General features: G+C 63.1%; 98 protein-coding genes (2 of these 98 only partly in view). 60 read left to right on the top strand and 38 right to left on the bottom strand.

From position 1 onward, the window contains the following. From BPHYT_RS03065 to BPHYT_RS03095, 7 genes are all read left to right on the top strand, one after another. Positions 1-538: the 3' portion of a response regulator transcription factor gene (locus BPHYT_RS03065; RefSeq protein WP_083772060.1), read on the top strand. 116 nt of this gene lie to the left of the window's left edge; the window shows 538 of its 654 coding nt (coding positions 117-654); its start codon lies off the left edge, out of view; its stop codon occupies positions 536-538. A 152-nt stretch (positions 539-690) separates the two neighbouring features. Then, the gene (locus BPHYT_RS03070; protein ID WP_012431693.1) at positions 691-1,395 is read left to right on the top strand and encodes a response regulator transcription factor; all 705 of its coding nucleotides are present in this window, start codon (positions 691-693) and stop codon (positions 1,393-1,395) included. Positions 1,396-1,499: 104 nt separating this feature from the next. Further along, positions 1,500-2,144 (top strand): response regulator transcription factor, encoded by a 645-nt coding sequence (locus tag BPHYT_RS03075; RefSeq protein WP_012431694.1) that lies wholly within the window; start codon positions 1,500-1,502, stop codon positions 2,142-2,144. Between the two features lie 260 nt (positions 2,145-2,404). Then, on the top strand, positions 2,405-3,151 hold the full coding sequence (gene aqpZ, locus BPHYT_RS03080; RefSeq protein WP_012431695.1) for an aquaporin Z: 747 nt from the start codon (positions 2,405-2,407) through the stop codon (positions 3,149-3,151). Positions 3,152-3,205: 54 nt separating this feature from the next. Then, entirely contained in the window at positions 3,206-7,648 is a 4,443-nt protein-coding gene (locus tag BPHYT_RS03085; protein WP_012431696.1) for an ATP-binding protein, read from the top strand. 496 nt (positions 7,649-8,144) lie between these two features. Beyond that, positions 8,145-8,579: a CHRD domain-containing protein gene (locus tag BPHYT_RS03090; protein WP_012431697.1), complete on the top strand. Its 435-nt coding sequence runs from the start codon at positions 8,145-8,147 to the stop codon at positions 8,577-8,579. A gap of 117 nt (positions 8,580-8,696) precedes the next feature. Beyond that, positions 8,697-9,653: an alpha/beta hydrolase gene (locus BPHYT_RS03095; protein ID WP_012431698.1), complete on the top strand. Its 957-nt coding sequence runs from the start codon at positions 8,697-8,699 to the stop codon at positions 9,651-9,653. On the opposite strand, the gene BPHYT_RS03100 is transcribed toward BPHYT_RS03095, so the two are convergent. Beyond that, positions 9,623-10,465, bottom strand: a complete 843-nt coding sequence (locus BPHYT_RS03100) for an EcsC family protein (protein ID WP_012431699.1) — start codon at positions 10,463-10,465, stop codon at positions 9,623-9,625. The two genes, BPHYT_RS03095 and BPHYT_RS03100, sit on opposite strands and share 31 nt — an antisense overlap. 137 nt (positions 10,466-10,602) lie before the next feature. Here BPHYT_RS03100 and BPHYT_RS03105 point away from each other — a divergent pair, with 137 nt between their 5' ends. Both BPHYT_RS03105 and BPHYT_RS03110 read left to right on the top strand, forming a co-directional pair. Beyond that, positions 10,603-12,198 carry an MDR family MFS transporter gene (locus tag BPHYT_RS03105; RefSeq protein ID WP_012431700.1) on the top strand — a complete coding sequence of 532 codons (1,596 nt, stop codon included), beginning with the start codon at positions 10,603-10,605 and terminating at the stop codon, positions 12,196-12,198. A 31-nt stretch (positions 12,199-12,229) separates the two neighbouring features. Further along, complete coding sequence (locus BPHYT_RS03110; RefSeq protein ID WP_012431701.1) at positions 12,230-12,739, top strand: MarR family winged helix-turn-helix transcriptional regulator; 510 nt, start codon at positions 12,230-12,232, stop codon at positions 12,737-12,739. A gap of 125 nt (positions 12,740-12,864) precedes the next feature. Here the strand turns inward: BPHYT_RS03110 and BPHYT_RS03115 are convergent, their stop codons facing one another. Further along, a complete protein-coding gene (locus BPHYT_RS03115) occupies positions 12,865-14,142 on the bottom strand; it encodes an amino acid deaminase (protein ID WP_012431702.1) in 1,278 nt (425 codons plus the stop codon). 159 nt (positions 14,143-14,301) lie between these two features. On the opposite strand from BPHYT_RS03115, the gene BPHYT_RS03120 reads away from it, so the two are divergent. The 3 genes from BPHYT_RS03120 to BPHYT_RS03130 all read left to right on the top strand — a co-directional run bounded on the left by BPHYT_RS03120 (position 14,302) and on the right by BPHYT_RS03130 (position 17,138). Further along, positions 14,302-15,192, top strand: coding sequence for a MurR/RpiR family transcriptional regulator (locus BPHYT_RS03120; RefSeq protein WP_012431703.1), 891 nt, complete (start codon positions 14,302-14,304; stop codon positions 15,190-15,192). A 3-nt stretch (positions 15,193-15,195) separates the two neighbouring features. After that, positions 15,196-16,677 carry an N-acyl-D-amino-acid deacylase family protein gene (locus BPHYT_RS03125; RefSeq protein ID WP_012431704.1) on the top strand — a complete coding sequence of 494 codons (1,482 nt, stop codon included), beginning with the start codon at positions 15,196-15,198 and terminating at the stop codon, positions 16,675-16,677. A gap of 74 nt (positions 16,678-16,751) precedes the next feature. Further along, complete coding sequence (locus tag BPHYT_RS03130; RefSeq protein ID WP_007179354.1) at positions 16,752-17,138, top strand: RidA family protein; 387 nt, start codon at positions 16,752-16,754, stop codon at positions 17,136-17,138. A 74-nt stretch (positions 17,139-17,212) separates the two neighbouring features. Here BPHYT_RS03130 and queF read toward each other — a convergent pair whose 3' ends face one another. The 3 genes from queF to ilvA are packed head-to-tail and all read right to left on the bottom strand — an operon-like array spanning position 17,213 to position 20,525. Further along, a complete protein-coding gene (queF, locus tag BPHYT_RS03135) occupies positions 17,213-18,037 on the bottom strand; it encodes an NADPH-dependent 7-cyano-7-deazaguanine reductase QueF (protein WP_012431705.1) in 825 nt (274 codons plus the stop codon). After that, the gene (locus tag BPHYT_RS03140; RefSeq protein WP_012431706.1) at positions 18,034-18,936 is read right to left on the bottom strand and encodes a 5'-nucleotidase; all 903 of its coding nucleotides are present in this window, start codon (positions 18,934-18,936) and stop codon (positions 18,034-18,036) included. Before BPHYT_RS03140 ends, queF begins: the two co-directional genes overlap by 4 nt. Positions 18,937-18,959: 23 nt before the next feature. Continuing rightward, the gene (gene ilvA, locus BPHYT_RS03145; RefSeq protein ID WP_407669198.1) at positions 18,960-20,525 is read right to left on the bottom strand and encodes a threonine ammonia-lyase, biosynthetic; all 1,566 of its coding nucleotides are present in this window, start codon (positions 20,523-20,525) and stop codon (positions 18,960-18,962) included. Positions 20,526-20,987: 462 nt separating this feature from the next. On the opposite strand from ilvA, the gene BPHYT_RS03150 reads away from it, so the two are divergent. The 18 genes from BPHYT_RS03150 to BPHYT_RS03235 all read left to right on the top strand — a co-directional run bounded on the left by BPHYT_RS03150 (position 20,988) and on the right by BPHYT_RS03235 (position 44,185). Further along, on the top strand, positions 20,988-25,082 hold the full coding sequence (locus BPHYT_RS03150) for a DUF3683 domain-containing protein (protein WP_012431708.1): 4,095 nt from the start codon (positions 20,988-20,990) through the stop codon (positions 25,080-25,082). A 34-nt stretch (positions 25,083-25,116) separates the two neighbouring features. After that, on the top strand, positions 25,117-25,545 hold the full coding sequence (locus tag BPHYT_RS03155; RefSeq protein WP_012431709.1) for an HIT family protein: 429 nt from the start codon (positions 25,117-25,119) through the stop codon (positions 25,543-25,545). A gap of 84 nt (positions 25,546-25,629) precedes the next feature. Continuing rightward, positions 25,630-26,043: a gamma-butyrobetaine hydroxylase-like domain-containing protein gene (locus BPHYT_RS03160; RefSeq protein WP_012431710.1), complete on the top strand. Its 414-nt coding sequence runs from the start codon at positions 25,630-25,632 to the stop codon at positions 26,041-26,043. 67 nt (positions 26,044-26,110) lie between these two features. After that, the gene (gene ubiE, locus BPHYT_RS03165; RefSeq protein ID WP_012431711.1) at positions 26,111-26,842 is read left to right on the top strand and encodes a bifunctional demethylmenaquinone methyltransferase/2-methoxy-6-polyprenyl-1,4-benzoquinol methylase UbiE; all 732 of its coding nucleotides are present in this window, start codon (positions 26,111-26,113) and stop codon (positions 26,840-26,842) included. Between the two features lie 38 nt (positions 26,843-26,880). Continuing rightward, a complete protein-coding gene (locus tag BPHYT_RS03170; RefSeq protein ID WP_012431712.1) occupies positions 26,881-27,873 on the top strand; it encodes a Tim44 domain-containing protein in 993 nt (330 codons plus the stop codon). Positions 27,874-28,030: 157 nt separating this feature from the next. Then, positions 28,031-28,675 carry a ubiquinone biosynthesis accessory factor UbiJ gene (locus BPHYT_RS03175; RefSeq protein ID WP_012431713.1) on the top strand — a complete coding sequence of 215 codons (645 nt, stop codon included), beginning with the start codon at positions 28,031-28,033 and terminating at the stop codon, positions 28,673-28,675. Between the two features lie 15 nt (positions 28,676-28,690). After that, on the top strand, positions 28,691-30,268 hold the full coding sequence (gene ubiB / locus BPHYT_RS03180) for a ubiquinone biosynthesis regulatory protein kinase UbiB (RefSeq protein WP_012431714.1): 1,578 nt from the start codon (positions 28,691-28,693) through the stop codon (positions 30,266-30,268). 23 nt (positions 30,269-30,291) lie between these two features. After that, positions 30,292-30,915 carry a methyltransferase domain-containing protein gene (locus BPHYT_RS03185; RefSeq protein WP_012431715.1) on the top strand — a complete coding sequence of 208 codons (624 nt, stop codon included), beginning with the start codon at positions 30,292-30,294 and terminating at the stop codon, positions 30,913-30,915. 182 nt (positions 30,916-31,097) lie between these two features. Next, positions 31,098-31,475 carry an FmdB family zinc ribbon protein gene (locus BPHYT_RS03190; RefSeq protein WP_012431716.1) on the top strand — a complete coding sequence of 126 codons (378 nt, stop codon included), beginning with the start codon at positions 31,098-31,100 and terminating at the stop codon, positions 31,473-31,475. Between the two features lie 75 nt (positions 31,476-31,550). Next, on the top strand, positions 31,551-32,204 hold the full coding sequence (locus BPHYT_RS03195) for a DUF502 domain-containing protein (RefSeq protein ID WP_012431717.1): 654 nt from the start codon (positions 31,551-31,553) through the stop codon (positions 32,202-32,204). A 63-nt stretch (positions 32,205-32,267) separates the two neighbouring features. After that, positions 32,268-34,067 carry an aspartate--tRNA ligase gene (gene aspS / locus BPHYT_RS03200; RefSeq protein WP_012431718.1) on the top strand — a complete coding sequence of 600 codons (1,800 nt, stop codon included), beginning with the start codon at positions 32,268-32,270 and terminating at the stop codon, positions 34,065-34,067. 181 nt (positions 34,068-34,248) lie between these two features. Then, positions 34,249-34,764: a dihydroneopterin triphosphate diphosphatase gene (gene nudB / locus BPHYT_RS03205; RefSeq protein ID WP_012431719.1), complete on the top strand. Its 516-nt coding sequence runs from the start codon at positions 34,249-34,251 to the stop codon at positions 34,762-34,764. Further along, positions 34,761-36,020: a cardiolipin synthase ClsB gene (clsB, locus tag BPHYT_RS03210; RefSeq protein ID WP_012431720.1), complete on the top strand. Its 1,260-nt coding sequence runs from the start codon at positions 34,761-34,763 to the stop codon at positions 36,018-36,020. The genes nudB and clsB overlap by 4 nt, the downstream gene beginning before the upstream one ends. 837 nt (positions 36,021-36,857) lie before the next feature. Beyond that, complete coding sequence (locus tag BPHYT_RS03215) at positions 36,858-37,457, top strand: TetR/AcrR family transcriptional regulator (protein ID WP_012431721.1); 600 nt, start codon at positions 36,858-36,860, stop codon at positions 37,455-37,457. A 98-nt stretch (positions 37,458-37,555) separates the two neighbouring features. Beyond that, positions 37,556-39,343, top strand: a complete 1,788-nt coding sequence (locus BPHYT_RS03220; RefSeq protein WP_012431722.1) for an acyl-CoA dehydrogenase C-terminal domain-containing protein — start codon at positions 37,556-37,558, stop codon at positions 39,341-39,343. Positions 39,344-39,471: 128 nt separating this feature from the next. Then, complete coding sequence (locus BPHYT_RS03225; protein ID WP_012431723.1) at positions 39,472-41,907, top strand: 3-hydroxyacyl-CoA dehydrogenase/enoyl-CoA hydratase family protein; 2,436 nt, start codon at positions 39,472-39,474, stop codon at positions 41,905-41,907. 189 nt (positions 41,908-42,096) lie between these two features. Continuing rightward, the gene (locus tag BPHYT_RS03230) at positions 42,097-43,296 is read left to right on the top strand and encodes an acetyl-CoA C-acyltransferase (RefSeq protein WP_012431724.1); all 1,200 of its coding nucleotides are present in this window, start codon (positions 42,097-42,099) and stop codon (positions 43,294-43,296) included. Positions 43,297-43,414: 118 nt separating this feature from the next. Further along, positions 43,415-44,185, top strand: coding sequence for an enoyl-CoA hydratase (locus tag BPHYT_RS03235; RefSeq protein ID WP_012431725.1), 771 nt, complete (start codon positions 43,415-43,417; stop codon positions 44,183-44,185). Between the two features lie 140 nt (positions 44,186-44,325). Here BPHYT_RS03235 and fdhD read toward each other — a convergent pair whose 3' ends face one another. Further along, positions 44,326-45,165: a formate dehydrogenase accessory sulfurtransferase FdhD gene (gene fdhD / locus BPHYT_RS03240; protein ID WP_012431726.1), complete on the bottom strand. Its 840-nt coding sequence runs from the start codon at positions 45,163-45,165 to the stop codon at positions 44,326-44,328. A 148-nt stretch (positions 45,166-45,313) separates the two neighbouring features. Here fdhD and BPHYT_RS03245 point away from each other — a divergent pair, with 148 nt between their 5' ends. Then, complete coding sequence (locus BPHYT_RS03245; RefSeq protein WP_012431727.1) at positions 45,314-45,790, top strand: nitrate reductase associated protein; 477 nt, start codon at positions 45,314-45,316, stop codon at positions 45,788-45,790. Positions 45,791-46,028: 238 nt separating this feature from the next. Further along, complete coding sequence (locus BPHYT_RS03250; RefSeq protein ID WP_012431728.1) at positions 46,029-49,139, top strand: sensor domain-containing protein; 3,111 nt, start codon at positions 46,029-46,031, stop codon at positions 49,137-49,139. Positions 49,140-49,158: 19 nt separating this feature from the next. Here BPHYT_RS03250 and BPHYT_RS03255 read toward each other — a convergent pair whose 3' ends face one another. Beyond that, positions 49,159-49,773 (bottom strand): glutathione S-transferase, encoded by a 615-nt coding sequence (locus tag BPHYT_RS03255; RefSeq protein ID WP_012431729.1) that lies wholly within the window; start codon positions 49,771-49,773, stop codon positions 49,159-49,161. 160 nt (positions 49,774-49,933) lie between these two features. Between BPHYT_RS03255 and BPHYT_RS03260 the strand changes: the two genes are divergently transcribed. Further along, positions 49,934-50,863, top strand: a complete 930-nt coding sequence (locus BPHYT_RS03260; protein ID WP_012431730.1) for a LysR substrate-binding domain-containing protein — start codon at positions 49,934-49,936, stop codon at positions 50,861-50,863. Positions 50,864-51,058: 195 nt separating this feature from the next. Continuing rightward, positions 51,059-51,397 carry a DUF4148 domain-containing protein gene (locus tag BPHYT_RS03265; protein ID WP_012431731.1) on the top strand — a complete coding sequence of 113 codons (339 nt, stop codon included), beginning with the start codon at positions 51,059-51,061 and terminating at the stop codon, positions 51,395-51,397. A 68-nt stretch (positions 51,398-51,465) separates the two neighbouring features. Here BPHYT_RS03265 and BPHYT_RS03270 read toward each other — a convergent pair whose 3' ends face one another. Beyond that, positions 51,466-51,861, bottom strand: a complete 396-nt coding sequence (locus tag BPHYT_RS03270) for an acyl-CoA thioesterase (protein WP_012431732.1) — start codon at positions 51,859-51,861, stop codon at positions 51,466-51,468. A gap of 285 nt (positions 51,862-52,146) precedes the next feature. Between BPHYT_RS03270 and BPHYT_RS03275 the strand changes: the two genes are divergently transcribed. Next, the gene (locus BPHYT_RS03275) at positions 52,147-54,036 is read left to right on the top strand and encodes an ABCB family ABC transporter ATP-binding protein/permease (RefSeq protein ID WP_012431733.1); all 1,890 of its coding nucleotides are present in this window, start codon (positions 52,147-52,149) and stop codon (positions 54,034-54,036) included. 71 nt (positions 54,037-54,107) lie between these two features. Here BPHYT_RS03275 and murU read toward each other — a convergent pair whose 3' ends face one another. Together murU and BPHYT_RS03285 are read right to left on the bottom strand one after the other, a co-directional pair. Beyond that, entirely contained in the window at positions 54,108-54,836 is a 729-nt protein-coding gene (gene murU, locus BPHYT_RS03280; RefSeq protein ID WP_012431734.1) for an N-acetylmuramate alpha-1-phosphate uridylyltransferase MurU, read from the bottom strand. A gap of 3 nt (positions 54,837-54,839) precedes the next feature. Next, on the bottom strand, positions 54,840-55,931 hold the full coding sequence (locus BPHYT_RS03285; protein ID WP_012431735.1) for an aminoglycoside phosphotransferase family protein: 1,092 nt from the start codon (positions 55,929-55,931) through the stop codon (positions 54,840-54,842). Positions 55,932-56,154: 223 nt separating this feature from the next. Between BPHYT_RS03285 and BPHYT_RS03290 the strand changes: the two genes are divergently transcribed. From BPHYT_RS03290 to rsmA, 4 genes are all read left to right on the top strand, one after another. After that, the gene (locus BPHYT_RS03290) at positions 56,155-58,521 is read left to right on the top strand and encodes an LPS-assembly protein LptD (RefSeq protein WP_012431736.1); all 2,367 of its coding nucleotides are present in this window, start codon (positions 56,155-56,157) and stop codon (positions 58,519-58,521) included. Between the two features lie 67 nt (positions 58,522-58,588). After that, the gene (locus tag BPHYT_RS03295) at positions 58,589-59,950 is read left to right on the top strand and encodes a peptidylprolyl isomerase (RefSeq protein ID WP_012431737.1); all 1,362 of its coding nucleotides are present in this window, start codon (positions 58,589-58,591) and stop codon (positions 59,948-59,950) included. A gap of 5 nt (positions 59,951-59,955) precedes the next feature. Further along, positions 59,956-60,966: a 4-hydroxythreonine-4-phosphate dehydrogenase PdxA gene (pdxA, locus tag BPHYT_RS03300; RefSeq protein WP_012431738.1), complete on the top strand. Its 1,011-nt coding sequence runs from the start codon at positions 59,956-59,958 to the stop codon at positions 60,964-60,966. A 152-nt stretch (positions 60,967-61,118) separates the two neighbouring features. After that, complete coding sequence (gene rsmA / locus BPHYT_RS03305; RefSeq protein ID WP_012431739.1) at positions 61,119-61,949, top strand: 16S rRNA (adenine(1518)-N(6)/adenine(1519)-N(6))-dimethyltransferase RsmA; 831 nt, start codon at positions 61,119-61,121, stop codon at positions 61,947-61,949. A 44-nt stretch (positions 61,950-61,993) separates the two neighbouring features. Here rsmA and BPHYT_RS03310 read toward each other — a convergent pair whose 3' ends face one another. Then, complete coding sequence (locus BPHYT_RS03310; RefSeq protein ID WP_012431740.1) at positions 61,994-62,929, bottom strand: DMT family transporter; 936 nt, start codon at positions 62,927-62,929, stop codon at positions 61,994-61,996. 259 nt (positions 62,930-63,188) lie between these two features. Here BPHYT_RS03310 and BPHYT_RS03315 point away from each other — a divergent pair, with 259 nt between their 5' ends. The 3 genes from BPHYT_RS03315 to BPHYT_RS03325 all read left to right on the top strand — a co-directional run bounded on the left by BPHYT_RS03315 (position 63,189) and on the right by BPHYT_RS03325 (position 65,208). Further along, positions 63,189-64,310, top strand: a complete 1,122-nt coding sequence (locus BPHYT_RS03315) for a porin (RefSeq protein ID WP_012431741.1) — start codon at positions 63,189-63,191, stop codon at positions 64,308-64,310. Between the two features lie 87 nt (positions 64,311-64,397). Further along, entirely contained in the window at positions 64,398-64,784 is a 387-nt protein-coding gene (gloA, locus tag BPHYT_RS03320) for a lactoylglutathione lyase (RefSeq protein ID WP_012431742.1), read from the top strand. 25 nt (positions 64,785-64,809) lie between these two features. Further along, on the top strand, positions 64,810-65,208 hold the full coding sequence (locus tag BPHYT_RS03325) for a hypothetical protein (RefSeq protein ID WP_012431743.1): 399 nt from the start codon (positions 64,810-64,812) through the stop codon (positions 65,206-65,208). A 79-nt stretch (positions 65,209-65,287) separates the two neighbouring features. On the opposite strand, the gene BPHYT_RS03330 is transcribed toward BPHYT_RS03325, so the two are convergent. The 8 genes from BPHYT_RS03330 to BPHYT_RS03365 form a co-directional block, all read right to left on the bottom strand. Beyond that, the gene (locus tag BPHYT_RS03330; RefSeq protein WP_012431744.1) at positions 65,288-66,190 is read right to left on the bottom strand and encodes a M48 family metallopeptidase; all 903 of its coding nucleotides are present in this window, start codon (positions 66,188-66,190) and stop codon (positions 65,288-65,290) included. 44 nt (positions 66,191-66,234) lie between these two features. Beyond that, positions 66,235-66,993: a lysophospholipid acyltransferase family protein gene (locus BPHYT_RS03335; protein WP_012431745.1), complete on the bottom strand. Its 759-nt coding sequence runs from the start codon at positions 66,991-66,993 to the stop codon at positions 66,235-66,237. Positions 66,994-67,033: 40 nt separating this feature from the next. Beyond that, entirely contained in the window at positions 67,034-67,588 is a 555-nt protein-coding gene (gene gmhB / locus BPHYT_RS03340) for a D-glycero-beta-D-manno-heptose 1,7-bisphosphate 7-phosphatase (protein ID WP_041758736.1), read from the bottom strand. A 16-nt stretch (positions 67,589-67,604) separates the two neighbouring features. Further along, on the bottom strand, positions 67,605-69,704 hold the full coding sequence (glyS, locus tag BPHYT_RS03345; protein ID WP_012431747.1) for a glycine--tRNA ligase subunit beta: 2,100 nt from the start codon (positions 69,702-69,704) through the stop codon (positions 67,605-67,607). Positions 69,705-69,719: 15 nt separating this feature from the next. Continuing rightward, on the bottom strand, positions 69,720-70,727 hold the full coding sequence (glyQ, locus tag BPHYT_RS03350; RefSeq protein ID WP_012431748.1) for a glycine--tRNA ligase subunit alpha: 1,008 nt from the start codon (positions 70,725-70,727) through the stop codon (positions 69,720-69,722). 217 nt (positions 70,728-70,944) lie between these two features. Then, positions 70,945-72,555, bottom strand: a complete 1,611-nt coding sequence (locus BPHYT_RS03355) for an FMN-binding glutamate synthase family protein (RefSeq protein WP_012431749.1) — start codon at positions 72,553-72,555, stop codon at positions 70,945-70,947. Positions 72,556-72,780: 225 nt separating this feature from the next. Then, entirely contained in the window at positions 72,781-73,932 is a 1,152-nt protein-coding gene (mnmA, locus tag BPHYT_RS03360; protein WP_012431750.1) for a tRNA 2-thiouridine(34) synthase MnmA, read from the bottom strand. Positions 73,933-73,990: 58 nt separating this feature from the next. Continuing rightward, the gene (locus BPHYT_RS03365) at positions 73,991-74,470 is read right to left on the bottom strand and encodes an NUDIX hydrolase (protein WP_012431751.1); all 480 of its coding nucleotides are present in this window, start codon (positions 74,468-74,470) and stop codon (positions 73,991-73,993) included. Positions 74,471-74,681: 211 nt separating this feature from the next. On the opposite strand from BPHYT_RS03365, the gene BPHYT_RS03370 reads away from it, so the two are divergent. From BPHYT_RS03370 to BPHYT_RS03380, 3 genes are read left to right on the top strand one after another with little or no spacing between them, the layout of a single operon-like run. Then, positions 74,682-75,824 carry a Re/Si-specific NAD(P)(+) transhydrogenase subunit alpha gene (locus BPHYT_RS03370; protein WP_012431752.1) on the top strand — a complete coding sequence of 381 codons (1,143 nt, stop codon included), beginning with the start codon at positions 74,682-74,684 and terminating at the stop codon, positions 75,822-75,824. Between the two features lie 15 nt (positions 75,825-75,839). Beyond that, positions 75,840-76,166: an NAD(P) transhydrogenase subunit alpha gene (locus BPHYT_RS03375; RefSeq protein ID WP_012431753.1), complete on the top strand. Its 327-nt coding sequence runs from the start codon at positions 75,840-75,842 to the stop codon at positions 76,164-76,166. Continuing rightward, positions 76,166-77,620 (top strand): NAD(P)(+) transhydrogenase (Re/Si-specific) subunit beta, encoded by a 1,455-nt coding sequence (locus BPHYT_RS03380; RefSeq protein WP_012431754.1) that lies wholly within the window; start codon positions 76,166-76,168, stop codon positions 77,618-77,620. The genes BPHYT_RS03375 and BPHYT_RS03380 overlap by 1 nt, the downstream gene beginning before the upstream one ends. 114 nt (positions 77,621-77,734) lie before the next feature. On the opposite strand, the gene BPHYT_RS03385 is transcribed toward BPHYT_RS03380, so the two are convergent. The 4 genes from BPHYT_RS03385 to recG all read right to left on the bottom strand — a co-directional run bounded on the left by BPHYT_RS03385 (position 77,735) and on the right by recG (position 83,683). Continuing rightward, the gene (locus BPHYT_RS03385; RefSeq protein ID WP_012431755.1) at positions 77,735-78,475 is read right to left on the bottom strand and encodes a helix-turn-helix transcriptional regulator; all 741 of its coding nucleotides are present in this window, start codon (positions 78,473-78,475) and stop codon (positions 77,735-77,737) included. A 70-nt stretch (positions 78,476-78,545) separates the two neighbouring features. Continuing rightward, positions 78,546-78,929, bottom strand: a complete 384-nt coding sequence (locus tag BPHYT_RS03390; RefSeq protein ID WP_012431756.1) for a VOC family protein — start codon at positions 78,927-78,929, stop codon at positions 78,546-78,548. 218 nt (positions 78,930-79,147) lie between these two features. Beyond that, entirely contained in the window at positions 79,148-80,449 is a 1,302-nt protein-coding gene (locus BPHYT_RS03395) for a THUMP domain-containing class I SAM-dependent RNA methyltransferase (protein ID WP_012431757.1), read from the bottom strand. 783 nt (positions 80,450-81,232) lie between these two features. Beyond that, entirely contained in the window at positions 81,233-83,683 is a 2,451-nt protein-coding gene (gene recG / locus BPHYT_RS03400) for an ATP-dependent DNA helicase RecG (protein ID WP_041758740.1), read from the bottom strand. 148 nt (positions 83,684-83,831) lie between these two features. On the opposite strand from recG, the gene queA reads away from it, so the two are divergent. From queA to secF, 5 genes are all read left to right on the top strand, one after another. Continuing rightward, a complete protein-coding gene (gene queA, locus BPHYT_RS03405) occupies positions 83,832-84,890 on the top strand; it encodes a tRNA preQ1(34) S-adenosylmethionine ribosyltransferase-isomerase QueA (RefSeq protein WP_012431759.1) in 1,059 nt (352 codons plus the stop codon). A 162-nt stretch (positions 84,891-85,052) separates the two neighbouring features. Next, a complete protein-coding gene (gene tgt / locus BPHYT_RS03410) occupies positions 85,053-86,267 on the top strand; it encodes a tRNA guanosine(34) transglycosylase Tgt (RefSeq protein ID WP_012431760.1) in 1,215 nt (404 codons plus the stop codon). Between the two features lie 211 nt (positions 86,268-86,478). Further along, on the top strand, positions 86,479-86,808 hold the full coding sequence (yajC, locus tag BPHYT_RS03415) for a preprotein translocase subunit YajC (protein ID WP_007179286.1): 330 nt from the start codon (positions 86,479-86,481) through the stop codon (positions 86,806-86,808). Between the two features lie 118 nt (positions 86,809-86,926). Continuing rightward, positions 86,927-88,990, top strand: coding sequence for a protein translocase subunit SecD (gene secD, locus BPHYT_RS03420; protein ID WP_012431761.1), 2,064 nt, complete (start codon positions 86,927-86,929; stop codon positions 88,988-88,990). A gap of 18 nt (positions 88,991-89,008) precedes the next feature. Continuing rightward, the gene (gene secF, locus BPHYT_RS03425; protein WP_012431762.1) at positions 89,009-89,959 is read left to right on the top strand and encodes a protein translocase subunit SecF; all 951 of its coding nucleotides are present in this window, start codon (positions 89,009-89,011) and stop codon (positions 89,957-89,959) included. Between the two features lie 107 nt (positions 89,960-90,066). On the opposite strand, the gene BPHYT_RS03430 is transcribed toward secF, so the two are convergent. From BPHYT_RS03430 to BPHYT_RS03445, 4 genes are all read right to left on the bottom strand, one after another. Beyond that, positions 90,067-91,344 carry an MFS transporter gene (locus BPHYT_RS03430; RefSeq protein WP_012431763.1) on the bottom strand — a complete coding sequence of 426 codons (1,278 nt, stop codon included), beginning with the start codon at positions 91,342-91,344 and terminating at the stop codon, positions 90,067-90,069. A gap of 279 nt (positions 91,345-91,623) precedes the next feature. Next, positions 91,624-92,193, bottom strand: a complete 570-nt coding sequence (locus tag BPHYT_RS03435; protein WP_041758243.1) for a YceI family protein — start codon at positions 92,191-92,193, stop codon at positions 91,624-91,626. A gap of 68 nt (positions 92,194-92,261) precedes the next feature. After that, a complete protein-coding gene (locus tag BPHYT_RS03440) occupies positions 92,262-92,825 on the bottom strand; it encodes a YceI family protein (RefSeq protein ID WP_012431765.1) in 564 nt (187 codons plus the stop codon). Between the two features lie 8 nt (positions 92,826-92,833). Then, positions 92,834-93,394 (bottom strand): cytochrome b, encoded by a 561-nt coding sequence (locus tag BPHYT_RS03445; RefSeq protein ID WP_012431766.1) that lies wholly within the window; start codon positions 93,392-93,394, stop codon positions 92,834-92,836. A gap of 409 nt (positions 93,395-93,803) precedes the next feature. On the opposite strand from BPHYT_RS03445, the gene BPHYT_RS03450 reads away from it, so the two are divergent. From BPHYT_RS03450 to ubiA, 9 genes are all read left to right on the top strand, one after another. Next, positions 93,804-94,589: a paraquat-inducible protein A gene (locus tag BPHYT_RS03450; protein WP_012431767.1), complete on the top strand. Its 786-nt coding sequence runs from the start codon at positions 93,804-93,806 to the stop codon at positions 94,587-94,589. A gap of 7 nt (positions 94,590-94,596) precedes the next feature. Next, positions 94,597-95,259 carry a paraquat-inducible protein A gene (locus BPHYT_RS03455; protein WP_012431768.1) on the top strand — a complete coding sequence of 221 codons (663 nt, stop codon included), beginning with the start codon at positions 94,597-94,599 and terminating at the stop codon, positions 95,257-95,259. Then, positions 95,252-96,910: a PqiB family protein gene (locus BPHYT_RS03460; protein ID WP_012431769.1), complete on the top strand. Its 1,659-nt coding sequence runs from the start codon at positions 95,252-95,254 to the stop codon at positions 96,908-96,910. The genes BPHYT_RS03455 and BPHYT_RS03460 overlap by 8 nt, the downstream gene beginning before the upstream one ends. After that, complete coding sequence (locus BPHYT_RS03465; RefSeq protein WP_012431770.1) at positions 96,907-97,653, top strand: PqiC family protein; 747 nt, start codon at positions 96,907-96,909, stop codon at positions 97,651-97,653. Before BPHYT_RS03460 ends, BPHYT_RS03465 begins: the two co-directional genes overlap by 4 nt. Positions 97,654-98,440: 787 nt before the next feature. Beyond that, on the top strand, positions 98,441-99,400 hold the full coding sequence (locus BPHYT_RS03470) for a LysR substrate-binding domain-containing protein (RefSeq protein WP_012431771.1): 960 nt from the start codon (positions 98,441-98,443) through the stop codon (positions 99,398-99,400). Positions 99,401-99,829: 429 nt separating this feature from the next. Then, positions 99,830-101,284, top strand: a complete 1,455-nt coding sequence (locus BPHYT_RS03475; protein ID WP_012431772.1) for a catalase — start codon at positions 99,830-99,832, stop codon at positions 101,282-101,284. 86 nt (positions 101,285-101,370) lie between these two features. Beyond that, positions 101,371-101,529, top strand: coding sequence for a hypothetical protein (locus tag BPHYT_RS38570; RefSeq protein WP_012431773.1), 159 nt, complete (start codon positions 101,371-101,373; stop codon positions 101,527-101,529). 153 nt (positions 101,530-101,682) lie between these two features. Next, a complete protein-coding gene (locus BPHYT_RS03480; RefSeq protein WP_012431774.1) occupies positions 101,683-102,180 on the top strand; it encodes a Dps family protein in 498 nt (165 codons plus the stop codon). Positions 102,181-102,398: 218 nt separating this feature from the next. Beyond that, positions 102,399-103,262 carry a 4-hydroxybenzoate octaprenyltransferase gene (gene ubiA / locus BPHYT_RS03485; protein ID WP_012431775.1) on the top strand — a complete coding sequence of 288 codons (864 nt, stop codon included), beginning with the start codon at positions 102,399-102,401 and terminating at the stop codon, positions 103,260-103,262. 61 nt (positions 103,263-103,323) lie between these two features. Here ubiA and proC read toward each other — a convergent pair whose 3' ends face one another. The 6 genes from proC to BPHYT_RS03515 form a co-directional block, all read right to left on the bottom strand. After that, positions 103,324-104,139: a pyrroline-5-carboxylate reductase gene (gene proC, locus BPHYT_RS03490; RefSeq protein WP_012431776.1), complete on the bottom strand. Its 816-nt coding sequence runs from the start codon at positions 104,137-104,139 to the stop codon at positions 103,324-103,326. 63 nt (positions 104,140-104,202) lie between these two features. Next, positions 104,203-104,901, bottom strand: coding sequence for a YggS family pyridoxal phosphate-dependent enzyme (locus tag BPHYT_RS03495; protein WP_012431777.1), 699 nt, complete (start codon positions 104,899-104,901; stop codon positions 104,203-104,205). 37 nt (positions 104,902-104,938) lie between these two features. After that, positions 104,939-106,165 (bottom strand): glycolate oxidase subunit GlcF, encoded by a 1,227-nt coding sequence (gene glcF / locus BPHYT_RS03500; protein WP_012431778.1) that lies wholly within the window; start codon positions 106,163-106,165, stop codon positions 104,939-104,941. An 8-nt stretch (positions 106,166-106,173) separates the two neighbouring features. Beyond that, complete coding sequence (glcE, locus tag BPHYT_RS03505) at positions 106,174-107,262, bottom strand: glycolate oxidase subunit GlcE (RefSeq protein ID WP_012431779.1); 1,089 nt, start codon at positions 107,260-107,262, stop codon at positions 106,174-106,176. Positions 107,263-107,411: 149 nt separating this feature from the next. After that, positions 107,412-108,905: an FAD-linked oxidase C-terminal domain-containing protein gene (locus BPHYT_RS03510; RefSeq protein WP_012431780.1), complete on the bottom strand. Its 1,494-nt coding sequence runs from the start codon at positions 108,903-108,905 to the stop codon at positions 107,412-107,414. Positions 108,906-108,974: 69 nt separating this feature from the next. Further along, positions 108,975-110,390, bottom strand: coding sequence for an FAD-linked oxidase C-terminal domain-containing protein (locus tag BPHYT_RS03515; protein WP_012431781.1), 1,416 nt, complete (start codon positions 110,388-110,390; stop codon positions 108,975-108,977). A 216-nt stretch (positions 110,391-110,606) separates the two neighbouring features. Here BPHYT_RS03515 and BPHYT_RS03520 point away from each other — a divergent pair, with 216 nt between their 5' ends. Continuing rightward, the gene (locus BPHYT_RS03520; protein WP_012431782.1) at positions 110,607-111,161 is read left to right on the top strand and encodes a cob(I)yrinic acid a,c-diamide adenosyltransferase; all 555 of its coding nucleotides are present in this window, start codon (positions 110,607-110,609) and stop codon (positions 111,159-111,161) included. A gap of 73 nt (positions 111,162-111,234) precedes the next feature. Here the strand turns inward: BPHYT_RS03520 and BPHYT_RS03525 are convergent, their stop codons facing one another. The 5 genes from BPHYT_RS03525 to BPHYT_RS03545 form a co-directional block, all read right to left on the bottom strand. Next, positions 111,235-111,567 (bottom strand): helix-turn-helix domain-containing protein, encoded by a 333-nt coding sequence (locus BPHYT_RS03525; RefSeq protein WP_012431783.1) that lies wholly within the window; start codon positions 111,565-111,567, stop codon positions 111,235-111,237. Positions 111,568-111,586: 19 nt separating this feature from the next. Next, positions 111,587-111,934: a type II toxin-antitoxin system RelE/ParE family toxin gene (locus tag BPHYT_RS03530; protein ID WP_012431784.1), complete on the bottom strand. Its 348-nt coding sequence runs from the start codon at positions 111,932-111,934 to the stop codon at positions 111,587-111,589. Positions 111,935-112,123: 189 nt separating this feature from the next. Beyond that, a complete protein-coding gene (aroG, locus tag BPHYT_RS03535; RefSeq protein ID WP_012431785.1) occupies positions 112,124-113,197 on the bottom strand; it encodes a 3-deoxy-7-phosphoheptulonate synthase AroG in 1,074 nt (357 codons plus the stop codon). Positions 113,198-113,575: 378 nt separating this feature from the next. Further along, the gene (gene tldD, locus BPHYT_RS03540) at positions 113,576-115,042 is read right to left on the bottom strand and encodes a metalloprotease TldD (protein ID WP_012431786.1); all 1,467 of its coding nucleotides are present in this window, start codon (positions 115,040-115,042) and stop codon (positions 113,576-113,578) included. Positions 115,043-115,144: 102 nt separating this feature from the next. Next, positions 115,145-115,343, bottom strand: partial view of a carbon-nitrogen hydrolase family protein gene (locus BPHYT_RS03545; protein WP_012431787.1) — the final stretch only. It continues 653 nt past the right edge of the window; 199 of the gene's 852 nt are visible here — the last part of the coding sequence; the start codon falls outside the window, past its right edge; its stop codon occupies positions 115,145-115,147.

Raw genomic sequence — 115,343 nt, forward strand, 5'->3', positions numbered from 1 at the left:
GCTGATCGAATGCTTGCGGAGCACGCCCTGCGATGTTCTCGTTACCGATCTCTCGATGCCGGATCATTCATTCGCCGTCGACGACGGTCTCAATCTCGTGCGACGCATCCGCAGTTGCTGGCCGCAATTGCGCATCGTGGTAATGACAACTCTGACAAACCCCGCGATTCTTCGCGCCATTGTGTCGGACGGCGCCGTGAGCATGGTCGGTAAAGCTGAGTCGATGGACGAACTTCGACAAGCGGTCTTGGCGGCTCGAGATGGTCACGCGTACCTCGGACGTTCCATCATCGAAGCACTGGCGCATCCGCAGGATTGCGAGTGCGAACGACCGCCGGCGCCGCGTTTGACGGGCAAGCAGGCCGAAGTTGTCAGGCTGCTGGTCAGTGGCCAATCGATCTCCGACATCGCGGCTGCGCTCGGTTGCGATCGCCGCACGGTCACGCGGCAAAAACGCGAGGCAATGGCAAAATTAGGCGTCACCAATGATCCCGGTCTTTTCTCTTACGTGCGTGCTTATGGAATTCTTAATTTTTAATTGTATATCTAAGCATTTTATTTTGTGAATTAAGTGAGGTTGTTTCGGAGCGATCTTATGGTTATTCTCGGAGAAGTATTTAATGATCGCGAGAAGAGCCGTTTTGTTCGTAAAGAGGCAGCAGTTAATTTGGGACGGAGGAGAAATAAAAGATGCGCGACACCGCCGAGGTAAGCACCCCCGTTCGCGCGATCATCGCGGACGATCACCCATTGGTGCTGTTGGCGATTGAAAACCTGATGAGCGGCTATCCGAATATGGAAATTGTCGGTCGTGCAGCCGACGCCACCGAACTCTTCGCGGAAATCGATCGCAGTTCATGCGACCTTGTGCTCATGGACCTCTACATGCCGGGCGGTTCGGATGGCAGCGGACTGGAAGCCGTCAGGCAATTCAAGACGCGGTACCCGGACATCGCGCTCGTCGTGCTCACCATGGAAACCGAGGCGGCCGAACTTCAAAAGGTGATTTCGCTCGGCGTCGAAGGACTGGTGAGCAAACGCGACCGGATCGACCTGATCCACGTGGCCGTCATCACGGCGTTGGCGCGCGAGTGCTATGTCGGGCCCGCGGTGCGGGCGTTGATCGCGGACGCAACGGCGATCCAGCGGCTCGACTATGTCCGGAAGGTTCTCTCGCGCCGCGAACTCGAAGTGTTCACCCAGTATGCGTCGGGGTACGGCGTGACTGAGATCGCCGCGCGTTTGGAGCGCAGCGTCAAAACGATCAGCGCGCAGAAGTGCACTGCCATGCGCAAGCTGGCCCTGCGCAGCGACGCGGAACTGTTCCGGTTCGCGGTCGAGTACGGCGTGATTCCCGAGGAGCGCATCCCGAAGCGGCGATGCGCCGGGCAGTAAATCAGTGACGTGTCGCGTTGCCGCGCGACGAATAGAAGATGTGTTGGCACCGCCCGGGGAAGCACACCGCGTGCAGGGCGTGCCAAACGATAAGACAACAGAAAATGAGACAGAAGATCCGCGTCATCATCGCAGACGATCACGACTGCGTTCGCGTCGGCGTCAAGCGCGTGCTGCAAGCCGCGCCGCACATCGAATGTGTCGGCGAAGCGGCCGACACGCAGGGGCTGGCGGAGTTGCTCGACGACCGCGCGTGCGACGTCGTCGTTTCCGATGTCAGCATGCCAGGCATCGATGGCGGCAGCAACGCGGTGTCGTTTTTGCGCCGCCTGCTGCGGGGCCAGTCGCATCCTTGCGTCGTGGTCCTCACCATGATCTGTCATGCACACATGCTGTCCGGACTTTTGCATATCGGCGTGGGCGGAATCGTCGATAAACGCGAGACTGTCACCGCATTGATCGATGCGATTGAGGCCGCTTTTGCCGGGCACATCTATCTGTCGGAACACGCGCGGGTCGCGATCGATGCGGCCGACGCGCCGCCGCAACTGCGCGCCGGCATGCTGAGCGCACGCGAGTGGGAAGTATTCCAGCTTTATGTGCAAGGTCTTGCCGTCCATGAGATCGCGGTGCGACTGCAGCGCAGCGGCAAGACCATCAGTACGCAAAAACGTAGCGCGATGCGCAAGCTTGGGCTGGAAACGGAAGCCGACCTGATCGATTATGCGCGGCAGATTGGATTGGCCTGATTTGATCTGATATCCGGCGGCCATATTGCATTGCGCCGTCAGCAAATAATTTTGGAGAACCAGGAATTTAGGAGTCTTCTGATTGGTTGCAGGACGCTGCCGTCTCATAGTTCTCAATTCACTGCGGCTTTATTCCGTGCTCACCTGATGAAGCAGTCGTTTCGTCAAGCTGACCGATGCCCGGGCCGTGAGAATACAGGCAGATTGGTGACGGTAATCGTGCGACACCGTCTGCCTGGCGGACAGAACCAGGAGGCGGCATGGATGCGTTAGGTAAGCGGTTGTTATTCGAGGGTGTCGGAACGGCGTGGCTGGTGTTCGTCGGCTGCGGCAGCATCGTGTTGAACGTCGGTGCGATCCAGCAGGCGGGCGGTGTGCTGGAAGTCGCGCTGGCATTTGGCCTCGCCCTCGCTACGGCCATCTATTGCTTCGGCGGCGTGTCCGGCGGTCATTTCAATCCCGCTGTCACCGTAGGTTTCACGGTCGCGCAACGTTTTCCGGTCAGGGATCTGCTCCCCTATATTGCGTCGCAGATTCTCGGTGCGATCGTTGCCGCCGCGCTACTGCTTTACGTGGCGGGCGGGCGTCCAGGGTTTGATCTGGCCGCGAGCGAGTTCGCGGCAAACGGCTTCGGCGACCATTCTCCTGCCGACTATCAACTGCATTCTGCGGTGGCCGTCGAGTTCGTGCTGGCCTTCGGTTTCGTCATGGCAAGCCTGTTGATCGCCCACAGGCGAGACATGGCGCCGATCGCGCCGCTGGTCATCGGCGCTTGCCTGGTCCTGGTCTATCTGGTGTCGATTCCGGTGACCAACGGCTCGGTCAATCCCGCCCGCTCCACGGCCCAGGCGCTGTTCGTCGGCGACTGGGCGCTGGATCAGCTTTGGCTGTTCTGGGCCGCGCCGCTGTCGGGCGGTGTCATGGCTGGGGCGCTCTTCTCGTTTGTGCACGGCAAGGCAGACCTCGCCGCCGCCACGCTCGCCGACGGGCGCGGCGAAGTTGCCTGAGTGTTGCCAAGTACCATCATCGTGTCTGCCGTCAATTTCGTGCCGGGCGCTGCAATGAGGCGTGTGCTTGCACGCATCTCGCTGTGTCTGTTCGCATGGCTCTCATTGGTCGCCGCGCAAACAACAGCCGTTGCCCAATCGTTCGACAATCGCTCGAACACTCAGGTTGTCGCCAATTTTCCCGCGAAACTGACCGTCGGCGTTCTCGCTAACAGCTGGCTGCCGTTCGACGCCCTGCAAGACGGCCAACTCACCGGTATGAGCGTCGACTATCTGCGCGCCCTTGTCGGGCCGAACGTGGTGATCGAAGCCAAGGCGTTTCCGGACCTGCCGCAATTGCTTGCCGCCGCTTGCGCCGGACAGGTCGATCTGCTGACGAGCCTTGCCCGCACCCCCGAGCGCGAGCGGTGCCTGAGTTTTACCGCGCCTTATTTCCGCTCTTCCTCGTCGGTCGTGGTGCGCCGGGACAGTAACAGTTATGGCAATCCCGCCCAGTTGGCGGGAGCGCGCATCGCGCTAGAAAAAGGTTTTGCGATCGAGCGTGTGACACGGGAGCGCTTCCCGCACGCCCAGATCACCACGTTTGCCGCGACGCGCGACGCACTCGCCGCCGTGATCCAGGGCGACGCCGATGTTTATCTCGGCTTCACTGCGGCCGTGCAATATGCCTTGTCCACCGACGAGTTTCGTGGCTTGCGAGTGGCCTTCGAGGAGAACACCAAAACTTCCAATTTGCGCTTCGCAGTGCCTCGGATTCAGACTGCGTTGCGGGACCAACTCGATCGGGCGCTCGCGTCGATGAACCCGGCCGACGAGGCGGCGATCCGCATGCGCTGGCTATCCGGCAACTTCGACGCGAAGCCTGTGCCCGCCACGCCGCGTCTCGCGCTGACGCCGCAGGAGCAGGCCTGGCTTCATTCGCTGCCGCCGTTGCAAGTTGGGTTCGATAACAGTTGGGCGCCCTTCAGTTACGTCGACGGTTCCGGCCGGCCCGCGGGCATTGCCGCCGACTATCTGACGTATTTGAGTCGCACGCTCGGCGTCGTGTTCAATCGCGCAAGTACGGCTGACTGGCCCGCCGCGATCAATTCATTTCAGCGCGGTGAACTCGCGATCCTCGCCACCGCTTCGAGTCACGATCCACGCCTTACGAAGGCGCGGCACACTAGCGCCTACGAGAGCTACCCGCTTGTGCTCGTCGGGCGCGAGGACGAACCGGCGGCTCGCTCGTTGAACGATTTTTCGTCACGCCGCATTGTCGTTTCGTCGCATGTCGCCGGGGCGCTTGCACTGGCGTTCCAGCGAATTCCGGCGGACCACGTCGTGGTCGCGCCCAGTCTCGACGAGGCGCTCAAGATGGTTGAGTCCGGCGAGGCGGACGTTCTGGTGGGCAACGTGGCCGCCACCGATATCCTGCTCAAGCAACAGTACGGCGGCGTCCTCAAGATCCTTGGCACGGTTGGCGACTCCGACGCGCTCGACTTTGCCGTACGCCCGGACCTGAGCCCACTCGCTGGCTTGATCGACCGTGCATTGCTGGCTATGCCGCCCGCGGAAAAGCAGCGCATCCGGCAGAAGTGGGTCACGGGCAATGCACCGGCGGCAGGCACATGGAGCGTGACCGCGGTGCGTCTGCTGCCGGTGCTGATCGGCGTCTGCGTCGTGCTGCTGATCACCCTGCGTGCCTATCTGTTGCTGCAGCGTGAAGTCCGGCTGCGCAAGAAAACGGAGCGGGAACTGGAACTGCAACTGAACTTCCAGGAAACGTTGATGAAGACGGTGCCCTATCCGCTCGTCGCCAAAGATCTCGACGGCCGTTATCTCGCAGTCAACGAAGCCTATGAGCAAGCCTGCGGATTGAGCCGCGACGCGGTCGTCGGACGAACCAGCTTGCAGGTGCAAACGTGGGGCGAGGCCAATAGCCGCATCCTGGACGAGATGACCCGCGAGATGCTGAACGGCGGCGAGACTGCGCAGGTGGAGTTGCAGTTCGAGCGCGGCGCGGGCAACGTGCGGCATGGCCTTTTCTGGACCCGAATCTGTCGCGGCAGTGACGGGCAACCGGCTTGCGTGCTCGGCACGATGGTCGATATCACCGATATCCGGCGCGCTGAAATGCGTGCGCGCGAAACCGAGCGGCGCCTCTTCGACGTGACGCGCTCGCTGCCGGCCGTCGTGTTTCAACTGCGTCGCACGGCGGATGGAGCGTATACGTTTCCGTATATCAGCGGCGACGCGCGTCATCTGCTGGGTGGGCGAGGCAGTTTGCAGAACGTCAGCGATCAGGTCGATTTCCAACGGGTGTGCGAGGAGGATCGGGCGTTCGTGCTGGCTGAACTCGAGCGCTCGGCGCATAGCGAAACGCCGGTCAACATGGAGTTCCGTTTCGCCGGCGACCAGGACATTAAATGGGCGCGAGCCGAACTGGTACCGCGCCGCGAATCAGATGGAAGCGTCGTCTGGAGCGGTTACTGGGTGGACGCCAGCTTGGAGCACGCGCGCTCCGACGAGCTTGCGCGAGCGCGCGACCTGGCCGAAGCGGCCTCCCGTGCCAAGGACGATTTCTTCGCCATGATGAGCCATGAAATCCGCACGCCGATGAACGGCGTGCTCGGGCTCGTGGAAGTGCTCGAGCGCACGCCGCTCAACGCGGACCAGGGCGAAATGCTGGGCATGATCCATGAGTCGGCGGGTGCGCTGCTGCAGATTCTCGACGACCTGCTCGACTATTCGAAAATCGAAGCGGGGCGGTTGACCATCGAGGCCGAATCCATCGACTTACGTGAACTGGTGGACAACGCTGTCGGCCTGCTGGCTGGCCGCGCCCATGAAAAGGGCCTGAAAGTGCGCGTGGATATCGGGCCCGACGTCGCTGCCACCCTGCGCGGCGACAGTGTCCGACTCCGGCAGATTCTCTTCAACCTGCTAGGCAACGCCATCAAGTTTACGCCGCAGGGCGAGGTTGACGTGTGCGTATCGGTCGTTGCGGAAGGCGACGGCATTCAGACGCTCGAAATGGTCGTCGAGGACACCGGCATCGGCATCGCGCCAGAAGTGCAGGCCAAGCTGTTCGAGCCGTTCGTGCAGGCGGAATCGTCCACCACACGGCGTTTCGGCGGCACGGGCCTCGGTTTGACGATCTGCCGCAAGCTGATCGATCTGATGAACGGCTCGCTCACCTTGCGCAGCGAACCGGGTAGCGGCACGTGCATGACCGTGCGGCTCGCCATGCCTGTCGAGACACCGCGGTATTCGGTCAACGGCTTGCGCGGCAAACGCGGAATCGTGGCAACCGGCGACGCGCGCGTCGCACAGGCGCTGATGCACTTTGGCGAGGCGCTTGGACTCAAATTGCGCCACGTCTCGCCTGATGCGCCGGAACTGCACGATCGCGCTGCACTCGCCGAAATCGATCTACTGTTCTTGAGTGAAGATGTGATCTTGCCAGCGGACATGAGGCCGCGCACGCGATTCATCTGTCTGACCGAGAAGCCGAAGCCGACGGGTTACCGCATTCTCGACGACAACGTGCGCGTCAGCATCAATCCCATTTCGTGGCGCGGCCTCGGCGCCGCGTGCGCCGCTGCGATGACGGGGCTGCCGTCGGCGGGGCCTCGATCGGCGGCCATGTCGCGCACGCCGGAATTCGGCGCTTCGCCTCCGGATCGGGAGCGGGCCATTGCCAGTGGGCGGCTGATCCTCGTCGCAGAAGATCATCCGGTCAATCAGGAGTTGATCCGTCATCAGCTCGCCTTGCTCGGTTTTGCCTGCGACGTGGCGAACGACGGCGCCGAGGCGCTGGCCGCGCTGGAACATACGAGTTATGGCTGTCTGATCACGGATTGCCACATGCCGAACGTGTCCGGGTACGAGCTCACGCGCCGTATTCGTGAAAATGAGCAGGACGGCGCTTATCGCCTGCCCATTCTGGGTATCACGGCGAACACCGCGCCCGAAGACCTGAATCTGTGCCGTGACGCGGGCATGGACGATAGTCTCGTGAAGCCGACCCGGCTCGCCACGCTGCGTGATTATCTGAGCCGTTGGTTCGGCACTGACAGCGCGTGGCAAGCCGCGCCTTCGGAAGCAGTCAGCACGCCGGCGGTCGCTGTGCCTGATGTGCGTGGCGGTGCGCAACCGTTCGTGCCGGTCGACCTCGCGCACATGACCCAACTGTGGGGCAGCGAATCGACCGTCAAGGCTTTGCTCGACTCGTTCGTGTCGTCCGTGCGTGAGGACGTGCAGTCGTTGTCGCCGTTGCTCGAGCGAGTGGAGTCCGAACGTACGGAAGTGGAACGTGTGCGCGAGTGGCTTCATCGCGTGGCGGGGGCGGCGAGCGTCCTGCAATATCCACCGCTGCTCGACGCACTTGAAGACTATCGGCGTGAAATCACCATCAAACCGCCGGAACGTGTGCGTGATGACGGGATGCTGTTAATCGACAAGTGCAATGCCATGCTCGACGGAATTGAACAGCAGGCCGCCTTGCTCGTATAAGGTACCGTTCCCGCGAATGTGATCGCTTCGAAGCGCCAGCGCCTCTGTAGTTCAGGGCGCGACAAAGAGGCCAAGCGGGCCAAACAGACGAAAAAAAACGCGGCCGAAGCCGCGTTAAAGATTTGGAGACTTCCCTCGATGAAGGAGTCACTTCTCGCAAGCAGAAGCATAACCGGGATATTGCGATTCATTCATTACAAAATCCGCAATTAACTGTTTGAGGAAATCGATTAAAACGTCACCCGGACGCGTTCGGATCAATATCGCATGCACGTATGTGTGTCTGAAACGACCGATTAATCACTACGGACACCTACAAACTAGCCGCGCTTTTCAGCGCGCCTGAAGCAAGCGCACTAAACGCAGTCTCACTAAAAAAACGCGCGATGCCACGCGCGCTCCAGCACAAACAGATTTGACGGATTTGCACTAGTATGTGGTGGCTTCGCGCGCGGCCGAGTGTCGGTGCGGCGGTGCATCAAGTCCGGAGAAGACCATGATTGCGCTTCGAAAAGTGAATCTTGCAGTGGTGTTGTGGGCGTTGGCGTCGGGTGTCGCCTTCGCGGATACGGTGGCACTGAAGGCGGATCTCGAGCCTTCCAGTGAAGTGCCGCCTCGCGTGAGCCACGGGCACGGCATGTTGGACGCCACCTTCAACACGTCGACGAAATCCCTGCAATGGACGGTCACCTATGAAGGCTTGAGCGGCCCGGCAACCGCCGCGCATTTCCACGGACCCGCGCCGGTGGGCCAAAACGCCAAGGTTCAGGTGCCGATCGACAAGGGCGCGCTCGCGAGCCCCATCAAAGGCTCGGCGGCGCTGACCGAACAGCAGGTGACGGATCTGATGGCGGGGCAGTGGTACTTCAACGTTCATACCGCGCAGAACCCGATGGGTGAAATTCGCGGGCAGGTTTTGCCGGCGAACTAGGCGAGCGGAAAGCCTTACCCGGCGCTGCCGGCGTTTTCAAGATTAGAAGCCGCCATCCACCGGCGCAGCCGCGAACGCACGTAACATGACAGGACACAATCGAAGGAGCGTGTCCCGATGAGTTGGCAAAGCGCACTCGCGTGCTGGTATCTGCGCCGGCAGTTTCGACCGGAAACCCTCAAGCCGCGCATCGATGTCGAAAGAGCGCGCGCGCTGACCGCCAGGCGCGCCTGGTCGCCGCGAGTACCGGGCGGCTGGCGTCTGCGTGAGCTTTACAGTCAGAACGATGCGCCGTTGCGCGGCGAGTGGCTCGAACGCGCCGACCGCGCGTCAGCGGCAAACGCCGGACCGACCGTGCTGTATTGCCACGGCGGCGGCTACTACTTCTGTTCACCGCGTAGCCATCGCTCGATCGTATTCGGTCTGGCGACGCGCGCCGATGGACCGGTTTTTTCCCTCGACTACCGTCTCGCGCCCGAGCATCGTTTCCCGGCGGCGCTAGACGACGCGACCGCGGCCTACCGTCAGTTGATCGCCAACGGCATTGCGCCGGAGTCGATCGTCATCGCGGGCGATTCAGCGGGCGGCGGTCTTGCGCTTGCCACGCTGGTGGCGCTGCGCGACGCGGGCGACCCTATGCCCGCAGGCGGCCTGCTGTTCTCGCCGTGGACCGATCTGGCCGCGACCGGCGCCAGCATCCGCGCCAACGACAATCTCGATCCCATGTTCAGCGGCTCCGCGATCGAGCGGGCGGGGAAAATCTATCTCGGCGACACGCCGGCCACGCATCCCTACGCGTCGCCGATCTATGCCGACCTGCACGGCTTGCCGCCACTCTTCATCATGGCAGGCAGCACGGAAGTGTTGCTCGACGACTCGCGGCGCGTGGCCGACAACGCGCGCGCGGCGGGCGTCGACTGCGAACTCGAAGTGTGGAACAAGATGCCGCACGTCTGGCCGATCTTCACGCCGTTCATCCCCGAGGCAAATCGCGCGCTCGATCACGCCGGCGCCTTCGTGCGGCGCGTGACGAGCCGCGCGGCTCAGCCGTCGAGCGCGATGTCGATCGTCTGATAGGCGGCCTCGATCGTCGCCTGGCCGTATTGCCGTTCCAGCCGACGCACGGTGAAGTGACCGTGCGCGACCTGCTGGAAGTGGTCGATGAACACCGTATTGACCATCGCGCCGAGCACCGCGCCGATCGCTGGAATCGACTTCGCGGCAATCTGTTCGCTGACCTGCACGGAGAAACGTGCGGCGATCGTGTTGAGCAGGCGCAGCAAGGCCGCCGAGCCATGCGCGGTGAAGCCCTTGGTGGCGATTTCGGATGACGCCTTCGACACCGCCTGCGCGAGCGCGCCGCGCATGATGAAGTAACCGAAATCGGCGTCATCGTCGGCTTTCGACGTGCCGCCCATGCCGAGCACCGTCAGACATTGCAGCTGCGTGTCGATCGACGTCAGATCCTCGCCCTCGCTGCGCGCGATATCGCAGATCGAGCGGAACATCAGCGTGGTCGTGACGGGCAGTTCGACGGGCAGCGCGAACAGTCCGAATGCGCCGCCGGCCGCGCCGGTGGTCGCCACGGCAAACTTGTGCAGCAAGTTGCTCGGCTTGTCGGGCACCGCCAGCGGCGTCGCGCCGTCCTGCCGTCCGAGCGTGCGCAGCGCGATTGTCAGGCACTTGCGTAGCGCCAGCTCCGTCGCGTCGGTGACTTTTTCGTTGGCGAACGCCGGCATGCGCGAGAGCAATTTCTCCAGCGGCGCGCCGACGATGCTCGCCAGCTTCATCGCCAGCGCGGGGCTCTCCAGTTCGTGTTTCGCGCGGCGCAGCGCCTTCAGATCGTCGTCCGATAACGATTGTGTTGCGAGCGAACTCGGCTCCATGTGCCTCCCTGGCGTCATGTGATTTCATTTTTCCGTCGGTTGCCGTGCGGCTAATCGCAGCGGCTTGTCCCGCTTAGAGCGTCGCACCGTGGTATGATTCCCAATCGTTTGACGTGTCAACTGTTGCGCTATCAAAAATGGCTGTCCATACCGCGGCCCACCATTCGAGTGGGCAAGTTCTACCGTTCCGCGAATCGCTGCTGGCGATGCTCGGTATCTCCTTCGTCACGATGCTGGTCGCGCTCGACCAGACGGTGGTCGGCACCGCGCTGCCTACGATCGTCGCCGAACTCAAGGGTTTCGAGTTGTACGCGTGGGTCGCCACGTCGTATCTGCTGACCTCGGTGATCACCGTGCCGATTTTCGGCAGGCTCGGCGATTATTACGGGCGCAAGCCGTTCGTGATTGCGTCGATCGTCGTGTTTACCGCCGCTTCGGTGCTGTGCGGCATGGCCAACAACATGCTGTTTCTCGTGCTCGCGCGCGGCCTGCAGGGCATCGGCGGCGGCATGCTGGTCGGCACCGCGTTCGCCTGCATTCCCGATCTGTTTCCCGACTCCGTCGTGCGTCTGCGCTGGCAAGTACTGATGAGCTCGGCGTTCGGCATTGCGAACGCGGTGGGGCCGTCGCTCGGCGGGTTCCTCACACAGTATTACGGCTGGCGCTCGGTTTTCTACGTGAATCTGCCGGTCGGCCTGCTGTCGCTGTTTTTTGTCTGGCGCTTCCTGCCGCATCTGCGTCATGTCGAACACGAAGGCAAGATGCGCCTCGATTGGCCTGGCGCCGTGCTGATCGCCGTGGCGCTTGGTTCGCTGCAGTTGTTCGTCGAGTTGCTGCCGAAGCATGGCGTGACCTTGGGCGCGATCGCGTTGCTGGTGCTGAGCGTCGCGTCGGCTTACGCGTTGTGGCAGTGGGAAAAGCGTTGCCCAACGGCGATCCTGCCGGTCGACATGTTCCGCAACCGCAGTCTCGCCGCGCTCTTCACGCTCGCCGTGCTGGGCGGCTTTTCGATGTTCTCGTTGCTGTTCTATGCGCCGTTGCTGTTCCAGGGCGGCTTCGGCATGTCGCCTAAAGAAGCGGGTCTCGTCATCACGCCGCTGGTCGTGTTCATCACAATCGGCAGCATCGCCAATGGGCGCATTGTCTCGCGCGTGCGTAATCCCAATCTGATGCTGTATATCGGCTTTACGCTGCTCGCGCTCGCGTGCCTCGGCGTGGTCGTTGCAACGCGCGCCATGCCGCAGTGGCTCCTGATGTCGTTCATGATCGTCGGCGGATTGGGACTCGGTTTCGTCATGCCGAACCTGACGATCTTCGCGCAGCAAACCGCCGGCCGCGAACACCTCGGTATCGCGACGGCGCTGTTGCAGTCGCTGCGGATGATCGGCGGCATGATCGGCACGGCGCTGACCGGAACGCTGGTCAGCCATATGTACGCGAGCGGCGTGCGCAGCGCGTTGGACAACGATCACGCGTCGCAATGGCTCGCGGACCTTGGCGACCCGCAAATCCTCATCAATCGCGACGCGCAAGCTACTTTGCTCGGCCAGCTGACGCACGCGGGTCATAACGGCGCGATGCTGCTTGAGACCGCGCGCGAAGCGCTCGTGTCAGCGATTCATCTGGGGCTCGCCATGGCCGCGATCATCGCCGCGGTGTCGGTGTGGCAGAGCCGCAGAGTGCCGCCGATCAAGCTCCAACGCAAGCTCGAGCCCGTGATTCACGCGGACTGATTTTTTAGACTTACCGTTTTACTGACAGATCATGGAAGAACAGGACCGCGTCGCCGTCATGCAGCAATTCGGCCGCACATATCGGGCGTTCATGTCGGCTTTCGAGGCGCACGTCGGCCATCCGTTGCCGCGCTGGCGCATTCTGCTCGCGCTGCACGACCAGGGCGGCGAGTCGTCGCAGAAGCGGCTGGTGGAGCGCTTGCGCGTCGATCCGGGCGCGCTGACCCGGCAGCTGAAAACGCTGGAAGGTTTGGGCTGGATTGCTCGCAGCATGGATACGCGCGACAACCGCGTGACCAATGTGCGCCTGACGGAAGCGGGGCAGTCGGCAACTAAAGCCAGCTTGCCGCGCCGCAATGCGTTTCTGCACGACACGATCGCCGTGCTGCCGGACGAGGCGCTGAATGCGCTGTCGGGTGCGTTGACGATGCTCGAGGCGAGGATCGGCGAAGTCGCGGCGACGGCGAATGCAGCCGGAGCGGGCGAGGCTGCCGCTCAGACGCCCGAGACAGCGGGGAGTGAAGCGCCACGTCAGCCTTGATTCAGCAGAAGGACGGGCGCGATTAAACATAGTAGTTCGGCGCAGCGGCGCTAGAGATCACGCGCTCCGCGACACCACGAAAGGCGCGCCTCGTTGCCCGAGAACGCGCCCTTCGAGCAGCCACATCAGAAGAACGTTTCGATCACTTCCGTGACGCGATACGCCGGATCGACCACCAACACCTGACGCCACTTGTCGAACGTCAGACACGGATGCGAAATGTCGAACGCGATCATGTCGCCCACTTTCAGGTCAGCGCCTGCCGGAATCCGCAGATACGCGTGTTGATCCATCAAACCGAAAATCTCCCAGCCTTCACCTGCGGCAATATCGCGCGGCGCTTCGTTGCCCGGACGATAGTGGCGCGCCGGTTCCGGCATGCCGGCGTCGAACGCCGAATCGCGCTTGCCTAGACCGATGATCGCGCGATCCGGCTCGGGAATCGACTGCACATAGGCCCACAATTGCAGCGCGGGAAGCAGCCCTTCGCCCATTTTCCTGGCGACCGGATTGCGCGCGAAAATGTCCGTCTGCGCCTTGCGATAGATGCCGACGTCGTGCGTCAGATAGCAGCCGGGGCGCAGCACGACTTCTACCTTGCCGGTCTCCGAAGCCTTCACGAATTCTTCCGCGACCACGTCGTACCAGGCCGAGCCCGCGCCTGACAACACAGCCGGCGTACGCGCAAAACGGCCTTGCTCGACGAGTTCGCGCGTAACCGCAACCGCGCTTTGCAGGAACTCGCGTACTTCGTGTTCTTCCTTGAGCACGCCTTCATACAATTCGACGCCGGCGAGCTTCAGCGTGTCCGGATAGCGTGCAATGGCATCGAGCACGGCATTGCGCTGCGCCGCGTCGCGCACGCCCGTGCGGCCGCCCGGCACGCCGAGTTCGAGCAGCACCTGCAACTGCTTGTTCACCGACTTGAAAAACTCGCCCAACTGCTCGACGCCTTCGACTGAATCGACAAGGCAGAAGAATTCGAAATCCGGATCGCTCAGCAACTCGGCGACCATCATCATGTTGTGACGGCCGACCAGCTGGTTGGCCATGAGAATACGCGAGACGCCGCCGTGATAAGCCGCGCGCACCTGATGCGCGGTGGCGAGCGTGATGCCCCACGCGCCATTTTCGAGCTGACGGCGAAACAGCTGCGGCGCCATCGTCGTCTTGCCGTGCGGCGCGAGTTTGACGCCGTATTGCGCGACGAATGCCTGCATCCACTTGAGGTTGTGCTCCACGCGGTCCGCGTACAGCACGGCGGCCGGCAGGCTCACGTCTTCGTTCAGCAAATTCCACTCGAGGCGCTTGGCATCCGTGAGTTGAATGCTGGTGCCCGGAACCATGCCCAAGCCCTTGCTATAAGGATCAATCGTTGCGCCCTGATAGTTTGTAACTTTCATGTCTCCTTGCTCCATCGTCCGGTTAAATTGAATCGAAGTTGACTTTACCATGTTACCGAAAGTACGATGCATGGAGAAATGTTATTTAGTACCACGGCTTGCGCCAAGGCGCGAGGTTGATGCCCCGCTCAGCCTTTGCGCAGCCTTCCATAGTCTGCAATGAACCTAACCGCCGAACCGCTGGCTTTCGATATCGTCGCGCGCATTGCCGAATGCGCACCGGAACTGCGCTCGGCTGAACGCAAGGTCGCCGCGCTGATTCTCGACGATCTGACGGGCGCCTCGCGCGCCAGCATCGGCGCGCTCGCGCAGCAGGCCGGCGTGAGCGTCGCGACCGTGACGCGCTTTGCCAAGGCGGTAGGCTGCCGCGATGTGCGTGAGCTGAAACTGCGGCTCGCGCAGGCGGCCGCCGTCGGTCAGCGCTTCCTGCAGGCCGGCGGCCCAAACGACGCGCCCGAGCCGATCGCGACTCGCGTGTTCGATGAATTGCAGACCGCGCTCGCGCACAACCACCAATTGCTGCGCCAGGCGCCGCTGGGCAATGCGGCTGCGGCTTTGCGCGGCGCGCGCATGATCTACGTGTTCGGCATGGGCGGCGGCTCGACCGCGCTCGCCGACGAGATGCGCTTCCGGCTCGTGCGCCTGGGCCGGCCTGTCGCGACCTATCAGGACGGCTTGCTGCAACGGATGGTGGCCAGCACTGTGTCGCGCGAATGCGTGGTGATCGCGCTGTCTACTACCGGGCGCGTGCCCGAGATGGTCGAGAACTGCAAGATCGCGCGCAGCTATGGCGCGACCGTGATCGCGCTGACCGCGCCGGCTTCGCCGCTCGCGCGGCTCGCCGATTGGGTGATTCCGATCGTCGCGTTTGAGACCGATTTCATTTACAAGCCGTCGTCGTCGCGTTACGCAATGATGATGGCGCTCGATGTGCTCGTCACCGAACTTGCCGTCAGTCAGGGTGACGAGAGCCGCGAATTGCTGCGCCGCATGAAGCATGTACTCGACACGCACCGCGGCGGCGGCGATCGACAACCGTTAGGAGACTGATCCATGCACTCGCATCCCGAAGCCGCTGATACGCTGATCGTCGGCGCGCAACTGTATGACGGCACGGGCGCGCCGCCTGTCGAACGCGATGTCGCGGTTCGCGACGGCCGCATCGTCGCGATCGGCAATCTGTCGAACTGGCTCGCCGAAGAAGTGATCGAGGCCGAAGGCCGCGCGTTGGCGCCGGGTTTCATCGACGTTCACACGCACGACGACACGCACGTGATCCGCTCGCCGCAAATGTTGCCGAAGATCACGCAAGGCGTGACGACGGTGATCGTAGGCAATTGCGGCATCAGCGCGTCGCCGGTTGCACTCAAAGGCGACCCGCCTGATCCGATGAATCTGCTCGGCGAGCGCGACGCATTCCAGTATCCGACCTTTGCCGCGTATGTCAAAGCGGTGAACGCGGCGCGGCCGGCGGTGAATGTCGGCGCGCTGATCGGCCATACGGCGTTGCGCAGCAACCAGATGGACCGGCTCGACCGCGCGGCGACCCCGCAGGAAATCGACGGCATGCGCGCCCAGCTCGAAGAAGCGTTGGCCAACGGCGCGTTGGGTCTGAGCTCCGGTCTCGCATACGGCTCGGCCTTCTCGGCGCCGACCGAAGAGGTGATGGCGTTGGCCGAACCACTTGCCGCAGCCGGCGCGTTGTACACCACGCACATGCGCACCGAATTCGACGCAATTCTCGACGCGATGGACGAGGCGTATCGCGTGGGCCGTCACGCGCACGTGCCGGTGGTGATTTCGCATCTGAAGTGCGCGGGTCCGTCGAACTGGGGACGCAGCGAAGAAGTGCTGAAGTCGCTCGAAGGCGCGAGCCGCCTGCAGCCGATCGGTTGCGATTGCTATCCGTACAACCGCAGTTCGTCGACGCTCGATGTGAAACAGGTGACGGGCGATATCGACATCACGATTACGTGGTCGGAGCCGCATCCGGAGATGGCGGGCAAGCTCGTGAAACAGATTGCGGCGGAGTGGGGCGTCTCGCAGCAGGAAGCCGGCAAGCGCCTGCAACCGGCGGGCGCGGTGTATCACAACATGTCCGAAGACGACGTGCGGCGCATTCTTTCGCATCCCGCGACCATGGTCGGCTCGGATGGTTTGCCGAACGATCCGCTGCCGCATCCGCGCTTGTGGGGCGCGTTTCCGCGCGTGCTTGGCCACTATGCGCGCGACGCGGGCTTGCTGCCGCTCGAAGAAGCGGTGCGCAAGATGACCGGTTTGTCGGCGCGTCGCTATGGACTCACGCAGCGCGGCGAGGTGCATATCGGTTACCACGCCGATCTGGTTTTATTCGACCCGGCCAAGGTGCGCGACGTGGCGACGTTCGAGAACCCGCAACAGGCCGCCGACGGCATCGACGCGGTGTGGGTGAACGGCGTGTTGACGTATCGCGATGGTGAAGTGACAGGCGAACGCGCGGGTCACTTCGTGGCGCGCGGCGCGGCGTCGAAAGGCGATGCGCACGGCGCGTTCTGATTGTTTAATCGATTGATTGCGGCGCGCCCGGCGATTCTGCTGAACGCGTGCCGGACTTTTTAAGGAGTGTGATGATGAAGCGATATGGTGTTGAAGGCGGGAAGGGAACGGGCGGTCAGCATATGCCGTTTGCGCGTGCGGTCGAAGCGGACGGCTGGCTGTTCGTATCAGGACAGACGCCGATGGAAAACGGCGAAGTGATCAACGGCGGCATCGTCGAACAATCGCATAAGGCGATTCAGAACGTGTTCGCGATCCTGAAGGAAGCCGGCTACGGCGCGGAACATGTGGTCCGCTGCGGCGTGTGGCTGGATGACCCGCGTGACTTCGCGTCGTTCAACAAGGTGTTCCGCGAGTACTTCGGCGAAAATCCGCCGGCGCGCGCGTGTGTCGTTTCTTCGATGGTGATCGATTGCCGGGTTGAAGTGGATTGCGTGGCTTATAAGAAGCCTACGGCTTAACCCTGAATGAAGATTTAGCCGGTTTCGTTCGCCGCGGATTCGCGATCAAATTGCCGCGGCGAACAACCCACAGATTATTGCCGCGCCAGCCGCATGTTGTCCGGCATCGGCAAGTTGTAGTTCGTGCGGAACGGATTGATGTCCAACCCGCCGCGTCGCGTATAACGCGCATACACGGCGAGCTTCACCGGCTTGCAAGCCTTCAGCACATCGAGAAAAATCTTCTCTACACACTGCTCGTGAAATCCGGTGTGATTCCGGTACGAGATGATGTAGCGCAGCAAGCCTGCGTGGTCGATCTGCGGGCCGACGTAATGAATCTGCACGCTGCCCCAATCCGGCTGCCCCGTCACCGGGCAATTCGACTTCAGCAGGTTGGAGACCAACGTTTCCTCGACGGGCGCTTCATCAAGCGCAGCCGTCAGCAATGAGGCATCGGGATGATAAACATCCGTATCGAGGTCCAACCGATCCAGCGACAAACCTTCAAACTCTTCCATCTGCAATTTGCCGAACTCATACGGCGCGGTCAGATGAACCGACACGGTCGCGCCGCACGACGCGGACACGTCACGCTTGATCGTGTCGCGCACTGTTTCCATCGACTCGAACGCGGTCTGCGCGAACGAGCCGAGGTAGAGCTTGAACGACTTCGACTCGACGATATTCGGCGAGTCCGCCGGCACGAAGAACGTGGCCACCGCGATCTGCGGCTTGCCGCGCGCATTCAGCCACGACAACTCATACGCATTCCAGATGTCCGTGCCGAAGAACGGCAATTGCGCGCCGATGCCGATCGCCTCGCGCGCATTCTTTCGCGCGATCGGAAACAGCAGCGACGCGTCGTATTGTTCGGTGTAAGCGGAGGGTTTGCCCAGCGGTGATTGTTCGGGTGTCATGATGCGTTCACAATGCCACTCAGCACGTGCCCCGTCGCCGTCACGACGCGGGCCGATTCGCAGTGGCCAATTTGGTCGTCGAAGAAAAAGTCCGGCTCGAACTCGCGCAAAAATGCGCTCTTGTCGAGGCCGCCGAGGAACATCGCTTCGTCGATTTCGATGTTCCACGCCATCAAGGTGCGGATCGCGCGTTCGTGCGCGGGCGCCGAACGCGCCGTGACCAATGCCGTACGAATATGCATGGGCGCGGCTTCGTCCGCGAGTTTTTGCAGCCGGTGCAGCGCTTCGAGCAACGGCTTCAATGGACCGTCCGCGAGCGGCAGATCCTTGTTGTGAATCTCGTGGCCGACAAAGGCGCGCAGGCCATCTTTCTGGAACACGCGCTCGGCTTCGTCGGAAAACAGCACGGCGTCGCCGTCGAAGGCGATGCGGATTTCGTCCGGATACTTGCTCGCCATTTTCGCCGATTCGGGCAAGACGCGCGCGGCGGGAAATCCGGCGGCCAGCGCGTCGCGCACGTCCTGTTGATTCGCGGACAGAAACAGCGACGCGTTCAACGGCTTCAGATAGCCGAACGGCGCGCGTCCACGCGTGAATACGCCACGCTCGATGGCGAGTCCATGCTCGCGGCACGAATGAAACGCACGCAGTCCGCTGATCGGATCGCTGCGCGAGAGGATCACCACTTCGACGCGATGGCCGCCGGTGTTCAAAGCCAGCAACTTGCGGATCAGCGGAAACGCCACGCCGGGTTTGGCGGGCACGGTCAGGCGGTCGCGCTGCAACGCTTCATAAGCTTGCAGGTCGCCTTCCTCGTACACGCGGTTCTCTTCCTCGAAGTCGAACAGCGCGCGCGACGAGATTGCCACCACCAGTTTGTCGACAAGCGAAAGAGCCATCTGCGGATTGCGGTCCCAAGTAATCAAGCGAGGAACAGTCGATACACCGGGTTCTGCGTCTCTTCCCAGTTCGGATAGCCGAGCGTGGCGAGAAACTTGTTGAACGCCTCGTTCTCGCTATCCGGCACCTGGATGCCGACCAGAATCGAGCTATAGTCCGCGCCCTGGTTGCGATAGTGGAACAGGCTGATGTTCCAGTTCGGCGCCATCGACGAAAGGAATTTCATCAGCGCGCCTGGCCGTTCGGGAAACTCGAAGCGGAACAGACGTTCGTCGTGTGCCAAGGGCGAGCGCCCGCCGACCATGTAGCGGATGTGCTGCTTGGAGAGTTCGTCGAACGTCAGATCGACGGTGGCGAAGCCGTGCGCTTCAAACGCGCCCGCGATCTGCGCCGACTCGCTGCGATTCCTGATCTGCACGCCCACGAAGATATGGGCGGAGTTCGCATCCGCAATACGATAGTTGAATTCGGTGACGCTGCGTGTGCCGACCAGTTCGCAGAAGCGGCGGAAACTGCCGCGCTCTTCGGGGATCGTCACGGCGAACACCGCTTCGCGCGCTTCGCCGACTTCGGCGCGCTCGGCCACGAAGCGCATGCGGTCGAAATTCATGTTCGCGCCCGACGTGATCGCGATCAGCGTCTGGTTCTCGATGCCTTCGCGCTCCGCATACTGCTTGGCGCCGGCCACGGCCAGCGAGCCCGCGGGCTCCAGCACACTGCGGGTGTCCTGGAAGACGTCCTTGATCGCGGCGCAGAGCGCGTCGGTATTCACGAGCAGCACGTCGTCGAGATATTCGCTGCACAGGCGGAAGGTTTCTTCACCGACGAGTTTCACCGCCGTGCCGTCCGAGAACAGACCGACCTCATTCAGCGTGACCCGCTCACCGGCTTTCAGCGATGCTGCCATTGCACACGAATCATCGGTCTGCACGCCGATCACCTTGATCTCGGGCCGCACCGATTTCACGTATGCAGCCACACCCGCCGCCAGTCCACCGCCGCCGATCGGCACGAAGATCGCGTGAATCGGCCCCTGATGCTGGCTGAGAATTTCCATCGCCACGGTGCCCTGGCCGGCGATCACATACGGATCGTCGAACGGATGCACGAAGGTCAGATCGCGCTCTTTTTGCAGCTTTACTGCGTGCTCATACGCGTCGCTATACGATTCGCCGAACTGCACCACTTCGACGGTCGGGCCGCCGTGCGCGCGCACCGCGTCGACCTTCACCTGCGGCGTCGTAACCGGCACCACGATGATCGCTTTCACGCCCATACGCGCCGCCGACAGCGCCACGCCCTGCGCATGATTGCCCGCCGACGCCGTAATCACCCCACGTTCCAACGCTTCAGCGGAAATATGCGCCATTTTGTTGTACGCGCCGCGCACCTTGAACGAGAACACCGGCTGGTTGTCCTCGCGCTTCAGATAGACCGGATTGCGCAGACGTGCCGACAGATTCGGCGCGCGTTCGAGTTCGGTCTCGCGGGCCACGTCGTAGACGCGCGCGGTCAGGGTTTTTTTCAGGTAGTCGTGGGAGGCCATGCGGGTGGCGCGGAGCGCTTGGTGAGACGGGAAAGGGTCAATGATAGCGCCAACGGTGTAGGCTCAGGCTGTCGGCATATGCACTGAAGCAGGGCCGCACAGCGCCGCCCGACCGTTCGGTTGGTCATTCCGGCATAAAGGCGCCTCCTTACGATTCGCCACGAAAGTGCCCAAATCCCCGCCGCTGCTCCGACTTCAGCCGTCAACGCGTGGCGGAATCATGCGGTAGAATTCCATTTTGGAATAAGGATCGGAAGATGCACTGGCAGCCTCGGATCGCCCACTTGATGCCCGCCCCGCGTGAGTGTTGTCCCGCGGCGGAGCGTCACGTCCGCCACGCACGATCGTGTAGCTATATCTGAGCGCCGCGAAGCGACCGGTGTGGGTTTGGCCGTCGGTCGAGCTTCGCTCCCCTAGAAGATTTCCAGCATTGCGCGCCACGCGCGCCGTCAGCCGACGCCTCATCGACGAGCGCGCCCGGTTGACCTACCGAGTCGTCCAAACATGAACGCACCTCAAGTTTTCGATCCGCACGGAGCCGCCGCTACGGTGGCTGCCGATCCAGAAGCGCGTTTGCGCGAAATTCCCTACAACTACACGTCGTTTTCCGATCGCGAAATCGTCATCCGCCTGCTCGGCGACGAAGCTTGGGCCGTGCTGGCTGAATTGCGCGCGGAACGCCGCACCGGCCGCTCGGCACGCATGCTGTACGAAGTGCTCGGCGATATCTGGGTGGTGCGCCGCAATCCGTATCTGCAGGACGACCTGCTCGACAACCCGAAGCGCCGCGCGATGCTGATCGAGGCGCTGCATCACCGTTTGAGCGAGATCGAGAAGCGCCGTCGCGCCGATCTGACCGAACACGGCGATGAAGCGGGCGTCGACCGCGCCGCGCGTGTCGAAACGCTGGTGCAGGCCGCGCGCCGCGCCGTCGACGAATTCGCCAGCGAGTTCCAGAAAACTTACGATCTGCGCAAGCGCGCGACCAAGGTGCTGGGCAAGGTGACGGAAAAGGACAACATCAAGTTCGACGGTTTGTCCCGCGTCTCGCACGTGACCGACGCAACCGACTGGCGCGTCGAATACCCGTTCGTGGTGCTCACGCCGGATACCGAAGCCGAGATCGCCGGCATGATCAAGGCATGTTTCGAACTCGGGCTGACCGTGATTCCGCGCGGAGGCGGCACGGGCTATACGGGCGGCGCGGTGCCGCTCACGCCGTTCTCGGCCGTGATCAACACGGAAAAGCTCGAACAGCTCGGCGCGGTTGAAATGACCGAACTGCCGGGCGTCGACCGTAAAGTCGCGACGATTTTCTCGGGCGCGGGCGTGGTCACACGTCGCGTGACCGAAGCGGCCGAGCAGGCCGGTTTCGTGTTCGCCGTCGATCCGACCTCGCTGGATGCGTCCTGTGTGGGCGGCAATGTCGCGATGAACGCGGGCGGCAAGAAGGCGGTGTTGTGGGGCACGGCGCTGGACAATCTCGCCTGGTGGCGCATGGTCGACCCGGAAGGGAACTGGCTCGAAGTCACGCGCCTCGACCACAACATGGGCAAGATTCACGACATCGAAGTCGCGCGTTTCCGGCTTGACTGGTTCGACGGCAACTACGCGCCGGGCGAAAAACTCATGCGCACGGAAGCGCTCGACATCAAGGGCCGCGTGTTCCGCAAGGAAGGTCTCGGCAAGGACGTCACGGATAAATTCCTCGCCGGTCTGCCGGGCGTGCAGAAAGAAGGCTGCGACGGGCTGATCACGTCCGCGCGCTGGGTGCTGCACAAGATGCCGGCGCATACGCGCACCGTCTGCCTCGAATTCTTCGGCCAGGCGCGCGACGCGATTCCGAGCATCGTCGAAATCAAGGATTACCTGTTCGAGACGTCGAAGCAGGGCGGCGCGATTCTCGCCGGCCTCGAGCATCTGGACGAGCGCTATCTGCGCGCGGTCGGCTACGCGACCAAGAGCAAGCGCAACGCGTTTCCGAAGATGGTGCTGATCGGCGACATCGTCGGAGATGATGCGGACGCGGTCGCGCAAGCCACCTCGGAAGTGGTGCGCATGGCCAACGGCAAGAGCGGCGAAGGCTTCGTCGCGGTGAATGCCGAGGCGCGCAAGCGTTTCTGGCTCGACCGCAGCCGCACGGCGGCGATCGCCAAACACACCAACGCGTTCAAGATCAACGAAGACGTGGTGATCCCGCTCGACCGCATGGGCGAGTACACGGACGGCATCGAACGCATCAACATCGAACTGTCGATCAAGAACAAGCTGCAACTGGTCGACGCGCTCGAAGCGTTCTTCAAGGGCGGCAAGCTGCCGCTCGGCAAGAGCGACGACGCCAACGAAATCCCCAGCGCCGAACTGCTCGAAGACCGCGTGCAACAGGCGCTCGACTTGCTCAAGCGCGTGCGCACGCGCTGGGAGTTCCTGCGCGACAAGCTCGATCTTTCGTTGCGTGAAGCGCAGCACTATCTGGTCGGCCTCGGTTACGAAGCGATGGCGGAGAAATTCGCCGACCGTGTGGACGCGCAGCCGGACGTCAACGTATTCCACGTCACGCAGGACCGCACGATCCGTGTGTCGTGGAAGCAGGAAATCCGCGCGGAACTGCGCCAGATTTTCAACGGCGGCGAGTTCAAGCCGATCCTCGACGAAGCCCAGGCGATCCACAAGCAGGTGCTGCGTGGCCGCGTGTTCGTCGCGCTGCACATGCACGCGGGCGACGGCAACGTGCACACGAACTTGCCGGTCAACTCCGACAACTACGAGATGCTGCAGGACGCCCACACGGCGGTCGCGCGCATCATGAAGCTGGCGCGTTCGCTCGACGGCGTGATTTCCGGCGAGCACGGCATCGGCATCACCAAGCTCGAATTCCTGACGGAAGACGAGATCAGCGAATTCCGCCAGTACAAGCAGCGCGTCGATCCGCACGGCCGCTTCAACGCGGGCAAGCTGCTTGAAGGCGCCGACCTGCGCAACGCCTACACGCCGTCATTCGGCCTGATGGGTTATGAATCGCTGATCATGCAGCAGAGCGACATCGGTGCGATTTCCGAGTCGATCAAGGACTGCCTGCGTTGCGGCAAATGCAAGCCGGTGTGCGCGACCCACGTGCCGCGCGCGAATCTGCTGTACAGCCCGCGTAACAAGATTCTCGCCACCTCGCTGCTGGTCGAGGCGTTCCTGTACGAAGAGCAGACGCGCCGCGGCGTGTCGATCAAGCACTGGGACGAGTTCAACGACGTCGCGGATCACTGCACCGTGTGTCACAAATGCGTGACGCCGTGCCCGGTGAAGATCGACTTCGGCGACGTGACCATGAACATGCGTAACCTGTTGCGCAAGATGGGCAAGAAGAAGTTCAACCCGGGCAATGCGGCCGGCATGTTCTTCCTCAACGCCACTAATCCGCAGACCATCAACCTCGCGCGCACCGCGATGATGGGCGTCGGCTACAAGGCGCAGCGTCTCGGCAACGAAGTGCTGAAGAAGTTCACGAAGAAGCAGACGGCGCACCCGCCGGCAACCGTCGGCAAGCCGCCGGTCACGCAGCAGGTGATCCACTTCATGAACAAGAAGATGCCGGGCAATCTGCCGAAGAAGACCGCGCGCGCGTTGCTCGATATCGAGGACAACAAGATCGTCCCGATCATCCGCAATCCGAAGACGACCACCGCCGACACGGAAGCGGTGTTCTACTTCCCGGGCTGCGGATCCGAGCGCCTGTTCTCGCAGGTCGGCCTTGCCACGCAGGCCATGCTGTGGGAAGCGGGTGTGCAAACCGTACTGCCGCCGGGCTATCTGTGCTGCGGCTATCCTCAGCGCGGTTCGGGCCAGTTCGACAAAGCCGAGCAGATCGTCACGGATAACCGCGTGCTGTTCCACCGCGTCGCCAATACGCTGAACTACCTCGACATCAAAACCGTGGTGGTGTCGTGCGGCACGTGCTACGACCAGCTTGCCGGCTACGAATTCGAGAAGATTTTCCCGGGCTGCCGGATCATCGACATCCACGAGTTTCTGCTGGAGAAAGGCATGAAGCTCGACGGCGTGAACGGCGTGCGCTACATGTACCACGACCCGTGCCACACGCCGATCAAGACGATGGACCCGATCAAGCTCGTCAACCAGTTGATGGGTTCGGAGAAGGACGGCTACAAGATCGAGAAGAACGATCGCTGCTGTGGCGAATCCGGCACACTCGCGGTCACCCGTCCTGACATTTCGACACAGGTTCGCTTCCGCAAGGAAGAGGAGATTCGCAAGGGCGCGGCGAAGCTGCGCGGCATTCCTTTGGTGGCCGAAGCGGGCGCGAACGGCATCAACCCGGCGAACGCATCGGCCGGCTCGGCCGGTGCGCCTGAAGGGTCGGTGCTCAAGGCCGGCGACGGTCCGCAGCCGAAGGGCGCCACCGACGTGAAGATCCTCACGAGCTGCCCGTCCTGCCTGCAAGGTCTGTCGCGTTACAACGAAGACGCGGGCATCGAGGCGGACTACATCGTCGTCGAGATGGCACGTCACGTGCTCGGTGAAGACTGGATGGTCGACTACGTGCAGCGTGCGAACAATGGCGGAATCGAGCGCGTGCTGGTTTAATGGCACGACTGACGATTTTTGCCTGAGGACGACGATGGATTGCGTTTTTTGCCGTGAAGATGGCGGCGATGTGCTGTGGCACGACGACACCTTGCGTGTCGTCCTCGCCGATGAACACGATTACCCGGGCTTCTGCCGGGTCATCTGGAACGAGCATGTGGCCGAGTTTTCCGACCTCGACGGACATGACCGCGATCGCGTGATGAAGGCCGTGTACGCGGTCGAGCGCGCGATCCGGCGCATCCTTGTCCCGGCAAAGGTCAACCTGGCGAGCCTCGGCAACCAGGTTCCGCACGTGCACTGGCATGTGATTCCGCGTTTTTCAAACGACGCTCATTTCCCGCTGCCCATCTGGGCGCCGCGCCAGCGCACGGTGTCCGAAGCCATGCTGTCGTCGCGCCGCGCGCAAGCTACGTTGCTGCGCGAAGCGGTCCGGCAGGAAATCGAACTGGCGCTGGCTTGAGCTTGAATCTCGCGAACCTGTCGCATCCGCGCCAGGCCCGCGAAGGGCAAGAAGAATTGAGGCGGCGTTCTTTATGAGGTCAATATGAGTGGACTGACTCCCGATACTCCGGTGCCGACCGGCGTCGTCGTGCATTCCAAATCGCGTGTGCTCGAATTGCAGTACGCAAACGGCGAATCTTATCGACTGCCGTTCGAACTGCTGCGCGTGTATTCGCCATCGGCGGAAGTGATGGGCCACGGCCCCGGTCAGGAAACGTTGCAGACCGGCAAACGCGAAGTAACGATCACGATGATCGAAGGCGTCGGCAACTACGCGCTGCAGCCGACTTTCTCGGATGGACACGCCACCGGCATCTATTCGTGGGACCTGCTGCACGACATGGCCGTGCGCCAGGATGAACTCTGGCGCGACTATCTCGCCAAACTTCAGGCGGCCGGCGTCGACCGCGATACGCCGATGGTTCAAGCCGGCGCTGCGCACGGGCACTGTCACTGATACGATTCGCCCCGAACGCCGCGCTGATGCGGCGCAACATTTCAGAATACGCGAAAGGACGAGCGCGATGAGCAAAACCCACTTCGGCTTTCAATCGGTCGACGAACAGGACAAGGCGCAGAAGGTGGCGGGCGTGTTCCACTCGGTTGCCGCCAACTACGACCTGATGAACGACCTGATGTCGGGCGGGTTGCACCGCGCGTGGAAGATGTTCACGATCGCCCAGGCCAATGTGCGGCCGGGCTACAAGGTCCTCGATATCGCGGGCGGCACGGGCGATCTGTCGAAGGCGTTCGCGAAGCAGGCGGGCGACACCGGTGAAGTCTGGCACACCGACATCAATGAATCGATGCTGCGGGTGGGCCGCGACCGTCTGCTGGACAAGGGCGTGATTACGCCGGCGCTGCTTTGCGACGCCGAGAAAATCCCCTTTCCGGACAATTACTTCGACGTGGTCACGGTGGCATTCGGCTTGCGCAACATGACGCATAAAGATGTGGCGCTGGCGGAAATGCGGCGCGTGCTGAAACCGGCGGGGCGTCTGCTGGTGCTGGAATTTTCGAAGGTGTGGGATCCGCTCAAAAAGGTCTACGACGTCTATTCTTTTAAGGTGTTGCCGTGGTTGGGCGAACGCTTTGCGAAAGATGCCGAGAGCTATCAATACCTCGCGGAATCGATCCGGATGCATCCGGACCAGGAAACTTTGAAAACAATGATGGAACAAGCGGGCCTGGACGGCGTCAAATATTACAATTTGTCAGCTGGCGTGGTAGCTTTACATGTGGGGACCAAATACTAGGGTCCCTAACCCATCGATTTTTAAAGGAAAGTACGAAAATGTCCGATTCAGGTGTGTTATCTCCCCGTAAGGTTGGGCGGTCGCTGGTGAGAAGAATCGGACTGATCGCGGTGGTCGGTCTGATCATGGCCGGCTCCCTCGCTTCGCTCGATGCGGAAGCTCGCCGCATGGGCGGTGGCCGCAGCATCGGCCGTCAGTCGAATAGCGTGACGCAGCAGTCCGCGCCGTCGCAACCCTCCCAAAGCAATCAGGCCATGCAGCAGCGCGCGCAACCGGCTCCGGCGCCCGCGCCGACGCCCGCCGCGCAGCCTAACCGGTCGCGCTGGCTCGGGCCGATCGCCGGTCTGGCGGCCGGTCTCGGCATCGCCGCGTTGCTGTCGCACTTTGGCCTAGGCGGGGCGTTCGCGGGCGCCATGGCCAATATCATCGTGATTGCGATCATCGCCATGATCGGCATCTGGCTGATTCGCCGCTTTATGGGTCGCAAGCGTGACTCGGCGCAACCGGCGTATGCGGGCAGTTCGCCGTCGCTGAACTCGGGCGGCACGGGCTACTCGCAGGAACCGCGTTATAGCGCGCCGCCCACCGGCTCGTATCTCGAACAGCAAGGCAACCCGCTCAACACGCCGACCATCAACGCCGCGCCCGTGGTGCCGGCCGGCTTCGACTCGGAAGCCTTCCTGCGCAACGCCAAGGTCTACTTCGTACGTCTGCAGGCCGCATGGGACGTCGGCAACACCGAGGACATCCGCGAATTCACCACGCCGGAGATGTTCGCCGAGGTGAAGGTCGATCTGTCCTCGCGCGGCGCCGAGACGAATCAGACGGACGTGGTGCAACTGAACGCCGAACTGCTGGGCGTGGAAGAGCGCGCCAACGAATATTTCGCCAGCGTCCGCTTCTCGGGCCTGATTCGCGAGGCGCCGGGCGCGGCGGCGGAGCCGTTCGTCGAAGTCTGGAACCTGTCCAAGGCGAACCGTCCCGGCGAAGGCTGGCTGCTGGCCGGCATCCAGCAGGTGGCGCAGCACTGAGGCGGGCGGTGCAACAGGGGCTGCGCGACGCAACAGCGCCTTCTGACTTCGCACCGCACGTTGGCCGTTCGGCATAGCAGGCCGCGAAGCGAACGGACGTTACAATAGGAACCCGCGCGGGCACCTCGCTCGCGCGGGTTTTTTCTTGCCACTTTCAATGACCCTCGCCGCCAAGCCCTTCGCTGCTGCTGTCAATCATCTGCTCGCCCGCGAATCGTGGGCTCGTGAGCGCCTCGCCCCCTACGCGGGCAAGACCGCGAGACTGTCCTGTCCGCCGGTCGTGCTGATGCTGCTGGTGCAACCGGACGGCTATCTGAGCGCGGTCGCCGCCACCGAGGCGCAGCAGTTCGACGTGACCATTTCCGTGCCGTCCGACGCGCTGCCCGCCTTCGTACAAGGCGGCCAGGCGGCGGTGATGAAGCATGTGAAGATCGAAGGCGATGCCGAATTCGCCACCGTGATCGCCAGGCTCGCCGAACATCTGCGCTGGGAGCCGGAAGAAGACCTGGCCAAATTCATCGGCGACGGCCCGGCCTATAGGGTGGCGTCGGTCGTACGCACGGTTGGCGAACATGTGCAGCGGACCGGCCGCAATCTGCTCGACACCGCCGCCGAATATCTGCTCGACGAGAATCCGCAACTGGTGCGCCGTGCCGCGCTGGAAGACTTCAACGTCGAACTGGCTCGCGCGCGCGACGCATTGGCGCGCGTGGAAAAGCGCCTTGAGCGTCTTGAACAGAAGGTCGAAGCCCGCGGCGCTCATGCGTCGGGCGGCGCCGCCACGTCGCGCGGCACGCGCTAGTCACCGGGCACAACTATGCGTTTTCTGCGTTTCCTCAAGATTTTCTTTACGGTCATCCGCTTCGGTCTCGATGAGATGATGCTTAGCCGCGTCAACGACCGGCGCGTGCGTCTGCTGCTGCGTATCACCACGATCGGCCGCAAGTTCGACGCGCCGCCGGGCGTGCGTCTGCGGCTCGCGCTGGAAAGCCTCGGACCAATCTTCGTCAAGTTCGGGCAGGTTTTGTCGACGCGGCGCGATCTGCTGCCAGTCGATATCGCCGACGAACTCGCCAAGCTCCAGGATCAGGTGCCGCCGTTCGAATCGGCGGTGGCGATCAGGCTGGTGGAAAATGCGCTCGGCGCACCGGTCGACGTGCTGTTCGACGACTTCGAGCGGGTGCCGGTGGCGAGCGCGTCGATCGCGCAGGTGCACTTCGCTACGGTGAAGGCAGGGCAGCACGCCGGCAAGGCGGTGGCCGTGAAGGTGCTGCGCCCGAACATGCTGCCCGTGATCGATTCCGACCTCGCGTTGCTGCGCGATATCGCCGTGTGGGCCGAGCGCCTGTGGGCCGACGGCAAGCGTCTGAAGCCGCGCGAGGTGGTCGCCGAATTCGACAAATACCTGCACGACGAACTCGACCTGATGCGCGAGGCGGCCAACGGCAGCCAGTTGCGGCGCAACTTCGCCGGGCTCGATCTGCTGCTGGTGCCGGAGATGTACTGGGAGTTCTGCACGCCCACGGTGCTCGTCATGGAGCGCATGGTCGGCGTGCCGATCAGCCAGGTGGAGACGCTGCGCGCCGCGGGTGTGGATATTCCGAAGCTTGCGCGCGAAGGCGTCGAAATCTTCTTCACCCAGGTGTTCCGCGACGGCTTTTTTCACGCCGACATGCACCCGGGCAACATTCAGGTGAGTCTCGATCCGGCGCACTTCGGCCGCTATATCGCGCTCGACTTCGGCATTATCGGCGCGCTGTCGGACTTCGATAAGAACTACCTCGCGCAGAACTTCCTCGCGTTCTTCAAGCGCGATTACCATCGCGTCGCCACGCTGCATCTGGAGTCGGGCTGGGTACCGCCGACCACCCGCGTCGAGGAACTCGAGAGCGCCATTCGTGCGGTCTGCGAGCCGTACTTTGATCGCGCGCTGAAGGATATTTCGCTCGGCCAGGTTCTGATGCGCCTGTTCTCGACCTCGCGCCGTTTCAATGTCGAGATCCAGCCGCAACTGGTGCTGCTGCAAAAGACCATGTTGAACGTGGAAGGGCTCGGCCGCTCGCTCGATCCTGAACTGGATCTGTGGAAGACGGCCAAGCCTTACCTCGAGCGCTGGATGAACGAACAGATCGGCCTGCGCGGCTGGTACGAGCGTCTGAAGATCGAGGCGCCGCAGTGGAGCAAGACACTGCCGCAGTTGCCGCGCCTGATTCATCATGCGCTGGCCGAGCGTCATGACAACAAACGCGGCGCGAACGACGACATGATTCGCCAGATTCTGCTCGAGCAGAAGCGCACCAACCGGCTGTTGCAAGGCTTGCTGCTGTTCGGTGTGGCGGTCGGCGTCGGCGCGGTGTTGGCGCGGGCGTTTCTGGCGCTCGCTTACGGCGGTTGATTGCGATCCCTGCGAGGTAACTGATGAGCGACCCGACCCAACCTTCCGCGCCTGAGTTTGAGAGCCGCGATCCCAACTCGCCCGAGTTCTGGGACGAGCGTTTCGAGCGCGGCTTCATGCCGTGGGATCAGGCGGGCGTGCCGTCCGCGTTTGAGTCGTTCGCCGCGCGCCACGCCGGCGCCGCCGTGCTGATTCCAGGTTGCGGCAGTGCGTACGAAGCGGTCTGGCTGGCCGGGCACGGCTACCCGGTCCGGGCGATCGACTTTTCGCCGGCTGCGGTTGCGGCGGCGCATGAGCAACTGGGCGCACAGCATGCGGATCTGGTGGAGCAGGCGGATTTCTTCACATACGAACTGCCTTTTACACCCGCCTGGATTTACGAGCGCGCTTTCCTTTGCGCGCTGCCGCTCGCGCGCCGTGCTGACTATGCGCGACGAATGGCCGACCTGCTGCCCGGCGGCGCGTTGCTCGCAGGCTTCTTTTTTATCGGCGCGACGCCGAAAGGGCCGCCGTTCGGCATCGAGCGCGCGGAACTCGACGGGCTGCTCAAGCCGTACTTCGAGCTGATCGAAGACGAACCCGTGCACGACTCGATCGCCGTCTTCGCGGGACGTGAGCGCTGGCTAACCTGGCGTCGCCGCGTTTGACTGCGAGACTGCAGTGCTTGATGGCGACGCCCGTCGCACTTGATTCGACTACCGCCGCCCCCACTTAACGCAACGGCGGCTGCGTCGGGCGCTTGTCCCCGAAATCCGGGGGCGGGATATCGTTTGCGGCTATAATTCAAGGCTTTGCAAGCGTTTACTAGATTTCAGTAGGGAAAAAGATCATGCCGATCTACGCTTATCGTTGCGAATCATGCGGCTTCGGGAAGGACGTGCTTCAGAAGATCAGCGACCCGCAATTGACGCAGTGTCCTGAGTGCGGGAAAGACACATTTCGCAAGCAGGTCACGGCCGCCGGCTTCCAGTTGAAGGGCTCCGGCTGGTACGTGACCGACTTTCGCGGCGGCAACGGCGGCGCGAGCGCGCCGGCCAAGCCCGACGCCAACGGCGCCTCGAATGGCGCCTCCGGCGAGAGCGCGAGCGCCAATAACGGCGCCACGCAATCCGACGCGGCGCCGGCCAGCAGCACGGCTGCGACGCCGTCCGCGCCTGCTGCCGCACCAGCCGCTTCGGCGAGTTCGAGCGGTTCCGGCAGCACCTAGTAGGACTGCCGCCCTCCCGGGCGGCGCACACGCCGCGCCTTGGGCTTCGGTCCGCGCGGCTTTCTGGCGGTACACATGACGACGAAAAAAACGACGCTCAAATCGGTGTTCCTGACTGGCCTGCTGGTGCTGGTGCCTCTGGCCATCACACTGTGGGTGCTCGGTCTGATCATCGGCACGATGGACCAGACGCTGCTTCTGTTGCCGCGCGCGTGGCAGCCGGAGCGCCTGTTCGGCTTTCGCCTGCCCGGCCTCGGCGCAGTGCTCACGCTCGCCTTTATCTTTGTCGTTGGGCTGTTGACGCAGAACTTCATTGGGCAGAAGCTCGTGAAGTGGTGGGAAGTCGTGGTCGCTCACATTCCCGTGGTCGGCCCGATCTACACCAGCGTCAAGCAGGTGTCCGATACCCTGCTGTCGAGCAGCGGCAACGCGTTTCGCAAGGCGCTGCTGATCGAGTACCCGCGCCGCGGCTCCTATACGATTGCGTTTCTGACCGGCATTCCGGGCGGCGACGTCATCAATCACCTGAAAGAAGATCACGTCAGCGTGTATGTGCCGACTACGCCGAATCCAACCTCCGGCTTCTTCCTGATGGTGCCCAAGAGCGAAGTGATCGAGCTCGACATGACGGTCGACGCCGCGCTCAAGTACATCGTCTCGATGGGCGTCGTGGCGCCGTCCGCGCCGCCGGCGCCGGTGCGCCGCACGACAGTCGAGCCTCCGCTGTAACGCGGCACGTAGCGTTTCCATGCCACGCGCCGTTCAACCAATGCAAAACGAAAGACAAACATCATGTCGATGAGATCTCAATACTGCGGTCTGGTGACCGAAGAACTGCTGGGCCAATCCGTCTCGCTGTGCGGCTGGGTGAGTCGCCGCCGCGACCATGGCGGCGTCATCTTCATCGACTTGCGCGATCGCGAAGGGCTCGTCCAGGTCGTCTGCGACCCGGACCGCGCGGAGATGTTCAAGGCCGCCGAAGGCGTGCGCAACGAGTTCTGCCTGCAGATCAAGGGTGTGGTTCGCGGCCGTCCGGAAGGCACCACGAACGCCGCGCTCAAGAGCGGCAAGATCGAAGTGCTGTGCCATGAACTGATCGTGCTGAACCCGTCGATCACGCCGCCGTTCCAGCTCGACGACGACAACCTGTCGGAAACCACGCGTCTCACGCATCGCGTGCTGGACCTGCGCCGTCCCCAGATGCAACACAACCTGCGTCTGCGTTACCGCGTCGCGATCGAGGCACGCAAGTATCTCGACTCGCTGGGCTTCATCGACATCGAAACGCCGATGCTCACCAAGAGCACGCCGGAAGGCGCGCGCGACTACCTCGTGCCGTCGCGTACGAACCCGGGCCAGTTCTTCGCGCTGCCGCAATCGCCGCAACTATTCAAGCAGCTGCTGATGGTGGCGAACTTCGATCGCTACTACCAGATCGTCAAGTGCTTCCGCGACGAAGACCTGCGCGCAGACCGTCAGCCGGAATTCACGCAGATCGACTGCGAGACTTCGTTCCTGTCGGAACAGGAAATTCGTGACCTGTTCGAAGACATGATCCGTCACGTCTTCAAGGAAACGATCGGCGTCACGCTGGACGAAAAATTCCCGGTCATGCTGTATTCGGAAGCCATGCGCCGCTTCGGTTCGGACAAGCCGGACCTGCGCGTGAAGCTCGAATTCACCGACCTCACGGACGCGGTCCGCGACGTCGACTTCAAGGTGTTCAGCACGCCGGCCAACACGAAAGACGGCCGTGTCGCGGCCATTCGCGTGCCGAAGGGCGGCGAGCTCTCGCGTGGCGACATCGACAGCTACACGGAATTCGTGCGCATCTACGGCGCGAAGGGCCTCGCGTGGATCAAGGTCAACGAAGTCGCTAAGGGCCGCGACGGTCTGCAAAGCCCGATCGTCAAGAACCTGCACGACGAAGCGGTCAAGGCGATCATCGAGCGCACCGGCGCGCAAGACGGCGACATCATTTTCTTCGCGGCGGATCGCGCGAAGGTGGTGAACGACAGCCTCGGCGCACTGCGTCTGAAGATCGGTCATTCGGAATTCGGCAAGGCCAATGGTCTCGTCGAGACCGGTTGGAAGCCGCTGTGGGTGGTCGACTTCCCGATGTTCGAATACGACGAGGAAGACAACCGCTACGTCGCCGCGCATCATCCGTTCACGAGCCCGAAGGACGAGCACCTCGAGTATCTGGAAACGGATCCGGCGCGTTGCCTCGCGAAGGCCTACGACATGGTGCTGAACGGCTGGGAAATCGGCGGCGGTTCGGTACGTATTCACCGTGAAGAAGTGCAGAGCAAGGTGTTCCGCGCGCTGAAGATCAACGCGGAAGAAGCGCAAGCCAAGTTCGGTTTCCTGCTCGACGCGCTGCAATACGGCGCGCCGCCGCACGGCGGTATCGCGTTCGGTCTGGACCGCATCGTCACGATGATGGCCGGCGCCGACTCGATCCGCGACGTGATCGCGTTCCCGAAGACCCAACGCGCGCAGTGTCTGCTCACGCAGGCGCCGAGCGAAGTGGACGAGCGCCAGTTGCGCGAATTGCATATCCGTCTGCGTCAGCCGGAACCGAAGGTGTAATGGCTTGAGTCCAGTCAGTGCTGTCTGAAAAACGACAGCATGAGCAACCGAAAAAGGCGTGATCACTTCGTGTGATGCGCCTTTTTCGTTTTTTGCGTTACAGTCGATGCAACGGCTTCGACCGCTCATTGGACTCATCTCCGACATGTACCGCGCAAGCGTTGCGCCCAGTTTTCACGCCATGCCGAAACCGCCGAAGATTCCGCAATCCGTACTCGTTGTCATCCATACGCCCGCGCTCGACGTGCTGCTGATCGAGCGCGCCGATCACGCCGGTTTCTGGCAATCGGTCACGGGCTCCAAAGACCGGCTCGATGAGCCGCTCGTCGAGACGGCGACGCGCGAAGTCGCCGAAGAGACCGGCATTGTGGTGGGCGGCGCGCAAGTGCCGCACAGCGCGTTGTTCGACTGGCAATATTCGATCGAATACGAGATCTACCCGGAGTTCCGCTATCGCTATGCCGAAGGCGTGATCCATAACACCGAGCATTGGTTCAGCTTGCAGGTGCCCGAGCAAGTCGAGGTCACGCTGGCGCCGCGCGAACACACCGCGTTTCTGTGGCTGCCGTATGACGAGGCGGCGTCGCGCTGCTTTTCGTCGTCCAATGCCGATGCGATCCTGCAGTTGCCGACAAGGTTGCATAAGCGGCTCAGTGGGCGTGCCGACATTGGGCATCCCACGGAGCGTGGCCGGTGAGCGTCGGCGGCGCGCGCCGTTTCGCGCGACTTCGGCAATCGCTGCTCGGCCGCCGCTACTGGCAGCGTTACCGCTTCACCAGCGGCAACGACGTCAAGCTGCTGCGTTCCGGCGACGAGTTCTTCAGCGCCCTGATCGCGCGTGTCGATGCCGCGCAGAGCGACGTGGCGCTCGAAACTTATATCTTCTGCCATGACAACGCCGGGAAGGCGGTGAGCGCCGCGCTGTTGCGCGCCGCCGCGCGCGGCGTGAGGGTGCGGGTGATTACCGACGGTATCGGCACCGCGCGTTTGCCGCTGTTCAACGAATGGCCCGCCGCCGGCATCGACCATCGCATCTACAACCCGCATCTGTTCGGTCGCTTTGGCTTTTCGCGCACGCACCGCAAACTGGCGGTGATCGACGATCAGTTCGCGTACTGCGGCGGTATCAACATCGTTGACGACTACGAGAACAACGGCGAGAAGCTGCCGTACCGGCGCTGGGACTTCGCGGTCGAATTGCATGGACCGGTGGTTGCCGATATCCGCCAGGCGTTCGAGGTGCAGTGGAGGCGGATCCGGCTCGGGCATCGACCGATCGAGTCGATGCAGCCGGATCTCGGGCCGAAGACCGCGGCCTCGCTCGGGAGTCTGCGCCGTCGCCGCAGGCGCCGTAACGAGGAATTGTGGGCGGGCGGCCAACCGTGCGTGGCGTTCGTCGCGCGCGACAACCTGATCAACCGGCGCGCTATCGAGAAGGCGTATCTGGCTGCAATCGGCCAGGCGCGCAACGAGGTGCTGCTCGCCAATCCGTATTTCATGCCGGGGCGCAAGCTGCGGCGCGCGCTGGTGTTCGCGGCGCGGCGCGGCGTCGTGGTGAAGCTGATTATCGGGCGCAAGGAGTTCAGGGCGCTCGATTACGCGGTGCCGTTTCTATATCGCGCGTTGCTCAGGGCCGGCGTGCAGATCGCCGAGTACGAGAAAACGCTGCTGCATGGCAAGGTCGCGGTGGTGGATTCGAAGTGGGCGACAGTCGGCTCGTCGAACCTCGACGCGCTGAGCCTGATGCTCAACAACGAAGCCAATGTCGTGCTGGTGAACGACCCTTCGATCGACGCATTGCGCGAGGCAATTCTCGTCGCCTTCAAGGACGCGCGCCGTATCGACGAGGCGCGTTACGACGCCCGGCCGGCCGGCGAGCGTGTGCTCAACTGGCTCGCCTACACGACCTATCGGGCCGTGATGAAGTTGCTGACGGTGGGCGGGTACGACTGACTCGCGGCAATGCGGTTGTGAACAATGCCGGTGGAGCACGAGGCGGCTCAAGCGCAATGCTTGAGCCGCTGTGCTTTGGACGCCGCCAAGCGAGCGCGGGCTAATCGATTGGACAGACGAAATCACCGACTTCGCGGCTACCGCGGCATTGATCGACAACCCCGGTCAGGTGATTTCCGTCGCTACTTCGACACCGCATCTTGCGGCGGCAATGAGCAACCGGGCCTGACACTCGACCGTTACGCGGGATGCCGGCGCCAAGTGTGTGGCCGTGACGACAGCCCGTGATATCCCGGATTGCGTCTTTGCCTCCCGTCGCGATGTGCCGAGCATAGCGACGTGCCGGCGCACCGTGCCGCTGCGCTTACGCAAGCTTTTCCGGCACACGAGAACGCGTCCGGCCGGGGCTTCTTTCTTCCTGCCTGTTCCGACCGAGCAAGCCTGAGCGGTCCGCCACCACGGGCCGCAGCGCCGTGGCAGGTCTGCATCTCGAAGAACGTTCGGCACAAGTTCCGACCGGCAATGCGCGCCCTTGTGAACGTGGACCGGAATACCCGCGATACGCCAAACGCTTCTGCATTCCGACCGACCTGCTGCATCATGTCGGCCGGCTACGTGGATCGGAGAAACCGTGCACTTAGACGAGCGGCCCTCTCCCAAGGCAAACTTCAGGCAAACGCCTCTAAAAAATCTCCTTCCTCCGATTGACGAATGCCGCAGAATTGAAACCAGGTTAGAAACCGGTTTCTAATAAAGTCCTTGTTTCGCGGACGGCAGCACTCAATAATAGTACGGCCGTTCGATTTTCTTTCGGTCACATTAGAACGGTAAAAAGCTATGCGAAAAGGCGAACAGACGCGAGCCGCAATTCTCGAAGCAGCACTTGACCTGGCAAGCCGCGACGGACTGGAAGGTCTGACGATCGGGCTGCTGGCCGAGCGCATGCAAATGAGCAAAAGCGGGGTGTTCGCGCATTTCGGGTCGCGCGAGGATTTGCAGGTCGAAGTCGTGCGCGAATATCACCGTCGTTTCGAAGACGAGGTGTTTTTCCCGAGTTTGCGCGAGCCTCGTGGATTGCCGCGCTTGCGCGCGATGATTTCCCGCTGGATCGAGAAACGCATTCAGGAAGTCACCACCGGCTGCATCTACATCAGCGGCGCCGTCGAATACGACGATCGCGCGGATAACCCGGTGCGTGAGCAACTGGTGTCGAGCGTGACGGTCTGGCGTGCCGCGCTCACGCGCGCGATTTCGCAGGCAATGGAAGAAGGGCATCTGCGTGCCGACACCGATCCGCAACTGATGCTGTTCGAACTGTACAGCTTCACGCTCGGTCTGCATCACGACGCGCGCTTCCTGCACTTGCCGGATGCGGTGCGTCTCACGTGGGCCGCGCTGGAAAAATTGATTGTTTCGTATCAAAGCGAAAGCCGTTAGCAGCGTCGCCGCCAATCAGGCGGATTCAGCGGCGCAGAAAGTTCCGATCCACGGACTCAGCTAGCGGCCTGGCTTCTTGTCAAACTTGGGAGAGAGTCATGGGACAGTACGCCGCGCCGCTGCGCGACATGCAATTCGTGTTGCACGAACTGCTTAACGTCGAAGCCGAAATCAAGCAGATGCCGAAGCACGCGGATCTCGATGCCGACACGATCAATGCGGTGCTCGAAGAAGCCGGCAAGTTCTGCTCCGAAGTATTGTTCCCGCTCAACCACAGCGGCGATCAGGAAGGCTGCACGTATGTCGGCGACGGCGTCGTGACCACGCCGAAGGGCTTCAAGGAAGCCTACGCACAATACGTCGAAGCCGGCTGGCCCGCTTTGGGCTGCGATCCGGAATACGGCGGCCAGGGCCTGCCCGCATTCGTCAACAACGCGCTGTATGAAATGCTGAACTCGGCGAATCAGGCGTGGACCATGTACCCCGGCCTCTCGCACGGCGCGTACGAATGTCTGCACGCGCACGGCACGCCGGAATTGCAACAGCGCTATCTGCCGAAACTGGTCGCCGGCGTCTGGACCGGCACGATGTGTCTGACCGAGCCGCATTGCGGCACCGACCTCGGCATTCTGCGCACTAAGGCCGAACCGAACAGCGACGGCTCGTACGCGATCAGCGGCACGAAGATTTTCATCTCCAGCGGCGAACACGATCTCGCGGAGAACATCGTTCACCTGGTGCTCGCGCGTCTGCCGGGCGCGCCCAACGGCACCAAGGGCATTTCGCTCTTCATCGTGCCGAAGTTCGTGCCGAACGAAGCGGGCGAACCGGGCGAGCGCAACGGCGTGAAGTGCGGCTCCATCGAACACAAGATGGGCATTCACGGCAACGCAACCTGCGTGATCAATCTCGACAACGCCAAGGGTTGGCTGGTCGGCGAGCCGAACAAAGGCTTGAACGCGATGTTCGTGATGATGAACGCCGCGCGTCTTGGCGTCGGCATGCAAAGCCTGGGCCTCACGGAAATCGGTTACCAGAACTCGCTGACGTACGCGAAAGAGCGTTTGCAGATGCGTTCGCTGACCGGCCCGAAGGCGCCGGAAAAGGCGGCCGACCCGATTATCGTGCATCCGGATGTGCGCCGCATGCTGCTTACGCAGAAGGCTTACGCCGAAGCCGCGCGCGCATTCTCGTACTGGTCCGCGCTGCATATCGACAAGGAACTGTCGCACGCCGACGAATCGGTGCGCAAGGAAGCCGCCGACCTCGTCGCGCTGCTCACGCCGATCCTGAAGGCGTTCCTGTCCGACAACGCGTTCGAGAGCACCAACCACGCCATGCAGATCTACGGCGGCCACGGTTTCATCGCCGAGTGGGGTATGGAGCAGTACGTGCGCGATGCGCGCATCAACATGATCTACGAAGGCACCAACGCGATTCAGGCGCTCGATCTGCTCGGCCGCAAGATTCTTGGCGACATGGGCGCGAAGATGAAGAAGTTCGGCAAGCTGGTGTCCGATTTCGTCGAAGCCGAAGGCGTGAAGCCGGAAATGCAGGAGTTCATCAACCCGCTCGCCGACATCGGCGAAAAGGTGCAGAAGTTGACGATGGAAATCGGCATGAAGGCCATGCAGAACCCGGACGAAGTCGGCGCCGCCGCCGTGCCGTATCTGCGCACCGTCGGCCACCTGGTGTTCTCGTACTTCTGGGCCCGCATGGCACGCGTCGCGCTGGATAAGGAAGCGTCGGGCGATCCGTTCTACAAGGCCAAGCTCGCGACGGCTCGCTTCTACTTCGCCAAGCTGCTGCCGGAAACGGCCATGACGATCCGTCAGGCACGCGCGGGTTCGAAGTCGCTGATGGACGTCGAAGAAGCGCTGTTCTAAGCGCAGCGTCAGGCAAACATCAACGCAGGCGTCGCGCGTGTCGAAACCCGCGGCGCCTGCCGTCAGCCACACATCGCGAAGCGTCCCATGAGGCTTCGCGGCATCGCATAACTCCCCGGAGGAACGACGTGAGCAATCTGATCATTCGCAAGGTAGCCGTGCTCGGCGCCGGCGTGATGGGCGCGCAGATCGCCGCGCACCTGATCAACGCCAAGGTGCCCGTGCTGCTGTTCGACTTGCCCGCCAAGGAAGGCCCGAAGAACGCGATCGCGCTGAAGGCGATCGAGAACCTGAAGAAACTGTCGCCGGCGCCGTTCGGCGTGAAGGACGACGCGCAATACATCCAGCCCGCGAATTACGACGACGACATCGAGAAGCTCGCCGAATGCGATCTCGTGATCGAAGCCATTGCGGAACGCATGGACTGGAAGCACGACCTGTACAAGAAGGTCGCGCCGCATCTCGCGCCGAACGCGATTTTCGCGACCAATACGTCGGGTCTTTCGATCACGGCGCTGTCGGAGGGTTTCTCGGACGAACTGAAGGCGCGCTTCTGCGGCGTGCACTTCTTCAACCCGCCGCGCTACATGCATTTGGTCGAGCTGATCCCGACCGCGACCACGCGTCCGGAAATCCTCGATCAACTCGAGTCGTTCCTGACGAGCGTAGTCGGTAAGGGCGTCGTGCGCGCGAAAGACACGCCGAACTTCATCGCCAATCGTGTGGGGATTTTCTCGATTCTCGCTGTCGTGACCGAAGCCGCGAAATTCGGTCTGCGTTTCGACGAAGTGGACGATCTGACCGGTGCGCGTCTGGGCCGTGCGAAGTCGGCCACGTTCCGTACCGCCGATGTGGTTGGTCTCGACACGATGGCGCACGTCATCAAGACGATGCAGGACACGCTGAAGGACGATCCGTTCTTCCCGGTCTACGAAACGCCGGCCGTGCTCGCTGAACTCGTGAAGAAGGGCGCGCTGGGTCAGAAGACCGGCGGCGGCTTCTACAAGAAGGAAGGCAAGGCGATCAAGGTGCTCGACCCGAAGACGGGCGAGTACGTCGACGGCGGCGCGAACGCTGACGAACTGGTCGGCCGCATTTTGAAGCGTCCGCCGGCGGAGCGTCTGAAGCTGCTGCGCGAATCGGAGCATCCGCAGGCTCAGTTCCTGTGGGCGATTTTCCGCGACGTGTATCACTACATCGGCGTGCATCTGGAGTCGATCGCCGACAACGCGCGCGACGTCGATCTGGCGATCCGTTGGGGTTTCGGCTGGAACGAAGGTCCTTTCGAAGGCTGGCAGACGGCTGGCTGGAAACAGGTCGCCGAATGGGTGCAGGAAGATATCGCGGCGGGCAAGGCACTCTCGAACGTGCCGCTGCCTTCGTGGGTGCTCGAAGGGCCGGTGGCCGAGCAGGGCGGCGTGCATACGAACGAAGGTTCGTGGTCGCCGGCTTCGAAGACGTTCGTGCCGCGCTCGTCGCTGTCGGTCTATGACAAGCAGGTGTTCCGTGCGCCGCTGGTCGGCGAAACCAAGGCCGATCCGAAGACCTACGGCAAGACGCTGTTCGAGACCGACGCCGTGCGCGCATGGGTCGACGATCGCGCCGGTGAGAACGACGTCCTGATCGTATCGTTCAAGAGCAAGATGAACACGATCGGACCGTCGGTGATCGACGGCCTGACGCAGGCGATCGAACTCGCCGAAAAGGACTACAAGGGTCTGGTGGTGTGGCAGCCGACGTCGTTGAAGCTCGGCACGCCGGGCGGTCCGTTCTCCGCGGGCGCCAACCTCGAAGAAGCGATGCCGGCGTTCATGATGGGCGGTGCCAAGGGCATCGAGCCGTTCGTGAAGAAATTCCAGCAAGGCATGCTGCGCGTGAAGTACGCCAGCGTGCCGGTCATCTCGGCCGTGTCGGGCATCGCGCTCGGCGGTGGCTGCGAGCTGGCGCTGCACAGCGCGAAGCGCGTCGCGCATATCGAAAGCTATTTCGGTCTGGTGGAAGTCGGCGTGGGTCTTGTGCCCGCGGGCGGCGGCCTGAAGGAAGCGGCGTTGCGTGCGGCGGAAGCGGCGACACAAGTGGGCGCCACCAACGACCTGCTGAAGTTCGTGCAAAAGTCGTTCGAAAACGCGGCGATGGCGAAGGTCTCGGCCTCCGCGCTCGATGCTCGCGCGATGGGTTACCTCAAACCGTCGGACACGATCGTCTTCAACGTGTTCGAACTGCTCGACGTTGCGAAGAAGGAAGCGCGTGCGTTGTCGTCGGCGGGTTATCGTCCGCCGCTGCGGGTTACGCAAGTGCCGGTGGCCGGGCGTTCGGCGATCGCAACCATCAAGGCGTCGCTCGTCAACATGCGCGACGGCCGTTTCATCAGCGAGCACGATTTCCTGATCGCGAGCCGTATCGCGGAAGCGGTGTGCGGCGGTGACGTGGAAGCGGGCAGTCTGGTCGATGAGGAATGGCTGCTGCAACTCGAGCGTCGTGCGTTCGTCGATCTGCTCGGCACGCAAAAAACGCAGGAACGGATCATGGGCATGCTGCAAACCGGCAAGCCGGTGCGCAACTAAGCGACGAGCGGACCGCACTACGTGCATGGGATCGGAGTAAGCGTTGAAGCGCCAACTCTGGTCGACCGCGATAGGACTGCATGGGACGAGAGTAAGCGCTAAAGCACTAACTCTCGTCGACCGCGATGAGACTGCATGGGACCAGAGTAAGCGCTGAAGCGCTAACTCTGGTCGACAAAGGAGCTTCAAATGGCAAAGCAATTGCAAGACGCATACATCGTCGCCGCGAGCCGTACGCCGATCGGCAAGGCGCCGCGCGGGATGTTCAAGAACACGCGCCCCGACGAACTGCTGGTGCACGCGATCAAGTCGGCCGTGGCGCAAGTGCCCGGCCTCGACACCAAGGTGATCGAAGACGCGATCATCGGCTGTGCGATTCCGGAAGCGGAACAAGGGCTGAACGTCGCACGCATGGGCGCGCTGCTGGCCGGCCTGCCGAATAGCGTCGGCGGCGTGACGGTGAACCGCTTCTGCGCGTCCGGCCTGACCGCGCTCGCCATGGCCGCCGACCGCATCCGCGTCGGCGAGTCGGACGCGATGATCGCGGGCGGCTGCGAATCGATGAGCATGGTGCCGATGATGGGCAATAAGCCGTCCATGTCGCCGCATATCTTCGATCGCAATGAAGACGTCGGCATCGCCTACGGCATGGGCCTGACGGCGGAGAAAGTCGCCGAGCGCTGGAAGATCAGCCGCGAAGCGCAGGACGCGTTCTCGGTGGAATCGCACCGCCGCGCCATCGCCGCGCAGCAAGCCGGCGAGTTCAACGACGAAATCGCTGCGTACACAATCACCGAGCGCTTCCCCGATCTCGCCACCGGCGAAGTCCGCGTGAAGACCCGCGAAGTGTCGCTCGACGAAGGCCCGCGCGCGGAAACCTCGCTCGAAGGTCTCGCCAAGCTGCGCGCGGTGTTCGCGAACAAGGGTTCGGTGACCGCGGGCAATAGCTCGCAGACGTCGGACGGCGCGGGCGCGTTGATCGTGGTGTCGGAAAAGATGCTGAAGGAATTCAATCTCACGCCGCTCGCGCGTTTCGTCAGCTTCGCCGTGCGCGGCGTGCCGCCGGAAATCATGGGCATCGGTCCGAAGGAAGCGATTCCGGCCGCGCTGAAGGCCGCCGGCCTGAAGATCGACGACCTCGACTGGATTGAGCTGAACGAAGCGTTTGCCGCGCAATCGCTGGCGGTGATTCAGGACCTCGGCCTCGATCCGGCGAAGATCAACCCGCTCGGCGGCGCAATCGCCCTCGGCCATCCGCTGGGCGCGACGGGCGCGATTCGTGCGTCGACCGTTGTGCATGGCTTGCGCCGCCGTAACTACAAATACGGCATGGTGACGATGTGCGTCGGCACGGGTATGGGCGCGGCGGGCATTATCGAGCGCCTGTGAGCTGGATCACCCCAAGGTTCGCTACGGTCCTCGCGCTTGCGCGTTGAGGGCCGCGGAACGGTTCGCAGGCCACCCGGTTTGCGAACCGTTTTTACATTCTGAGCAGGAGTACGAGGAGATGACGATGGATATTCTGGTCGAGCGCGCCGACGGCGTGCTGACGATTGCCTTCAACCGGCCCGACAAGAAAAACGCGATTACGGCCGCCATGTATCAGACGATGGCCGACGCGCTGGTCGAAGCGCAAGGCGACGCCGCCGTGCGCGCGATCCTGATTCGTGGCAGCGCCGGCATTTTCAGCGCCGGCAACGATCTCGAAGACTTCATGAAGACGCCGCCAATGGGCGAACACGCGCCGGTGTTCCAGTTCCTGCGCGCGATCAGCTCGGCGGAGAAGCCAGTGGTGGCGTCGGTGGCGGGCGCGGCGGTCGGTATCGGCACGACCTTGCTGTTGCATTGCGACCTGGTCTACGCGGCCGATACCGCGAGCTTCTCGCTGCCGTTCACGCAACTCGGATTGTGTCCGGAAGCGGCGTCGAGCTTGCTGTTGCCGCGCGCGGCCGGCTATCAGGCGGCGGCGGAGAAACTGCTGCTCGGCGAAGCGTTCGACGCCGCCGAGGCGCAGCGCATGGGCTTCGTCAATCGCGTGCTGCCTGCCTCCGAAGTCGATGCGTTCGCCGCTTCGCAAGCCGCGAAGCTGGCTGCGTTGCCGGCTTCGTCGTTGCGCGTGACGAAGAGTCTGATGAAGCGCGCGAGCCACCAGGAATTGCAAACGCAGATGTCCGAAGAAGCCGTGCATTTCGGCAAGATGCTGCTCGCGCCCGAAGCGCGCGAGGCGTTCAAGGCATTTTTCGAGAAGCGCAAGCCGGACTTCCGGCAATTCGACTGAGCGGCGTGCGGGGTGCACCAAGTACTTCCGGAGTGCGGGCGCTCTGGCGTCGAAGGAAAATGCACCGCTCGCCACTTCAAGCTTCAAGCTTCAGCGCGTCAGGACGTTCGCGCGCCTGAACGTTCAGACGCGTTGGCGGCTCAAGGCTGCGTCGGCTGCAAGGTATCGTAGTCGACGTAGCTTTTCTCGCGGCAGAAGCTCACCAGCCGCACGCCCGCCTTGCGCGCAATCGTAATCGCCAGCGACGACGGCGCAGAGATCGTGGCGACCATCGGCACGTCGACGCGCGCGGCCTTGCGCACCAGCTCGTAGCTGGCGCGGCTCGACAGAAACACAAAACCCTCTTTGGTATCCACACGGTCGAGCACCAGCTGGCCGATCAGCTTGTCGAGCGCATTGTGGCGGCCGACGTCCTCGAACGCGTAGCGGATCGCGCCTTGGGCGTCGCACCACGCGGCGGCATGCAGGCCGCCGGTTAGCCGCGTCAGCGCCTGATGCTCGGGCAATTCGCGGGCGGCGCGCGCGATCGCGTCCGGCGCGAGGCGTTGCAGAAAGCCGGTATCCTCCACACGCTCCGGCTGCAGATCCAGCAAATCGATACTTTCGATGCCGCACACACCGCAGCCGGTGCGCCCGGCGAGCGCGCGGCGCTTCTCCTTCAGCGCGACGAAGGCCTGTTGCACCACTTGCAACTGCACTTCGGCATGCGGCAATTCGCCGTCATCATGCAGTTCGACCTCGATGTCCTGAATGTCGCTGCCACGCGCCACGATCCCTTCCGAAATCGCGAATCCGACCGCGAACGCTTCCAGATCGCGCGGCGTGCACATCATCACCGCATGCGAAATGCCGTTGAAGACGAGCGCGACCGGCCATTCCTGACCAACGTGGTCGATGACGGTTTCGACCGCCGCGCCGCGATGCCGGTGCACCTGGCGCTCCACTGCGCCCGGTTGCCCGGCTGTTTCCAGTTCGTTCAAGCTAGTTCACTCCTTTTGCGATGCCGCGCGCGAGCGAGCAGTTGATGGCCCGGCGGTTGCCGCCGGCCATGCCGCCGTCGCGCGAATAAGGTTCTAAAATACCCCAAGCTGGGCTTGCGTGTTGCCGCCATCCAAGAGGGACATAGTCATGGGACTCAACGAAGCACCGCTTCTGTTCAACTTCGAGGTCGAGTCTTCGGAGAATTTCACCTACATCCCGATGTCGGTGCGCTTCAATCTCGACCGCTTCGGGCTGCGCATCTCGCTCGATCAATGGCAAACGCTGCCGCTCGAAGACCGCAAGCTGCTGGCGCGTTTCCCGGTCGAGGAAGACGCGGAAATCGAGCCAAATTTCGATCATGCCCTGTTCGAAATGCTGCGCACCCACGCGAACATCGAGCCGGAGTGGTTCACGCCCGAGGAAGCGCCGGCCTGGCGTCGCACGGACAGTGTGCCGGAGGCTATCTCGCATCAGGCGCGCCTCGCCGGTCTTGCCGCGCCGGGCGTCGCCCAGTGGGCCGAACTGGAGCCGTTCAAGCGCTACGTGCTCGCCAAGCTGTCGCGCAAGCCGGAGGCCAATCACGACTTCGTTCCGGCCATGAAGGAGTTCGGCGCGGCCGGCTAGGTATGGCCGATTGGCGCCGCCGCACACGTGACTAGCTAGCGCCGCGAGCAGGCCCGCGCCGAGGCAACATTACCTGCCAGGCGCGACCGCCAGGTTTTTTTCACTCACTACCCTCAATCTGTTCCGAACTCTGCCGTTATCCATGGGTTGGCGCGTAAAGAGACTCGTATCGATGCGGCCCGACGCATCGGCCGCGACCGCGCGCTCCCGCCCGCAGAACGATTGACGTTCGGAACCCATGACTCCTTTTCTATCGAAGCGGCTGCTGATCAATCTGGCGGTCGTCGCCGCGGCGATCGGCGCGAACGCGTTCGTCGCCTATACGCAGATCTGCGGCCAACGCGACGCCGACGCGCGCATGCTGCGTTCGACGAGCGTGCGCCAGCATCTCGACGCTTACCACACGGCGCTCGACGGCGGCCTGGCCGCGCTCGGCCGCTTCGAGGCGTCGGGCGAGCCGGCGCCTGCCAGTGCGGCCGCTGCGATGGCGACGAGGCTCACGGGTCTGGAGCGCGACCTGCGCAATGAACTGGCCGGCGAACCCGCTATGCTCGACGCGCTCGCGAAGCTGAGCGCGGACAGCCACGCGTTGCAACACGACATCGACGACGCGCTGCTCAGGAGCGACGCTGCCGGGCCGGACGCCTCGCGCGCGTGGGCCGCCTCGACCTACACCTATCTCGGGCTCGGCCTGGATCGCGTCGAGGCGGGCCTCGCCTCACTGCGCGGCGCGGAGAATCGCGCGTTGCAGGCGTCGCTCGCGGCGTCGGCGAGCGAATCGCAGCGGGCGATGTTCCTGCTGATCGTGACCATGCTGGGCGGCAGCGTGCTGCTGATCTTCACGTTCGGCGCCCGCGAAAACAGCGCGCGCGAAAAGCTGCGCAGCGTGCGCGCGCTCGGCCGCCACGACGAACGCTTTCGCGGCCTGTTCGACGAGCATCCGGTGCCGATGTATATCTTCGATCGCGAGACGCTGCGCTTTCTCGCCGTCAACGCGGCCGCGATCCAGCAATACGGTTACACCGAAAGCGAATTCCTCGGCATGACGATTCGCGCGATCCGCCCGAACGGCGAAATCTCGCGCCTCGAATCGCACATGCAGCGCAGCGACGCGGGCCAGCACGGCCGCACCATGGCGGGTATCTGGCATCACCGGCGCAAGGACGGCTCGACGATCAACGCCGACATTTCGTATCACGCGCTGAACTTCATGGGCCGCGCCGCATTCTTCGTGCTCGCCGACGATGTCACCGATCAGATCAACGCCGAAGCCGAAGCACAGCGTTCAAACCAGATGCTCGAAGCGGTGATCGACAACATTCCGCAGCGCATTTTCTGGAAAGACATGGAGTCGCGCTATCTCGGCTGCAACATGGCGTTTGCGCGCGATGCCGGGCTCGCATATCCGGAGCAGGTGGTGGGCAAGAGCGACGCCGACATGCCGTGGCGCGACTTCTCGACGCTGCTGAACGACCACGACAAGGAAGTGGTGAGCACCGGCGTGCCGAAGATGAACTTCGAAGTCGATCTGGTGATCGACGGCGTGCACCGCACCACCGTCACGAGCAAGCTGCCGTTCACCGACGGCGACGGCCGCGTGATCGGCGTGCTCGGTTCCTACACGGACATTACCGAGCGCAAGCGCGCCGATCTTGCGTTGCGCCTGCAAAGCCGCGCGCTCGATGCGAGCGTCAACGCGATTCTGATCACCGCGCCGTCGCCGACTGGCAATCTGATCGAATACGTGAACCCGGCGTTCATGCGCATTACCGGTTACGACGCCACCGAGGTGATCGGCCACGATTGCCGCGTTCTGCAACGCGACGACCGCGAGCAGGAGGGCGTTGCGCTGATCCGTCAGGCGCTGGCGGCGAATCGCGAAGTCAGCGCGGTGGTGCGCAACTATCGCAAGGACGGCGCGCTGTTCTGGAATCAGCTCTTCATCGCGCCGGTGCCGAATCAGGACGGCGTGATCACGCATCACATCGGCGTGATCAACGACGTGACCGATCTGATGCGCTATCAGGAACAGCTCGAATACCAGGCCAACTACGACAGCCTCACGCGCCTGCCGAACCGCAATCTGCTGCGCGATCGCCTGCAGCATGCGTTGATCGTGGCGCAACGGCATCACAAGGGCGTCGCGGTCGTGTTCATGGATCTGGACGGCTTCAAGAACGTCAACGACAGCCTCGGCCACAGCGTCGGCGACCGGCTGCTCGGCGTGGTCGCCGAGCGCCTCGCGCGCTGCACGCGCACGAGCGATACGGTGGCGCGCCACGGCGGCGACGAGTTCGTGATCGTGATGACCGACACCGTCGACGAACAGTCGCTGATCGCGTGGATGGAGCGCGTGCGCGCGTCGATCTCCGAGCCGGTCTGGCTCGACGGCACCGAGCTGTACGTGGGTTGCAGCATGGGCGCGAGCCTGTTCCCGCAAGACGGCGAAGACGCCGAAACCCTGATGAAGAAGGCCGACCTCGCGATGTACCGCGCGAAGGACATGGGCCGCAACACGTTCCAGTTCTATCAGCCGGAGATGAACGCGAGCGCGGGCGCGCGCCTGAATCTCGAACGGCGTCTGCGCCGCGCGTTGCGTGACAACGAGTTCCTGCTGCACTACCAGCCGCAAGTGGATATCGAAAGCGGACAGATCGTCGGCACCGAGGCGCTGGTGCGCTGGCGCGATCCGGAAGTCGGACTGGTGCCGCCGTCGTCGTTCATTCCGGTCGCTGAAGAAAGCGGGCTGATCGGGCCGCTCTCGGAGTGGGTGCTGCGCGAGGCGTGCCGCCAGAACAAGGCCTGGCAGGACGAAGGCTTGCCGCCGGCGCGCGTGTCGGTGAATCTGTCGGCGCGCGTGTTCCAGCAGCGCGACATCGCCAAGCTGGTCATGCAGGTGCTGGCCGAGACCGGTCTCGAGCCGCAATACCTCGAACTCGAATTGACCGAAAGCACCATCATGCGCAACGCCGAAGAAGCGGTGTCGATGCTCAACGAACTGCACGCGCTCGGCATCGGCCTCGCCATCGACGACTTCGGCACCGGCTATTCGAGTCTCAGCTATCTGAAGCGCTTCCCGGTGGATCGGCTGAAGATCGACCGCTCGTTCGTGTCCGACATCGGCGTGTCCGGCGACGACGAGACGATCACCTCGGCGATCATCGCACTCGCGCATTCGCTGAAGTTACAGGTGATCGCCGAAGGCGTGGAGACGTCCGCGCAACTCGACTTCCTGAAAGAGCGCGCGTGCGACGAGATGCAGGGGTTCTACTTCGCGAAACCGTTATCGACGGACGCGATCTCCGAGTTGCTGCAAGGTGGCATAGGGCGCGAACTGGCGACGGTTTGAGCCGCTCGCGTCGCGGCGCTCACTCTGCCGGCGTGCTCAGGAAAACCGGCAGAGCTTCCGCCAGTTCGGAGAACGACTGCAGGACCGGATGCTCCGTCTTGCTGACCAGCCCCGGCAGCATCAGTTGCGTGAAGTGCCAGGCGACCGCCGTGGTCACGTCGGCGGCGTCGAACTGGTTGGCTTCGATCGGCAGCGCGGCCGCCGCGAGTTCGCGTTCGAGTTCGGCATACGCGGCGAACAACTGCGTGCTCACGCGATCGATCCACGGCTCATGTTGCTTGTCCACGGGACGCAGATTGCGTTCGTAGACGATCTGCACGGTCTTCTCGCACGCGGCGAGCGCGAGGCCCGTGAGGCGGGCGGCGCGCAAGGCGGCGTCGGGACGCGTCGGGAAAAGCCGCTGGTTCGGCCCGACGAGCGTGGCCAGGTACTGGAGGATCACCGTCGAGTCCATCACGGTCTGGCCGTTGTCGGCGATCAGCGTGGGCGCCTTGACGACGGGATTGATTCGCGCGAACTGCTCGTAGGTGCTGAACACCGAAATCGACTCGTGCTCGAATTCGAGCTTCAGTAATTTGAGGCAGATGGCGACCCGGCGTACGTAGGGCGAATCCAGCATTCCGATCAGTTTCATCTCACTCCCGTTAGAACATCTATCATGGCGCGCCCGAGCGCTTCGTGGCCGTGCGGCTTCGCTTCCGGCCTGGGTCGAGGCGCATCGAACCGATAGATTAAGCATCTCCGCAGCGCAAAAAAAGCGACAAATAAAGACGATTTACGTCAGAATTTCTTACATGAAACCGATCCCGCCTTTGACCGCGCTGCGCTGCTTCGAGGCCGTCGCCCGTTTGGGCGGCGTGACGCAGGCCGCGCGGGAATTGCATGTCACGCACTCGGCGGTGAGTCAGCAGATCAAGGTGCTGGAAGATTCGATGGGCGTCGCGCTGTTCATGCGCGAGGCGCGCGGGCTGCGGCTAACCGAGGAAGGACGGCTTTACGCGCTCGACATCCGCATGGCGTTGCGCGACATCGCCCATGCGACGCGCCGCGCGCAGGCGCGCCCGCACGAAAGCGAACTCGTCATCACCACCTTGCCGTCGTTCGCTCAGCATTGGCTCGTGCCGCGTCTCGGCAGCTTTCGCGACGCGCATCCGTACTACCGGATTCGCTTGCAGACGAGTTTGCAGGTCGAGGATTTCCGCCTGGGCGCAAGCGACATCGGCATCCGCATGGGACAGGGGCATTGGCCGAACGTCGCGCAACAGAAACTGTTCGACGACGAGATGGTGGTGGTTGCCGCGCCGCATTTTGCTCTGACGCATGGCCGTTTGCCTTCGAACGCGGCAGAAGTGCTGGCCTGTCCGCTCATTTCGAGTCCCGATACGCCGTGGCACGACTGGTGTCAGGCGGCGCAGGTCGCGGAGCCGGCCGAGGGCGCCGTGGTGTTGTCCGCGAACGACTCGAATATCGTGATCGGCGCCGTGCTGCTGGGCCAGGGCATCGCGCTCGAACGGCGCAGCCTGGTTGCGTACGCGCTGGCGCGCGGCGAGCTGGTGCAGATCACCGATATCCGCGTGCCGTACCGTTATCCCTATTGGCTGGTCTGGCAGCAGCGCGACATGCTCAATGCGTCACAGGCGCATTTCGCGCAATGGATCGAAGGGCAGGTCGACACCTATTTGCGCAGCAGCAATGCGCCGGCGGCGGCGCTTCGTGCGGGTTAGCCCGTACTTGTTCGCATAAAACGTTTGCGCGGGGGTTTCGGTCGGCTATATTCGTGGTTCCCATCTCAGACCGCGCTGGGAACCACGAAGCACCGATTCACGTGGCGTTGCGCCCGATTTTCGCTGCTTGCACTGGGGCATGGGCGTTGCGCCGTCGACTATCCGCCAATCTGATTGATCCGACTGGAGAGAACAATGACGTCGTCACCTGCAAAGAAATTGTCCGTGTTGCTGGCATCGGTTGTACTGAGCGTGGCTTGCGCCGCGCCGGCGTTCGCGCAAAGCGGCGGCGGCGGTGGCGGTCCGGCGGGGAACGATACTGACGCGGCGGTTCCGTCGGCCGCATCGAAAGCGGCGCCGTCCACCAAAGCACAGCGCAAGGCCGCGCGCAAGCAGGCGCGGGCGAAGAAAAACGCCGAGTTGAAGAAGTTGGAGGCCAACGGCTATCAGCCGTCGAGCACCGATCCGAACTATCCGAACGACATTCAGAAGGCTCAGAAGAAGGCGGGAATCGGCCAGGCAGCGAGCCAGTGACGCGGTACTACGGTTAAAACAACGAGGCGCCGCGGCGCCTCGTTTTTCATTGTGCGCAGTCAGGGCGCTCAGTCCAGTACCGGCAGCGCGCGCGGACGGCGGTCGCTGTCAGTGGCGACGTAGGTCAGTGTGGCTTCGGTAACCTTCACCAGATCTTCGGTCAGACTCATGCGCTGCGCGTAGACCTCGACCGCCACGGTGACCGACGTATTGCCCGTCTTGACGATGTCCGCATAGAAACTTAGCAGATCGCCGACGAACACCGGTTGCTTGAACACGAACGAGTTGACCGCGATGGTCGCCACCCGCCCGTTGGCGCGGCGGCTCGCCGGAATCGAGCCGGCAATGTCCACCTGCGCCATGATCCAGCCGCCGAACACGTCGCCATGGACGTTCGCGTCCGAGGGCTGCGGCACGACGCGCAGCGCGCAGTGCTTTTGCGGGAGTTGAAGCATATCGGTCATCGGGGGCACCCTTGAGAAACGTGTTGGCTCGGTCGGCTCGACCGGCAGGCGGGGGATTTCACGACAACGGTACGGCACGCACCGCGCGGCCAACGTGCCACCCACGGCGGGCCAACGCATGAAAAGCGGCGCCAGCCGGCTTCTGCGACAATAGAAAGATCAGGAATTGTACGGGAAAGCGCCCAGCGAGGTCGCGCGACAACAAGCAGTGTGCCGGGCAGGCACGCCGCGGTCGGCGCGCCGCTGCGAACTCCGGCATTTCCACACTCTCCCCAGCCGATCCCCATGCGCCGCACGCCCTCGTCCGAACCTTCCCCGATCTCCACCCAGCCGCGCAACGACTGGCAAACGATCCTCTCGCTGCTGCCGTATCTCGCCACCTATAAATGGCGCGTCGGCTTCGCGTTGAGCTGCCTGATCGGCGCGAAGGTCGCCAATCTCGGCGTGCCGATCGTGATGAAGCGGATCGTCGACGGCCTCGCCTCGGTGCAGCATCTCACCGCGCTCGGCCGCGCGCACGATTCGCCGGGCATCGTGCTGTTGGGCGGCATCGGCCTGCTGGTGGTCGCGTATGCGGTGGTGCGGCTGTCCACGTCGCTGTTTACCGAACTGCGCGAGATTCTGTTCTCGAAGGTGACTGAAAGCGCGGTGCGGCAACTCGCGCTGAAAGTGTTTCGCCATCTGCATGCGCTGTCGCTGCGCTTTCACCTCGAACGGCAGACGGGTGGCATGTCGCGCGATATCGAGCGCGGTACGCGCGGCATCACGCAACTGATCTCGTATTCGCTGTACAGCATTCTGCCGACACTCGTCGAAGTCGGGCTCGTGCTCGGCTTTTTCGTCGTCAAATACGAGGCGTATTACGCGGTGGTCACGTTCATCGCGCTGGCCGTGTATATCGTGTTCACGGTGAAGGTCACGGAGTGGCGCACGCATTTTCGCCGCACCATGAACGATCTCGATTCGAAGGCGAATTCACGCGCGATCGATTCGCTGCTGAACTACGAGACGGTCAAATATTTCGGCAACGAAGAGTGGGAAGCGAGCCGTTACGATGAAAACCTCAAGCGCTATCGCACGGCGGCGATCAAGTCGCAGCGCTCGCTGTCGGCGCTGAACTTTGGGCAGCAGGCGATTATCGGCACCGGGCTCGTGTTCATTCTGTGGCGCGCCACACAAGGCGTGATGGCCGGACGTCTCACGCTCGGCGATCTGGTGTTGATCAACACCTTCATGCTGCAGCTTTATATTCCGCTGAATTTTCTTGGCGTGGTGTATCGCGAGTTGAAGCAAAGCCTCACGGATATGGACCGCATGTTCACGCTGCTCGGCGCGTCGCAGGAAGTGCCCGATCTCGAGGACGCCCCCGCATTGCGCGTGAGCGGCGCGCAGGTGCGCTTCGAGCATGTGAATTTCGCGTACGAACCGGCGCGCCAGATTCTGCACGACGTGAGCTTCACGATTCCGGCGGGCACCACGACGGCGGTGGTCGGCCATAGCGGTTCGGGCAAGTCGACCCTCGCGCGGCTGATGTTCCGCTTCTACGATCTGGACCGCGCGACGGGCGGCGCGATCACTATCGACGGTCAGGATATTCGCGACGTCACGCAGGATTCGCTGCGCGCGTCGATCGGCATCGTGCCGCAGGATACGGTGCTGTTCAACGATTCGATTTACTACAACATCGCATACGGCCGGCCTTCGGCGACGCGCGACGAAGTGATCGCGGCGGCGCGGGCGGCGCATATTCACGAGTTCATCGAGGGCTTGCCGAAAGGCTATGAAACGCCGGTCGGCGAACGCGGACTGAAGCTGTCCGGCGGCGAAAAGCAACGCGTGGCGATCGCGCGGACCATTCTCAAGAATCCGCCGATCCTGTTGTTCGACGAAGCGACCTCCGCGCTCGATTCACGTTCCGAGCGTGCGATTCAGCATGAGCTCGATCAGATTGCTCGCGAGCGCACGACGCTGATCATCGCGCACAGGCTTTCGACGGTGGTGCACGCGCAGCAGATCATCGTGATGGACAAAGGGCGGATCGTCGAGCGCGGCACGCATGCGGAACTGCTGCGCGCGAACGGCCTGTTCGCGCAGATGTGGGCATTGCAGCAGCAGCGCGCGGCAGAGGCGCCGGATGCGGTGGAAACGGTGAGCGCGGGCGACGGCGGGCGGTAAATTTGCGCGGCGATTCTTGGTGTTATCCCCGCGCGATTCGGCGCGAGACTCTTGCGCCGAACGCCGAACTTCTAACTCCTGCCGTCTGACACGCGCAAACGCCGATCCAGTTCACCCAGCTGCGCCGGCGTGCCGACGTTCTCCCACAAGCCCTCGTACAACTCGCCGCGCGCTAGACCACGTGCAATCGTGTCGCGATAGTACGGCGTGAGCGCGCGTCGTGTGCCGCCCGGCAGATCGCGGAACATGCGCGTGTCGTACAGACCGATGTTGCCAAACGTGAAGCGAGGCTGGGCATCGAGCGATAACGCGCCGCCGTCCACCAAACCAAAGTCGCCGTTCGGATGAAACGCCGGGTTCGGCACCATCACCAGATGCATGCCCGGCTCGGGCAAGGCCTGCAATTTTTCGGCGTGCGCATTCAGCGTCGCGTAATCGAAATCGGCGTACACATCGCCGCTGACCGCGACGAACACTTCGCTCGCGCCGTCATCCTCGAGCAGCGGCAACGCCTGCACGATGCCGCCCGCCGTCTCCAACGCTTCGCGCTCCGCCGAATAGCGCAACTGGACTTGCCAGCGCGAACCGTCGCCGAGCGCGGCTTCGATCTGCTCGCCGAGCCATGCATGATTGATCACAATGGTGCGAAAGCCCGCTTGCGCGAGCCGTTCGATCTGCCACACGATCAGCGGCTTGCCGCCCACGTCGAGCAAAGGCTTGGGACATGTGTCGGTCAACGGACGCATGCGCTCGCCGCGTCCGGCGGCGAAAATCATCGCTTTCTTCAGGGACATCGTCATCGGTCAGAAGGTGTAGCCGACTTCATTCGCGCGGCCTTCGAGATCGTCGAGGAGCTTCGCGAACGGACGCAGCGGGGCATAGCGCTCGGCAACCTTGCGCGCATAGCCGATGAAACGCGGCAGGTCCTTCATGTAGTGCGGCTTGCCGTCGCGATAGTTGATCCGGCAAAAGAGGCCCAGCACCTTGATGTGCCGTTGCAAACCCATCCATTCGATCTGGCGGTAGAACTCGCCGAAATCAGGGTCGACCGGCAGGCCGGCTTTTTTCGCCCGTTCCCAGTAGTACACGAAGCAATCCAGCTCGAACTCTTCGTCCCAGCTCAGGAACGCGTCGCGCAGCAGCGAGGCGACGTCGTAGGTGATCGGGCCGTAGACCGCGTCCTGGAAGTCCAGCACACCGGGGTTCACGGGATTCGGTTCGGCGGCGATCATCAGATTGCGCGGCATGAAGTCACGCAGCATGAACACTTGCGGCTGCGCGCGGGCGCTCGCGATCAGCAGCGCGAACGTGCGATCGAGCACGCCACGGATTTTTTCGTCCGCTTGTTCGTCCGTTCCGCGCTCCAGATGCCGGCCGAGGAACCACTCCGGCATCAACTCCATCTCGCGGCGCAGGAAGGCTTCGTCGAACGGCGGCAGCACGTCTTCGCGCGACGTGAGTTGCCAGCGGATCAGCGCGTCGAGCGCGTCGCGCATCAGCGAGCGGGCGCGGCGCGGGTCATCGGCGTTTTGCGCTTCGGTCAGCGCGCCGAGGTACGAAGCCGTGCCCAGATCGGTGACGAGCATGAAGCCGGCCTCGAAGTCGACTTCCAGCACACGCGGCACGTGCACGTCGGCGGCCGCCAGCAACTGCGCGACCTGCACGAATTCGCGGCACTTTTCGGGCGGCGGGGCATCGACGGCGATCAGCGTGCCGTTGCTTTCGCCTTCCGCCGCCTTACCGGCGAGCCGGAAATAGCGGCGAAAACTGGCGTCGGACGAAGCCGGGACAAGTGTGTCGAGCTCGAGCGAATAGCGCGCCGCATGGCCTTTCAGCCAGGCTTTGAGCAGGTCGAGACGGGTATCGGTGGAGTCTTGGGATGGGGGCAGCGTCATGAAAACCGGCGGCAAATTCAGAGGGGCAACGTCTTGCCATATAATACCCCACGACTTTTTTGACGCGGCTCACGCCAGCTTTTCGCGTATTCCGCTTTACCGCCCGCCGCATCGTTCAACAGATTGTAAATATTGATGTGCAGCCGACTGTCACGGTCGGGGTGTGCAGGCGGTGGACCGTGACTGCAGATGCTGACGGACGAGCCGATTCGCCAAACGATACATGCCGCCTAGACAGCTTTCCCAAACGACTCCCTCTTGTGCTGTTGTGCCGCGCAAAAGGCGGCTCGTCGCGGCGTTGATCGCCGTTCCGGGCCTGATGCCCGCGCTTGCGCACGCCCAGCTGGTGGGGGAAGCCGCGCAGCCGCAACCTATCGACGCGCCCTGGGGCATGCAGCTCGCCCCGCAGCTCGAAGACCGTCCGCTGCAGACGGGCCAGAAGCCGGCCACGTTCGTACTCGGCGACGCGACCACCGGCACCAGCGACCAGGACATGGCCGCCAAGGGCTCGGCCGAGGTGCGCCGCAATACGGTCGTGATCAAGGCCGACGCGCTGCATTACGACCAGGACACGGACATGGCCGACGCGTACGGCAAGGTCCACGTGGTCAACAACGGCAATTCGTTCGTCGGCCCGGAAGCGCACATGCGCGTGGATTCGAGCGAAGGTTTCATGACCGCGCCGAAGTACCACTTCAACGTGACGGGCGGCTCGGGGAGCGCGGAGCGCGTCGACCTGCTCGACAACGAGCGCTCGGTGTTCACGAAGGGCACTTACACGGCCTGCGCATGCGCGGACGATCCGGCGTGGTACATCAAGGGCAGCGAGTTCGACTTCGACACCGGCGCGGACGAAGGCGTCGCCCATAACGGTGTGCTGTTTTTCCAGGGCGTGCCGGTGTTCGCCTCGCCCTGGCTGTCGTTCCCGCTTTCGGGCCAGCGGCGCAGCGGGGTTCTGCCGCCCACGTTCTCGCTGAGTTCGTCGAACGGCTTCGAACTGTCGGTGCCGTATTACTTCAATATCGCGCCGAATCGCGATCTGACGGTCACGCCGCGCTTGATCTCCAAGCGCGGCGTGCAGTTGCAGTCCACGTTCCGTTATCTGTCGCCCACGTATTCCGGCTCGATCACCGGCGAGTTCCTGCCGGACGATCACCTGACCAAGACCAACCGCTACGCGCTGTACATCCAGCACAACCAGAACTTCGGCAACGGGTTCGGCGGCTACATCTACTACAACAAGGTTTCGGACAACACGTATCCGGAAGACCTGTCGTCGTCGGTCAGTCAGTTCATGAACGGCACCCAGCTCCTGTATCAACAGGAAGCCGGGTTGACCTACAGCAATGGCCCGTGGTCGGTGCTCGCGCGCGAACAGCACTGGCAGACGCTGGAGCCTTCAACCGCGCCGTACGGCCGCGAGCCGCAGTTGAACGTGAAGTACGCGAAGTACAACGTCGGCGGCTTCGACTACGGCGCGGAAGCCGATTACACGAATTTCAGCATCACCACCGCGGACCAGACCGAAGGTCAGCGGGTCATGTTCAATCCGTACCTTGCGTATTCGGTGGTCGGGCCGGGTTACTTCGTGACGCCAAAGGTGCAGTGGCACTTCGCGTCGTATAACCTGCGCAATATTCACGACGACGTGCCGCTTGGCACGCCGAAGAACTTCACCGAATCGATCCCGACGTTCACCTTCGACACGGGCCTGATCTTCGACCGTTCGGTGCGGATCTTCGGGCAGGATTACATCCAGACGCTCGAGCCGCGTCTGTATTACGTGTACACGCCGTATCGCAATCAGGAGTCCGCGCCGCTGTTCGACACCGCCGACTCCGACTTCGGCCTCGCGGAAATCTTCACGCCGAACACCTTCGTCGGCAACGACCGGATCGCCGACGCGAACCGCCTGACGGCCGCTCTCACCACGCGCTTCATCGACGCGGCCACGGGTGACGAGCGGGCGCGTTTCGTGATCGCGCAGCAGTACTATTTCCAGGACCAGCGCGTCACGCTGCAGCCTACGCAGACCAGCACGCAGGCCACGCATTCGGACCTGATCGCGGGCGCGTCGTTCAAGCTCGGCGCCGGTTTCGCTTCGGAAACGGCGTTCCAATATAATGCCGACAACAACCAGTTGGTCAAGACGAGCATCGGCTTCGGGTTCAGCCCGGCCACCGGCAAGGTGATCAACGTCGGGTACCGTTACACCCGCGCGAACACCACGCTGGACAACCAGCCGATCAATCAGGTGCTGATCTCGGGGCAATGGCCGCTCACGCATCGGGTGTTCGGCGTGGGCCGTTTCAATTACGACCTGGGCGGCCATCGGATCGTCGACGGTCTGGTCGGCCTGCAGTACGACGCCGATTGCTGGACGCTCGGGGCGGGGATCCAGCGCTACGCGAACGGTCTGAACACCTCGGGGCAGAATCAGTCGAGCACGCGGTTTCTCGCGCAGTTGACGTTCAAGGGCTTGTCGAGCGTCGACAACGGGCTGATGAGTGCATTCCGCGCCAGCGTGGCGGGCTATACGCCGTTGCCGCCACCGCCGCCGCCGGAGTCGCGTTTCACCAATTACGAATGACGCTCGCCCGATCATTTATAAAGTGCGAAAAGACGGGCCAGGCGCGCCCGACATCATTGGAGTATCTGTGGCAATCATGAAAAAGCTTCGCTTGGCAACGCTTGCGGCCGGTCTGGCCGCCGCGGCGTCTTTCCTGTCGGTCGCGCCGGTGCAGGCGCAGGCGCTGGGCGGCAGTAGCGGCCAGACGGTCGACACCATTGCCGCAGTCGTCAACAACGGTGTCATTACGCGGCGCGAACTCGACGAACGCATGAGCCTGATCACCCGTCGCCTGAACCAGCAGAACGCGCCGGTCCCGCCGCTGGACCAGTTGCGTCAGCAGGTGCTCAACCAGATGGTGCTGGAACGCATTCAGTTGCAGAAGGCCAAAGAAGACAACATCAATATCGACGACGCCACCGTGCAGAAAACGCTCGAACGGCTGGCCGCGGCGAACAACCTGTCGCTCGACGTGTACCGCTCGCGTATCGAGGCGCAAGGCGTGCCCTGGAGCACGTTCACCAGCGACGCGCGTACCGAACTCACGCTTTCGCGCTTGCGCGAGAAGGAAGTGGACAGCAAGGTCACGGTGTCGGACGCCGAAGTCGCGAACTATATCGCTAGTCAGCGCGGCCCGAACGCCGGCGCGACGAGCGACCTGCATCTGCAGCACATTTTCCTGAAGGCGCCGCTGAACGCGCCGGAGACGGATATCGAAGCGGCTCAGCAGAAGGCCCAGGCGTTGCTTGCCGAAGCCAAGGGCGGCGCCAATTTCGACAAGCTGGCGAAGTCGAATTCGCAGGCGCCGGATGCATCGAAAGGCGGCGATACCGGTTTCGTTGCGCCGTCCAAGCTGCCGCCTGAAGTCGTCAAGGCTGTTTCGACCATGCGTCCCGGCGAAGTCAATCCGGATCTGATCCGCACCAACGACGGTTTCGAGATCGTGCGTCTGGTCGATCGCCGTGCGGGTCAGGGCACCAGCTCGGATGCGCCGAAGCTCGTGCAAACGCACGTGCGCCACATTCTGCTGCGCGTCGGCGACGGCATGTCGGAACCGCAAGCGCGTCAGAAACTGCTCGAAATCAAGAAGGAAATCGCCGCGGGCGGCGACTTCGCCAAATTCGCGCATACTTACTCGCAAGACGGTTCGTCGTCGCAAGGCGGCGACCTCGGCTGGATCAGCCCGGGTGAGACGGTGCCGGAATTCGAGCGCGCCATGAACAACCTGCAGGACGGCCAGATCAGCGATCCGGTCCGCAGCGAATACGGCTATCACCTGATTCAGGTGCTGGGCCGCCGCGAATCCGAAGGTTCGGTCTCGCAGCAGATGGATCTGGCACGCCAGGCCATCGGTCAGCGCAAGGCGGAACAGGCCTACGCCGACTGGCTGCGCGAACTGCGCGACACCGCGTATGTGGAAGTGAAGCCCACTCTGTCGAGCACGCAATAACTGTCATGACTAGCGCCACCCAGTCCGCCCGCCCACCGCTGCAGATCGCGATCACGACCGGCGAGCCCGCCGGCGTCGGTCCCGAATTGACAGTGCAGGCGCTGGCGGGCGCGGCGGCGCATTGGCCGCACGCGCAGTTCACCGTGCTGGGCGACGCCGGCCTGCTCGCCGAACGCGCGCGGGCCGTGGGCGTCGACTGGAGCGCGCTGGTCGCGGACGGCAAACGCGTGCGCCTCCAGCACCGGCCGCTCGGAGCGCCTGCCGTTGCGGGCAAGCTCAACGCGGCCAACGGCCGCTACGTGCTCGACCTGCTCGACAGAGCGATCGATGGCGCGGTAGCCGGCACGTTCGACGCGATCGTCACTGCGCCGCTGCAAAAGAGCACCATCAACGATGCCGGCGTGCCGTTCACCGGCCACACCGAATATCTCGCCGAGCGCACGCACACGCCGCGCGTGGTGATGATGCTGGCCGGCACCGGCAAGCGCCCGTTGCGCGTCGCACTGGCGACCACGCATCTGCCGCTCAAGGATGTGTCCGCCGCGTTGTCCATCGAAGGCATTGTCGAGACGCTGCGCATCATCGATCACGATTTGCGGCATCACTTCGGCTTGCCGGCGCCGCGCATCCTCGTGACGGGGCTGAACCCGCACGCGGGCGAAAACGGTTATCTCGGCCGCGAGGAAATCGATGTCATCACACCGGCGCTGAAGCTCGCGGACGCTCAAGGCATCGACGCGCGCGGTCCGTATCCGGCCGACACGCTGTTCCAGCCGCGTTATCTGGACGAGGCCGATTGCGTGCTGGCCATGTTCCACGACCAGGGCCTGCCGGTATTGAAGTACGCCACGTTCGGCGAAGGCATCAATGTCACGCTCGGTTTGCCGATCATCCGCACGTCGGTCGATCACGGCACCGCGCTCGACCTGGCCGGCACCGGCCGCGCCGACGCGGGCAGCCTGATCGCCGCGATCGAGACGGCGGTGTCGATGGCGCAGCACCGCCGCGCGGGCTGAATCGGCGCTGCCGGCCCGCTGCTCGCGTGTATCCTGCCGCTAGCAGGAGCGTGAGCGGCTCGGGTTCGGCGAGCGCGTCGAACGCGTCCAGAAGTGCGCGCCGCTCAGCCAGTTCCTTTTCTTAAGCAGCTCTCTTTCTTAGCGTTTCTTCGATGTCCACCAGCAGACAGCAACAGGGCCGGCACCAAGGTCATATCGCGCGCAAGCGTTTCGGTCAGAATTTTCTGGTCGACATGGGCGTGATCGATTCGATCGTCGATGTCATCCGGCCGCAACGCGGCGAGCGCATGGTCGAGATCGGGCCGGGTCTCGGCGCGCTCACCGAACCGCTGATCGAGCGTCTCGCGACGCCGGAAGCGCCCTTGCACGCCGTCGAACTGGACCGCGATCTGATCGGCCGTCTGAAGACGAAATTCGGCGGCCTGCTCGAACTGCACGCCGGTGACGCGCTTGCGTTCGACTTCGGCTCGCTGGCCGCGCCCGGCGAGAAAGCGTCGCTGCGCATTGTCGGCAATCTGCCGTACAACATTTCGAGCCCGCTGCTGTTTCATCTGACGTCGTTCGCGCATCGCGTCATCGATCAGCACTTCATGTTGCAGAACGAAGTAGTCGAGCGGATGGTGGCGGAGCCGGGCACCAAGGCGTTCAGCCGTCTCTCGGTGATGCTGCAATACCGCTATGTGATCGACAAGCAACTCGATGTGCCGCCCGAGGCATTCAACCCGCCGCCGAAAGTCGATTCGGCAATCGTGCGGATGATCCCGTATGAACTGCATGAGTTGGCGCCAGTGGACGAGCGCGTGCTCGGCGAAGTGGTGACGGCCGCGTTCTCGCAGCGTCGCAAGATGTTGCGCAACACGCTGGCTGCCTATCGTGATTCGGTGGATTTCGAGGCGCTCGGCTTCGATCTGCAACGGCGCGCTGAAGACGTGCCTGTGGACGAATACGTGCGCGTGGCGCAGATCGTGGCGGCCAAAGCCTAAGCGTTGGCGGGGGCATCGCGTCTGCTCTCGAATAACGCGATCCTCTAGCCTGTCACGCGTTTTGCCGGCGCGTTGACCAACGCGATGCCGGTCAGCACCAGCACCGCGGCCATCAGAAAGCGCAGGCTGAACGACTCGCCGAGCAGCAGCACGCCGAAGGTCACGCCGAACAGCGGTGTGAGAAACGAGAATACCGACAGGCGCGAAGCGATATAGCGCGTCAGCAACCAGAACCACAGCAGATAGCTGACGAACGCCACGATCACCGCCTGATACGCGAGGCTCACCACGGTCAGCGGCGTGACGGTTTCCACGTGCGCCTGGCCGAGCCCGAGCGCAAGCGCGAGCAGCACCACCGCCGACACCATCAGTTGATAAAACAGCGTCTTGCTGGCGCTCGATTGAGCGAGTCGCGTGGCGCGCACCACCACGGTTGTCGCGGCCCACGTGATGCCGCCCAGCACCCCGAGCGCGTCGCCCGCGACACCCGCGAGCAGCGAACCGCCGGTGGCGGGGCCATGCAGGAAGCCGTCCGCGAAGGCGAGCGAGATGCCCGCGAACGCGACGACGATACCCGCCCACTGAATCCGCCGCATGCGCTCGCCGTCGACGAACCAGTGCAGGCCGAGCGCCGTGAAGCACGGTGCGGTGTACAGAAAGACCGCCATGCGCGACGCGCTGGTCAGCGTCAGGCCAAGAAAAATGCACACGAACTCGCCCGCGAACAGCACGCCCGCGAGCAGGCCGGCGCCCAGGGTGCCGTCGTCGCGAAAGAGCGGCGTGCCGCGTGAGCGCGCCCAGACCCACACCAGCACCGATGCAATCGCCGACCGGAGGCCCGCCTGGAAGACCGGCGGCACTGCCGCATTGGTGCTTTTGATCGCGACTTGCTGGAGGCCCCAGATTGCGCACAGGCCGACCATCAACAGGATGGCGAAGCTATCCGGGGCGCGGCGTGCGGGCAGGGCGGGAGTGCTCATGGGCGATGTCGAGTCGGAAAATAGCTCGTACGATAGCAAACCTGTCCGCGCTGCCCACCGATGACCCCATTGCCTACGCGTGCTTCTTTTACGCCGCAAGCAAGGTTGCAAGCGTTTTTGCCGACTTAACAACACCTGTCTCAGACTAATTTCGCACGGCTCGCGTTTCGCGCTAAGGTTCTGCCACTAACGTTTTATCAGGACATTCCAGGCAGACAAACTCCATCCGCGCGACGCGGAGCCTGTACGAGGAGAAGTGATGAAGAACGTAGGCAGGTTGGCGGCGGTCGCGGTGCCCGCGGCATTGGCGTCGTTGGGATGTCAGTTGGCGCAGGCGCAATCCAGTGTGACGCTGTACGGCGTGGTCGACGAAAGCGTGCGCTACCTGACTCACGCCAACAAGGCCGGCGATTCGTCGATTGGACTCGGCACGGGCGGCATGACGCAGAGCCGCTGGGGGCTGAAGGGCGTCGAGGATCTCGGCGGCGGCTGGTCTACCTTCTTCAAACTCGAAAACCGCATCTACGTCAACACCGGCCAGAGCGATCCCACGCTGCCGTTCTTCAATGAAGCACAGGTCGGCGTGCGATCGGATTCGTACGGCCAGATCATCCTCGGGCGGCAGTACAACGTGGTGATCGAAGGTGTCACGGTGGCCGGCTACGGCAGCAATTCGTGGATCCCGTACGACTTCAGTTTTCAGCCTGAAATCACCATGACGGGCGGCATCTGGACCAGCAACCAGGTGCAATATCAGGCCAGATATAACGGCTTCACGTTCGCCGCCGGCTATGCATTCGGCGGCAATGCGGGCAATTCATACGGCAGCCAGATCGGCGCGGCCGCAGCTTATAAACCCGAAGGCGGTCCGTTGAGCGTGGGCGGCGCGTACGAAGTGTCGAAAGATTCGGTCAACGGCGCCGCCGCGAAGACATGGACTTTCGGCGGCGCGTACACGTGGAATCTGACGCGTTTTTCCGCCGGCTATATCGTCAATCAGAACGACGCGGGCTTTTCGAATTTCGCCAATGGCCCGTTCACCGCGCCCGTGCTGGCGGCGCTCAAATACACGGACTTCGCGCGGCGCCGCATGATCATGGGCGGCATCACGCAACAGGTGAGCAACAAGTGGCACTTCGCCGCGAACGTCTGGCGCACGTTGCAGGACGGTAAGACCGCCGCGCAGGACGGCTCAGCGTGGCAATATCAACTGGTTGCCGACTACAACCTGTCGCGGCGCACGGACGTCTATCTGGAAGGCGATTATTCGCTGTATCGCGGCGACCTGATCGGCGCGCAACTGCAGGGCGTCAACAGCGTCGGGCTCGCGCAGAAGAGCTCGCAGATCGGCTTGATGGCAGGTATTCGACATCAGTTCTGAGTACTGATTCACAGGTGGCGCTCCCTGCAACGCCGGGCGATTCCGGGTACATTGACGGTCTCGTTACCACGCAACAGGGAGTGCATCATGCGCCTGCTTCACACCATGCTCCGGGTCGGCGACCTGGACCGTTCGATTGCCTTTTACACAGAATTGCTCGGCATGAAACTGCTGCGCCGCGAAAATTATCCGGACGGTAAATTCACGCTGGCGTTCGTCGGTTACGAAGATGAACGCGACGGCACCGTGATCGAACTTACTCACAACTGGGACACGCCTTCGTACGACCTCGGTACGGGCTTCGGCCATCTCGCCATCGAAATGGAAGACGCCTACGCCGCCTGTGAAAAGATCAAGGCGCAAGGCGGTACGGTCGTGCGCGAAGCCGGTCCGATGAAACATGGCACGACCGTGATTGCGTTCGTCACGGATCCGGACGGCTACAAGATCGAGTTCATCCAGAAGAAGAAATAAGGCTCGCGGCAGGGCGAGGTCGACAATGAATAACATCAATCCCTACTTCAACGAACTCGACGAGATCCACGTCGAAATCGAAGCCCTGTTCAACGGTTCCGCGGACGAAGGCGCACTGCAGCGAATCATGGCGCGCTTCGCACCGCAATTCACGCTGGTCATGACATCGGGCATCGCGTTGGATCACGCCGGCGTGCGCGAGATTTTCTCGAAGCTGCACGGCGCGCGTCCAGGCTCGCAAATCACGATCCGCGACAAGGAGATCGTCGCGGAGTATCCGTCAGCGGCAGTGGTGAAATATCGCGAGTATCAGCGCGACGGCGCCGGCAACGCGAACGTGCGGCGCTCTACGGCGGTGATGGATCTCGACGCGCACGGCAAGGTGACGTGGCGTCATCTGCAGGAAACTTTCTGCTCGGAATGAGCGGTGTGTGTGACAAACCGGCGCTTCGGATTGAAATCGAAGCGCCGGCTTCAAGGCGCTACAAGGTACAAAATAAGCGTTAAAGCGTCGGCAGCAATTCCGGCGGATGCGACTTCAGTGTCTGCCGCGCTTCGCGGAATTCCGGAAAAATCGATTCGACTGTTTGCCAGAAGCGCGGGCTGTGATTCATTTCACGCAGATGCGCGAGTTCGTGCGCGACGACGTAATCGATGATGGAAAGCGGGAAGTGAATCAGGCGCCAGTTCAGGCGAATCTTGCCGTCACTCGAACAACTGCCCCAACGCGTCGCCGCCGACGAGAGCGCGTACGCGCGATAGTTCACGCCCAGTTTCTCGGCGTAAATCGCAAGACGCTCGCCGAACAGACGCTTCGCTTCACCCTGCAGCCAGCCTTGCACGCGATCCTTGATCTGCTGCGGATCCGCTTGCAAGGGCAGCGGCACTTGCAGCGCCGCATCTTGCGCGCTGAACGCGAGCATGCCTTGCGGCGCGCCGAGTTTCACGCGCACGGGCTGACCGAGATAGGGCACCTCGGCGCCATCTTTCCAATCGACTTTCGGCAGCGCGCGCTGTTCGACACGCGTCTGCCATTCGATCAGCTTCGTGAAAATCCAGCGCTGCTTTTCGGTGATCGCGGTTTCGATATCGGCGAGCGTGACCCAGCGTGGTGCGGTGATCGTGAGACCCGTGCTGTCGATCGCAAAACCGATCGAGCGGCGCGCCGAACGTTTGAGCGCGTAGTGCAGCGTGCGTGAGCCGATCGCGAGACTGCGCAGCTTGCTGCCATCCGGCGCGAGAGGCAGGGCCGGCTGCTGGCCGCCCGGCGAGCGCTGCGAAGCGCCGGGTGTGGGTGCGGAAGGTGAAGGCGACGACGACATCGACCCCGGCTCGGCGAAGAGCGGGAGATCGAGTTGCCGGTTATCGAGCGCCGCAGCATGCTGCGGCGTAGGAGACTTCTGCATCGGATTCGGCTTCGCGCAAATACGCCTTCGAGGGCGTGGGCGCGTCAGATTGGTGCGGCGGCGGAACTGCTTTCCGCCGCGCGGTACGCTGTAGGATCGATGCGACGCATTTCAGCTTCGATCCACTGTTCGACGCGCGTGTTCACTTCATCGGGCGTGAGCCCCGTCGTCTCGATCGGCTTGCCGATCGACACTGTGACTATACCCGCATATTTGAGAAACGAGTTGCGAGGCCACACACGTCCTGCGTTGTGCGCGATCGGCACGACCGGCGCGCCGGTGGCTGTCGCGAAACGCGCGCCGCCGGTTTTGTACTTGCCTTGCTTGCCGGTCGGCGTGCGCGTGCCCTCCGGAAACATGATGACCCAGGCGCCTTCGGCCATGCGCGCGTTGCCTTGCTTGATGACCGATTCGAACGCGTACTTGCCTTCCTTGCGATCGATATGAACCATCTTCAGCATGCCGAGCGCCCAGCCGAAGAACGGCACGTACAGCAACTCGCGCTTGAACACATAGCACAGCGGCCGCGGCATCAGCGCCGGAAAGGCCAGCGTTTCCCACGCCGATTGATGCTTGGAGAGCAGCACGGCGGGACCGTTAGGCAGGTTCTCGAAGCCTTCGATGTTGTAGCGGATGCCGTTGAGCCAGCGCACCGTATGCAGCGTCGCACGACACCAGCCGGCCGCCATCCAGTAGCGGTTGTCGGCGCGCATGAACGGGAATGCGATGAAGCATGCAGTCGCGTACGGCACCGTGAACAGAACGAAGTAGATCAGCAGAAGCAAAGAGCGGATGAAGCGCATCGGCGTGGTCAGTGAGGGTTGGGGACGCGCGTGGCGCGCGTCACTCTTGAGCGTCGGCGAGGAAGTCGAGTGCGAAGGCGCGCAGGTCGTCGTGGACAATGGTGCCTTCGGGCAAGCCGCCGGCCTCGAGCGTTTTGCGGCCCTTGCCGGTCAGCACCAGATGAGCCGGATGGCCGAGCGACGCGCCTGCTTGCAGATCACGCAGAGAGTCGCCGACCACCGGCGTCTGTTCCGGATCGACCTCGAAACGCTCGTTGATCATCTTCAGCATGCCGGGCTTCGGCTTGCGGCACTCGCAGTGATCTTCCGCTGTATGCGGGCAGAAGAACACCGCGTCGATGCGCCCGCCGACCGCCGCCGCCATGCGATGCATCTTCAGATGCATCGCGTTGAGCGCGTTCATATCGAACAGGCCGCGACCGATGCCCGACTGGTTGGTGGCGATCGCCACGCGATAGCCGGCCTGATTCAGGCGCGCGATGGCTTCGAGCGAACCGGGCAGCGCCACCCATTCGTCCGGCGACTTGATGAACGCGTCGGAGTCGACGTTGATCACGCCGTCGCGGTCGAGGATCACCACTTTCTTGGTCGGCATCGGCATGGCTTAGGGCTCAGGCGGCGAGTCGGGAAATGTCGGCGACGCAATTCATCTGCTGATGCAGTGCGCCGAGCAAAGCCAAACGGTTGGCGCGCAACGCCGGATCTTCGGCATTGACCATCACGTCGTTGAAGAACGTGTCGACCGGTTCGCGCAACGCGGCGAGCGCGGTTAGCGCGCCCGTGTAGTCGCGTGCCGCCAGTTGCGATTGCACGCGCGGCGCGACTTGTTCGAGTTGCGCGTACAGCGCCTTTTCTGCAGCCTCGGTGAGCAGCGCAACCTGCACGCCGCCGGTCGCCGCGCCTTCCGACTTCTTCAAAATGTTCGAGATGCGCTTGTTGGCCGCCGCGAGCGACGCCGCTTCCGGCAACGCTGCGAATTCACGCACGGCATCCAGACGCGCGACGATGTCGTCGAGACGCGTGGGATTCAGCGCCAGCACCGCGTCGATTTCGCCCGGCGCGTAGCCACGTTCACGCAGCAGGCCGCGCAAACGGTCCATGCTGAATTCGTAAATGGCTTGCGTGGAATCCGTCACGTTCGGCACCGCTGCGAATTGCGCGTGAGCAGTACGCAGCAGTTCGACCAGATCGACCGGCAGTTGCTTCTCGACGAGAATGCGCAGCACGCCGAGCGCGTGGCGACGCAGCGCGAACGGGTCCTTCTCGCCGGTGGGCTGCAGGCCGATGCCCCAGATGCCGACCAGCGTTTCGAGCTTGTCGGCCAGCGCGACGACGGTGCCGGTCGCGGTGGTGGGCAACGCGTCACCCGAGAAACGCGGCTGATAGTGTTCCGAACACGCGAGCGCGACTTCTTCCGGCTCGCCGTCGTGGCGCGCGTAGTACGTGCCCATCGTGCCTTGCAGCTCGGGGAATTCGCCCACCATGTCGGTGATCAGGTCGGCCTTGGCCAGACGCGCGGCGCGCTTTGCGAGCGCCACGTCCGCGCCGATCAGTTCGGCAATCGCGCCGGCCAGCGCTTCTACGCGCTCCACGCGCTGCAGCGCCGAGCCCAGCTTGTTGTGATACACGACGTTTGCGAGCAGCGGCACGCGGTCCGCGAGCGGCTTCTTCTTGTCCTGCTCGAAGAAGAACTTCGCATCGGCCAGACGCGGACGCACCACGCGTTCATTGCCTTCGACGATATCGCCCGGCGTGGACGTTTCGATGTTCGACACGATCAGGAAGCGCGAGCGCAGCTTGCCGTTCGCATCGGTCAGCGCGAAGTATTTCTGGTTCGTCTGCATGGTGAGGATCAGGCATTCCTGCGGCACTTGCAGGAATTCGTCCCCGAAACGGCACGCGTAGACCACCGGCCATTCGACCAGCGACGTCACTTCGTCAAGCAGCGATTCCGGCATCACGACCTGATCGCCGTCGGCTTGCGCGAGCAGATGCGTGCGGATGGTTTCCTTGCGGTCGGCGAAATTCGCTACCACGTGGCCTTTGTGCAGCAGCGTCTCGGCGTACGTATCCGCATGCTGGATCTGCACGAAACCTTCGGAGAGGAAACGATGGCCGAGCGTGGTGTCGTCGGCGTCGATGCCGAGCGCGCTCACCGGCACGACCTGTTCGCCATGCAGCGCGGTCAGCCGATGCGCCGGACGCACAAATTGCACGTTGGTGCCGTCGGGACGCTGATACGTCATGACCTTCGGGATCGGCAGCTTGGCGAGCGTTTCGTCGAGCGCGCTCTGCAGGCCGTCGGCGAGCGTGGCGCCCGGCGCGGCATAGCGCAGGAAGAAGGCTTCGGCCTTGCCGTCCTGCGCGCGCTCCAGGTCGTTCACCGAAAAATCGGGGAAGCCGAGCGCCGCGAGTTTTTTGGCGAGCGGCGCGGTGGGCTGGCCGTCTTTATCCAGCGCGACGGAAACCGGCAGCACTTTTTCGCGCACGTGTTTTTCCGGCGCAACCGCGCGCACGTTCTTGATCGTGACGGCGAGGCGGCGCGGCGTGGCATAACGTTCGAACGACAGTTCGCCTTCGATCAGGTCGCGCGCCGCGAGGCGCTGCGCAATGCCTTCCGCGAAGGCGTCGCCGAGACGCGCGAGCGCTTTCGGCGGCAGTTCTTCGGTCAGCAGCTCGACGAGCAGGGTAGCTTGATGGGGTTGAGTCATTTCTTGATGTTCTCGTCAGTCCGGGTCGATCTTGCGTTCGACTTTGAGCGGCGGTGCCCACGCGGGCATCGCGGCGTCCTGTTCGTCGGTCGTGAGGCCGGGCACGCCGTGCACCGGATTGCCGAGCATCGGGAAGCCGAGCTTTTCGCGCGAATCGTAGTAGGCCTGCGCGACCAGCTTCGACAGCGCGCGAATGCGGCCGATATACGCCGCGCGTTCCGTGACCGAAATCGCGCCGCGCGCGTCGAGCAGGTTGAACGTGTGGCCGGCCTTCAGTACGAGTTCATAGGCGGGCAGCGCGATCTGCGCTTCGATCATGCGCTTGGCCTCGGCTTCGTAGCTGTTGAAGATCGAGAACAGCAGTTCGACGTTCGCGTATTCGAAGTTGTAGGTGGACTGTTCGACTTCGTTCTGGTGGTACACGTCGCCATAAGTCAGGCGACGCAGTTCCGGGCCGTTCGGGCCTTGTTCTTCCCACTCGGTCCAGACGAGATCGTAGACGTTCTCGACCTTCTGCAGATACATGGCGAGCCGTTCAAGCCCGTAGGTGATTTCGCCGAGCACGGGCTTGCAATCAAGACCGCCGACCTGCTGGAAGTACGTGAACTGGGTCACTTCCATGCCGTTCAGCCACACTTCCCAGCCCAGACCCCAAGCGCCGAGCGTGGGGTTTTCCCAGTCGTCTTCGACGAAGCGCACGTCGTTCTGCTTCAGGTCGAAGCCGAGCGCTTCGAGCGAACCGAGGTATAGGTCGAGGATATTTTCCGGCGCCGGCTTGAGCACCACCTGGTACTGGTAGTAATGCTGCAGACGGTTCGGATTCTCGCCATAGCGGCCGTCTTTCGGACGGCGCGACGGTTGCACGTACGCCGCGCGCCACGGCTCGGGGCCGACCGCGCGCAGGAAGGTATGGACGTGGGACGTGCCCGCGCCGACTTCCATGTCGATCGGCTGGAGCAACGCGCAACCCTGCTTGTCCCAATAGGACTGCATTGTCAGGATGATTTGCTGAAACGTGAGCATGAAGTGCCTTTCGGGCATGAGGCCGCGCCGTGAGCGCCGAAGCGCGCCGGGTGGCCGTGGAGCGAAGTGCTAAACCGTAGATTTTAACGGAAAGGGAGGGGGGTGTCCGTTTTGCGGGGTCGGACGGGAGTTCGAGTGTGCTTTAGACGACGAAGGGCCGCGCGTGGCGGCCCTTCGTCTTTGTCGTGCGTCTTGCAGGCCGTGTCGGCGAGGCGGCTCAGGTTGCCGCCAGCTCCACTTTTGGCGAGAACGAATCGCTTTGCGCGACCGGCCAGTACTTCTCGAACAACGAGTAGCGATAATTACCGTTGAGCAGATCGTTCGGTTCGAGATACTTCAGCAGTTCCGACATCAACTGCACCTCATGCGACGACACGCGCCGCACGATGTGATGCGCGCGCAGTTCCGCCGGATGCTTCAGCCCCGCGGCCTGAATGATTTCCTTCAGCGCATGCAGCGTGTTGTGATGGAAGTTGAACACGCGGTCGGCCTTGTCCGGCACGACAAGCGCGCGCTGGCGCACAGGGTCCTGCGTCGCGACGCCGGTCGGGCAGCGTCCCGTGTGGCAAGTCTGCGCCTGGATGCAGCCCACCGCGAACATGAAGCCGCGCGCAGCGTTGACCCAATCCGCGCCGATCGCGAGCGTCTTGGTGATGTCGAACGCGGTGATCATCTTGCCGCTCGCGCCGATACGAATACGTTGCCGCAGGCCGATGCCGACCAGCGTGTTGTGCACCAGCAGCAGGCCCTCTTGCAACGGCACGCCGACGTGGTCGGTGAATTCGAGCGGCGCCGCGCCCGTGCCGCCTTCCGCGCCGTCCACGACGATGAAGTCCGGCAGGATGCAGGTTTCCAGCATCGCTTTCGCAATGCCGAAGAATTCCCACGGATGTCCGATACACAGCTTGAAGCCGGTCGGCTTGCCGCCCGACAGCGTGCGCAGACGGTCGACGAATTCAAGCAGACCGCGCGGCGTGGAAAACTCGGAGTGCGTGGCCGGCGAGATGCAGTCGCGGCCCATCGGCACGCCGCGCGTCTCCGCGATTTCCGGCGTGATCTTCGCGGCCGGCAGCACGCCGCCGTGACCCGGCTTCGCGCCTTGCGAGAGCTTCACCTCGATCATCTTCACTTGCGGCTCGGCGGCCTGCTTCGCGAACTTCTCCGCGTTGAAGGTGCCGTCGTCGTTGCGGCAACCGAAGTAGCCCGAAGCGATTTCCCAGATGATGTCACCGCCATGCTCGCGGTGATATTTCGACATCGAGCCTTCGCCGGTGTCGTGCGCGAAGTTGCCTTTCTTTGCACCGAGATTCAGCGCCATGATCGCGTTCGCCGACAGCGAACCGAAGCTCATCGCCGAGACGTTGAAGATCGACATGGAATAAGGCTGCGCGCGATCCGGTCCGACGACGATGCGGAAGTCGTGATTGTCGAGCGTGGTCGGCGCGAGCGAGTGGCTGATCCATTCGTGCGCAGTGGCTTTGACGTCGAGTTCGGTACCGTACGGGCGGCTGTCGACATCGTTCTTGGCGCGCTGATAGACGATGCTGCGCTGGGCGCGCGAGAACGGTTTTTCGTCCGTATCGCCTTCGACGAAATACTGGCGGATTTCCGGGCGGATGAATTCGAACAGGAAACGGAAGTGGCCCCACAGCGGATAGTTGCGCAGGATCGCGTGGCGCTGCTGCGTCAGGTCGAACAGGCCGAGCGCGACCAGCGCGAGCGGCACGATGATCCAGAACCACGAGATGTGATGCGTGTCGGCCAACGCCGCGCAGACGGCGAACAGCGCGGCTGCGCACCACATGGCCAGATAACGTCGAGAAAACATGGGGACTCCAGTGCAGTGAGGATCGTCACGGCGGGATCGCCGGCGCTGCCGGCACAGACGGAATCCGCCGCGAAGGAAAACGAACGACTGCTTTTATGGTGAAGCTAGTTGTGGCTTGAAGAGCGAGCGCGCGGGTGCCGCGCGCCGCGCGGGTCGAAATGTGCAGCTATTGCGTGTGCGGCGCCAGTCGTGTCGCCGCACGATCAGACGCGTGGCTCATGTGGCTCAACGGGCGTTCAGCAGCGCCGCTTTTTGCGGCTCGCGCGCGACCGGCTGCCCGGTGACCGCATGTTCGATGATGCCGCCGCCGAGGCACACGTCGCCATCGTAGAGCACCGCAGATTGCCCCGGTGTGACAGCCCATTGCGCGGCGTCGAAATTCAGTTCGAAGAGGCCTTCGCCGCTGCCCGCGCTGCTAAACGTGCATGGTGCATCCGCTTGCCGGTAACGGGTCTTGGCGCCGCACGCGAAGCCGTCCGCCGGCGGCTCGCCCGCCACCCAGCTCGTATTGCCGGCGGACAGCGTATGGCTGAGCAGCCACGCATGATCGTGACCCTGCGCGACGTACAGCGTGTTCGACGCAATGTCCTTGCCGGCGACGAACCACGGCTCGCCGCTGCCGTCCTTGCTGCCGCCGAGGCCGATGCCCTTGCGTTGGCCGAACGTGTAGAACGCGAGGCCGATATGTTCGCCGACCACTTTGCCGTCGGTGGTTTTCATCGGGCCGGGTTTCGTCGGCAGATAGCGGTTCAGGAAGTCGCGGAACGGCCGTTCGCCGATAAAGCAGATGCCGGTCGAGTCTTTCTTCTTCGCATTGGGCAGCGCGATCTGCTCGGCGATTTCGCGCACTTTCGTTTTCGGAATCTCGCCGAGCGGAAACAGTGTTTTCGACAATTGCGCCTGATTCAGCCGATGCAGAAAGTACGACTGGTCTTTCGTATGGTCGAACGCCTTCAGCAGCTCGAAGCGGCCGTTGCGCTCGTTCTGGCGCACGCGCGCGTAATGGCCGGTCGCGATGGTTTCCGCGCCGAGCGACATGGCGTGGTCGAGGAACGCCTTGAACTTGATTTCGGCATTGCACAGCACGTCCGGATTCGGCGTGCGGCCGGCCGAGTATTCGCGCAGGAATTCGGCGAACACCCGGTCCTTGTATTCCGCGGCGAAGTTGACCGCTTCGACGTCGATGCCGATCAGATCCGCCACCGAGACCACGTCGATCCAGTCCTGCCGCGTCGAGCAGTATTCGCTGTCGTCGTCGTCTTCCCAGTTTTTCATGAACAGGCCGACCACGTCGTAGCCCTGTTCCTTCAGCAGCCATGCGGTAACGGACGAATCGACGCCGCCCGACATGCCTACTACGACTTTCTGCTTGCTCATAAGATGCTCACTGGGTGCTGCATGACTTCATGGATCGTGGGTTGGCCGCTCGTTGCGGCTATCTTTTTTGCCCGACCGAATGCGTGTGCACGAAGTCGAGCGGGAAACGCCGGCCCGCGAGGTAGTCGTCGAGACATTGCATGACGAGCGGCGTGCGGTGCCGTTCGGGACAGGCGCGCAATTCGTCGGCGCTCATCCACAACGTCCGGACGATGTCGGGGTCGAGGGGGCGCCGTGGATCGGCTTCGCCGCCCGCGCCGCAATAGGTGAAGCGCAGGTAGGTGACGCCCTCACTGCCGGGCCGCTCGAAATGGGTCATGTACATGCCCACCAGCGCCTCGGGTGCGAATGGATGGGCGGTTTCCTCGAGCGTTTCGCGGATCACCGCTTCCACCAGCGTTTCGCCCGCCTCCAGATGGCCAGCGGGCTGGTTCAGGCGCAGACCGTCGGCGGTATGTTCCTCGACCACGAGAAAGCGCCCGTCACGCTCAACGATGGCCGCGACCGTGACGTGCGGCAGCCAGGTTTCCGGTTTCATGGCTGCGCATTTTACCGGTTATGGGCCTCGCCTGCCGGGAAGCGGGCGGCGCGCGCTCGGGTCGGCCCCGCCCGCCGGGCACCCCCGGATTGTCCCCGATTTCTGCGCACCCCCATCTTTCGGTTAAAGTGAGGCGTTAGCCGTTGCACCTGCAAGCCGGCGTGCCTCGTCGGCCGATCTGTCGTCAAACAGGAAGTCGAGGAGGAACAAGATGCACATCGGAGTGCCAGCCGAGACGCGCGCGCACGAAACCCGCGTCGCCGCGACGCCCGAAACGGTCAAGAAGTACGTGACCCAGGGCCACCGGGTCACGATCCAGAGCGGCGCCGGAACCGGCGCCAGCTTTCCAGACGATGCCTTTACGGCCGCCGGCGCGGAGATCGTCGACGCCGCGAGCGCATTCGGCGCCGATCTCGTCCTGAAGGTCCAGTCGCCGACCGATGCCGAGCTGCCGTTGCTCAAACGCGGCGCGACGCTTGTCGGCATGCTCGATCCGTTTAATACCGAAAACTCATCAAAGCTGGCTGCGGCGGGCGTGACGGCGTTCGCTCTGGAGGCCGCGCCAAGAACCACGCGCGCGCAGAGCCTCGATGTTTTGAGCTCGCAGGCGAATATCGCGGGCTACAAGGCGGTTCTATTGGCCGCCACGCTTTATCCGCGCTTCATGCCGATGCTGATGACCGCTGCCGGTACTGTGAAAGCCGCGCGCGTGCTGATTCTCGGCGCAGGCGTGGCCGGTTTGCAGGCGATTGCGACCGCCAAGCGCCTGGGCGCGGTGATCGAAGCCTCGGATGTGCGGCCGGCGGTGAAAGAGCAGATCGAATCGCTCGGCGCCAAGTTTCTCGACGTGCCCTACGAAACCGACGAAGAACGCGAAGCCGCGCAAGGCGTCGGCGGCTATGCGCGGCCAATGCCGCCTTCCTGGCTCACGCGTCAATCGGCGCTGGTCCACGAACGTGCCAAACAGGCCGATGTGGTGATTTCCACCGCACTGATTCCAGGCCGCGCCGCGCCGACGCTGATCTCGGTCGACACCGTGCAGGCGATGAAACCCGGCTCCGTGCTGGTCGACCTCGCCGCGGGCCGCGGCGCCGAGTATGAAGGCCAGCGTGGCGGCAACTGTCCGCTCACTGAGACGGACAAGGTCGTCATCAAGCACGGCGTGACGATCGTCGGTTATACGAATCTGGCCTCGATGGTGCCCGCTGACGCGTCGTCGCTCTACGCACGCAACCTGCTCGACTTCCTCAAGCTGATCATCACGAAGGAAGGCGCCCTGAACATCGATCTCGCGGACGATATCGTCGCGGCCACGCTGCTGGCCCGTGACGGCGAAGTCACGCGCAAGGCTTAAGAGGAGAGTGCGGACATGGAAGTCATCAACCACACCGTCATCAACCTGATCATCTTCGTGCTGGCGATCTACGTCGGCTACCACGTGGTCTGGAACGTCACGCCCGCGCTGCACACGCCGCTGATGGCCGTGACCAACGCGATTTCGGCGATCGTGATCGTCGGCGCGATGCTCGCCGCGGGTCTCACGTTGGGCACGCCCGGCAAGTTCTTCGGCACGCTCGCCGTTGCGCTCGCGGCGGTCAACGTGTTCGGCGGCTTTCTCGTCACGCGACGAATGCTGGAGATGTTCAGGAAGAAAGAGCCGAAGAAGCTCCCCGCCGCTGCCAAGGAGAACGCGTGATGAGTCTGAACGTCGTCACGCTGCTTTATCTGGTCGCGTCGGTCTGCTTCATTCAGGCGCTCAAAGGGCTGTCGAATCCGAAGACGGCGCGCATCGGCAATACCTTCGGCATGGCGGGGATGGCGATCGCGATCCTCACGACCATCGCGCTGATCGTCAAGCAGGCTAACGGGCTCGGGTCGAATCTCGGCCTTGGGCTTGGCCTGCTGCTGGTCGCGCTGGTGGTCGGCGGTGCGGTCGGCGCGTTCGTCGCCGCGCGCGTCGAGATGACCAAGATGCCGGAGCTGGTCGCGGCCATGCACTCGCTGATCGGTCTTGCCGCTGTGTGTATTGCGTACGCGGTGGTGTCTGAGCCGGCTGCGTTCGGTCTCGTCGATCCGGAGAACACCGCGCCGGGCTTCCTGCCGTACGGCAATCGCGTCGAGCTGTTCATCGGCACGTTCGTCGGCGCGATCACGTTCTCGGGTTCGGTGATCGCGTTCGGCAAACTGTCTGGCAAGTACAAGTTCCGGTTGTTTCAGGGCGCGCCGGTCGTGTACGCGGGCCAGCATCTGATCAACCTGCTGCTCGCGATCGCGATGCTCGGCTTTGGCGTGATCTTCTTCCTCACGCAATCGTGGCTGCCGTTCATCATCATGACGCTGATCGCGTTCGTGCTCGGCGTGCTGATCATCATTCCGATCGGCGGCGCCGACATGCCGGTGGTGGTGTCGATGCTGAACTCGTACTCGGGCTGGGCGGCGGCGGGCATCGGCTTCTCGCTGAACAATCCGATGCTGATCATCGCGGGTTCGCTGGTGGGCTCGTCCGGTGCGATTCTGTCGTACATCATGTGCCGCGCGATGAACCGCTCGTTCTTCAACGTGATTCTCGGTGGCTTTGGCAATGAGCCGGGTGCGGCTGCAGCGGGCGGGTCAGCGGAGCAGCGTCCGGTGAAATCCGGTTCGGCGGATGATGCATCGTTCATGCTCGGCAATGCTGAAACCGTGGTGATCGTGCCGGGTTATGGTCTGGCCGTCGCGCGCGCGCAGCATGCGTTGAAGGAGCTGACCGACAAGCTGGTCGAGAAGGGCATCGAGGTGAAGTATGCGATTCACCCGGTGGCCGGCCGGATGCCGGGCCACATGAACGTGCTGCTCGCCGAAGCCGAAGTGCCGTACGACATGGTCCACGAAATGGACGATATCAACGGCGAGTTCGGTCAGGTCGACGTGGTGCTGGTGCTCGGTGCGAACGATGTGGTGAATCCGGCCGCGAAGACTGATCCGAAGTCGCCGATCGCGGGCATGCCGATCATCGAGGCGTACAAGGCGCGCACGGTCATCGTGAACAAACGTTCAATGGCGGCAGGCTACGCCGGTCTCGACAACGACCTGTTCTACATGGACAAGACCATGATGGTGTTCGGCGACGCGAAGAAGGTGATCGAAGATATGGTGAAAGCGGTGGAATAACCGCATGCTCGAAGTTCGCGGCCCGCTTTGCAAGCGGCCGCGAACCGCAGGCTTGTCTGCTTGAATGCTCATGCTCAAAGGCGGTTTTGTCTCCACCGGTTCGATACAGCGGCCCTATTGCGGCTTCGCATTCACGTGCCGCAACAGGTCCGCAAGCCGCCTGCCTTCCTGATCCGGATATTGTTCGAGCACCTGAAGATTCTGAATCTTCTCCAGCCCGAAATTGCGGAAATCGCCGCGCAATTCACACCACGCTCCAAGCGTCCAGCGCGCGCCCCAATATGCGAGCGCGAGCGGCCAGACGCGGCGCTCGCTCGCCGCGCCGTTCACATCGACGTAGGCAAAGCGCACCACCTGCCGCGTGTCGATCGCGCGATGCAGCGCGTCGAGCTGCGCTGAAAAATCCCCTTTAATGTGAAATGAAGGCGCGAAGACCGCCAGCCTTTCCAAGGTCGCGCGCTTGTCGGCGGGCATGGCCGAGGCGATCTTGGCGAGCGCGCCGCGCGCACCGCCCGCAAAACCGGCGCCGCCCCACGATTCGAGCATGCGCGCGCCCGCGGCGAGCGCGGCCAGTTCATCGGCGGTGAAGGTGAGCGGCGGCAAACTCGCCGTGCGGCTGAGCCGATAGCCGATGCCGGCTTCGCCTTCGATCGGCACCCCTGACAGTTGCAGATCGCGCACGTCGCGATACACGGTGCGCAACGAGATATGCAGCCAGTCGGCGAGTTGTTGCGCGGTGGTCAGGCGCCGTCCGCGCAGCAGTTCGGCGATCTGGAACAGGCGGTCGGCGCGGCGCGTCATCGTGGGCGTCTTGTAGAAGAGGACGGGGACAGTTCCGCGATGATAGCGCCGCATGCCGCGCTCCGGTCGGCGTTCGCGTGCAGCGCTCGGCCACTGCGGCGCACGACGTTGTGTTGTGTTGCGTCTAGCCGTTGGTCCGCGAATGCAGGCCGAGGCGGTTGCCTTCCGTGTCGGTGAAGAACGCGATATAGCCGATGTCCTGCGGCAGTTTGATCACCGGTCCGTCGGTCTTGCCGCCGGCTTGCTCGATGCGCGCGAGGACGGCGTCGACGGTCGGCTGCGCGTTCAGATAGATGAGCACGCCGTCGCCGGTGGGCGTCATCGACGGGTTGTGGACGATTGCGCCACCGGTCGCCGGTTCCTCGTAGCCGAACACGGCGATCGGCTGGCCGCCGATTTCCTGGACGTTCAGTTTGACGTCGAGCGCCGCTTCATAGAAGCGGACGGCGCGATCGAAATCGACGGATGGAATCTCGAACCATGCAACAACTTTGGATGATGCGGACATGTCACTCTCCTGTGGATGGCGGTAAGCCGTGCAAAGCGCCGGATGGCGTGAGAAGGAGTGTGCGGGGGTGCTACTGACAGCGTGGTGTCAGTAGGAGGTGGCAGGAGCGATGAAAGCAGTGGTGAAAGAAAAGACCGCCCGCAGGCCATAGGCGAAAAAAAACCGCGGAGCCGGTCCGCGGTTTTTGTCGCCGTATTGCCTGTCGGACGCTGCGTGCCTCAGGCCGCCGGCGTATCGCTTTGCGGCCGCTGCCGCACGCTGCCCGCGATCAGATCGAAACGGAACAGACGGCATTCGAGCGCGCCGTTGAAGAGCGGCGTCTTGGTGGATTCACGCAGGCGCAACTGGCCCGGCAGCTTGCGATCCGATGTCAGGATGAACGCGTGCCAGCCGGTGAAGCGCTGCTTAAGCGCATCGCCAAGCGACTGGAAAAATTCGCTGTCCGGCGCTTCTTCCTGGACGCGACGAAAGCCCTCGTCTTCGCGGTTGTCGCGGCTCTCGCGATTACCGCGGCCTTCGCGAAGCTCGCCGCGAGCATTGCGCCCGCGCACTTCGATCCGTTCGCCATATGGCGGGTTGGCGACGAGGATGCCCGCCGCGGATGTCGGTGGCGTCATGCCGCGCGCGTCGACCTGTTTAAGCGGGATCGACGGCAAGCCCGCGCGTTGGAAGTTGGCACGCGCTTTGTCGAGCATGTCGCCGGAAATATCGCTGCCGAAGATTTGCAGATCGGCGCGCGAACTACGCGCGGCGTGCTTCGCGTCGAGCGCGGCGGCCTTGAGGGTTTGCCAGGTTTTGGCTTCGTATTGCTTGAGCCTCTCGAAGCCGAAGCGGCGTTCCGCGCCCGGCGCGATGTTCAGCGCTACCTGAGCGGCTTCCGCGAGGAAGGTGCCGCTGCCGCACATCGGGTCGTACAGGGGCATGCCGGCGGTCCAGCCGGTCAGACGCAGAATGCCCGCGGCCAGATTCTCGCGCAGCGGCGCCGCGCCCTTGTCGAGGCGCCAGCCGCGCTTGAAGAGCGGATCGCCCGAGGTGTCGAGATACAGCGTGCAGTCGGTGGCGGTGAGAAAGGCGAAGACGCGCACGTCGGGCGTGGCCGTGTCGATGTTCGGACGCGCGCCGCTGACTTCGCGCAGACGATCGCAGATGGCGTCCTTGACGCGCAGCGTCGTGAATTCCAGGCTGCGCAGCGGCGACTTGATCGCCGTGACGTCGACGCGCAGCGTTTCATTCGCCGAGAACCATTGTTCCCAGCGCTGTTCGACAGCGAGTGCGTAGATGTCCTGCTCGCTGCGATACGGGCGATGCGCGATTTTCAGCAGCACGCGGCTCGCGAGACGCGAGTACAGGTTGGCGGCCATGCCGGCGGCCCAGCCTCCGCGGAAATGCACGCCGCCCGGCACTTGTGCGCCGGCTGTGAATGGCGCGCCGTTCAGGTGGTTGGCGGCGATTTCGGCGAGTTCAGCCGCAAGCGAGGCTTCGAGGCCGCGCGGGCAAGGGAGGAAGAAATCGAAGGACATTGAGGTTGCCGGGAGGCGGATGGGTAAGGGCGTATTGTACGCGGTCGAGATGGTGTGCTTTTGCACGGGGTTTTGGGTTTGGGCTTTCTGTTGTGTTGGCCTTTCCTTGAATTGTTAGTGGTCTATTGGCGTTGCCCCTGTGCGGGGCGGCACCTACTTTCTTTGCCGCGGCAAAGAAAGTAGGCAAAGAAAGCCGCTGTGCACCGCCAGCCCTTAAGGGGGTCCTCTGGTTTGGAGGGGGGAGTGGTGCATCTGGAATCCGTGTTCTCGCCCATTCCGCGTCAGTGACAAAGCAGTCATGCTTCCGGCGACGCGGCGCGCGCCGCGGCGGTACTTCATCAACCCGTGGGGGGCAGGCGTTCGCCTGCACTCGGTCTCCACGCGGCATCGGGGGGTGTCGAGCTGCGCGTTCCCACTATTCTCCCGGCATGTCGCCGAGGCGAAGCCGACGGCCCCCGCCGCGCTAACCGGAGCTACGGTTTTTCAGGCAGACCGCCCCGGCGAGCACGGAGTGCGAGGCGGGAGGTATGACTGCCTTGTCGCTCCCGGGGGATGGGCGAGATGCCGGATTCCAGATGCACCACTGCCTCCTCCAAGCCAGGGGCCCCGCTTCCAGGCTGGCGGTGCAAAGCGGCTTTCTTTGCCTACTTTCTTTGCCGCGGCAAAGAAAGTAGGTGCCGCCCCGCACAGGGGCAACGCCAATAGACCACTAACAATTCAAGGAAAGGCCAACACCAAAAAACCCCGAACCAAAGCGCCGCGCAAGCAAAAAACTCCACACCTTCAAGCCTTCAAAAACTGCTCCCGCGCGCCAAGCCAGCGCGCCAGATGCTGCATCACAACTTCCGGATACTTCTCAAGCAAAACCGCCGCAGCCTCCCGCGCAGGCTCAATCAACCACTGATCATTCTGAAGATCAGCAAACCTCAACATCGCCGCCCCCGATTGCCGCGCCCCCAAAAACTCCCCAGGCCCGCGAATCTCGAGATCCCGTCTGGCGATCTCAAACCCATCGGTCGTCTCGCGCATAGTCTGAAGCCGCGCCCGCGCAGTCATCGACAAAGGCCCGGTATAGAGCAGCACGCAAACCGAAGCCGCACTCCCACGTCCCACCCGTCCCCGCAACTGATGCAGCTGCGCCAGCCCAAACCGCTCCGCATGCTCAATCACCATCAACGACGCATTCGGCACATCGACACCCACTTCGATCACCGTCGTCGCCACCAGCAACTGCACCTCGTTGCGAGTAAACGCATCCATCACCGCCGCCTTTTCGGCCGGCGCCAGACGTCCATGCACAAGGCCGACTTTCAACTCGGGCAAAGCGGCCACCAGCGTCTCATACGTCTCGACCGCGGTCTGCAACTGCAAGGTCTCGCTTTCCTCGATCAACGGACACACCCAGTACACCTGGCGCCCCGTCAACGCGGCCTCGCGCACGCGTCCGATCACCTCCTCGCGCCGTGCGTCGGACACCAGCTTGGTCAGGATCGGCGTGCGCCCGGGCGGCAATTCGTCGATGGTCGAAACGTCGAGGTCGGCGTAATACGTCATCGCGAGCGTGCGCGGAATCGGCGTCGCCGACATCATCAATTGATGCGGCTGGAAATCGCGTGCGCCATCGGCGGCGTTCTGCGCCTTGGCGCGCAGCGCGAGCCGTTGCGCCACGCCGAAACGGTGCTGTTCGTCCACGATCACGAGCCCGAGGCGTGCGAACTCGACCGCGTCCTGGATGATCGCGTGCGTGCCGATCACGAGTTGCGCGGTGCCGAGCGCGGCGGCTTCGATCGCGGCGCGCTTCTCCCTGGTTTTCAGACTGCCGGCGAGCCACGCGACGCTCACGCCGAGCGGCTCCAGCCAGCCGCGCAATTTGCGCGCGTGCTGTTCGGCGAGAATCTCGGTCGGCGCCATGAGCGCGGCCTGATAGCCGGCGTCGATGGCCTGCGCCGCAGCCAGCGCGGCGACGATCGTCTTGCCGCTGCCGACGTCGCCCTGCAGGAGCCGCTGCATCGGATGAGGCTGGGTCAGATCGAGCGCGATCTCACCGCCGACGCGCTCCTGCGCCGCCGTCAGCGAAAAAGGCAGCGCCTTCAGCAAGCGCGCCACCAGCGCGGCTTCGTCGCCCAGCTTGCGACGCGGCATGGCCGGCGCGGCGCGCGTGCGGCGTTCGTCGTGCGCGCGCTTGAGCGACATCTGCTGCGCGAGCAGTTCCTCGAACTTGATACGCACCCAGGCCGGATGCGTGCCGTCGATCAACGCGGTCTCGTCCGACTGCACGCCCGGATGATGCAGCGTGCGCACGGCGTCCATCAGCGACGGCACGCCGAGCGGCGCCATGAACGTCCGCGCGACCGCTTCGGGCAGTAGCTCCGGCAGCGATGTGCGCGACAGCGCGTTGTCGATCGATTTGCGCAGATACGCCTGCGTCACGCCCGCGGTGCTCGGGTACACCGGCGTGAGCGCCTGCGGCAGCGGCGTGTCTTCGTCGACCACGCGCACGGCCGGGTGCACCATCTCCATACCGAAGAAACCGCCGCGCACGTCGCCGCGCACGCGCAGCCGCGCGCCGATCGCCATCTGCTTGACCTGCGAGCCGTAGAAATTCAGAAAGCGCAGCACGAGTTCGTCGCCGGCGTCGTCGCGCAGTTTCACCAGCAACTGACGGCGCGGACGATAGGCGATCTCGTTGTCGAACACCACGCCTTCGGTTTGCGAAATGCCGCCCGGCAGCAGATGCCCGATCGGCGTCAGCGAGGTTTCGTCCTCATAGCGCATGGGCAGATGCAGCACAAGGTCGATGTCGCGTGTGAGGCCGAGTTTGGCGAGCTTGTCGGCGGTCTTTTCCGCAGGTTTGGCGGCGGATTTTGCGCCGGACTTGGCTGCGGATTTCGCGGCGACCTTGGGTCCGGGCTTGCCGGCGGGTCTGTCGCCGAATATGGCGTCAGGCTCGACGGCGTGTGTGTCACCAGATCGATCCGCAAGGTCATCGACGCGCTCACCGCCGGATGTGTCAGCGGCGTTTTTGGCGGACTCACTGCCAGCTTCTTCGACAGGCTTGCCATCGGATTCGCCGCCTCGTCGCGCGGCTTTTCCAGCGCCGAACCCAACCTCCGCGCCGACATCCAAACCCGCGTCGCTCACCTGCGCCGCCGCCTTGCCGCGCGAGACGCGGCGCCTGGGTTCGGCGCTCACTTCATCGGTAACGGAGGGCAATCGGCGGTCGGACAAAGGCATGGGCTGCTTCGCAAGTACAATATCGGCTGTCAAAGGGTTCGCCGCCATACGGCGCGCGCTCTCGCGGGCCGCTCTGGCGTCCCGCAATCATAGCCGCCCGGCTCCGGCTTCGGCTCAATTCAGTTTCATTTCGCTTCCAGTCGTTCGCATGTTGACGCTTTCCGATTTCGATTTCGATCTGCCTCCCGAACTGATCGCGCAAGTCGCGCTGCCCGAGCGCAGCGCCAGCCGTCTGCTCGAGGTGGACAACCCGGCAGGCGCCGCCGGCCCCGCGCGCCTGATCGACCGCCGCTTTGCCGAGTTGCCCGAATGCATCGCGCCCGGCGACCTGCTGGTCTTCAACGATACCAAAGTCCTGAAGGCGCGCTTCCTCGGCCAGAAGGCCAGTGGCGGCAAGATCGAAGTGCTGGTAGAGCGCCTCACCGGCGAGCGCACGGCGCTCGCGCAGATCCGCGCAAGCAAGAGTCCGCAGCCGGGCACGACGATCCGGCTGGCGGATGCCTTCGACGTCACGGTCGGCGAGCGCGTCGAGCCGTTCTACACGCTGCATTTCCCCGACGACTGCCTGACGTTGATCGAGCAGTTCGGCCGTCTGCCGCTGCCGCCGTACATCGAGCACGATCCCGATTCGACGGATGAAACCCGCTATCAGACGGTGTTCGCGCAGAATCCCGGCGCGGTCGCCGCGCCCACGGCCGGCCTGCATTTCGACGATGCGCTGCTGGCCCGCCTCGACGAAAAAGGCGTGGAACGCGCGACGCTGACGCTGCACGTCGGCGCGGGCACGTTCCAGCCGGTGCGTGTCGAAAATCTCGCCGAGCACAAGATGCACAGCGAGTGGTATCACCTGCCGCAAGCGCTCGCCGACAAGATCGCGGCGACGCGCGCGCGCGGCAACCGCGTGATCGCGGTGGGCACGACCTCGATGCGCGCGCTCGAAGCCGCCGCGCGCGACGCCGAAGCCGCGGGGCGCCCGTTGGCCGCAGCCAGCACGGAAACGGATATCTTCATAACGCCGGGCTATAAATTCCGCGTGGTCGACCGGCTGGTCACCAATTTCCATTTGCCGAAGTCCACGCTGCTGATGCTGGTGTCGGCCTTCGCGGGCGTCGAGACGATTCGCGAGACGTATCGCCACGCAATTGAACAGCGTTACCGCTTCTTCAGTTACGGCGACGCGATGCTGCTCACGCGGCGCGACGCTTGACGCCGGCTCAGAACCGTTACAGCTTTGCCGTTCCTCAAGCCGCCGCGAACCTCGCTGGCGGCGTTTCAACTTATTGCGCCGGACTTGTCGATCCGGAGTTGGCGCTTCAGCGCTTACTCCGGTCCCATGCAAAGCTGTTTCCGGTAGCACAGGAGTCAATTCATGACCGACGGTCAATCCGTTAGCCCGCGCGCCGACCACGGCGCTTACCTGGGCGATCACGTTCGCCCCGACAACGGCCTCAATTTCGAACTGCTCGGCGTCGACGGCCTGGCCCGCCGCGGCCGCGTCACGCTGAATCACGGCGTGGTGGAAACGCCGATCTTCATGCCGGTCGGCACCTACGGCACCGTGAAGGCCGTGCAGCCGCGCGAATTGGAGGAGATGCACGCGCAGATCATCCTCGGCAACACTTTCCACCTGTGGCTACGCCCGGGTCTGGAAACCATCGAGGCGCACGGCGGCCTGCACGGCTTCATGGGCTGGAAAAAGCCGATCCTCACCGACTCCGGCGGCTTCCAGGTGTTCTCGCTCGGCGATCTGCGCAAGATCACCGAAGACGGCGTCACGTTCGCGTCGCCGATCAACGGCGACAAGCTGTTCCTGTCGCCCGAAGTGTCGATGCAGATCCAGAAAGTGCTGAACTCCGACATCGTCATGCAGTTCGACGAATGCACGCCGTACGCGACCAACAACGTACCGACCTCGCACCAGGAAGCGGCCGATTCCATGCGCATGTCGATGCGCTGGGCGCAGCGCTCGATCGACGAATTCAGGCGTCTGGGCAATCCGAACGCGCTGTTCGGCATCGTGCAGGGCGGCATGTTCGAGGACCTGCGCGACGAGTCGCTGGCGGGCCTCGCGGAGAAGGATTTCCACGGTCTGGCGATCGGCGGCCTGTCGGTCGGCGAACCGAAGGAAGACATGATGCGGGTGCTGAACCACATCGGCCCCAAGTTGCCGGCCAACAAGCCGCACTACCTGATGGGCGTGGGCACGCCGGAAGATCTGGTGGCGGGCGTGGCCGCCGGCGTCGACATGTTCGATTGCGTGATGCCGACCCGCAATGCGCGCAACGGCTGGCTGTTCACCCGTTTCGGCGACGTCAAGATCCGTAACGCCGCACACAAGAATTCGCTGCGCCCGCTCGATGAGCAGTGCGGCTGCTACACCTGCAGAAATTTCACTCGCGGCTACCTGCACCATCTGCATCGAGTAGGGGAAATCCTCGGTGCGCAGTTGAACACGATCCACAACCTGCATTACTACCTCGAACTGATGCAGGAAATCCGCGACGCGATCGACGCGAAAATGTTCGAGGCTTTCCGCAAACGCTTTCACGAGAACCGCGCGCGCGGCACCGCCGAGGCGCCCTGACGGCGCGGGGCACACGGATTCCACAGAACAATCCGTCCGCCGCACAGAGGAAAACCTTACAATCGTCTTTCGCGGACGGCGGCAAAGACGGCGAAGCACGCTTTAAACGGTTGATCGCAAAGCCGATTCGCCGCGCCGACGCGCGTCGGGCCGGTGGTAGAATAACCGGCTGATTTTTTTGATCGTTTTGACTTATAACGGAGAGACCAACGTGTCGTTCATTTCCAATGCCTTCGCCCAAGGCACAGCAACAGGTGGCATTGAATCGAACCTGATGAGCTTCCTGCCGCTGATCCTGATGTTCGGCGTGCTGTACTTCATCATGATTCGCCCGCAAATGAAGCGCCAGAAGGAACATCGCAACATGCTCGCCGCGATGGCCAAGGGCGATGAAGTGGTGACGAATGGCGGCATCGTCGGCAAGGTGACCAAGGTGGGCGAAGCTTACGTCGGCGTCGAAATCTCGGAAGGCACGGAAATCACCGTGCAAAAAGCGTCGGTCACGACGATTCTCCCGAAGGGCACGATCAAGTCGCTGTAAGGCCTGCTCTCTCGCGTCCGGCGCGGCCTCGCCGGCGATTCTCGCGGAACCACGCTGAATCGCCCGCGCTCATCGCCGGACGCATCGCTTCCAAGCCAACCTTCCCGTTGGACCACTCATGAATCGTTACCCCCTCTGGAAATACGCCGTGATGCTGGTGGCTCTGGTCATCGGCCTCGTGTACACGCTGCCCAACCTGTTCGGCGAAGCGCCGGCGGTGCAGGTGTCGAGCGGCAAGGCAACGGTCAAGCTCGACTCGACCACGCTGTCGGCTGTCGAAGCCGCGCTCGCCGCCAATCAGATCAAGCCGGACGACGTCACGTTCGACAACTCGGCGACCAACGCGAACATCCGCGTGCGTCTGCCGGACACCGACACGCAGTTGCGCGTGAAGGACCTGCTGCAGAAGTCGCTGAACAGCGACCCGACCGATCCGCAGTACATCGTCGCGCTGAATCTGCAAAGCGCGTCGCCGCGCTGGCTGACCGCCTTGCACGCGCTGCCGATGTACCTCGGCCTCGATCTGCGCGGCGGCGTCCACTTCCTGCTGCAGGTCGACATGGCCGGCGCGCTGAACAAGAAGCTCGACTCGGACGCTTCGGACGCGCGCACGCTGCTGCGTGACAAGAACATTCGCGACGGCGGCGTGAACCGCGTCAACCAGTCGGTGGTGATCAATTTCGCCGACCAGGCCACGGCGGACAACGCGTCGAAGCAGTTGAGCCGCAGCATCGCCGAACTCCAGTGGGCCTCGCAAGCCGGTCCCGACGGTGGCGTGCAACTGGTCGGCACGTTTACGCCGGCGGTGCAGAAAGCCGTGCAGGACGCTGCGCTCAAGCAGAACATCACCACGCTCCATAACCGCGTGAACGAACTCGGCGTGGCGGAGCCGGTGATCCAGCAGCAAGGCGCCGACCGCATCGTGGTCGAACTGCCGGGCGTGCAGGACACGGCGAAGGCGAAGGACATCATCGGCCGCACGGCGACGCTCGAAGCGCGCCTTGCCGATCCGGTCAACACGCACCCGAATCCGTCCGATCCGGTGCCGCCGGGCGACGAACTGTTCACGCAAGGCAACCAGACGCCGGTGCTGCTGCGCAAGCAGATCATCTTCACGGGCGACCGGATCATCGACGCGTCGGCGGGCTTCGACGAACATCAGCGTCCTTCCGTCAACATCCGTCTGGATTCGGCCGGCGGCCGCGCGGTGGCCAGCATCTCGCGCGACAACATCGGCAAGCCGATGGCCATGGTGCTGTTCGAAAAGGGCAAGGGCGAAGTGCTGACGGTGGCAACGATCCAGTCGGAACTGGGCGACCGCTTCCAGATCACCGGCCAGGCTACGCCGCAAGGCGCCGCCGACCTCGCGCTGCTGCTGCGCGCCGGTTCGCTGGCCGCGCCGATGGACATCATCGAAGAACGCACGATCGGCCCGAGCCTCGGCGCGGACAACATCAAGAAGGGCTTCCACTCGGTGGTGTGGGGCTTCGCGGCGATCGCCGTCTTCATGATCGCGTACTACATGCTGTTCGGCGTGATCTCCATGATCGGCCTGTCGGTCAACCTGCTGCTGCTGATCGCCGTGCTGTCCATGCTGCAGGCCACGCTCACCCTGCCGGGTATCGCCGCTATCGCGCTCGCGCTCGGTATGGCGATCGACGCCAACGTGCTGATCAACGAACGCGTGCGTGAAGAACTGCGCAACGGCGCGCCGCCGCAACTGGCCATCCAGAACGGCTACGCGCATGCCTGGGCGACGATTCTCGACTCGAACGTCACCACGCTGATCGCCGGTATCGCGCTGCTCGCGTTCGGCTCCGGCCCGGTGCGCGGTTTTGCGATCGTGCACTGTATCGGCATTCTGACGTCGATGTTCTCGGCCGTGTTCTTCTCGCGCGGCATCGTCAACCTCTGGTACGGCGGCAAGAAGAAGCTGAAGTCGCTGGCCATCGGTCAGGTGTGGCGTCCGGAGACGGCGCCGGCGGGCGCGGCTGCTTACCTCGGCAGCGAAGATGCCGCGACCGACACGGCACAAGCCGTCGCCGCGGTCGCTGCCAAGCCGTCGAAAGCGAGAGCTGCGGTCGCGCAGGCACGCGCCGGCAAGCCGACCGTGCGTCGCCGCAATGCGCCGGATTCGTCCGCTACGTCGAACACGCCGCAGAAACCGGGTTCATCCCGCTGAGTCCCGGAGAACAAGACCATGGAATTTTTCCGTTTCCGCAAAGACATTCCGTTCATGCAGCGTGCGTTGATTTTCAACGCGATCTCGCTGCTGACGTTCCTTGCTGCTGTGTTTTTCCTGCTGCATCGCGGGCTGCACCTGTCGGTGGAGTTCACCGGCGGTACGGTCGTCGAAGTGCAGTATCCGGGCGCCGCACCGCTCGAACCGGTGCGCGCTACGCTGGGCAAGCTCGGTTATGCCGACGCACAGGTGCAGAACTTCGGCACCTCGCGCGACGTGCTGATCCGTCTGCCGCTCAAGCAGGGCTATACCTCCGCGCAACAGAGCGATCAGGTGATGACCGCGCTGAAGGCCGAGACGCCGCAGGTGCAACTGCAACGCGTCGAGTTCGTCGGACCGCAGGTCGGCAAGGAGCTCGCCACCGACGGCCTGCTCGCGCTCGCCTGTGTGGTGGTCGGCATCGTGATCTACCTGTCGTTCCGCTTCGAATGGAAGTACGCGGTGGCCGGCGTGATCGCGAACTTGCACGACGTGATCATCATTCTCGGCTTCTTCGCGTTCTTCCAGTGGGAGTTCTCGCTGTCGGTGCTGGCCGCGGTGCTTGCGGTGCTCGGCTATTCGGTGAACGAGTCGGTGGTTATCTTCGACCGGATTCGTGAGACCTTCCGCCGCGAGCGCAAGCTGACCGTGATCGAGGTGATCAACCACGCAATCACCAGCACCATGTCGCGAACCATCATCACCCACGGCTGTACGCAGATGATGGTGCTGTCGATGTTCCTGTTCGGCGGCCCGACGCTGCACTACTTTGCCTTGGCGCTGACGGTCGGTATTCTGTTCGGTATCTACTCGTCGGTGTTCGTCGCCGCGGCGCTCGCCATGTGGTTCAGCGTGAAGCGCGAAGACCTGATCAAGGACAGGAAGGATCGCCCCGACGCGGACGACCCGAACGCGGGTGCGCAAGTCTGATTCTGTTGTAGCGTCAGACCTCGCAATGCAAAAGGCCGGTTCAACACGAACCGGCCTTTTGCGTTTACCGCCGTCCTACACCGCAGCGGGACGACGCAGCGCCCGCTTTAACGAAAGCCGAGCTTGCGACGCGCCGCCGTCAGCGCGACGAGGCTCACGATCGCGGCGAAAATCAGGTAGTAACTCGGCGCGGCCTTCGAGCCCGTCACGCTGATCAGCCACGCGATGATGAACGGCCCGAAGCCGCCGAAGATCGTCACGGCGATGTTATAGGCCAGCGACATGCCGGTGGTGCGCGTTTGCACCGGGAACATCTCCGAAAGCAAACCTGGCAGCGCCGCGAAATAGCCCGTCATCAGAAAGCCGAACACGATCTGCATGGCGATCAAGGTGCCGAAGGTCGGATGCGCGACCAGATACACGAAAGCCGGATAGATGAGGACGAGCAGCAGCAGCGCCGAGCTCAGCATGATCGTGGTGCGCCCATGCCGGTCCGACAGATGACCGACCAACGGCGAGAACACCATCTGGATCAGGCCGGTCAACGCGATCGCCGAAAACGCGACCGAGGGCGCCAGTCCCAACTGCTTCACGCCGAACGTCGGCATGAACAGCACCAGATACGTCGATACCGTGCCGAGCACCACCACGCCGATCGCAATCAGCAGGCGCAATTTCTGGCTGGTGAAGGTGTCGCGCAGCGGCGTTTCGGTGGTTTCGGCCGCGAGAAACTCGGGCGTTTCGTCGAGCTTCGTGCGGATGTACCACGCGACCGGTCCGATCAGCAAACCAAAGAAGAACGGCACGCGCCAACCCCAGGAAGCCATCTGCTCCGGCGAGAGCTTGCCGGTGAGCAGCACGCCGAAACCAGCGGCAAGCAGGGTGGTGAGCCCCTGGCTCGCCACCTGCCAGCTCGCGAAAAAGCCGCGCCGCCCAGGCACGTGTTCTGCGAGGAACGCCGTGGCGCTGCCGAACTCGCCGCCCGCCGAGAAACCCTGCATCAGACGCGCCAGCACGAGGATCACCGGCGCCGCGAGGCCGATGCTTTGATAGGTCGGCAGGATCGCGATGATCAATGTGCCGCCCATCATCAGCAGGATCGAGAGCGTGAGCGCCGCCTTGCGGCCGGCGCGGTCGGCGTAAGCGCCGATCACGATCGCGCCGAGCGGGCGCATGAAGAACGACACGCCGAACGTGCCGAGCGTGAGGAGCAGCGAGACCGTGTCGTTACCGGCCGGGAAAAACAGCTTCGCGATGATCACCGCGAAAAAACCGTACACCACCAGATCGAACCATTCCAGCGCGTTGCCGATCGAGGCCGCGATCACCGCGCGCCACGAATTCTGCCGGCTCCCCGCCAGGCTTGCTGCCGTCGTTGCGTTCATGCAGATCTCCAGGTCGCGCGAAATATTATTCATGTTGGCATTACGCCTGACACGCCCGACTGGATGCGCGCACAACCAATTCGGTGCCTGCGCTCTTATGTACCCGAAAAATTAATGCGGCGCGAGTGCGAAATTGCGCGATGCCGCTGCACAAGGCTTTCGTGGTTCAAACGGTCAATAAAAAACCGCTTCGTCGCAAAAGCGAACGAAGCGGTTTTTTTGTTGCGTCGCAATGCGCGCCGCGATTGATGCCTGCAATCAAAGGCTCATCAAATCGCTTTATTGCTTGATGCCTTCGGATTGAATGTGCAGCTTGGTATCCATGCTGAAGCCGTACTTGGCGCCGAAATCCATGCCGTAATCGGCGCGGCTGAAATGCGCGCTCGCTTCCACGCCGCACACTTCGCGCTTGAGCACCGGATGCTGCATGCACTTGAACGAGTCGATCTTCAGATTCAGCGGCTTGGTGACGCCGTGCATCGTCAGGCTGCCGACAACTTCGACTGGCTTGTCGCCGTCGAATCTGATATCTGTGCCCTTATAGGTCGCCGACGGATACTTGGCGACGTCGAAGAACTCGTTCGACTTCAGGTGCTCGTCGAGCTTGCCGTTGCCCGTATCGATCGACGCCGGATCGACCGTCACGTCGACCGTGCCGGTTTTGGCCGCGCGGTCGAGCGTGACCGTGCCGGAGCTCTTGGTGAATTTGCCGCGCCACACCGAGAGGCCGCCGAAGTGATCCGCCTCGAAGCTCGGATACGTGTGGGTCGGGTCGAGCTGATAGGTATCGGCGGCCGCGAACGCGCCGAACGAGAAAGAAGAAGCAAGCGCGCCGACGGCGATCAACATGGATGTTTTCAATTCAAGCTCCTGGGTTCCTGGAAAAAGGCTGCCGCGCCCGAACGGCACGGCGAATGTCACTTGTGTGCTGCAACGATATGAAACTTGATGACGACCTCGTCAGCCACCACCGACGTGTCTTTCCATTCGCCCGTGCCGATGTCGAATTGCGAGCGCTTGATGGGCAGTGAACCGTCGAAGGTTTGCACGGCGCCTTGCTGCGACACCGTGACCGGCACCACCACCGTCTGCGATTTGCCTTTGATGGTCAGCTTGCCGGTGACCTTGAACTGGTTGCCGCCGGCCGGCGCGATCGCGCTCGAAACGAAGGTGGCGGTGGGATACGTCTTGGCGTCGAACCAGTCCTTGCCGCGCACCTGGTCGTTGTAGCTTTCGTCGCCGAGATCGTAGCTGGCCACGTCGATGCTGAGTTGCGCGGTGCCCTCGGCCGGTTTTGCCGGATCGAACTTGAGCTGCGCGGTGAATTTGCCGAACTTGCCTTCCACCGGCACGTTCATCTGCTTCGACGTCGCCGTCACCGAACTCTTCGCGACGTCGACTTGCGCGAGCGCGCTGCCGGCCACCGTCAGCGAGGCCGCGGCGAAGGCGGCGAGCATGTAGCGATAAAACGAGACCTTCATGGTTGTCCTTATTTGAGGAAAGGGAGCATGCGCGAGAGCAGGCCGTCGCGGTCCAGCCATTGATGCTTGAGCGCGGCCGCGACGTGCAACGCGACCAGCACGAGCAAGGTGTAATTCAGCGTGATGTGCACGTTCTTCAGCAGTTCCTTGAGATGCGGGTCCGGCGCGATCAGGCGCGGCAGCGGAATCAGCCCGAGGTACACCACCGGGATGTTGGCCGCCGAGCTGTACAGATAACCGGAGGCGGGAATCGCGATCATCAGCACGTACAGCAGCAGATGCGTGAGATGCGCGGCGCCACGCTGCCAGACCGGCATGCGGCGCGGCATCACGGGGGCCGCATGCGTGGCGCGCCACAGAATGCGCAGGACGGCGAGCGCGAACACCGTCACGCCGATCCATTTGTGCCACGAGAAGTACTTCAGCTTGGTGGGCGTGAAGCCGGGAATATCGGTCATCACCCAGCCGAGCGCGAAGCCGCACACGATCAGCAGCGCGATTAGCCAATGCAGGGCGACGGCAGTACGCGTGTACGACTCCCGGTTGCCGAATGAAGGATTGAGTGCCATGACAGGTCAACGCAAGCTAATTGAGGTTAACGGCGCAGCCCGCACTGCTATTCCAGCGTTCGATGCACATGGCATCGACGCGTATTACGGGACCATGCCAGTTGCGGCATACGCCAAGGCGGCCATGCTACCCCAATCGGAAAAAACTGGCTGTAGCCCAAGGATAGGGCGCGGACCGGGCGCTTCAGCATGCTGACGTCCGCATTGAACAATTGGGGACGGAGGCTGTCAGAGTTATACCGATTGCATGTAGGATCAACCGTCAGCCGAGAAGGCCATCGCCCGCCGCTCGCACCCGTGCGGCGGTCAGTGCGACGGCAGGGCGCGTTTTGGTACTATCACCTTTTTATCAGACCTGCCATAGAACGGGCTTTGCACGCTTCCTCTCACACCGTCGGCCCTTTGCCCTATGGACCATGACAACCTGATCGCGTGCCATGAGTGCGATATGCTGTTTCGCAAGCCGAAGCTCGTCGGGCGCACGGTCGCGCGCTGTCCGCGCTGCGGAGCGACGCTCTATAGCGGCGTGTCGCGCAAGCTCGACGTCATCAGCGCGATGACGCTGGGCGCGCTGATCACCTTCCTGATCGCGCAGGGCTTCCCGATCGTCGAACTCGAAACCAACGGCATCACCTCGCAGACCACGCTGTTCGGCGCGCTCGTCGCGCTGTGGGGCGAGGAGATGCAGATCGTCGCGGTCATGGTGTTCTGCTCGACGATTCTGTTTCCACTGACTGAACTCGTCGCGCTGCTCTATGTGCTGATCCCGCTGCGCGCGGGTTATGTGCCGCCCGCCTTCAATCAGGTGCTGCGCGCCATTCAGTTCGTGCGCCCGTGGGGCATGATCGAAGTGTTTATGCTCGGCGTGCTGATCACGATCGTAAAGATGGTGAGCCTCGCGCGCGTGATTCCCGAAGCGGCGCTGTTCGCGTTCGGTGTGCTCACGCTGATGTTCGCGGTGGTGGTCACATTCGATCCGCGCATTCTGTGGGACCTCGCCGACGAACTCGGCGCCCGCAGTCAGCGGCCGCTGCCGCGCACCTCCGCCGATAGCGCGGCGGCCGCCGTCGGTTCCGTCGCGGGCCCGCCCGCGCCGGCCGAGGTGCACACCGCGGCGGCGCCCGACATCCACACTGCGCCGTCCGCCTTGCCGCCGGGCCCGCCGCCGGTGCCGCCGACGCCACGTCGAGGATGAGCACGCCATGAAATACGTCACCGCGAAACGCGCCGGCCTGCTGAGTTGCCACGCATGCGGACGGGTCGAACCGCGCATCCGGTCTGTCACGCCGCAGCACTGCGGACGCTGCGGCTCGCGCCTGCACTCGCGCAACCCCGACAGCCTGATGCGCACCTGGGCGCTGCTGATCGCCGCGGCACTCCTGTATATTCCCGCGAATCTGCTGCCGGTGATGCACACCTCGTCGCTGCTCGGTTCCGAAGACGACACCATCATGAGCGGCGTCGTCTATTTCTGGACCTCGGGTGACTGGCCGCTGGCGGTGATCGTGTTCATCGCCAGCATCATGGTGCCGATGCTCAAGCTGAGCGTGCTCGTGCTGCTGACCGTCACGGCGCAGCGTCGTTCGCGCTGGCGGCCCGAGCAGCGCACCACGCTTTACCGGATGGTCGAGCGGATCGGCCGCTGGTCGATGCTCGACGTGTTCGTCGTCACGCTGACCGTCGCGCTGGTGCGCTTCAAATCGCTTGCAGTCATTACGGCCGGCCCCGGCGCGATCGCCTTCGGCTCGGTGGTGATTCTGACCATGATGGCCTCCATGCAATTCGATCCACGGCTCATCTGGGACAGCGTAGAAGGGCGCGTGGAAGGCAGTACCCAAAAACCTCAGGACCTCAAACATGACTAGCCCGCAAGAACCGACGCCCGCCTCCGATGCGCCGCGCAACGATTCGAACGGACCGAAGCTGCCGCCCCAACTCCCGGACCCTGAAATCGAGCCGCGCAGCCGCTGGCTGCCTTCGCTCGTCTGGATGATTCCGCTGATCGCCGCGCTGATCGGCATCGCGCTCGTGATCAAGTCGGTGACCGCAAGAGGTCCGACCATCACGATCAGCTTTGTGAGCGCTGAAGGTCTCGAACCCGGCAAGACCAAGGTGAAGTACAAAGACGTCGATGTGGGCTCGGTGAAGACCATCACGCTGTCGAAAGATCTGTCCCACGTGCTGGTGCAGGTGCAGTTGACCAAGGAAGGCGAAGACTTCGCGGTCAAGGATTCGCGTTTCTGGGTGGTGCGGCCGCGCGTCGGCGCGAGCGGCGTGTCGGGTCTTACCACGCTGCTCTCGGGCGCGTATATCGGCGCGGATGCGGGGCATTCGCCGGATACCGAGAAGAACTTCGTCGGCCTCGAAACGCCGCCGCCTATTACCGGCGACCAGAAGGGCCACCAGTTCGTCCTGCACGGCGACTCGCTCGGCTCGATCGACATCGGCTCGCCGATCTTCTACCGGCGCGTGCAGGTCGGCCAGGTGGTCGGCTTCTCGCTCGACAAGGACGGCACCGGCGTGACCATGCAGGTCTTCGTGTCCGCGCCGTTCGATCAATACGTCGGCACCAATTCGCGCTGGTGGCATGCGAGCGGTGTCGATCTGCGGCTCGACTCCAGCGGCTTCAAGCTGAACACGCAGTCGCTTGCCACGGTGATCGTCGGCGGCTTGTCGTTCCAGTCGCCGCCGGGTCAGGGCGTGGGCGCGCAGGCACCGAACAACATGACGTTCCGCCTCGGCTCGGACGAAGCGGATGCGATGCGCGAACCGGACGGCGTGCCGCTGCGTGTGGTGATGAACTTCAACCAGTCGCTGCGTGGTTTGTCGATCGGCGCGCCGGTCGATTTCCGTGGCATCGTGCTCGGCCAGGTGACCAATATCGGCATCGACTACGATCCGAAGACCCGCAGCTTCACTATGCCGGTGACGATGAACCTGTACCCCGACCGCCTCGGCAGGCGCTTCCGCGAAACCGCGCCGGCACCGGGCAGCCTCGCGGGTCAAACCATGCTGCAGCAGCTCGTCAAACATGGTCTGCGTGGCCAGTTGCGCACCGGCAACCTGATTACGAGCCAGTTGTACGTGGCGGTGGATATCTTCCCGAAAGCGCCGCCGGCAACCGTCGACGTGGCGAGCGATCCGCTCGAACTGCCGACGATTCCGAACACGCTCGACGAGTTGCAGCTCCAGGTCGCCGACATTGCGAAGAAGCTCGACAAGGTGCCGTTCGATCAGATCGGCAACAACCTGAACAGCGCGCTGAAGAACGCCGACCAACTCTTCACGCGACTCGACAAGGAAGTCGTGCCGCAGGCTCGCGACACCCTCGCCGCGGCGAAGCAGACCTTTGGTTCGGCCGAGGCGACGTTGCAGCAGGACTCGCCGTTGCAGTCGGATGTTCATCAGGCGTTGCAGGAATTGACGCGCACGTTGCAGTCGTTGAATGCGCTGTCGGATTATCTGGAACGCCACCCCGAATCGCTGTTGCGGGGTAAATCAGGAGATAAACCATGATGTTTGCCCGGCTTCCTCGCCCGCCGCGCGGGCTCGTGCGCGGCGCTGTCGTTGCCGGCGCCCTGGCCGGACTCGCGGCGCTGGCGGCGTGTTCGTCGCCTTCGAGCCGTTTTTATACGCTGGGCGCCGATAGTGCTGCCGGATCCGCCGCGCCGGTCAGCGCCAGGACCTCGGCCGCGCCGGCATGGCTGATCGAAGTCGCGCCGATCGACGTGCCGCCGCAGGTGTCGAAGAATCAGCTCGTCGTGCAGACGGCGCCGACGCAGGTCAAAGTGCTCGAGGAAGAGCGCTGGGCCTCGCTGCCTGGGGACGAGATTCGCCGGGCTTTATCGACGAGTCTGACGCAGCAGCTCAACACGATCGATGTGTATGGGACGGCTTATCCGGATGGGACGCCGGTGTATCGGGTCAGCATGAATGTGCAGCGGTTTGAATCATGGCCGGGTTCGCATGCGTTGATCGACGCGGTGTGGAGTGTGCGGGCTGTGCGCGGGGCGGCGGTGATGACCTGCCGGAGTGTGGTGAGTGAGCCGGTTAGCGGTGGGTATGATGCGCTGGTGGAGGGGCACCGGCGGGCGTTGCAGCGGATTTCCGTGCAGGTGGCTTCTGCTGTGAGGGCTATGGCGGTGGCTGCTCCTGTTGCTGCTTCGCAGGGGAAGGGTGGGGGGGCTGCTGGTAAAGGTGGGGCCGTGGCTGTGCCGGCTTGTCCTTCTGATGGTGTGGGGGCTGTTGCTGGTGGTTGATCGGCTTTTTGGGTTTGGGGTCGGGGTTTGTTGTGTTGGCCTTTCCTTGAATTGTTAGTGGTCTATTGGCGTTGCCCCTGTGCGGGGCGGCACCTACTTTCTTTGCCGCGGCAAAGAAAGTAGGCAAAGAAAGCCGCTGTGCACCGCCAGCCTGGAAGCGGGTCCCTTGGCTTGCAGGAGGCAGTGGTGCATCTGGAATCCGGCATCTCGCCCATCCCCCGGGAGCGACAAGGCAGTCATACCTCCCGCCTCGCACTCCGTGCTCGCCGGGGGGTCTGCTTGACCGTGGCTTCGGTTAGCGCGGCGGGGGCCGTCGGCTTCGCCTCGGCGACATGTCGGCAGAATGGTGCGAACGCGCAGCTCGACACGCCCCGATGCTGCGTGGAGACCAAGTGCAGGCGGACGCCTGCACCCCCACGGGTTGATGAAGTACCGCGACGGCGCGCGCAGCGTCGCCGGAAGCATGACTGCCTTGTCACTGACGCGGAATGTGCGAGAACACGGATTCCAGATGCACCACTGCCTCCTCAAAGCCAGGGGGCCCGCTTCCAGGCTAGCGGTACACAGCGGCTTTCTTTGCCTACTTTCTTTGCCGCGGCAAAGAAAGTAGGTGCCGCCCCGCACAGGGGCAACGCTAATAGACCACCAGCAATTCAAGGAAAGGCCAACACAGCGAGCAAACCCTCGACCCCCAGCGCCCCGCGCAAAAAAACCAAATGGTTGGCGAACCGACCCTATAGGTGTATAACTAGAACCTATCGAACTCACCGCACTGATTGGTCCCCCAATGACGCTCACCGAATTGAAATACATCGTTGCGGTCGCCCGCGAGCGGCACTTCGGCCGGGCCGCCGAGGCATGTTTCGTCAGCCAGCCGACGCTCTCGGTGGCGATCAAAAAGCTCGAAGACGAACTCAACGTCCAGATCTTCGAGCGTGGCACCAGCGAAGTGAGCGTCACGCCAATCGGCGAACAGATCGTCACGCAAGCGCAACGCGTTCTCGAACAGACGCTCGCCATCAAAGAAATCGCAAAGCAGGGCAAAGACCCGCTGGTCGGGCCGCTGCGCCTTGGCGTCATCTATACGATCGGGCCGTACCTGCTGCCCACGCTTGTCAAGCAGATGATCAAGCGCGTCCCGCAAATGCCCTTGATGCTGCAGGAAAATTACACGCTCAAGCTGATCGAGCTGCTCAAACAAGGCGAAATCGACGTCGCCATCATGGCGCTGCCGTTTCCAGAAACCGGCCTGATGCTGCGCCCGCTGTACGACGAGCCTTTCGTGGTCGCCTTGCCGTCCGGTCACGCCTGGGAAAACCGCCCGAAAATCGACGCCGACGATCTGAAGCAGGAAACCATGCTGCTGCTCGGCAGCGGTCACTGCTTCCGCGACCACGTGCTGGGCGTCTGCCCGGAACTGATGCGCTTTTCGCAAAACGCGGACGGCATCCAGAAGACCTTTGAGGGTTCGTCGCTGGAAACCATCCGTCACATGGTGGCGAGCGGGGTCGGCATTACCGTGCTGCCGCGCATGTCGGTGCATGAAGTGAAACCGCACGCCGGCGGCATCGATTCGGGGCTGCTGAGCTACGTCGCTTTCGACGAACCCGTGCCGGATCGCCGCGTCGTGTTGGCCTGGCGCAAGAGCTTCACGCGCATGCCCGCAATCGAGGCCATTTGCGACGCCATCAGTTCCTGCGATCTGGCAGGTGTCAAAAAGCTCGATCTCCCGGTAGCGGTCAACTAACGAGCGCACGGGAAGGCCGGCTAATCGCGCAGGTCCGACGGCCAGCCGGCGCCTGCCCAAGGCGCCGGCAGCAACAAACCCACAAGCAGCAACAAGGCATCGAACCGCCACAACTCCTATCGAATAGATAAAATTAATTAAAAACACTGATTCGATAGTGTTGATATAGTTTCCTCCATGGATCGCCCGATCCACCCGACCCGGAGGAAGCATGACGCAGTCCAAGCCACAGCCGCCAGTTCACGTGCTCGCCTCGCCGTCAGCCTTGATGCCGCGCGGCTTTGTCGCATCGATAGCGAGTCTGCGTGACGTAGCGTTGTCCCTGCTGGTCGATCGGGCTCTGTCCGCATAACGCCTGAGCCTCCGGCATTAGTGCACCGCCCCTCTCCTCACGATCTGTTTTCAATAAGCGCCAACCAGGAGTCACGCATGTCCGAACGTAAGCTCACCAGCGCCGCCGGCGCACCCGTTGCCGATAACCAGAATTCGATGACCGCCGGCGCTCGCGGTCCGGTTGTTCTGCAAGATGTCTGGCTGCTCGAAAAACTCGCTCACTTCGATCGCGAAGTGATTCCGGAACGCCGTGTTCACGCCAAAGGTTCAGGCGCGTTCGGCACGTTGAAGGTCACGCACGATATCTCGCGCTACACGAAGGCCAAGGTGTTCGCGCAAGTCGGCACGGAAACGCCGCTTTTCATGCGCTTTTCGACGGTGGCCGGCGAGCGCGGCGCAGCCGACGCCGAACGCGACGTGCGGGGTTTCTCGATCAAGTTCTACACGGAAGAAGGCAACTGGGACGTGGTCGGCAACAACACGCCGGTGTTTTTTATCCGCGACCCGCTGAAGTTTCCGGACTTCATCCACACGCAAAAGCGCGACCCGTACACCAACATGCGCAGCAATGTCGCTGCGTGGGATTTCTGGTCGCGTCATCCGGAATCGCTGCATCAGGTGACGATTCTGATGAGCGACCGCGGCATTCCGCAGAATTACCGTCAGATGCACGGCTTCGGCTCGCACACGTATTCGTTCACCAATGCCAACAACGAGCGTTTCTGGGTGAAGTTCCATTTCAAGTCGATGCAAGGCATCGAGAACTTCACCGATGCCGAAGCGGCACAAGTAGTCGCGCAAGACCGCGAAAGCGCGCAACGCGATCTGATCGGCAATATCGACTCAGGCAACTTCCCGAAGTGGCGCTTCGCCATCCAGGTGATGCCGGAAGCGGAAGCCGCCACGTATCGCTTCAATCCGTTCGACATCACGAAAGTGTGGTCGCAGAAGGACTATCCGTTAATCGACGTCGGCACGATCGAGTTGAATCGCAACGCACAGAACTACTTTGCCGACGTGGAGCAAGCGGCGTTCACGCCCGCCAACGTGGTGCCGGGTATCGGCTTTTCGCCGGACCGTCTGTTGCAGGGCCGTCTGTTCTCGTACGGCGACACGCAGCGCTATCGACTCGGCATCAATCACCACCAGATTCCGGTGAATGCGGCGCGCGTGCCGAGCCCGCATTCGTTCCATCGCGACGGCGCAATGCGCACGGACGGCAACCTGGGCGGCAACGTGAACTACGAGCCGAATCGCTTCGGCGACTTCGTGCAGGACGCCAACGCGTCTGAACCGCCGCTCGCGGCGGGCGCGGTGGATCGCTACGAGCATCGCCTGGACGATGACTACTACACGCAGCCAGGCATGCTGTTTGCGCTCTTCGATGCGGCTCAGCGTGAACGTCTGTTCGGCAACATCGCACGCCATATCAACGGTGTGCCGCAGGAGATCGTTACTCGCCAGATCGAGCATTTCCGCCGTGCCGATCCCGCTTACGCGGAAGGCGTGATCGCCGCGATGGCCGACCTCGCGGAACGCAACAGGCAATAAGCAGCAATCGAGCAGTTGAAGTCATGCAGTAGAGCGGGGTGCATTTGCGTCCCGCTAGTACCGATACGAACCGAAGGAGCACGACCATGATGCAGATGATGATGGCCACATTAGGCGGCACGTCAGCCGCAAATAGTGCGCAACGACACGCATTGATGGCGCGCAGGGCGGTGGGCTTTGCGATCTTCGCGAGCGGAGTCGCGGTGATCGTCGCGCAGGCGCTGCAACACGCGCTCGGCGGCTGATCCACGCCGCCGCCGCGATGCGGCAAGTGGCCACGCGTCATACGAACGCAGCAGCTTTCCAGGCTAAACTGTCGAGCGTTCGAGCTGTCGAGTTTGCTATCCGCAGACCGTCACTTTGCCGACCGGTTCGTATCACTCTTCAAAGGAGTCATCATGGCCAAAAAAGAAGCCGCAGCAGCCGTACAGCACGTCAATATCGGGATCAGCGACAAGGATCGCAAGAAGATTGCAGAAGGTCTGTCGCGCCTGCTCGCCGACACCTACACGCTGTATTTGAAGACCCACAACTTCCACTGGAACGTGACGGGTCCGATGTTCAACACGCTGCACCTCATGTTCGAAACGCAATACAACGAGCTGGCACTAGCGGTCGATTCGATCGCTGAACGCATTCGCGCGTTGGGCGTGCATGCGCCGGGCAGCTACAAGGAATTCGCCAAGCTGTCGTCGATTCCGGAAGCGGACGGCGTGCCGGCCGCGGAAGAAATGATCCGCCAACTGGTGGAAGGTCAGGAGGCCGTGGTGCGTACCGCACGCGCGATTTTCCCGTCGACGGAAGCCGCTAACGACGAGCCGACCGCCGACCTGCTGACGCAACGCATGCAAACGCATGAAAAGACAGCGTGGATGTTGCGTTCGATGCTGGCTTAGGTATCTGCGCCAAGCGCCTCGTTTCGGCGCTGGCGTTGAAGTTGTCGTTGAAGCTGGCGTTGAGTTAAAGCCGAGTGCGACACCAACAAAGCCTCCCTGCACGGGAGGCTTTGTTTTTTGCGGCGCCTGCCTTGTCAGCCGGGCGAGCCCAGAAGCGGCGCGTGGTCGGTATCCCGTAAAATAGCCGCACCGTCTTCGCACTTTCACCGACTTTGCCCATGTTTGCCCGACTCCCCCTGTATCTGCGCCTCGTGCGCATGGACAAGCCGATCGGCAGCCTGCTGCTGCTGTGGCCGACGCTCAACGCGCTGTGGATCGCTTCCGACGGTCATCCCACGTGGCCGCTGCTGGTGATTTTCACGGTAGGCACGGTGCTGATGCGCTCGGCGGGTTGCGCGATCAACGATTACGCGGATCGCGATTTCGATCGCTACGTGAAGCGCACGGAAAACCGTCCGATCACGTCGGGCAAGATCAAGGCGTGGGAAGCGGTGGCGCTGGCGGCCGCGCTCTCGTTGCTGGCGTTTCTGCTGATTCTGCCGCTCAATACGCTGACTAAGGAACTGTCTGTGGCGGCGCTTTTTGTCGCCGGTTCGTATCCGTTCACCAAGCGGTTTTTCGCGATTCCGCAGGCGTACTTGGGAATCGCGTTCGGCTTCGGCATTCCGATGGCGTTCGCCGCGATTCAGGGCCACGTGCCGTTGCTCGCGTGGGTGATGCTGTTGGCGAATGTGTTCTGGTCGGTGGCTTACGACACCGAGTACGCAATGGTCGATCGAGACGACGACATCAAGATCGGCATCCGCACGTCGGCGCTGACGTTCGGCCGCTTCGACGTGGCCGCGATCATGATTTGCTACGCGGCGACGCTTGGGATTTACGTCGGTATCGGCGTGCTGCTCGGTTTCGGCGTGCTGTACTGGCTGGGATGGGCGGCGGCCGCGGGCTGCGCGATCTATCACTACACGCTGATTCGCAACCGCGAACGGATGGCGTGCTTCGCCGCGTTCCGGCATAACAACTGGCTGGGTGGCGCGCTGTTTGTCGGCATCGCCGCGCATTACGCGGCGGGCTCGTTTTAGTTTTTCCGCGCGGGGAGTTGCCGGGTTTGCGTCTCGCTTGAGCAGGCGCCGCCGAACCCGCTCACTGCTTGCCGAACTCGTCGCCCATTTCCTTCGCGCGGGCATCCGCGGCGAGCGCACCACGCACAATCGCATCCTTGATGCCGCTCGCGTCGAACGACGCCAGAGCCGCCGCCGTCGTGCCGCCTTTGGACGTCACACGTTCGCGCAACACGCTCGGCGGCTCGTCGGAATTCGCCGCCAGTTGCGCCGCGCCGGTGAAGGTTGCCACCGCCAGCGCGCGGCCTTGTGACTCATCCATACCGAGTTGGCGCGCGGCTTCCTGCAACGCCTCGATGAAATAGAACACGTAGGCCGGCCCGCTTCCCGAGATCGCGGTGACGGCGTCGATCTTCGCTTCGTCGTCGAACCAGACCGTTTCGCCGACCGCGCCCAGCACTTGCGACGCGAGCGCGCGGCCCGCTTCGTCGACGCTGCTGGTCGCCACCAGTCCCGTCACGCCCATGCCGATCAGCGCCGGCGTATTCGGCATGACACGCACGATACGGTCGTGCCCATTCAGCCAGCGCGACATGTCGCCCATGCGAATGCCGGCCACGATGCTCACGGCCAGTTGCGACGCATTCAGATGCGGCGCCACCGCCTCGGCGACGCTCTTCAGGATCTGCGGTTTCACCGCCAGCACGACGGCGTCGTACGCGGCGAGCCCGGCATCCGCGGCGGCGCCCGTCTTGATGCCGAATTGCTGCTCATTGCGCTTGAGCGCATCTTCGTTGGGATCGATTGCGTAGAGGTCAGCGGGTGCGACGCCACGCTTGATGAGACCGCCGATCAAAGCGGCGGCCATGTTGCCACCGCCGATAAAAGCAATTTTCATGATGTTCCGGATGAAGTGCCAGGTGCCGTGAAGAATCTATCGAGCCTGAAAGGCCCGAAGCGCTTAGTTAGAGTAATCTCGCGCGCCGAAGATCGCGGTGCCGACGCGCACGATCGTCGCGCCTTCCAGCACGGCGGCTTCGAGATCGCTCGACATGCCCATGGACAGCGTGTCGAGTTCGAGCCCGTCGTTGCATAGACGCTCGAACAACTCGCGCAAGTGCCGATGCGGCACGCGTTGTTCGTCGATGCCGCCGGCCGGCTCGGGAATCGCCATCAGGCCGCGCAAATTCAGCTTCGGCAGCGCGGCGATCGCCTGCGCGACTTCCACCGCCTCGGGAATGCTCACGCCGCTCTTGGACGCCTCGCCGCTGATGTTGACTTGCAAGCACACGTTGAGCGGCGGCAAATTGTCGGGACGCTGCTCCGAGAGCCGCTGCGCGATCTTCAACCGATCGACTGAGTGCACCCAGTCGAACTGCTCGGCGACCGGCCGCGTCTTGTTCGATTGCAACGGGCCGATGAAATGCCATTCGAGCGTGGCGCGCAGATCGGCGAGCGCCTCGATCTTGGTGAGCGCTTCCTGCACGTAGTTTTCACCGAACGCGCGCTGGCCGGCGGCGTAGGCGGCGCGCACGTCTTCGGCGGGGAAGGTCTTGGAGACCGCGAGCAGATGGACCGAGCGCGTATCGCGTCCGGCCACGTGCGCGGCCATGGCGATGCGCTGCTGCACCGCCTCGAGGTTGTGAATCAGATCGGGCATGTCGGAACCGGAAGTCCAGCGAAAGTCGATAATCCGATTATACGGACAGCATGTGCTCGACCAGTTCGATCCAGTGCGCGACCGGCGTCGAGGTGCCGCTTTGCAGATGCGCAATGCAGCCGACGTTCGCCGACACGATCACCTGCGGCTCCTGCGCCTGCAGCCGATCGAGCTTCTGATCGCGCAGCGCGTACGAGAGCTTGGGTTGCGTCAGCGAGTAGGTGCCGGCCGAGCCGCAGCACAGATGACTGTCGGCGGGCAGACGCACCTCGACGCCCAGCGCGGTCAGCAAATGCTCGACCTTGCCGCGAATCTGCTGACCATGCTGCAACGTGCAGGGCGGATGAAACGCCACCGTATGAACCGAGCGGCGGCGCGTGACCGAGACCAATGCTTCTTCGAACTCCGGCAGGATTTCCGCGACGTCGCGCGTCAATTCCACCACGCGGCGCGCCTTTTCCGCATACGCCGGATCATGGCGCAAGAGGTGCGCGTATTCCTTGACGGTCGCGCCGCAGCCGGACGCGTTCATCACGATCGCTTCCACACCCTGTTCGATGTACGGCCACCATGCGTCGATGTTGGCGCGCAGGTCGTCGAGCGCGTCGTCGTTGTAGCCCAGATGCAGGCGGATCGCGCCGCAGCAGCCGGCATCCGGCGCGATCAGCGTTTCCACGCCGAGCGCGTCGAATACGCGCGCGGTGGCGATGTTCACGTTCGGCATCATCGACGGTTGCACGCAACCCGCGAGCATCAGCATCTTGCGCGGATGTTTCGCCGTCGGCCATTCGAGCGGACGCTGCCGCGCGGGCACTTTGTCGCGCAACTTCTTGGGCAGCAACGGACGAAAATGCTGGCCGATACGCATGGTCGGTGTGAACAGCGCGCTGTTCGGCACGAAGCTCGCGAGCATCCGGCGCACCAGCCGTTGACCGAGCGGGCGCGTGACTTTCTCTTCGGTGAGCTTGCGGCCGATTTCCACCAGCCGGCCATATTGCACGCCGGATGGGCATGTCGATTCGCAATTGCGGCAAGTCAGGCAGCGGTCGAGATGGACCTGGGTGCTGCGTGTGACCGGCGCGCCTTCGACCATCTGCTTGATCAGATAGATTCGTCCGCGTGGGCCGTCGAGTTCGTCGCCGAGTATCTGATAGGTCGGGCAGGTGGCTGTGCAGAAACCGCAATGCACGCAGTTGCGCAGGATGCCGTCGGCTTCGTCGCCGTCGGGCGTGTTGCGAATGAAGTCCGCGAGGTTGGTTTGCATCGCGTCGCTCAGAAGTCGGGGTAGAGACGGCCGCGATTGAAGATGCGGGCCGGGTCGAAAGCGGTTTTCAGGCCGCGATGGATTTTCATCAGCGGCGCGGGAAGCGGCGTGAACACGCCGGCGCCGCGATCGTAGCCGTGGCCGGCGCGGAAGATCGTGGCGTGGCCGCCAGCCTGCTTGGCGCTGATGCGCACGGTCTGCGCGTCGGTGTCCGTGATCCACCAGCGCTGGCCGCCGCCCCACTCCATGAGTTGCGCGCCGGGCAATTGCAACGGCTCCGTAATCGAAGGCAGAGCAAGGCGCCACAGTGCGGCCCGCGGCGGGATGGCGGCGAAGAACGAGTCGGTCTGTTCGCGCAGGCCGGCCCAGAAGCGTTCGGCTTCGACGGCATCGACCACTTCGCCGCCGAGCGCCATCTTCGCCGACTTGACCGCGGCCTCGGCGCCGGCAAGGCGCACAACCAGCGTGCCGTGACGCCACGCACTCGCGGTAATCGGCAACGGCCGGCCGCCCCATTCGTTGAGCTTGCGGACCGCATCGGTGCCGTTCATGTCGAATTTGAGCGTGGCTTCGGCCTGCGGCAACGGCAGCACCTTGATCGACAGTTCGAGGATCAGTCCCAGCGTGCCGAGCGAGCCGGCCATCAGGCGTGAGACGTCGTAGCCGGCGACATTCTTCACCACCTGGCCGCCGAAATGCAGCTTTTGGCCCTGGCCGTTCATGATCACGGCGCCCAGCACGAAGTCGCGCGCCGCGCCGGCCGACGGGCGGCGCGGACCGGCAATGCCCGCCGCGATGCAGCCGCCGAAGGTAGCCTGCGGCCCGAAGTGCGGCGGCTCGAAGGCGAGCATCTGATGATGCTCGGCGAGCGCGGCCTCGATCTCCAGCAAGGGCGTGCCCGCGCGCGCGGTGATCACCAGCTCCGCCGGGTCGTACGCAATGATGCCGCGATAAGCGCGCGTGTCGAGGATGTCACCTTCCAGCGTCTGACCGTACCAGTCTTTGGTGCCGCCGCCACGGATGCGCAACGCGTGCCCCTCGGCGCTGGCCGAACGCACACGTTCCGACCACACGGCGACGATGTCGTCCTCTTCCATGGTGTCCTGCTTCGTTGTGTTTCGTTTGATTGTACCGGGCGGGGGCTGGCTGGCAACCAGGAGTGGACCCGCATCGGGTAATCAGGGTGAGAGCAGGAAAACAGCGCCCACACAGGCTATGCGCGATGCGTGGGCGGAGCGGTACAGCGTTAGAACCGCGGCAGCTCAGGATGCGGCAGCAAGCCGCCGCGCACATGCATTTTGCCGTACTCGGCGCAACGCGCTCGCGTGGGGATGCCTTTGTCGGGGTTGAGCAGGCCAGGCGCGTCGAAAGCTCGCTTGACCGCGTGGAACGTATCGCGTTCTTCTGGCGAAAACTGCACGCACATCGAATTGATCTTCTCGATGCCGACGCCGTGCTCGCCGGTCACCGTGCCGCCCAGTTCGACGCATGCTTCGAGGATGTCGGAACCGAACGCTTCGGCCCGGTGCCATTCGTCCAGGTCATTGCCGTTGAACAGGATCAGCGGATGCATGTTGCCGTCGCCCGCGTGGAAAACGTTGATGCAGCGCAGGTTGTAGGTCTTCTCCATCGCCTCGATGCGCGCCAGCAGCGGCCCGATACTGCGGCGTGGCACCGTGCCGTCCATGCAGTAATAGTCGGGTGAAATACGCCCGGCGGCGGGGAACGCATTCTTGCGCCCCGACCAGAAGCGCAGCCGTTCGCTCTCCGAGCGGGAAATCTGGATGCGTGTGGCGCCCTGTTCGCGCAATACAGCGGTCATGCGCACGATTTCATCCGCGACTTCTTCGGGTGTGCCGTCCGATTCGCATAGCAGGATCGCCGCCGCGTCGAGATCGTAGCCGGCGTGGACGAATTCCTCGACCGCGCGCGTGGCCGGTTTGTCCATCATCTCCAGACCCGCCGGGATGATGCCCGCCGCGATGATGCCGGCGACCGCGTCGCCGCCTTTCACGACATCGTCGAAACTGGCCATGATGACCTGCGCCGTTTGCGGCTTCGGGATCAGCTTGACCGTGACTTCGGTCACGATCGCGAACATGCCCTCGCTGCCGATCAGCACGGCCAGCAGATCGAGGCCGGGCGCGTCGGGGGCGAGCGAGCCGAATTCGACGATCTCGCCTTCCATGGTGACGGCCCGCACGCGCAACACGTTATGCACCGTGAGACCGTATTTGAGGCAGTGAACGCCGCCGGAATTTTCCGAGACATTGCCGCCGATCGTGCAGGCGATCTGCGACGACGGGTCCGGCGCGTAATACAGACCGTAAGGTGCGGCGGCTTCGGAGATCGACAGATTGCGCACACCCGGTTGCACGGTGGCGGTCCGCGCGTATGAATCGACTTCGACGATCTTGCGAAAGCGCGCGAGCGACACCACCACGCCGTGACGAATCGGCATGGCGCCGCCCGATAGGCCGGTGCCCGCGCCGCGCGGCACGATCGGCACGTCGAGACGGTGGCAGATCTGCACGATGCGCTGCACCTGCGATTCCGTCTCCGGCAACGCGACCGCAAGCGGCAGACGCCGGTAGGCGGCGAGCCCGTCGCATTCGTAGGCGACGGTGTCTTCTTCGCGAAACAGCAAACAGTGGGTCGGCAATACGGCCATCAACGCCTGCACGACTTCGCGCTGGCGCTGGGCGAGTACTTCGGCCGTCAGTTCAGCGGGTGCGTTCATGTGACTTGTCTCCTCGTGCCTTTCAAGTCCAGCGCGGCTGGCTCTCACGCAGCCGCGCCTGAATACGCCTCATGCTGCCCAGGTGAAGATTTTTCCCGGGTTCATCAGATTGTGTGGGTCGAGCGCGTGTTTGATAGAACGCATGGTATCGACCGCGACTTCACCGTGCTCTTCGAGCAGGAAGCCCATCTTGTGCAAGCCGACGCCATGCTCGCCCGTGCAGGTGCCGTCCATGCGCAGCGCGCGTTGCACGATGCGATGGTTCAGACGTTCGGCTTCGACGAGTTCTTCCGGCTTGTTGGGATCGATCAGGATCGCGACGTGGAAGTTGCCGTCGCCGACATGGCCGACGATCGGGCAGGGCAGCGGCGACGCTTGCAGATCCTGTTCAGTTTCCTCCACGCATTCCGCGAGCCGCGAGATCGGCACGCAGACGTCGGTCGTGACCGCGCGGCAGCCGGGCTTCAGTTGCAGCATGGCGAAATAGGCGTTGTGCCGCGCGTTCCACAGACGGCTGCGATCCTCCGGACGGGTTGCCCATTCGAAGCCTTCGCCGGCATTCTGCGCGGCGATCTCCTGGACCAGTTCGGCCTGCTCCTTCACGCCGGCCTCGGTGCCGTGGAATTCGAAAAACAGCGTGGGCGCTTCACGCAGCGTCAGATTCGAGTGGCGATTGATCGAGCGGATGGCGAGCGAATCGACGAACTCGACGCGCGCAATCGGTACACCCATCTGGATCGTTTCGATCACCGCGCGAACCGCGGCGCCCATGGACGGGAATGCGCACACCGCCGCGGACACCGCCTCCGGTTGCGGATACAGGCGCACGGTGATTTCCGTGATCACGCCGAGCGTGCCTTCCGAGCCGACGAACATGCGCGTGAGGTCGTACCCCGCGGACGATTTGCGAGCGCGCGTACCGGTTTTGATCACTCGGCCGTCGGCCAGCACCACGGTCAGCCCGAGCACGTTCTCGCGCATCGTGCCGTAGCGTACTGCGTTGGTGCCTGAGGCACGCGTGGCCGACATGCCGCCGATGCTCGCGTCCGCGCCCGGGTCGATCGGGAAGAACAGGCCGGTGTCGCGTAATGCCTCGTTCAACTGTTTGCGTGAGATGCCGGGCTCGACGGTGACCGTCAGGTCTTCGGCGTTGATCGACAACACCCGGTTCATTTCCGACAGATCGATCGAGACGCCGCCTTGCACGGCGAGCAGGTGCCCTTCAAGCGACGAGCCGTTGCCGTAAGGGATGATCGGCACGTTGTACTGGCCGCACAGTTTGACGATGGTTTGCACGTCTTCAGTCGTGCGCGCGAACACGACGGCGTCAGGCAGTTGCGGGTCGAACGGCGACTCGTCGCGGCCATGATGGGTGCGCACGACTTCGGACACGGAGACGCGATCGGCGAAGGCGGCTTTGAGCGCGTTTAGCAACTCGGCGGGAAACGGTCGGCGCAGCGGGGCCGGCGGCACGGGATGATTCACGCATGTCTCCTGGTATTTGGGGCGGTGCTGGTTTGCAGCATGTGTTTCATTTTACGCCGATCGCCCGTGGGCCGGCGCTGCGGCCGGCCAGCGCTTCTATAATGGCGGCGACTTCACGATGCGCGCAATATGGATAAACGCGGTGCTTGATATGCCGCTTCGGATTTATGTTGGGCGGCGGCGCGGCGCATCGTTACTGAATACAAGGGAGACACCATGGGCAACCGCTTGAGCAAGATCGCCACCCGCACGGGCGACGACGGCACCACCGGTCTCGGTGACGGTAGCCGCGTGCGCAAAGACAGCGCGCGCATAGCCGCGATCGGCGACGTGGACGAACTCAACTCGAACCTCGGTGTGCTGCTGTGTGAAACTTTGCCGGACAAGGTGCGGGTAGCGCTTGTAGCGATCCAGCATGATCTGTTCGACCTTGGCGGCGAGCTGTGCATTCCCGGCCACACGATGATTACCGACCGGCAACTCGCCCAACTCGACGACTGGCTTGCCGACTACAACGCGGCTCTGCCGCCGCTGAAGGAGTTCATTCTGCCCGGTGGCTCGCGCGCGGCCTCGCTCGCGCATGTGTGCCGCACCGTGTGCCGCCGTGCCGAACGGGCGATTGTTGCGTTGGGTGAGCACGAGACAATCAACGCCGCGCCCCGCCAGTATGTGAACCGGCTGTCCGATCTGCTGTTCGTGCTCGCGCGCGTGCTCAATCGTGCGGACGGCGGCACCGATGTGCTGTGGCAACACGAGCGCAACGCCGGCTAAGACCTGCCGTGGCGATACGCGCATGACCGCGTGATGATGCATGCAGCGTCACGCGCATTGAAGAGCCGGCACGTTAGCCGACCGCCAGCGTGACCGGCTTGCCGATCCGGCTCATCATTTCCACCAAGGTGTCGATGGTGAACTTGGTTGTTTTCTTGTTGACCACGTCGGACACGCGCGGACGCGACACCATCAGAATCTCGGCGGCCTCGGCCTGCTTCAGATGATGCTGCTCGATCCACGTGGACAGTTCCGTCATGAGCTGCTCCTTGAGCAGCCGCGTGTCGTTGATCTGCTTTTGCGACGCGGCGTGCAGGCGTTTCGCCTCTTCGGCGGAAAAGCCGAGTTCGAGGAACAAATTGGCGCCCGGCCTGGTTACGTGACGAATTTTGGTGTCGGTCGTCATTTGTTAAGTTTTCCTATTGTTAGTGGTGGTGCGGCCGATGGTGCAGCCCGATGGCGCGATACCGCGTTTCGGCAATCTTCCTGTCAAGCGGACCCAGCTTCTGCGTTTTCTTCTGGAAGCAATGCAGTACGTACAACGCCTCCACGAACTTGGTCACGTACATGACGCGAAAAATGCCGTCTGCTTCCTTGAGGCGAATCTCGCGGGTTCCAGGGCCGATCGAGTCGAACGGCTTCCAGTCGTCCGGGTCGAGACCTGCCTGAATTTTGCTGAGTTCAAACCCTGCTCGACGGCGCATCTCTGCGGGGAAAGCGAGTAAATCGTGATAGCTGGAGCCTAGCCAGCGAATTTCTTTTTCCTGCTCCATAATCACCTTTCATGTACAAAATTTTATACGTAACATTCACCCCGGTCAAGTCGTATTCGATCCGGCCATGAGTTGTTACGGTACAGAGGCAATTAGAGGAGCACCATTCGTCCATTCGGCTAACAAAAAACCCGGCTCATCCATCGAGCCGGGTTTACCGTACATCCACCACTGCAAATAGCGTGGTTTTTAGTTGCCGCTTCCACGCGCCACACGGCGTTGCTTGACCGCGTCGGCGAGGCCTTCGAGCACGGCGACGCTTTCATCCCAACCGATGCACGCGTCAGTGATGCTCTGGCCGTACGTCAGCGCGCAGCCTTCCTGCAGATCCTGGCGGCCCGCCACCAGATGCGATTCCACCATCACGCCGACAATCCGTTCGTCACCCGAAGCAATCTGGCGACCGATATCTGCGCACACGGGAATCTGATTCTCGTGCTTCTTCGAGCTGTTCGCGTGGCTCGCGTCGATCATCAGACGCGCGGCGAGACCCGCCTTGCCGATGTCCGCGCACGCCGCATTGACGCTGTCCGCGTCGTAGTTCGGCGTCTTGCCGCCACGCAGAATGATGTGGCAGTCCTCATTGCCCGCGGTCGAGACGATTGCCGAGTGGCCGCCCTTGGTGACCGACAGGAAATGGTGCGGCTGCGAAGCGGCCTTGATTGCGTCGACGGCGATCTTCACATTGCCGTCGGTGCCGTTCTTGAAGCCGACCGGGCACGACAGGCCCGAAGCCAGTTCGCGATGCACTTGCGATTCGGTGGTGCGCGCGCCGATTGCGCCCCACGAGATCAGATCGGCGATGTACTGTGGGCTGATCATGTCGAGGTATTCGGTGCCGGCCGGCAGGCCGAGTTCGTTGATGCGCAACAGCAGCTCGCGCGCGGTGCGCAGGCCGTCGTTGATCTTGAAGCTGTTGTCCATGTGCGGGTCGTTGATGAGACCCTTCCAGCCCACCGTCGTGCGCGGCTTTTCGAAGTACACGCGCATCACGATTTCGAGTTCGCCGGCGAAGCGCTTGCGCTGCTCGATCAGACGCCCCGCGTATTCCATCGCCGCCTTGGTGTCGTGAATCGAGCACGGTCCGATGATCACGATCAACCGGTCTTCCATGCCATGCAGAATGCGATGCATCGCGGTGCGCGAGTTGTAGATCACGTCGGACACCGTTTCGTCGCAAGCGAATTCACGGATCAAGTGAGCGGGCGGCGTGAGTTCTTTCAATTCGCGGATGCGGACATCGTCGGTGTTGTGCGGGGGCATGTTGTTCTCCAATCGGTTCGTAGCGTGTTCGCGCGGGCAATCAGGTTTGCGATGAAGCAGCAATGCCAGAGCGGACGATCATCAAAATTAAAGTTTCAAAGGCATGAGGCGAAAAAAAACCGCCAGGCTAGCTGGCGGTTTTTCGGGAATTCTCGGTGTCTTGCGTGCACTAACACCCCTCTCGATCCGCCAGCGGTCTGAGATGCCAGAAAAAGTAAAAATAAAACTTGGCGGACATGACGAATGAGGTCGCAGGTCAAAAAGGGTGAGTGACTTTATAACCCGCGCAGGCGGCGCTTGCAAGCTGCCGGGTGCAACAATGCGGAAATTCCGCATACTTCGCACGATGTATGCGCGAAGTATGCGTTTGCTGCAAATTCAGGCCGTGCCGCCGACCGTCATCTTCTCGATGCGCAACGTAGGTTGACCCACGCCCACCGGCACGCTTTGGCCTTCCTTGCCGCACACGCCGACGCCCGAATCGAGCTTCATATCGTTGCCGATCATGGTGACGTATTTGAGCGATTCCGGGCCGCTGCCGATCAGCGTCGCGCCCTTCACCGGGTACGTGACCTTGCCGTTTTCGATCATGTACGCCTCGGACGCCGAAAACACGAACTTGCCGTTGGTGATGTCGACCTGGCCGCCACCGAAGTTCACCGCATACAAACCGTTCTTCACGGAGGCGAGGATTTCCTGCGGGTCCTTGTCGCCATTGAGCATGTACGTGTTGGTCATGCGCGGCATCGGCAAGGCCGCGTACGACTCACGGCGCGCGTTGCCCGTGACCGGCATCTTCATCAGACGCGCGTTCAGCGTGTCCTGGATATAGCCCTTCAGAATGCCGTCTTCGATCAGCGTGGTGCACTGGGTCGGATTGCCTTCGTCGTCGATATTGAGCGAGCCGCGGCGATTCGGCAGTGTGCCGTCATCCACCACGGTGACGCCCTTGGCCGCGACCTGCTCGCCGATGCGCCCCGCGAATGCCGACGAACCCTTGCGGTTGAAGTCGCCTTCGAGCCCGTGGCCGATCGCTTCGTGCAGCAGCACGCCGGGCCAGCCCGGTCCGAGCACGACGGTCATCGCGCCGGCCGGTGCCGGGCGGGCGTCGAGGTTGACCAGCGCGGCGTGCACAGCGTCGTCGACGTAGCTGGAGAGAATCTCGTCGGTGAAATAACCGTAGTCGAAGCGGCCGCCGCCGCCGCCGCTGCCGATTTCGCGGCGGCCGTTCTGCTCGGCGATCACGGTGACGGACACACGCACCAGCGGACGAATATCGGCCGCGAAGCCGCCGTCGCTGCGCGCGACCAGCACCACGTCGTATTCACCGGCGAGGCCGGCCATGACTTGCTGGATACGCGGATCGCGGCCGCGCGCCATCTTTTCGATGCGCTCGAGCAGCTTGACCTTCGCGGTTGCGTCGAGCGAATGCAGCGGATCGGCCGGCAGGTAAAGATCGCGTCCCGCAATGCCGGTCAGCGACGACGCCACCTTGATCTTCTGCTTGCCGCCACCAGCCTTGCCGATGGCGCGCGTGGCGATGGCCGCCTGGCGGATCGCTTCGGGCGACAGGTCGTCCGAATAGGCGAAAGCCGTGCGGTCGCCCGACACGGCGCGCACGCCGACGCCCTGGTCGATGCTGAAGCTGCCCGATTTCACGATGCCTTCTTCGAGACTCCACGCTTCGCTGCGCGTGTACTGGAAGTACAGGTCGGCGTAGTCGATCTTATGCGTGAAGATTTCGGCGAGCGTGCGGGTGAGCAGGGCTTCGTCAAGACCGTAGGGCGTCAGCAGGATGTCCTTGGCGGTGGCGAGATTACGGATACCGGGTTCGATGATGTTCATGCGAAGTATGTTCTGCTCGATACGAAGGATTCGGTTAGCGCCTCTGTCACACACTATATGAGTCGGGGGCGCCGCAGTTTCAATGTCACGCGAAGGGGTTGATCAACTGAGCACGCGATGACGCCAGGCGGGCAGACTCTGTCGCACTTCGTCGATGCGGGCACGCTCGAGATTGCCGGCGACCACGCCCGCGCCTTCGTCGCGCACCGCGACGATTTCGCCCCACGGGTCGATCAGCATGCTGTGGCCCCACGTGCGGCGGCCGTTTTCATGTTTGCCGCCTTGCGCCGCGGCCAGCACG

This window comes from Paraburkholderia phytofirmans PsJN, from assembly GCF_000020125.1.
Taxonomy (GTDB): domain Bacteria; phylum Pseudomonadota; class Gammaproteobacteria; order Burkholderiales; family Burkholderiaceae; genus Paraburkholderia; species Paraburkholderia phytofirmans.

What these genes read in the sequence shown, in the direction of transcription:
- BPHYT_RS03270 (WP_012431732.1), bottom strand. Translation starts at nt 51,861, where the DNA reads ATGACCGATATGCTTCAACTCCCGCAAAAGCACTGCGCGCTGCGCGTC.
- BPHYT_RS03310 (WP_012431740.1), bottom strand. Translation starts at nt 62,929, where the DNA reads ATGAGCACTCCCGCCCTGCCCGCACGCCGCGCCCCGGATAGCTTCGCC.
- BPHYT_RS03365 (WP_012431751.1), bottom strand. Translation starts at nt 74,470, where the DNA reads ATGAAACCGGAAACCTGGCTGCCGCACGTCACGGTCGCGGCCATCGTT.
- BPHYT_RS03150 (WP_012431708.1), top strand. Translation starts at nt 20,988, where the DNA reads ATGAACGCACCTCAAGTTTTCGATCCGCACGGAGCCGCCGCTACGGTG.
- BPHYT_RS03355 (WP_012431749.1), bottom strand. Translation starts at nt 72,555, where the DNA reads ATGTTTTCTCGACGTTATCTGGCCATGTGGTGCGCAGCCGCGCTGTTC.
- BPHYT_RS03120 (WP_012431703.1), top strand. Translation starts at nt 14,302, where the DNA reads ATGAACCTAACCGCCGAACCGCTGGCTTTCGATATCGTCGCGCGCATT.
- queA (WP_012431759.1), top strand. Translation starts at nt 83,832, where the DNA reads ATGTTGACGCTTTCCGATTTCGATTTCGATCTGCCTCCCGAACTGATC.
- BPHYT_RS03370 (WP_012431752.1), top strand. Translation starts at nt 74,682, where the DNA reads ATGCACATCGGAGTGCCAGCCGAGACGCGCGCGCACGAAACCCGCGTC.
- BPHYT_RS03195 (WP_012431717.1), top strand. Translation starts at nt 31,551, where the DNA reads ATGACGACGAAAAAAACGACGCTCAAATCGGTGTTCCTGACTGGCCTG.
- gloA (WP_012431742.1), top strand. Translation starts at nt 64,398, where the DNA reads ATGCGCCTGCTTCACACCATGCTCCGGGTCGGCGACCTGGACCGTTCG.
- queF (WP_012431705.1), bottom strand. Translation starts at nt 18,037, where the DNA reads ATGACACCCGAACAATCACCGCTGGGCAAACCCTCCGCTTACACCGAA.
- BPHYT_RS03245 (WP_012431727.1), top strand. Translation starts at nt 45,314, where the DNA reads ATGGGACTCAACGAAGCACCGCTTCTGTTCAACTTCGAGGTCGAGTCT.
- tldD (WP_012431786.1), bottom strand. Translation starts at nt 115,042, where the DNA reads ATGAACATCATCGAACCCGGTATCCGTAATCTCGCCACCGCCAAGGAC.
- BPHYT_RS03470 (WP_012431771.1), top strand. Translation starts at nt 98,441, where the DNA reads ATGACGCTCACCGAATTGAAATACATCGTTGCGGTCGCCCGCGAGCGG.
- BPHYT_RS03530 (WP_012431784.1), bottom strand. Translation starts at nt 111,934, where the DNA reads ATGGAGCAGGAAAAAGAAATTCGCTGGCTAGGCTCCAGCTATCACGAT.
- secD (WP_012431761.1), top strand. Translation starts at nt 86,927, where the DNA reads ATGAATCGTTACCCCCTCTGGAAATACGCCGTGATGCTGGTGGCTCTG.
- gmhB (WP_041758736.1), bottom strand. Translation starts at nt 67,588, where the DNA reads ATGCCGACCAAGAAAGTGGTGATCCTCGACCGCGACGGCGTGATCAAC.
- BPHYT_RS03330 (WP_012431744.1), bottom strand. Translation starts at nt 66,190, where the DNA reads ATGCAGAAGTCTCCTACGCCGCAGCATGCTGCGGCGCTCGATAACCGG.
- secF (WP_012431762.1), top strand. Translation starts at nt 89,009, where the DNA reads ATGGAATTTTTCCGTTTCCGCAAAGACATTCCGTTCATGCAGCGTGCG.
- BPHYT_RS03335 (WP_012431745.1), bottom strand. Translation starts at nt 66,993, where the DNA reads ATGCGCTTCATCCGCTCTTTGCTTCTGCTGATCTACTTCGTTCTGTTC.
- BPHYT_RS03140 (WP_012431706.1), bottom strand. Translation starts at nt 18,936, where the DNA reads ATGGCTCTTTCGCTTGTCGACAAACTGGTGGTGGCAATCTCGTCGCGC.
- BPHYT_RS03095 (WP_012431698.1), top strand. Translation starts at nt 8,697, where the DNA reads ATGAGTTGGCAAAGCGCACTCGCGTGCTGGTATCTGCGCCGGCAGTTT.
- BPHYT_RS03440 (WP_012431765.1), bottom strand. Translation starts at nt 92,825, where the DNA reads ATGAAGGTCTCGTTTTATCGCTACATGCTCGCCGCCTTCGCCGCGGCC.
- proC (WP_012431776.1), bottom strand. Translation starts at nt 104,139, where the DNA reads ATGAAAATTGCTTTTATCGGCGGTGGCAACATGGCCGCCGCTTTGATC.
- BPHYT_RS03125 (WP_012431704.1), top strand. Translation starts at nt 15,196, where the DNA reads ATGCACTCGCATCCCGAAGCCGCTGATACGCTGATCGTCGGCGCGCAA.
- BPHYT_RS03275 (WP_012431733.1), top strand. Translation starts at nt 52,147, where the DNA reads ATGCGCCGCACGCCCTCGTCCGAACCTTCCCCGATCTCCACCCAGCCG.
- BPHYT_RS03255 (WP_012431729.1), bottom strand. Translation starts at nt 49,773, where the DNA reads ATGAAACTGATCGGAATGCTGGATTCGCCCTACGTACGCCGGGTCGCC.
- BPHYT_RS03075 (WP_012431694.1), top strand. Translation starts at nt 1,500, where the DNA reads ATGAGACAGAAGATCCGCGTCATCATCGCAGACGATCACGACTGCGTT.
- BPHYT_RS03230 (WP_012431724.1), top strand. Translation starts at nt 42,097, where the DNA reads ATGGCAAAGCAATTGCAAGACGCATACATCGTCGCCGCGAGCCGTACG.
- mnmA (WP_012431750.1), bottom strand. Translation starts at nt 73,932, where the DNA reads ATGAGCAAGCAGAAAGTCGTAGTAGGCATGTCGGGCGGCGTCGATTCG.
- recG (WP_041758740.1), bottom strand. Translation starts at nt 83,683, where the DNA reads ATGCCTTTGTCCGACCGCCGATTGCCCTCCGTTACCGATGAAGTGAGC.
- BPHYT_RS03450 (WP_012431767.1), top strand. Translation starts at nt 93,804, where the DNA reads ATGGACCATGACAACCTGATCGCGTGCCATGAGTGCGATATGCTGTTT.
- BPHYT_RS03160 (WP_012431710.1), top strand. Translation starts at nt 25,630, where the DNA reads ATGAGTGGACTGACTCCCGATACTCCGGTGCCGACCGGCGTCGTCGTG.
- glcE (WP_012431779.1), bottom strand. Translation starts at nt 107,262, where the DNA reads ATGGAAGAGGACGACATCGTCGCCGTGTGGTCGGAACGTGTGCGTTCG.
- BPHYT_RS03385 (WP_012431755.1), bottom strand. Translation starts at nt 78,475, where the DNA reads ATGCGGCGCTATCATCGCGGAACTGTCCCCGTCCTCTTCTACAAGACG.
- ubiE (WP_012431711.1), top strand. Translation starts at nt 26,111, where the DNA reads ATGAGCAAAACCCACTTCGGCTTTCAATCGGTCGACGAACAGGACAAG.
- BPHYT_RS03510 (WP_012431780.1), bottom strand. Translation starts at nt 108,905, where the DNA reads ATGAACGCACCCGCTGAACTGACGGCCGAAGTACTCGCCCAGCGCCAG.
- BPHYT_RS03085 (WP_012431696.1), top strand. Translation starts at nt 3,206, where the DNA reads ATGAGGCGTGTGCTTGCACGCATCTCGCTGTGTCTGTTCGCATGGCTC.
- BPHYT_RS03155 (WP_012431709.1), top strand. Translation starts at nt 25,117, where the DNA reads ATGGATTGCGTTTTTTGCCGTGAAGATGGCGGCGATGTGCTGTGGCAC.
- BPHYT_RS03265 (WP_012431731.1), top strand. Translation starts at nt 51,059, where the DNA reads ATGACGTCGTCACCTGCAAAGAAATTGTCCGTGTTGCTGGCATCGGTT.
- BPHYT_RS03460 (WP_012431769.1), top strand. Translation starts at nt 95,252, where the DNA reads ATGACTAGCCCGCAAGAACCGACGCCCGCCTCCGATGCGCCGCGCAAC.
- BPHYT_RS03465 (WP_012431770.1), top strand. Translation starts at nt 96,907, where the DNA reads ATGATGTTTGCCCGGCTTCCTCGCCCGCCGCGCGGGCTCGTGCGCGGC.
- aqpZ (WP_012431695.1), top strand. Translation starts at nt 2,405, where the DNA reads ATGGATGCGTTAGGTAAGCGGTTGTTATTCGAGGGTGTCGGAACGGCG.
- BPHYT_RS03250 (WP_012431728.1), top strand. Translation starts at nt 46,029, where the DNA reads ATGACTCCTTTTCTATCGAAGCGGCTGCTGATCAATCTGGCGGTCGTC.
- BPHYT_RS03520 (WP_012431782.1), top strand. Translation starts at nt 110,607, where the DNA reads ATGGGCAACCGCTTGAGCAAGATCGCCACCCGCACGGGCGACGACGGC.
- tgt (WP_012431760.1), top strand. Translation starts at nt 85,053, where the DNA reads ATGACCGACGGTCAATCCGTTAGCCCGCGCGCCGACCACGGCGCTTAC.
- BPHYT_RS03235 (WP_012431725.1), top strand. Translation starts at nt 43,415, where the DNA reads ATGACGATGGATATTCTGGTCGAGCGCGCCGACGGCGTGCTGACGATT.
- nudB (WP_012431719.1), top strand. Translation starts at nt 34,249, where the DNA reads ATGCCGAAACCGCCGAAGATTCCGCAATCCGTACTCGTTGTCATCCAT.
- BPHYT_RS03115 (WP_012431702.1), bottom strand. Translation starts at nt 14,142, where the DNA reads ATGAAAGTTACAAACTATCAGGGCGCAACGATTGATCCTTATAGCAAG.
- rsmA (WP_012431739.1), top strand. Translation starts at nt 61,119, where the DNA reads ATGTCCACCAGCAGACAGCAACAGGGCCGGCACCAAGGTCATATCGCG.
- BPHYT_RS03375 (WP_012431753.1), top strand. Translation starts at nt 75,840, where the DNA reads ATGGAAGTCATCAACCACACCGTCATCAACCTGATCATCTTCGTGCTG.
- BPHYT_RS03290 (WP_012431736.1), top strand. Translation starts at nt 56,155, where the DNA reads ATGCCGCCTAGACAGCTTTCCCAAACGACTCCCTCTTGTGCTGTTGTG.
- BPHYT_RS38570 (WP_012431773.1), top strand. Translation starts at nt 101,371, where the DNA reads ATGATGCAGATGATGATGGCCACATTAGGCGGCACGTCAGCCGCAAAT.
- BPHYT_RS03445 (WP_012431766.1), bottom strand. Translation starts at nt 93,394, where the DNA reads ATGGCACTCAATCCTTCATTCGGCAACCGGGAGTCGTACACGCGTACT.
- BPHYT_RS03220 (WP_012431722.1), top strand. Translation starts at nt 37,556, where the DNA reads ATGGGACAGTACGCCGCGCCGCTGCGCGACATGCAATTCGTGTTGCAC.
- BPHYT_RS03100 (WP_012431699.1), bottom strand. Translation starts at nt 10,465, where the DNA reads ATGGAGCCGAGTTCGCTCGCAACACAATCGTTATCGGACGACGATCTG.
- BPHYT_RS03480 (WP_012431774.1), top strand. Translation starts at nt 101,683, where the DNA reads ATGGCCAAAAAAGAAGCCGCAGCAGCCGTACAGCACGTCAATATCGGG.
- glcF (WP_012431778.1), bottom strand. Translation starts at nt 106,165, where the DNA reads ATGCAAACCAACCTCGCGGACTTCATTCGCAACACGCCCGACGGCGAC.
- BPHYT_RS03170 (WP_012431712.1), top strand. Translation starts at nt 26,881, where the DNA reads ATGTCCGATTCAGGTGTGTTATCTCCCCGTAAGGTTGGGCGGTCGCTG.
- BPHYT_RS03435 (WP_041758243.1), bottom strand. Translation starts at nt 92,193, where the DNA reads ATGTTGATCGCCGTCGGCGCGCTTGCTTCTTCTTTCTCGTTCGGCGCG.
- aspS (WP_012431718.1), top strand. Translation starts at nt 32,268, where the DNA reads ATGTCGATGAGATCTCAATACTGCGGTCTGGTGACCGAAGAACTGCTG.
- BPHYT_RS03390 (WP_012431756.1), bottom strand. Translation starts at nt 78,929, where the DNA reads ATGTCCGCATCATCCAAAGTTGTTGCATGGTTCGAGATTCCATCCGTC.
- ubiA (WP_012431775.1), top strand. Translation starts at nt 102,399, where the DNA reads ATGTTTGCCCGACTCCCCCTGTATCTGCGCCTCGTGCGCATGGACAAG.
- BPHYT_RS03260 (WP_012431730.1), top strand. Translation starts at nt 49,934, where the DNA reads ATGAAACCGATCCCGCCTTTGACCGCGCTGCGCTGCTTCGAGGCCGTC.
- BPHYT_RS03430 (WP_012431763.1), bottom strand. Translation starts at nt 91,344, where the DNA reads ATGAACGCAACGACGGCAGCAAGCCTGGCGGGGAGCCGGCAGAATTCG.
- BPHYT_RS03175 (WP_012431713.1), top strand. Translation starts at nt 28,031, where the DNA reads ATGACCCTCGCCGCCAAGCCCTTCGCTGCTGCTGTCAATCATCTGCTC.
- BPHYT_RS03325 (WP_012431743.1), top strand. Translation starts at nt 64,810, where the DNA reads ATGAATAACATCAATCCCTACTTCAACGAACTCGACGAGATCCACGTC.
- BPHYT_RS03130 (WP_007179354.1), top strand. Translation starts at nt 16,752, where the DNA reads ATGAAGCGATATGGTGTTGAAGGCGGGAAGGGAACGGGCGGTCAGCAT.
- BPHYT_RS03090 (WP_012431697.1), top strand. Translation starts at nt 8,145, where the DNA reads ATGATTGCGCTTCGAAAAGTGAATCTTGCAGTGGTGTTGTGGGCGTTG.
- BPHYT_RS03215 (WP_012431721.1), top strand. Translation starts at nt 36,858, where the DNA reads ATGCGAAAAGGCGAACAGACGCGAGCCGCAATTCTCGAAGCAGCACTT.
- BPHYT_RS03070 (WP_012431693.1), top strand. Translation starts at nt 691, where the DNA reads ATGCGCGACACCGCCGAGGTAAGCACCCCCGTTCGCGCGATCATCGCG.
- BPHYT_RS03190 (WP_012431716.1), top strand. Translation starts at nt 31,098, where the DNA reads ATGCCGATCTACGCTTATCGTTGCGAATCATGCGGCTTCGGGAAGGAC.
- BPHYT_RS03315 (WP_012431741.1), top strand. Translation starts at nt 63,189, where the DNA reads ATGAAGAACGTAGGCAGGTTGGCGGCGGTCGCGGTGCCCGCGGCATTG.
- BPHYT_RS03495 (WP_012431777.1), bottom strand. Translation starts at nt 104,901, where the DNA reads ATGCCCGATCTGATTCACAACCTCGAGGCGGTGCAGCAGCGCATCGCC.
- BPHYT_RS03185 (WP_012431715.1), top strand. Translation starts at nt 30,292, where the DNA reads ATGAGCGACCCGACCCAACCTTCCGCGCCTGAGTTTGAGAGCCGCGAT.
- pdxA (WP_012431738.1), top strand. Translation starts at nt 59,956, where the DNA reads ATGACTAGCGCCACCCAGTCCGCCCGCCCACCGCTGCAGATCGCGATC.
- glyS (WP_012431747.1), bottom strand. Translation starts at nt 69,704, where the DNA reads ATGACTCAACCCCATCAAGCTACCCTGCTCGTCGAGCTGCTGACCGAA.
- aroG (WP_012431785.1), bottom strand. Translation starts at nt 113,197, where the DNA reads ATGCCCCCGCACAACACCGACGATGTCCGCATCCGCGAATTGAAAGAA.
- BPHYT_RS03110 (WP_012431701.1), top strand. Translation starts at nt 12,230, where the DNA reads ATGGAAGAACAGGACCGCGTCGCCGTCATGCAGCAATTCGGCCGCACA.
- ubiB (WP_012431714.1), top strand. Translation starts at nt 28,691, where the DNA reads ATGCGTTTTCTGCGTTTCCTCAAGATTTTCTTTACGGTCATCCGCTTC.
- BPHYT_RS03285 (WP_012431735.1), bottom strand. Translation starts at nt 55,931, where the DNA reads ATGACGCTGCCCCCATCCCAAGACTCCACCGATACCCGTCTCGACCTG.
- murU (WP_012431734.1), bottom strand. Translation starts at nt 54,836, where the DNA reads ATGACGATGTCCCTGAAGAAAGCGATGATTTTCGCCGCCGGACGCGGC.
- BPHYT_RS03475 (WP_012431772.1), top strand. Translation starts at nt 99,830, where the DNA reads ATGTCCGAACGTAAGCTCACCAGCGCCGCCGGCGCACCCGTTGCCGAT.
- BPHYT_RS03380 (WP_012431754.1), top strand. Translation starts at nt 76,166, where the DNA reads ATGAGTCTGAACGTCGTCACGCTGCTTTATCTGGTCGCGTCGGTCTGC.
- BPHYT_RS03525 (WP_012431783.1), bottom strand. Translation starts at nt 111,567, where the DNA reads ATGACGACCGACACCAAAATTCGTCACGTAACCAGGCCGGGCGCCAAT.
- BPHYT_RS03105 (WP_012431700.1), top strand. Translation starts at nt 10,603, where the DNA reads ATGGCTGTCCATACCGCGGCCCACCATTCGAGTGGGCAAGTTCTACCG.
- BPHYT_RS03455 (WP_012431768.1), top strand. Translation starts at nt 94,597, where the DNA reads ATGAAATACGTCACCGCGAAACGCGCCGGCCTGCTGAGTTGCCACGCA.
- glyQ (WP_012431748.1), bottom strand. Translation starts at nt 70,727, where the DNA reads ATGCTCACGTTTCAGCAAATCATCCTGACAATGCAGTCCTATTGGGAC.
- BPHYT_RS03395 (WP_012431757.1), bottom strand. Translation starts at nt 80,449, where the DNA reads ATGTCCTTCGATTTCTTCCTCCCTTGCCCGCGCGGCCTCGAAGCCTCG.